The 102,321-nt window shown below is 59.9% G+C and carries 96 protein-coding genes and 2 pseudogenes (1 of these 98 cut by a window edge); 64 read left to right on the top strand and 34 right to left on the bottom strand.

All coding sequences use genetic code 11. The features are described from left to right. The 10 genes and pseudogenes from BMZ57_RS26145 to BMZ57_RS26105 form a co-directional block, all read left to right on the top strand. Positions 1-126: phage major tail tube protein (locus BMZ57_RS26145; protein ID WP_175497156.1), on the top strand; the 126-nt coding region annotated here is incomplete at its 5' end. Between the two features lie 14 nt (positions 127-140). Next, positions 141-413 (top strand): annotated as a pseudogene (locus tag BMZ57_RS29890) (phage tail assembly protein); the annotation flags it as partial. Between the two features lie 24 nt (positions 414-437). Next, positions 438-743 carry a phage tail assembly protein gene (locus tag BMZ57_RS29885; protein WP_254775570.1) on the top strand — a complete coding sequence of 102 codons (306 nt, stop codon included), beginning with the start codon at positions 438-440 and terminating at the stop codon, positions 741-743. A 140-nt stretch (positions 744-883) separates the two neighbouring features. Further along, positions 884-3,373, top strand: a complete 2,490-nt coding sequence (locus tag BMZ57_RS26135) for a phage tail tape measure protein (RefSeq protein WP_074900716.1) — start codon at positions 884-886, stop codon at positions 3,371-3,373. A 9-nt stretch (positions 3,374-3,382) separates the two neighbouring features. Continuing rightward, a complete protein-coding gene (locus BMZ57_RS26130; RefSeq protein WP_074900713.1) occupies positions 3,383-4,228 on the top strand; it encodes a phage tail protein in 846 nt (281 codons plus the stop codon). Beyond that, positions 4,203-4,409 carry a tail protein X gene (locus BMZ57_RS26125; RefSeq protein ID WP_074900709.1) on the top strand — a complete coding sequence of 69 codons (207 nt, stop codon included), beginning with the start codon at positions 4,203-4,205 and terminating at the stop codon, positions 4,407-4,409. The genes BMZ57_RS26130 and BMZ57_RS26125 overlap by 26 nt, the downstream gene beginning before the upstream one ends. A 16-nt stretch (positions 4,410-4,425) precedes the next feature. Further along, positions 4,426-5,469: a phage late control D family protein gene (locus tag BMZ57_RS26120; protein ID WP_074900706.1), complete on the top strand. Its 1,044-nt coding sequence runs from the start codon at positions 4,426-4,428 to the stop codon at positions 5,467-5,469. 63 nt (positions 5,470-5,532) lie between these two features. Further along, the gene (locus BMZ57_RS26115) at positions 5,533-6,096 is read left to right on the top strand and encodes a glycoside hydrolase family 19 protein (RefSeq protein WP_069673316.1); all 564 of its coding nucleotides are present in this window, start codon (positions 5,533-5,535) and stop codon (positions 6,094-6,096) included. Beyond that, complete coding sequence (locus BMZ57_RS26110) at positions 6,078-6,620, top strand: lysis system spanin subunit (RefSeq protein ID WP_069673315.1); 543 nt, start codon at positions 6,078-6,080, stop codon at positions 6,618-6,620. The genes BMZ57_RS26115 and BMZ57_RS26110 overlap by 19 nt, the downstream gene beginning before the upstream one ends. Before the next feature lie 149 nt (positions 6,621-6,769). Continuing rightward, positions 6,770-7,564, top strand: coding sequence for a DNA adenine methylase (locus tag BMZ57_RS26105; RefSeq protein WP_069673314.1), 795 nt, complete (start codon positions 6,770-6,772; stop codon positions 7,562-7,564). 200 nt (positions 7,565-7,764) lie between these two features. Here the strand turns inward: BMZ57_RS26105 and BMZ57_RS26100 are convergent. Then, positions 7,765-8,167: pseudogene (locus BMZ57_RS26100) on the bottom strand (SOS response-associated peptidase family protein); the annotation flags it as partial. A 432-nt stretch (positions 8,168-8,599) separates the two neighbouring features. On the opposite strand from BMZ57_RS26100, the gene BMZ57_RS26090 reads away from it, so the two are divergent. Beyond that, positions 8,600-9,637 (top strand): diguanylate cyclase, encoded by a 1,038-nt coding sequence (locus BMZ57_RS26090; protein WP_139136485.1) that lies wholly within the window; start codon positions 8,600-8,602, stop codon positions 9,635-9,637. A gap of 295 nt (positions 9,638-9,932) precedes the next feature. On the opposite strand, the gene BMZ57_RS26085 is transcribed toward BMZ57_RS26090, so the two are convergent. Continuing rightward, positions 9,933-11,150, bottom strand: coding sequence for an EAL domain-containing protein (locus BMZ57_RS26085; protein WP_083266270.1), 1,218 nt, complete (start codon positions 11,148-11,150; stop codon positions 9,933-9,935). Between the two features lie 336 nt (positions 11,151-11,486). Here BMZ57_RS26085 and BMZ57_RS26080 point away from each other — a divergent pair, with 336 nt between their 5' ends. Further along, positions 11,487-12,080: a recombinase family protein gene (locus BMZ57_RS26080; protein ID WP_074900695.1), complete on the top strand. Its 594-nt coding sequence runs from the start codon at positions 11,487-11,489 to the stop codon at positions 12,078-12,080. A gap of 1,580 nt (positions 12,081-13,660) precedes the next feature. Next, a complete protein-coding gene (locus tag BMZ57_RS26070) occupies positions 13,661-13,945 on the top strand; it encodes a hypothetical protein (protein ID WP_069673311.1) in 285 nt (94 codons plus the stop codon). Between the two features lie 1,121 nt (positions 13,946-15,066). Here the strand turns inward: BMZ57_RS26070 and BMZ57_RS26060 are convergent. Beyond that, complete coding sequence (locus tag BMZ57_RS26060; RefSeq protein WP_010212190.1) at positions 15,067-16,293, bottom strand: MFS transporter; 1,227 nt, start codon at positions 16,291-16,293, stop codon at positions 15,067-15,069. Positions 16,294-16,575: 282 nt separating this feature from the next. Here BMZ57_RS26060 and BMZ57_RS26055 point away from each other — a divergent pair, with 282 nt between their 5' ends. After that, on the top strand, positions 16,576-16,830 hold the full coding sequence (locus tag BMZ57_RS26055; RefSeq protein ID WP_069673309.1) for a hypothetical protein: 255 nt from the start codon (positions 16,576-16,578) through the stop codon (positions 16,828-16,830). Between the two features lie 50 nt (positions 16,831-16,880). On the opposite strand, the gene BMZ57_RS26050 is transcribed toward BMZ57_RS26055, so the two are convergent. Beyond that, complete coding sequence (locus BMZ57_RS26050; RefSeq protein WP_010212188.1) at positions 16,881-17,846, bottom strand: LysR family transcriptional regulator; 966 nt, start codon at positions 17,844-17,846, stop codon at positions 16,881-16,883. 158 nt (positions 17,847-18,004) lie between these two features. Here BMZ57_RS26050 and BMZ57_RS26045 point away from each other — a divergent pair, with 158 nt between their 5' ends. The 4 genes from BMZ57_RS26045 to BMZ57_RS26030 all read left to right on the top strand — a co-directional run bounded on the left by BMZ57_RS26045 (position 18,005) and on the right by BMZ57_RS26030 (position 22,665). Beyond that, positions 18,005-19,324: an MFS transporter gene (locus tag BMZ57_RS26045; protein WP_010212187.1), complete on the top strand. Its 1,320-nt coding sequence runs from the start codon at positions 18,005-18,007 to the stop codon at positions 19,322-19,324. A gap of 13 nt (positions 19,325-19,337) precedes the next feature. Beyond that, positions 19,338-20,567: a Zn-dependent hydrolase gene (locus tag BMZ57_RS26040; RefSeq protein ID WP_069673308.1), complete on the top strand. Its 1,230-nt coding sequence runs from the start codon at positions 19,338-19,340 to the stop codon at positions 20,565-20,567. Between the two features lie 11 nt (positions 20,568-20,578). Further along, positions 20,579-21,607 (top strand): histone deacetylase family protein, encoded by a 1,029-nt coding sequence (locus BMZ57_RS26035; RefSeq protein WP_069673307.1) that lies wholly within the window; start codon positions 20,579-20,581, stop codon positions 21,605-21,607. Positions 21,608-21,762: 155 nt separating this feature from the next. After that, complete coding sequence (locus BMZ57_RS26030; protein ID WP_010212183.1) at positions 21,763-22,665, top strand: LysR family transcriptional regulator; 903 nt, start codon at positions 21,763-21,765, stop codon at positions 22,663-22,665. On the opposite strand, the gene BMZ57_RS26025 is transcribed toward BMZ57_RS26030, so the two are convergent. Next, positions 22,657-23,415, bottom strand: coding sequence for a substrate-binding domain-containing protein (locus BMZ57_RS26025; protein ID WP_069673306.1), 759 nt, complete (start codon positions 23,413-23,415; stop codon positions 22,657-22,659). The genes BMZ57_RS26030 and BMZ57_RS26025 overlap by 9 nt on opposite strands. After that, positions 23,415-24,719, bottom strand: coding sequence for an MFS transporter (locus BMZ57_RS26020; RefSeq protein ID WP_021491026.1), 1,305 nt, complete (start codon positions 24,717-24,719; stop codon positions 23,415-23,417). The genes BMZ57_RS26025 and BMZ57_RS26020 overlap by 1 nt, the downstream gene beginning before the upstream one ends. 196 nt (positions 24,720-24,915) lie before the next feature. On the opposite strand from BMZ57_RS26020, the gene BMZ57_RS29625 reads away from it, so the two are divergent. The 9 genes from BMZ57_RS29625 to BMZ57_RS25980 all read left to right on the top strand — a co-directional run bounded on the left by BMZ57_RS29625 (position 24,916) and on the right by BMZ57_RS25980 (position 32,880). Further along, the gene (locus BMZ57_RS29625; RefSeq protein WP_010212178.1) at positions 24,916-25,059 is read left to right on the top strand and encodes a hypothetical protein; all 144 of its coding nucleotides are present in this window, start codon (positions 24,916-24,918) and stop codon (positions 25,057-25,059) included. Between the two features lie 209 nt (positions 25,060-25,268). Continuing rightward, positions 25,269-25,991, top strand: coding sequence for a GntR family transcriptional regulator (locus BMZ57_RS26015; RefSeq protein ID WP_010212177.1), 723 nt, complete (start codon positions 25,269-25,271; stop codon positions 25,989-25,991). Next, entirely contained in the window at positions 25,988-26,776 is a 789-nt protein-coding gene (locus BMZ57_RS26010; protein ID WP_010212176.1) for an SDR family oxidoreductase, read from the top strand. Before BMZ57_RS26015 ends, BMZ57_RS26010 begins: the two co-directional genes overlap by 4 nt. Positions 26,777-26,843: 67 nt before the next feature. Further along, positions 26,844-27,776 carry a 3,5-dioxohexanoate:acetyl-CoA acetone transferase gene (kce, locus tag BMZ57_RS26005; protein WP_010212174.1) on the top strand — a complete coding sequence of 311 codons (933 nt, stop codon included), beginning with the start codon at positions 26,844-26,846 and terminating at the stop codon, positions 27,774-27,776. A gap of 65 nt (positions 27,777-27,841) precedes the next feature. Further along, positions 27,842-28,720, top strand: coding sequence for an SMP-30/gluconolactonase/LRE family protein (locus BMZ57_RS26000; RefSeq protein ID WP_042570717.1), 879 nt, complete (start codon positions 27,842-27,844; stop codon positions 28,718-28,720). Positions 28,721-28,793: 73 nt separating this feature from the next. Further along, positions 28,794-30,116, top strand: coding sequence for an MFS transporter (locus BMZ57_RS25995; RefSeq protein WP_021491022.1), 1,323 nt, complete (start codon positions 28,794-28,796; stop codon positions 30,114-30,116). Between the two features lie 55 nt (positions 30,117-30,171). Continuing rightward, entirely contained in the window at positions 30,172-31,488 is a 1,317-nt protein-coding gene (locus BMZ57_RS25990) for an MFS transporter (protein WP_010212170.1), read from the top strand. A gap of 57 nt (positions 31,489-31,545) precedes the next feature. After that, positions 31,546-32,469 (top strand): LysR substrate-binding domain-containing protein, encoded by a 924-nt coding sequence (locus BMZ57_RS25985; protein WP_010212169.1) that lies wholly within the window; start codon positions 31,546-31,548, stop codon positions 32,467-32,469. A 48-nt stretch (positions 32,470-32,517) separates the two neighbouring features. Next, complete coding sequence (locus BMZ57_RS25980; RefSeq protein WP_010212167.1) at positions 32,518-32,880, top strand: 5-carboxymethyl-2-hydroxymuconate Delta-isomerase; 363 nt, start codon at positions 32,518-32,520, stop codon at positions 32,878-32,880. A gap of 13 nt (positions 32,881-32,893) precedes the next feature. Here the strand turns inward: BMZ57_RS25980 and BMZ57_RS25975 are convergent, their stop codons facing one another. The 4 genes from BMZ57_RS25975 to BMZ57_RS25960 all read right to left on the bottom strand — a co-directional run bounded on the left by BMZ57_RS25975 (position 32,894) and on the right by BMZ57_RS25960 (position 38,432). Further along, the gene (locus tag BMZ57_RS25975; RefSeq protein WP_021491021.1) at positions 32,894-33,829 is read right to left on the bottom strand and encodes a LysR family transcriptional regulator; all 936 of its coding nucleotides are present in this window, start codon (positions 33,827-33,829) and stop codon (positions 32,894-32,896) included. A gap of 137 nt (positions 33,830-33,966) precedes the next feature. After that, positions 33,967-35,154, bottom strand: coding sequence for a cyanate transporter (locus BMZ57_RS25970; protein WP_010212165.1), 1,188 nt, complete (start codon positions 35,152-35,154; stop codon positions 33,967-33,969). Between the two features lie 213 nt (positions 35,155-35,367). Next, on the bottom strand, positions 35,368-36,810 hold the full coding sequence (locus tag BMZ57_RS25965; RefSeq protein WP_069673305.1) for an aldehyde dehydrogenase family protein: 1,443 nt from the start codon (positions 36,808-36,810) through the stop codon (positions 35,368-35,370). Further along, positions 36,807-38,432 (bottom strand): 5-guanidino-2-oxopentanoate decarboxylase, encoded by a 1,626-nt coding sequence (locus BMZ57_RS25960; protein ID WP_069673304.1) that lies wholly within the window; start codon positions 38,430-38,432, stop codon positions 36,807-36,809. Before BMZ57_RS25960 ends, BMZ57_RS25965 begins: the two co-directional genes overlap by 4 nt. A 111-nt stretch (positions 38,433-38,543) precedes the next feature. Here BMZ57_RS25960 and BMZ57_RS25955 point away from each other — a divergent pair, with 111 nt between their 5' ends. Further along, on the top strand, positions 38,544-39,422 hold the full coding sequence (locus BMZ57_RS25955; RefSeq protein ID WP_021491017.1) for a LysR substrate-binding domain-containing protein: 879 nt from the start codon (positions 38,544-38,546) through the stop codon (positions 39,420-39,422). A gap of 55 nt (positions 39,423-39,477) precedes the next feature. Here BMZ57_RS25955 and BMZ57_RS25950 read toward each other — a convergent pair whose 3' ends face one another. Both BMZ57_RS25950 and BMZ57_RS25945 read right to left on the bottom strand, forming a co-directional pair. Beyond that, complete coding sequence (locus tag BMZ57_RS25950; RefSeq protein WP_069673303.1) at positions 39,478-40,092, bottom strand: NAD(P)-dependent oxidoreductase; 615 nt, start codon at positions 40,090-40,092, stop codon at positions 39,478-39,480. 34 nt (positions 40,093-40,126) lie between these two features. Further along, positions 40,127-40,993 (bottom strand): MBL fold metallo-hydrolase, encoded by an 867-nt coding sequence (locus BMZ57_RS25945; RefSeq protein ID WP_069673302.1) that lies wholly within the window; start codon positions 40,991-40,993, stop codon positions 40,127-40,129. A 104-nt stretch (positions 40,994-41,097) separates the two neighbouring features. Between BMZ57_RS25945 and BMZ57_RS25940 the strand changes: the two genes are divergently transcribed. Together BMZ57_RS25940 and BMZ57_RS29620 are read left to right on the top strand one after the other, a co-directional pair. After that, positions 41,098-42,003, top strand: coding sequence for a LysR family transcriptional regulator (locus BMZ57_RS25940; protein WP_010212155.1), 906 nt, complete (start codon positions 41,098-41,100; stop codon positions 42,001-42,003). Between the two features lie 98 nt (positions 42,004-42,101). Next, positions 42,102-42,278: a hypothetical protein gene (locus tag BMZ57_RS29620; protein ID WP_021491014.1), complete on the top strand. Its 177-nt coding sequence runs from the start codon at positions 42,102-42,104 to the stop codon at positions 42,276-42,278. 43 nt (positions 42,279-42,321) lie between these two features. On the opposite strand, the gene BMZ57_RS25935 is transcribed toward BMZ57_RS29620, so the two are convergent. Next, positions 42,322-43,200 carry a helix-turn-helix domain-containing protein gene (locus tag BMZ57_RS25935; protein ID WP_010212151.1) on the bottom strand — a complete coding sequence of 293 codons (879 nt, stop codon included), beginning with the start codon at positions 43,198-43,200 and terminating at the stop codon, positions 42,322-42,324. A gap of 189 nt (positions 43,201-43,389) precedes the next feature. Between BMZ57_RS25935 and pobA the strand changes: the two genes are divergently transcribed. Then, on the top strand, positions 43,390-44,574 hold the full coding sequence (gene pobA, locus BMZ57_RS25930) for a 4-hydroxybenzoate 3-monooxygenase (protein ID WP_175439680.1): 1,185 nt from the start codon (positions 43,390-43,392) through the stop codon (positions 44,572-44,574). Between the two features lie 66 nt (positions 44,575-44,640). Beyond that, the gene (locus BMZ57_RS25925; protein ID WP_044288111.1) at positions 44,641-46,158 is read left to right on the top strand and encodes an MDR family MFS transporter; all 1,518 of its coding nucleotides are present in this window, start codon (positions 44,641-44,643) and stop codon (positions 46,156-46,158) included. Between the two features lie 132 nt (positions 46,159-46,290). Here BMZ57_RS25925 and BMZ57_RS25920 read toward each other — a convergent pair whose 3' ends face one another. The 3 genes from BMZ57_RS25920 to BMZ57_RS25910 are packed head-to-tail and all read right to left on the bottom strand — an operon-like array spanning position 46,291 to position 48,318. Further along, positions 46,291-47,130, bottom strand: coding sequence for a cache domain-containing protein (locus tag BMZ57_RS25920; RefSeq protein WP_010212147.1), 840 nt, complete (start codon positions 47,128-47,130; stop codon positions 46,291-46,293). A 54-nt stretch (positions 47,131-47,184) separates the two neighbouring features. After that, the gene (cynS, locus tag BMZ57_RS25915; protein WP_010212145.1) at positions 47,185-47,655 is read right to left on the bottom strand and encodes a cyanase; all 471 of its coding nucleotides are present in this window, start codon (positions 47,653-47,655) and stop codon (positions 47,185-47,187) included. 30 nt (positions 47,656-47,685) lie between these two features. Continuing rightward, positions 47,686-48,318, bottom strand: a complete 633-nt coding sequence (locus BMZ57_RS25910) for a carbonic anhydrase (protein ID WP_010212144.1) — start codon at positions 48,316-48,318, stop codon at positions 47,686-47,688. Between the two features lie 112 nt (positions 48,319-48,430). Between BMZ57_RS25910 and cynR the strand changes: the two genes are divergently transcribed. Beyond that, the gene (gene cynR / locus BMZ57_RS25905; protein ID WP_010212142.1) at positions 48,431-49,297 is read left to right on the top strand and encodes a transcriptional regulator CynR; all 867 of its coding nucleotides are present in this window, start codon (positions 48,431-48,433) and stop codon (positions 49,295-49,297) included. Here cynR and BMZ57_RS25900 read toward each other — a convergent pair. Further along, positions 49,272-50,045, bottom strand: a complete 774-nt coding sequence (locus tag BMZ57_RS25900) for a transporter substrate-binding domain-containing protein (RefSeq protein WP_010212140.1) — start codon at positions 50,043-50,045, stop codon at positions 49,272-49,274. The genes cynR and BMZ57_RS25900 overlap by 26 nt on opposite strands. Positions 50,046-50,388: 343 nt before the next feature. On the opposite strand from BMZ57_RS25900, the gene BMZ57_RS25890 reads away from it, so the two are divergent. The 6 genes from BMZ57_RS25890 to BMZ57_RS25865 all read left to right on the top strand — a co-directional run bounded on the left by BMZ57_RS25890 (position 50,389) and on the right by BMZ57_RS25865 (position 58,719). Then, positions 50,389-51,759, top strand: coding sequence for a glutamine synthetase family protein (locus BMZ57_RS25890; RefSeq protein WP_010212138.1), 1,371 nt, complete (start codon positions 50,389-50,391; stop codon positions 51,757-51,759). 100 nt (positions 51,760-51,859) lie between these two features. Further along, complete coding sequence (locus BMZ57_RS25885; protein ID WP_010212136.1) at positions 51,860-52,459, top strand: class I SAM-dependent methyltransferase; 600 nt, start codon at positions 51,860-51,862, stop codon at positions 52,457-52,459. 122 nt (positions 52,460-52,581) lie between these two features. Beyond that, on the top strand, positions 52,582-53,715 hold the full coding sequence (gene rnd / locus BMZ57_RS25880) for a ribonuclease D (protein WP_010212135.1): 1,134 nt from the start codon (positions 52,582-52,584) through the stop codon (positions 53,713-53,715). Further along, the gene (locus tag BMZ57_RS25875; RefSeq protein ID WP_010212133.1) at positions 53,712-54,005 is read left to right on the top strand and encodes a YcgL domain-containing protein; all 294 of its coding nucleotides are present in this window, start codon (positions 53,712-53,714) and stop codon (positions 54,003-54,005) included. Before rnd ends, BMZ57_RS25875 begins: the two co-directional genes overlap by 4 nt. 107 nt (positions 54,006-54,112) lie before the next feature. Further along, entirely contained in the window at positions 54,113-55,045 is a 933-nt protein-coding gene (locus tag BMZ57_RS25870) for a D-2-hydroxyacid dehydrogenase (RefSeq protein WP_010212132.1), read from the top strand. Positions 55,046-55,209: 164 nt separating this feature from the next. After that, positions 55,210-58,719: an OspG family effector kinase gene (locus BMZ57_RS25865; protein WP_069673301.1), complete on the top strand. Its 3,510-nt coding sequence runs from the start codon at positions 55,210-55,212 to the stop codon at positions 58,717-58,719. A gap of 68 nt (positions 58,720-58,787) precedes the next feature. On the opposite strand, the gene BMZ57_RS25860 is transcribed toward BMZ57_RS25865, so the two are convergent. Further along, on the bottom strand, positions 58,788-59,372 hold the full coding sequence (locus BMZ57_RS25860) for a nitroreductase family protein (RefSeq protein ID WP_010212129.1): 585 nt from the start codon (positions 59,370-59,372) through the stop codon (positions 58,788-58,790). Positions 59,373-59,526: 154 nt separating this feature from the next. Between BMZ57_RS25860 and BMZ57_RS25855 the strand changes: the two genes are divergently transcribed. Together BMZ57_RS25855 and BMZ57_RS25850 are read left to right on the top strand one after the other, a co-directional pair. Then, entirely contained in the window at positions 59,527-59,976 is a 450-nt protein-coding gene (locus tag BMZ57_RS25855; protein ID WP_003172524.1) for a YcgN family cysteine cluster protein, read from the top strand. A gap of 12 nt (positions 59,977-59,988) precedes the next feature. Then, complete coding sequence (locus BMZ57_RS25850; protein WP_029529208.1) at positions 59,989-61,209, top strand: hypothetical protein; 1,221 nt, start codon at positions 59,989-59,991, stop codon at positions 61,207-61,209. Positions 61,210-61,252: 43 nt separating this feature from the next. Here BMZ57_RS25850 and BMZ57_RS25845 read toward each other — a convergent pair whose 3' ends face one another. From BMZ57_RS25845 to BMZ57_RS25835, 3 genes are all read right to left on the bottom strand, one after another. Then, complete coding sequence (locus BMZ57_RS25845; RefSeq protein ID WP_021491006.1) at positions 61,253-61,603, bottom strand: YgaP family membrane protein; 351 nt, start codon at positions 61,601-61,603, stop codon at positions 61,253-61,255. A gap of 68 nt (positions 61,604-61,671) precedes the next feature. Further along, positions 61,672-62,139 carry an RNA methyltransferase gene (locus tag BMZ57_RS25840; protein ID WP_010212123.1) on the bottom strand — a complete coding sequence of 156 codons (468 nt, stop codon included), beginning with the start codon at positions 62,137-62,139 and terminating at the stop codon, positions 61,672-61,674. A 169-nt stretch (positions 62,140-62,308) separates the two neighbouring features. Next, on the bottom strand, positions 62,309-62,683 hold the full coding sequence (locus tag BMZ57_RS25835; RefSeq protein WP_010212122.1) for a YajD family HNH nuclease: 375 nt from the start codon (positions 62,681-62,683) through the stop codon (positions 62,309-62,311). A gap of 98 nt (positions 62,684-62,781) precedes the next feature. Here BMZ57_RS25835 and BMZ57_RS25830 point away from each other — a divergent pair, with 98 nt between their 5' ends. After that, positions 62,782-63,702 (top strand): ParB/Srx family N-terminal domain-containing protein, encoded by a 921-nt coding sequence (locus BMZ57_RS25830; RefSeq protein ID WP_010212121.1) that lies wholly within the window; start codon positions 62,782-62,784, stop codon positions 63,700-63,702. Positions 63,703-63,821: 119 nt separating this feature from the next. Here BMZ57_RS25830 and BMZ57_RS25825 read toward each other — a convergent pair whose 3' ends face one another. After that, positions 63,822-64,508, bottom strand: coding sequence for a spermine/spermidine synthase domain-containing protein (locus BMZ57_RS25825; RefSeq protein ID WP_010212120.1), 687 nt, complete (start codon positions 64,506-64,508; stop codon positions 63,822-63,824). 78 nt (positions 64,509-64,586) lie between these two features. On the opposite strand from BMZ57_RS25825, the gene BMZ57_RS25820 reads away from it, so the two are divergent. After that, positions 64,587-64,862: a hypothetical protein gene (locus BMZ57_RS25820; RefSeq protein ID WP_010212119.1), complete on the top strand. Its 276-nt coding sequence runs from the start codon at positions 64,587-64,589 to the stop codon at positions 64,860-64,862. Here BMZ57_RS25820 and BMZ57_RS25815 read toward each other — a convergent pair. Beyond that, positions 64,859-65,344: a cyclic nucleotide-binding domain-containing protein gene (locus BMZ57_RS25815; RefSeq protein ID WP_021491003.1), complete on the bottom strand. Its 486-nt coding sequence runs from the start codon at positions 65,342-65,344 to the stop codon at positions 64,859-64,861. The two genes, BMZ57_RS25820 and BMZ57_RS25815, sit on opposite strands and share 4 nt — an antisense overlap. A gap of 68 nt (positions 65,345-65,412) precedes the next feature. Next, complete coding sequence (locus BMZ57_RS25810; protein ID WP_069673300.1) at positions 65,413-67,455, bottom strand: S9 family peptidase; 2,043 nt, start codon at positions 67,453-67,455, stop codon at positions 65,413-65,415. 25 nt (positions 67,456-67,480) lie between these two features. Here BMZ57_RS25810 and BMZ57_RS25805 point away from each other — a divergent pair, with 25 nt between their 5' ends. Genes BMZ57_RS25805 through BMZ57_RS25795 form a run of 3 tightly spaced genes read left to right on the top strand, consistent with a single transcriptional unit; the run spans position 67,481 to position 69,378 of the window. Then, positions 67,481-68,017 carry a hypothetical protein gene (locus tag BMZ57_RS25805; protein ID WP_010212114.1) on the top strand — a complete coding sequence of 179 codons (537 nt, stop codon included), beginning with the start codon at positions 67,481-67,483 and terminating at the stop codon, positions 68,015-68,017. A gap of 30 nt (positions 68,018-68,047) precedes the next feature. Beyond that, entirely contained in the window at positions 68,048-68,824 is a 777-nt protein-coding gene (locus BMZ57_RS25800) for a class II glutamine amidotransferase (RefSeq protein ID WP_010212112.1), read from the top strand. Between the two features lie 11 nt (positions 68,825-68,835). Further along, complete coding sequence (locus BMZ57_RS25795; RefSeq protein ID WP_010212110.1) at positions 68,836-69,378, top strand: DUF2937 family protein; 543 nt, start codon at positions 68,836-68,838, stop codon at positions 69,376-69,378. Positions 69,379-69,488: 110 nt separating this feature from the next. Here the strand turns inward: BMZ57_RS25795 and BMZ57_RS25790 are convergent, their stop codons facing one another. After that, a complete protein-coding gene (locus BMZ57_RS25790) occupies positions 69,489-70,427 on the bottom strand; it encodes a LysR family transcriptional regulator (RefSeq protein WP_010212109.1) in 939 nt (312 codons plus the stop codon). A gap of 176 nt (positions 70,428-70,603) precedes the next feature. On the opposite strand from BMZ57_RS25790, the gene BMZ57_RS25785 reads away from it, so the two are divergent. From BMZ57_RS25785 to BMZ57_RS25770, 4 genes are all read left to right on the top strand, one after another. Continuing rightward, positions 70,604-71,344 (top strand): 5-oxoprolinase subunit PxpA, encoded by a 741-nt coding sequence (locus BMZ57_RS25785; RefSeq protein WP_010212107.1) that lies wholly within the window; start codon positions 70,604-70,606, stop codon positions 71,342-71,344. Further along, positions 71,341-72,045: a 5-oxoprolinase subunit PxpB gene (gene pxpB, locus BMZ57_RS25780; protein WP_010212105.1), complete on the top strand. Its 705-nt coding sequence runs from the start codon at positions 71,341-71,343 to the stop codon at positions 72,043-72,045. Before BMZ57_RS25785 ends, pxpB begins: the two co-directional genes overlap by 4 nt. After that, a complete protein-coding gene (locus tag BMZ57_RS25775) occupies positions 72,042-72,950 on the top strand; it encodes a 5-oxoprolinase subunit C family protein (protein ID WP_044286831.1) in 909 nt (302 codons plus the stop codon). The genes pxpB and BMZ57_RS25775 overlap by 4 nt, the downstream gene beginning before the upstream one ends. Before the next feature lie 117 nt (positions 72,951-73,067). Next, complete coding sequence (locus BMZ57_RS25770) at positions 73,068-73,607, top strand: hypothetical protein (protein ID WP_010212102.1); 540 nt, start codon at positions 73,068-73,070, stop codon at positions 73,605-73,607. 41 nt (positions 73,608-73,648) lie between these two features. Here BMZ57_RS25770 and BMZ57_RS25765 read toward each other — a convergent pair whose 3' ends face one another. The 3 genes from BMZ57_RS25765 to BMZ57_RS25755 form a co-directional block, all read right to left on the bottom strand. Next, positions 73,649-74,827 (bottom strand): vWA domain-containing protein, encoded by a 1,179-nt coding sequence (locus tag BMZ57_RS25765; protein WP_010212101.1) that lies wholly within the window; start codon positions 74,825-74,827, stop codon positions 73,649-73,651. Continuing rightward, a complete protein-coding gene (locus BMZ57_RS25760; protein WP_003210690.1) occupies positions 74,827-75,672 on the bottom strand; it encodes an AAA family ATPase in 846 nt (281 codons plus the stop codon). Before BMZ57_RS25760 ends, BMZ57_RS25765 begins: the two co-directional genes overlap by 1 nt. Before the next feature lie 99 nt (positions 75,673-75,771). Next, the gene (locus tag BMZ57_RS25755) at positions 75,772-76,848 is read right to left on the bottom strand and encodes a DUF748 domain-containing protein (protein ID WP_069673299.1); all 1,077 of its coding nucleotides are present in this window, start codon (positions 76,846-76,848) and stop codon (positions 75,772-75,774) included. A gap of 126 nt (positions 76,849-76,974) precedes the next feature. Here BMZ57_RS25755 and cysK point away from each other — a divergent pair, with 126 nt between their 5' ends. Then, entirely contained in the window at positions 76,975-77,949 is a 975-nt protein-coding gene (cysK, locus tag BMZ57_RS25750) for a cysteine synthase A (RefSeq protein WP_044286832.1), read from the top strand. A gap of 109 nt (positions 77,950-78,058) precedes the next feature. Continuing rightward, on the top strand, positions 78,059-78,997 hold the full coding sequence (locus BMZ57_RS25745) for an aspartyl/asparaginyl beta-hydroxylase domain-containing protein (RefSeq protein ID WP_045791195.1): 939 nt from the start codon (positions 78,059-78,061) through the stop codon (positions 78,995-78,997). 188 nt (positions 78,998-79,185) lie between these two features. Here the strand turns inward: BMZ57_RS25745 and acnA are convergent, their stop codons facing one another. After that, positions 79,186-81,927 (bottom strand): aconitate hydratase AcnA, encoded by a 2,742-nt coding sequence (gene acnA, locus BMZ57_RS25740; RefSeq protein WP_069673298.1) that lies wholly within the window; start codon positions 81,925-81,927, stop codon positions 79,186-79,188. 191 nt (positions 81,928-82,118) lie between these two features. Between acnA and rlmM the strand changes: the two genes are divergently transcribed. After that, positions 82,119-83,195 carry a 23S rRNA (cytidine(2498)-2'-O)-methyltransferase RlmM gene (gene rlmM, locus BMZ57_RS25735; RefSeq protein ID WP_021490997.1) on the top strand — a complete coding sequence of 359 codons (1,077 nt, stop codon included), beginning with the start codon at positions 82,119-82,121 and terminating at the stop codon, positions 83,193-83,195. A 134-nt stretch (positions 83,196-83,329) separates the two neighbouring features. Next, positions 83,330-83,581 (top strand): sulfurtransferase TusA, encoded by a 252-nt coding sequence (gene tusA, locus BMZ57_RS25730; RefSeq protein WP_010212093.1) that lies wholly within the window; start codon positions 83,330-83,332, stop codon positions 83,579-83,581. Between the two features lie 13 nt (positions 83,582-83,594). Here tusA and BMZ57_RS25725 read toward each other — a convergent pair whose 3' ends face one another. After that, positions 83,595-84,989: an MATE family efflux transporter gene (locus BMZ57_RS25725; protein ID WP_021490996.1), complete on the bottom strand. Its 1,395-nt coding sequence runs from the start codon at positions 84,987-84,989 to the stop codon at positions 83,595-83,597. A gap of 140 nt (positions 84,990-85,129) precedes the next feature. Here BMZ57_RS25725 and pdxB point away from each other — a divergent pair, with 140 nt between their 5' ends. Further along, complete coding sequence (pdxB, locus tag BMZ57_RS25720; protein WP_069673297.1) at positions 85,130-86,272, top strand: 4-phosphoerythronate dehydrogenase PdxB; 1,143 nt, start codon at positions 85,130-85,132, stop codon at positions 86,270-86,272. A 53-nt stretch (positions 86,273-86,325) separates the two neighbouring features. Here the strand turns inward: pdxB and BMZ57_RS29615 are convergent, their stop codons facing one another. Beyond that, positions 86,326-86,499: a PA1571 family protein gene (locus BMZ57_RS29615; RefSeq protein WP_010212086.1), complete on the bottom strand. Its 174-nt coding sequence runs from the start codon at positions 86,497-86,499 to the stop codon at positions 86,326-86,328. A 258-nt stretch (positions 86,500-86,757) separates the two neighbouring features. Between BMZ57_RS29615 and BMZ57_RS25715 the strand changes: the two genes are divergently transcribed. Then, positions 86,758-88,542 carry an ABC transporter transmembrane domain-containing protein gene (locus tag BMZ57_RS25715; protein ID WP_162484835.1) on the top strand — a complete coding sequence of 595 codons (1,785 nt, stop codon included), beginning with the start codon at positions 86,758-86,760 and terminating at the stop codon, positions 88,540-88,542. Between the two features lie 91 nt (positions 88,543-88,633). Here BMZ57_RS25715 and BMZ57_RS25710 read toward each other — a convergent pair whose 3' ends face one another. Beyond that, the gene (locus BMZ57_RS25710; RefSeq protein WP_021490993.1) at positions 88,634-90,562 is read right to left on the bottom strand and encodes a transglycosylase SLT domain-containing protein; all 1,929 of its coding nucleotides are present in this window, start codon (positions 90,560-90,562) and stop codon (positions 88,634-88,636) included. A gap of 213 nt (positions 90,563-90,775) precedes the next feature. Between BMZ57_RS25710 and BMZ57_RS25705 the strand changes: the two genes are divergently transcribed. Continuing rightward, on the top strand, positions 90,776-92,695 hold the full coding sequence (locus tag BMZ57_RS25705; protein ID WP_010212078.1) for an ATP-binding cassette domain-containing protein: 1,920 nt from the start codon (positions 90,776-90,778) through the stop codon (positions 92,693-92,695). Positions 92,696-92,776: 81 nt separating this feature from the next. Here BMZ57_RS25705 and BMZ57_RS25700 read toward each other — a convergent pair whose 3' ends face one another. Then, positions 92,777-93,217 carry a universal stress protein gene (locus BMZ57_RS25700; RefSeq protein ID WP_010212077.1) on the bottom strand — a complete coding sequence of 147 codons (441 nt, stop codon included), beginning with the start codon at positions 93,215-93,217 and terminating at the stop codon, positions 92,777-92,779. 105 nt (positions 93,218-93,322) lie between these two features. Between BMZ57_RS25700 and BMZ57_RS25695 the strand changes: the two genes are divergently transcribed. The 7 genes from BMZ57_RS25695 to BMZ57_RS25665 all read left to right on the top strand — a co-directional run bounded on the left by BMZ57_RS25695 (position 93,323) and on the right by BMZ57_RS25665 (position 101,835). Then, the gene (locus BMZ57_RS25695; protein ID WP_010212076.1) at positions 93,323-93,760 is read left to right on the top strand and encodes a hypothetical protein; all 438 of its coding nucleotides are present in this window, start codon (positions 93,323-93,325) and stop codon (positions 93,758-93,760) included. Between the two features lie 481 nt (positions 93,761-94,241). Then, on the top strand, positions 94,242-96,389 hold the full coding sequence (gene fadB / locus BMZ57_RS25690) for a fatty acid oxidation complex subunit alpha FadB (RefSeq protein WP_005786151.1): 2,148 nt from the start codon (positions 94,242-94,244) through the stop codon (positions 96,387-96,389). 29 nt (positions 96,390-96,418) lie between these two features. After that, complete coding sequence (fadA, locus tag BMZ57_RS25685) at positions 96,419-97,594, top strand: acetyl-CoA C-acyltransferase FadA (RefSeq protein ID WP_021490991.1); 1,176 nt, start codon at positions 96,419-96,421, stop codon at positions 97,592-97,594. 97 nt (positions 97,595-97,691) lie between these two features. Further along, the gene (locus tag BMZ57_RS25680; protein ID WP_010212074.1) at positions 97,692-97,928 is read left to right on the top strand and encodes a DUF1653 domain-containing protein; all 237 of its coding nucleotides are present in this window, start codon (positions 97,692-97,694) and stop codon (positions 97,926-97,928) included. Positions 97,929-98,042: 114 nt separating this feature from the next. Next, positions 98,043-100,664, top strand: coding sequence for a type I DNA topoisomerase (gene topA, locus BMZ57_RS25675; RefSeq protein WP_044286837.1), 2,622 nt, complete (start codon positions 98,043-98,045; stop codon positions 100,662-100,664). 248 nt (positions 100,665-100,912) lie between these two features. Continuing rightward, positions 100,913-101,434 (top strand): DUF6586 family protein, encoded by a 522-nt coding sequence (locus BMZ57_RS25670; protein WP_010212070.1) that lies wholly within the window; start codon positions 100,913-100,915, stop codon positions 101,432-101,434. 167 nt (positions 101,435-101,601) lie between these two features. Beyond that, positions 101,602-101,835 carry a hypothetical protein gene (locus tag BMZ57_RS25665; RefSeq protein ID WP_010212068.1) on the top strand — a complete coding sequence of 78 codons (234 nt, stop codon included), beginning with the start codon at positions 101,602-101,604 and terminating at the stop codon, positions 101,833-101,835. A 119-nt stretch (positions 101,836-101,954) separates the two neighbouring features. On the opposite strand, the gene sulA is transcribed toward BMZ57_RS25665, so the two are convergent. Beyond that, positions 101,955-102,321, bottom strand: partial view of an SOS-induced cell division inhibitor SulA gene (gene sulA, locus BMZ57_RS25660; protein WP_010212066.1) — the 3' portion only. Its footprint extends 107 nt past the window's final position; 367 of the gene's 474 nt are visible here — the last part of the coding sequence; its start codon lies beyond the right edge, outside the window — the gene reads right to left on this strand; the stop codon is at positions 101,955-101,957.

The raw sequence follows: 102,321 nt of genomic DNA, 5'->3' as shown, positions 1-102,321 counted from the left end.
GCGGTCAGCTATTACAAGCTCGAAGTCGCCGGTCGGCTGATGTACGAGATCGATCCGGTCAACTGCGTCCGGGTCATCAACGGTGTCGATCAACTTGCCAGCGTCCGTCGCGACCTGGGTCTGTAACGGAAAGGTATCTCATGAAAAAGCTGAAACAACTTCCATCCTGGCTCACGGTCACCTCCGATAGTGCAACGGTCGTCCTCACTCGTCCAGCCGATATCAACGGCGAGAGGCTCGAGCAGTTGAGCCTACGCGCACCGACTTTGCGGGAAGTACGCGCCTCGGACGCGATAGGCGGCGATGACGCGGTATTGCGTGAAGTGACCTTGTTCGCCTCGCTGACTAATGCGGGCACCAAGGACATTGATGGTCTCACGTTGGTTGACTACGGACGGGTGCAGTCGGCCTATTCCCGCATACTTCAGGACAGTGGTATTCCTGAGAGGAAGGACGAAACACCTGGCTGGCTGGCCGTTGATCTTGAGCGGGCGCTGGTGACGTTGTCCAAACCCTGCGAGATCAAAGAGGTGAAGGTAGACCGCCTGACTCTGCGCGCACCCACGGTTCGCGACGTGCGCGCTGCAGCTTCCGCCTCCAATGGCGATGACGAACAGCGCGAGACCATCCTCCTGGCCAACCTTACTGAAACCGACATCAAGGATCTGGAGGGGCTCAAGCTGACGGACTACCAGCGGCTACAAGCCGCCTACTTTCGCCTGGTGCAGGATGACGGGGTTTAACGCCTCCCTGCAGAAGCGGGCCGCGAAACGCCTGGCTGCGGAGTTCTCCTTCGCGGCCAGCGAAATCGAGACCATGCCCTTTTCCACGATGATCTGGTGGCTCACGGACTGAGCCCCGCATCCCTGCCCGGAGTAATCCCATGGCAAATAACCTGGCGCTCGGCCTGGTCATCGGCGGCGTCGTCGGCTCCACCGTCGGCGCCGCCTTCAAGGATGTTGAAGGCCGTATCAAGAAACTCGGCGAAACCGGCACCAAGGCCCGCGTGCTGCAGAGCACCATCGGCGACACTATCCGCCTGCGGGACGAATGGAAAAAGGCCCACGACACCGGCGCCGCGTCAGCTGACGGCCTGCTGCGAAAGCTGGAAGGCAACCTCAAAACCCTGAAAGAGCAAGGTATTGAAGTTGGCAAACTGCGCAAGGAATACCAAGCCCTCGGCCAGGTAGCGCGTGGCGCGGAACTCAAGGCGCTGGGCCATACACAGATCCAGCAAGGCAAAGAGGGGATGAAGAACTCCCTCGGCAAAGCTGCGGCATTGACGGCATCGCTGGCGATTCCGACCAAGGTCTCCGGCGATTACCAGGCGCAGATCCGCCAGATGTCGTTGTGGGCCCACACGGCCGGTACCGACGATGAGGCCGAACTAGCAGCGAGCATCAGCAAGGTCGCGGCGGAGAAGGGCATGAGTCAGCAACTGCTGGCGAAGTCGGTCGGCGCCTTGATCGAAAAGGGCGTGGATTGGGATGTGGCCACCGCCTATGCCGGGCAGATCGCCGACCTGATCGACGGCCAGGGCATGGAGCCTGAAACCATCGCGACCCTGATCAACTCCTTCAAGGAGGCGGGGGTCAAGCAGGGGGATATGGCGGCGATGTTGGGCCAGGTTGCAGCGGCCGGTGACATTGGCGCGTTCGGTCCCAAGGAGATGGCGCGGTATCTGCCGTCCATGCTCGGCAACATCAAGCGCCTGGGCATGGAGGGCCCTGAGGCGGTGCGCTTCCTCGGTGCCAGCCTGCAGTCGCAGTTCTCGCAAACCCAGGATGCGGCGGCGGCGGCCACCAATATGGACAACTTGCTCAACGCCGTGATCAGCAGTACCAGCCAGGAACGGTTTGCCAAGGAAGGTTACGACCTGGCCGGCTCGATTCTCGCCGCGACCAAAAGCGGTAAGGCGGCGAACCCGGTTGATGCTTTTATCATGCTCAGCGAGCAGTTGATCAGAAAGCAGGACCCGGCCAAGGCCAAGAAAATCGAGGCGCTCAAGGTCAAGATCAAGGCGTCGGTGGATGGCAGTGCCGAAGAGGAGCAGGCCATGATCGCCCTGACCGAAGCTGCCGGGTTGGCGAACATCGTCAGCGATCAAAGCGCCAGTGCGGGTCTGCTCGCGCAGATCAAATATGGCGACAAGATCAAGGCGGATATGTCGACCATCAAGGACACGGATGGCAAGGCCAAGATTGAGGCCGACGCGGCGAAAGCGCGGGAGGCGTCCAACCGCAGGTGGCAGACAGCGACCAATGGCGTGGAAGCGTCGATGATCAGCATCGGTGATGCAATTCGACCGCTGACAGATATGGTCGCTGATGGGCTCGGAAAAGTGGGTTATGCACTGGCTGACCTTGGTGGAAAGTACAAACCGGTTGTTGCCGGCGCAGCCCTTTTAGCCGCTGGGCTCGTTACCTTGGGAGCGGTGGCGAGCGCGTACAAAATGGGTAAAGGCGCGTTGAACGTAGCACGTGGCTCGATGATGGGTAATCCCAATATTCCGCAAAAAGTCATCGTGACCAATATGCCGGTGGGGGGGCTTGATGGTGGCGGGCTTGATACCCAGGGCAAGAAAGGCCGTAGGGGGAAAGGCCGTAGGGGGCGAGGAGGCCGGTCAGCGATTGCTAATGTCGCATCGACGGCTCCCGTCGGAGCCGCTGCTAGCCGGTTTGCGCCCAAGGCCATGATGGGCAAAGGCCTCGGATTCGCCAAGGTCGGCGCACCCATGGCGCTGATCGAGGCGGGATTGATTGCAGCAGATACCTATCAGAACGCCGAGACCCGCGACGAGAAAGCCGAGGGCTACGGCAACGCAGCTGGAACCTTGGCCGGTACGCTGGCCGGTGCAGCGGCGGGTGCGGCGATTGGCTCGGTGGTTCCCGTGATTGGCACCGTTGTCGGCGGACTGATCGGCGGGTTTCTGGGTAGTTGGGGCGGCGGGGAGCTGGGGAGTGCAGTGGGCAAGGCTGCATTCGGCGGGCCGGATGCACCGATAGAACGTCTGGCTCAGCCCTCGCCCTTGCTTCTGCAGAAACCCAGTGGGCCGAGCATGTCACGGCTCGCTCAATTGGCGCCGACACCGGCCACCGGCCCTTTGATTGGAGATGTCGCTCGCTCGCTGGTGACGGCTCCACCAGCAGCGGCAGTGCCCGCATTGCTCAGTGCCGGCGCAGCAGCAAAACCCGACCCGGCTCGCGTCGAGCAGGCCTGGACGTTCGCCCCAACCATGCCGGTGACCGTGCAGGGCGACGTCAAGGATCCACGGCAACTGGCGCAGGAAATGATGCCGTACATGCGTCAGCTGTTCGAGGAGTTCAGCCGGGAGCAGGCGCGGCGCAATCTGTTTGATGCCCCTCACGTTTAAGGAATAGCCATGGCTTATATGGAGCAACTGCAATCCGGTTTCAAATCCCTGGTCCAGGCCGGGGAGGCTGGCCGGCATAGCATCGACGGCATGCTCGGTCCGGTGAACGGCGCCATTGGCGAAATCACCGGGGCGGCTGATGAGCTGTCCAGCATTCCTGGTGTGCCGCCGGGTGTTGGTGAAAAGTTGCAGCGGGTGATGCGTGGGATCGGTGCGGCGCAGTCCAAGGTCGGTGCGGTGTTGTCGACCTACAGCAAAACGACGCGTGCTATGTCGGCGATTGATGAGCGCCTGGGCACTTTGAAGGAACAGGCCGCTCGGGCCAGCACGGCAATCAACCAGATCGCCGGCAAGGTCAGTCCGAGCCTGGCGAACATCTTGCCCACCAGCGCCCTGGCGCCGAATGCCACGCCCTTGGCGGAGGCGGTCAAACCGTTCCCGCACTTGCTGATCCTGCAGCCGCTGCAAGCCAATGCCCAGGCGTTCTACTTTAACCTGGATACTGCGGCCTTCGACGAGCTGCGCCGACAGACGGAGTTCCGCTGGGCCTCGCAAGAGCGCCTTGGTCGTCGGCCGGCGCAGCAGGCGGTTGGTATTGGGGATGAGAAACTTAGTCTTAAGGGGGCGATTTTTCCCACATTTAAGGGTGGCCTCAAGCAGTTGGACACCCTGCGTTCCATTGGTGGCCTTCTGTTGCCGTTGAACCTGACCACGGGCTATGGTGTTGTTCTTGGCACCTGGTGTTTGCGCAGCGTTGAGGAGGAGCAGGGTGCTTTGCTGGCTGGCGGGATCCCGCGCAAGCAAACTTTTAGTTTGGAGTTCACACGTTATGGCGATGATATGCAGAGCGTCTGACGGTGACCTGCTGGATACGTTGTGCTACCAGCATTACGGGCACCTGAATGGCACTGTCGAGGCGGTGCTGGCGGCCAATCGATTGTTGGCGGATGAGCCACAGCCTTTGCGCACGGGGTTGCTGATCACCTTCCCAGATCTCCCTGAGCCTGTGGGCGAGCAGGTGCAGTTGTGGGATTGAACCTCGGAGAGAATCCATGAAACCCATCTTTCGAATTGTGGCTGATGGGGCAGACATCACTGCCCTGATCAATGACCGCCTCTTGCTGTTGCGTACGTTGGATAAGCCCGGCATGGAGTCGGATGAGTTCGAGTTGCGCATTGATGACCGCGACGGCGCCGTGTCCCTCCCCAAAAAAGGGGCAGCGATACAGATCTACCTGGGGTACGACAGCAAAGCGCTGACCCGCCAGGGCCGCTACACGGTCGATGACATCGAGGTTTCCGGCCCGCCTGATACCCTGGTCATTCGCGGCAAGGCCAGCGACATGCGAGGCAGCGGCAAGACCACTCGTAGTGGTAGTTGGGAAAATGTGCCGTTGTCCAGGATCGTCAGCGACATTGCCGCTCGCAACGGCTGGAGGCCTGAATGCACCGTCGCCACGCTGGTGCCTCGGGCTGATCAGTTGAACGAGTCAGACTTCAACTTCATCACCCGGCTCGCCAAGGATCACGACTGCACGGCCAAGGTCGCCGACAGCAAGCTGCTGGTGCTGCCTCGCCAAAGCGGACAGACCGCTAGTGGTAAGAACCTGCCGGCGATCACTATCCGACGCAGTGACGTCAGCCGCTGGCAATTCCGCTTCACCGACCGCACCACGCAGAAAGCCGTCAAGGCAAGGTACCAAGACAAAAAAACCGGCGAGCTGGTCAACCTGACTCTGGACAACGACGACGCCCCTGCAGGGCTGCCGCCCGTTCATACCGACCGGCATATCCATCCGAACAAATCCGCTGCAGAGCAGGCTGCCAAGGCTCGCCTCGCGGCATTCAACCGCTCGACCGCCGAGGTCCGGCTGGAGATGGTAGGGCGCACCGATCTGTTTGCAGAGCGGCAGATCAACGCGCAGGGCTTCAAGGAAGGTTTGGACGGCGAGTTTCTTGTCGACTCGGTGGAACAGGTATTCACCCAGTCCGGCTGGAGCACCACAGCGGAATGCAACGCAGGGAAGAAGGGTAAGGCCAAGGCGGCCGGTAAGAAAAAGAAGAAGTCCAAGGAGGTCAAAGTCCTGGAGCTTTAACTGGCCGTACCTGCTTCATCACCCGCCGCCATCGAGCGGTCTTTTTTTGCATGGGAAAAAGCGATGTCCATCACCGAGCAACAACTCCAACGCATTATGCCCAACGCCCGCCGCCAAGCGGGCGTTTTTGTATCCGCGCTAAACGCGGCCATGGCCAATCGCAATATCGACACACCCAAGCGTCAGGCAGCCTTCCTTGCCCAGATCGGCCACGAGTCCGGCCAACTGCAGTACGTACGCGAACTGGGGAGCGATCAATACCTCAGCAAGTACGACACCGGTCCGCTTGCTGCAAAGCTGGGGAACACCCCTGCTGCTGATGGTGACGGGCAGCGGTATCGCGGCCGTGGGCTGATCCAGATCACCGGCCACGACAACTATCTGCGCTGCAGCCTGGCGCTGTTCGGCGACGAGCGACTGCTGCGCACGCCGGAGCTGCTGGAACTACCGCAATGGGCGGCAGAGTCTGCAGCGTGGTTCTGGTCCGTGAACGGCTTGAACGTGCTCGCGGATCAAGACCAGTTCAACACCATTACCCGCCGAATCAATGGCGGGCTCAACGGCCTGGAAGATCGTCTGCAACTGTGGGTCAGGGCGAGGACCGTTTTATGCGTCTCGTCGACCTGATACCCGCGCAGTTCCGCATCGCTGCCATTGCATTGCTGCTGGTGGTCTTGGCCGCGGGCTCTGCTGCATTAGCCTGGACCGTTCAAGGCTGGCGTTGCGGCGAGCAATTGGAACGCCAGGCCCGACTGCATTCGGACACCCTCAAAGAGTTGTCCCTGGCCTCTGCAACCCTGCAACGTAACGAGCAGGACAAGCGCTTTGCCCTTGAGCAGCGCTTGCAGAACAAAGATGAAATTCACCACAAGGAATTGATCGATGAGCAAACCAAGCAGGCTCGTCTGCGTGATCGCCTGGCTACTGATGATCTGCGGCTGTCAGTCATTCTCGCCGCCACCGACACAACCGGCAGCTGCTCAGTGCCAGCCACCACCGCCGCCGGCAGCATGGTTCATGGCACCACAAGAGCCCAACTTGACCCAGCGCATGCTCAACGAATTATCGGAATCACCGATGCCGGCGACCAAGGATTGATCGCCCTGCGGGCCTGTCAGGCCTACGCAAAAGAAGTCTCAACACCGAAGTAAAAGGAGCGGCCGGGCAGGATGCGTCAACATCCAACCCGGCCACCTTCCCCGCAGATCGTCCCTGCAAGTCCAGCCAAGGCTCCTGCTTCGTGCACAAAGCGGAGCGAGCCTAGCACTGTTTATCTATACAGCAAAGGTCTTGCTTTTACATGTCCACACCCATCATCCCTTGGATGGGCGGCAAACGCCGCCTGGCCGATCGTCTTATCCCGCTCTTCCCACCCCACGAATGCTACGTCGAAGTCTTTGCCGGCGGCGCCGCGCTCTACTTCATGCGTCCCCAGGCTGCACCGGTTGAAGTCCTCAACGACATTAACGGCGACCTGGTGACGCTGTACCGCGTCGTGCAGAACCATCTGGAAGAATTTGTGCGCCAGTTTAAATGGGCGCTTAGTTCTCGCCAGGTGTTCGAGTGGCAGAAGATGACCCGCCCGGAAACTCTCACCGACATCCAGCGCGCCGCCCGATTCTTTTACCTGCAGCACCATGCCTTCGCCGGCAAAGTAACGGGGCAAACGTTTGGTACTGCAACGACCGGTCCGGCCATCAACCTGCTGCGGATCGAGGAGAGCCTCTCGGCCGCCTGGCAGCGGCTCTCTGGCACCTACGTTGAAAACCTGCCCTGGTTGGACTGCGCTGAACGCTACGATCGTGCGCACACCTTCCATTACATGGATCCGCCTTACTGGCAGACGGCGGGTTATGGCGTGGATTTTCCCTTTGACAATTACGAGCGCATGGCGGATTTCATGCGGCGCTGCAAGGGAAAGGTCATGGTCAGCATCAATGACCATCCGGATATTCGGCATGTATTTGATGGATTTCACTTCGAAACCGTCGACATTCGGTACTGCAATACAAATCAGCGACAGCAGAAAGCAGAGGTCAGTGCCGAGTTGGTGATCATGAACTGGGAGCCCGCAGCATTGGGTGGCTTGTTCTGACCGTAGCAGCCTATAACGCTGTGGAAAATGGGTGTTGATTTAGGCGGTGGTATACCGAGCTCGAGTGAAGCGCGCCGCTGTCTCTGGTGGTGGCGCGCTGGGATCGCTGAACTAAAGTTGCAGCTGTTGCTCGTATTGCCGTCTTTCAATCTTACATTGGGTAGCGTATGGATAAGCAGCTCGCAGGTCTTTCATTTCTGCTAACCCTGGTGTGGATCTCCGCAGTCGCCTTTGTTATGTGGTACCTCAGTTGATTGTACCGGCTCGATCAGTTCTGGCCCTTGATTTCTGACGTTTCCTACAGCTTTACCTAAGGGAAACCATTCAAACTCTTCCGTGGGTTGGCACAGCTCCTTTGCAATTTCCTCCGCTCGCGAGGGTGTTATGGTTGGGGCAAGCCATTCGTTGGCATTCTCTGGCGTCAGCACCAAAGGGCGCCGGTCGTGGATATCGACCATGCCCTGATCGCTTGGGGCGGTCATGCATTACAAACCCGTCGCCCTCGTGAGGCTCCAACCCATGATTGACCTAGGCAAGCGCGCCGAAGAATATCGGACGCCGGCTCTTCAGACGGATGAGGTACGGCTGCTTCTTGTTCCGGTCAGTGCGTCGATCTTTATTGGTCAAAAAACGATATTTTTTAAAACTATCTGGTTAACTGCTTTTTAATGTGGTTCAAGTGAGTAGTGTTGTCTATTGACCTCTCTTTTCGCAAGGGTATTTAGCGGGTTTTTTGGGGGGGTTGACACCTATATGGTTTTATTTTCTGCAGGTTTCGATAGCAATTACTACGTTTAGGCGAGTTTTTTCACTTTTATCCAGATTCCATTTTCTTCAGTTTTTTTCAAACTTGTAATGAGTTTTCAGTGTTTTTATTGATCGTACGAAGTATATTTTAGTAGCTTTCGTGGCTTTTTTTTCGTCAAAAAATATCTCCCGGGGGGCTGGTAGCTGTATAAAAAGTATTATTAAATTAGACGCTTTAGGTAAAATGTCGAAATCTAATTGATTTTTATTTTAACTTGGAGTTACGCTTTGTATAGTAAAGAAGAGTTTGTTGAAGGTTGTGCATTTGTAAATCGCATGTATGTCCCTAGAATTGTAGGGACTTGTCTCTGTGGTGCGGTGATCGTTTCGACTAACTATTCGAAGATGTCACCTCTGTTGCTGACACTGCTCGCTTTGAATAGTTTAATTTGGGCGCATGCGGCTAGGAGAATTGCCCTTTCTTCAGCGCAACCTTTTAAATTGGAAAAATTAAATTTTTTATTTGATTCTATTTTTTGTGGTTTTTGGATCGCTATAATTCAATTTAAGCCACTTCCATCTGTAGTTATTTTTTCGATGGTCGCAATGAATAATATTGCTGTAGGAGGTCCGAAGTTTTTTGTCCAAGGTTTACTTTCTAAATTGCTCGGTGCTTTCGCAGTATTGATCTTTTTTGGTGTTTCCTATGGTGGCAACTCTGAGTCTGATGTTTTGGTATGTCTTCCCGTATTAATAGTTTATCCACTTATTCTCGGGTTGGCTTTTTATAAGATTTCTTCTGAGTTAAAGAAAAGTAAGCATATGCTTAGAGAATTGAGCAATGTTGATGCTCTAACAGGATTGCTTAATAGAAGATGTTGGAATGAGCTGGTTTCTGCTAGTATGAGTCGACACGATTTAATAAGTGAGTCAGTATTAGTGATTTTGGATGTTGATAGATTCAAGTGTGTGAACGATATTTATGGGCATTCTTCTGGCGATAAGGTGTTGTGTATTTTAGGCGATATTTTAAGTGCAAGGCTTAGGGGGGGGGATTTAATATGTCGATATGGTGGGGATGAGTTTTGTGTCTTGATTACTAAGGTTTCTATTCAAGAAGCGAGTTCTAGGATGCTGCAGATCTGTGATGCTTTTGCAGATAGAGTGAGCTGTGTTTTTCCGGAGGCCAAAGCTACATTGAGTGTTGGAGTCGCACTCTGGAATCCAAGTGTAGTAAATGTTGAATGTTGGCTTTCCCTAGCTGATAATAATCTTTATAAAGCGAAAAATAGTGGAAGAAATAAAGTTGTATGTGGTAATGTTTAAACTTTTTTTCAAAAGTTGATGATGCGTATTTGCTCCATTGATTACTGCTCAATACTAAGTGTGAGAACAATACGCCGCATGCTGCTCCTTGTATTTGAGAAGTATTTGGTGAATGCTTTTCGGGCTCTGCATGATGTAATCGCCGTTTTGATCTACCGCTAGTAGAGAGCCATATTAGTTATTCCTCATCCCGTTTAAGACTAGATTTTAGTTTTGCAGATCCAATGCATTCAGAACTGAATCTGCCAGGCCAAATATCTTCTTACAGCCTTATAGTCATCAGCTAATTTAGATTTTAGACAGTGCTGAGAATATCGCTGACGACAGCTTGGTTCGAATTTAGCCAAGCCGGTTCTATATCCGGGCGTTGAATCAGGAATCCTTGTATGCATTGACCTCCTGCGTACCGGGCGGCTGCCAACTCTTCAGTATTTTCAATTCCTTCGATAACTACACATGGAGTGTAGTCATGACATACTTTTGTGAAATGTCTTAAAAGATCTGGTGAGTAATGCGGGTCTCTAGAACGTAAAAGTATAGAACGGTCAATTTTTATTATGTCCGGTCGAATTTTGGCTAGATAATGAATGGAAGTGTTGCCCGCTCCGAAGTCATCGATGGCTATTCCGACTCCGCACTCTCTTAAGTCTGAAATTATTTTTAAAGATTTATCTAGGTCGTGAAAATTGCTGGTTTCTGTGATTTCAATTGTAAGCCTCTTTGCAATGTTTCGGTTCTTGTTTAAATACTCAATTATTAAGTTCCAATGGTGGTCAGGACTTATAGTTGAAGCTGAAACATTGCATCCTAGGTATTGGGTGGGATGACTCTTCAGTAAGGATATGATTGACCATATTACACTAAAATCTAAGCGTGAAATCAAGCCGGTGCGTTCAAGCGCCTCAATTGAATTTGGCCAAGAGCATATGTCTTGGGTTTGCGGTGAATACCTGCGGAGTAAGGCCTCGTTATAGAGTACGATGTTATCCTGTGGTGAACTTATCAAAACTACTGGTTGGAATGCTAATATGAGGTTTCCGCTGCGTAATTCATCCAGTATTGAGGATGCTGCTAATATATCTATTTGTGATGGGGAGGTTTTTCGATTGCTGTGAATTAGAATGCTAGTATCTGAGTTGTTATATGGTTCGGTAAGGTTGTTATTTTTTAGTGGGTATTCTTTAACTAGCAGTTTTAGATAGGCCTGGCCTTCTGAACAAGTCACTGGCTCACATTCAATGTGCGCATGTATGAGTTCAATAAGTTTTTTTTGTTCTAGGGGGAATTCGTCTGAATCTATCAGTGATCCAGATGTACGAATTATAAAGGTGCCCTCTGAATATGCCGTGACCCCAGGGAAAACCCCTAGTTTTAACAGGCGCGATATTACGCTATTTCTTAAGAGGTCGGAAAATTTTGGACCAAAGACTTCGTTCAGTTCATGATAGTTTTTTATTTCAACTAAAATCGCACATGTCGTATGTGAGCTTGAAGAAACCGGTGATTCGTACATATTTCCCCCCCTTGGAACTGATCATGAAAAAGCTCGTCTTATGACGTCGTCGAAAGAAAATTTCTACTTGGAGCCACCGCGCGAAATTTCGTGCTTTGAGGTTGGAGAAGCAGGACAAAAGGGGTCCTATCTGGGATGCTGCAAAAAAGTAAAAATGATGCTGCCAAGTAGCCATTACGAGGGAGAGTTGAAGGGTGCATGGAGGCTCACCTAAAGGGACCCCTTTTTGTCAAATCTGGAGAATGTCTCGACCAAGGCAAGCTATTTTTAGCTTCTACCTACCGTTTGGGGACCCGGTAGGCATTCGGCCAGAGCGTTCCTCCATTCGAGATCCTCATGGAATCCACAGTAATTGGTCGGAAAATCGGATACGCTCGTGTGTCAACCGACGAACAGAACCTTGACTTACAGATTCAGGCTTTGAAATGCGCAGGCTGTGAGCTGATTTATACAGATAGCGGAATCTCTGGAGGTGTCCGTGCTAGGCCGGGCTTGGATAAAGCTTTGAAGCGGTTGAGGGCGGGGGATATGTTGGTTGTTTGGCGGTTGGACCGTTTAGGCAGGTCGCTAGTTCATCTTGTGCATCTGCTAGAAAATCTGGGGAATCGTCACATCCGTTTCAAGTCTATCTGTGAGTACATAGATACCTCCTCATCGGGAGGGAGGCTTGTATTTCACATGATGGCTGCGCTAGCCGAATTTGAGCGTTCTCTGATTAGCGAGCGTACTTTAGCGGGTATGGCCGCAGCCCGGGCGCGAGGAAAACATTTAGGTAGGCAGCCATCTCTCAATGCAGATCAGTGTAGAGAAGCGAAATTACTTCTGAATAAGGGAGTCAACATTCGGAACGTTGCTGATCAATTCAAAGTTACACCTAGGACATTGATACGACTCGTTCAGCGATTCCACGAGCCATGCCAGCGAGGCTAAATTCGGCAGACTTTCCTCAAATCATGCGGTCTGCACGCCTGCCGTTCTTTCCCTGTGGCGGAACTTGATGAGCATTCAAGGCCACAGTGTGGTTGAAGTGGCATCGTGGTCTTGAAATTCGGCGAACTAGAGCGACATTTGGGCAAGTATTGGCCGCAAAGGGCCGCTGATATTGGGGATAAACACCGTATTTCATGGCTCGAAGCGGCTTAGGGTGACATGAGAGGGGGGCGAATTCCTATCCTGAATCGTTGAACCGAAGGCTTGATAGGACTTGCCGGAGGGCTACCCGTCTTTAGGCGATGAAGCTTATAAAATCCGTTCCGCGATCAAAATAGAACCTCCCGATTTCAGGACTCCAGTGAATCGCCCCGGATTCTCTAGACACCTTGCAAGCTAATTGGCATGCGTCTATAAAAGCTCGATTGGTATCAACAAAGCCGAGCTGGTTGAGATCGATAAACTACTGGACGAGGTTGCCAGGGCGCTCTTTTTCCCTGTGCTCCACTGATCTCATCGCGCACCCAGCATAATGAACTCAGCCATAGGAGCATGGAAACACGCATCAATTGCCTGATCCCGCTCCGGGATTACTGTATCTGGTACCTACCCAAGCGTAAGGCCTTGTGGTATCACTGACTTCAAATAGCAATTTGTAGGTGAGATCAATGAGGGTATTTGGCCTAGCGATACTCATCCCCACCTGCCTCATAAGCCATTTCATGTGCGCGGGCGACACTGCAATAGCTACAGCCTCAAGTTTCACGCTTTATCTGAGCGCCGTCATGCTCTACATGTATCTGTCGATCTGCTTAGCGCTCCTACACCCCGGCCCTCCCTCCAGACTTCTTTTTGTAAACTTACTCGCAGGATGGACCATATTCGGGTGGTTCAAAGCCTACCGTTTGGCACTTGAGGAGCTGCGACAGCACGATCTGAACGCCCTTGAGCGTTCAGATCCAGAGTATTGATTTTTGGCACTTTTTTGATCCCGGCCTGTCAACCTTGCATCATCGCTACGTGAGTACACGATCATGCACGACTGGAAGAGGATTTCGCTTGCTCAACGCCTCGAGAGCAGCCTGCCCGGGCACCAGATAGATTGCGTTCTGATCAATGGATGGACAGCTACTGTTTTCGTCAGGCAGCCAGAGCTTGGAGCAATGTTTTGCACGACAGGTATCAACCTGGTCGAGCTTGAAGACAGGACGAGTATAAATCACTCGCCGAGGAGTTAGTTTTTGAGTTCGACATGAGTAAAGGAGGAAGGGCTGAATAGGCCCATCCTGTTAAGTCACTCAACTGTGATCTCTAAGAAAACACCCTCCCTGTAAAAATCCAGAGCAATTATTTGATTGAGTAATTGAAGCTCATGATCCTGCCTTCGTGGGCATGGCTCAGATATTGCCCCCGCCCCGCTCCTAAAAAAACATCAGGCAGAACGAGTAGACAAACGTCCAATCGCTCAGATTCTATAATATGCCTGCTCTATCAATGGCCATCTAAAACGATTCATCATGTACTTTTCAACCTCGCCCTAGACTGTCTATGATAGTTGATCGCTACCATGGGACTCTCGTATGGATACGTTAAGCCAATCTGAGATTGAAGCAGCGCTCACAAAACGTCTGCCCAATTGTGTGATTTCATCCAGGATTGAGTGCGACAAGATGCTTTCGATAACATTGAAATGCGCCGAAGCGGATGAATTAACGGTTACGAATATTGATCGCCGCAGGTATCACGGTGAAGCTGGAGTCAGAAAGCTGGTGCGGGAAATTCTTGAGGAGATAGTTGTGATAAGGCGGATGTCTCAAGCCAACATATCGAAAAGGATGAGGCTGACAAAATCTGAAGGACAGTGAATTGGTTGCAAGTTAGAAAATCACCGGATATGAGTATTTCCCAATGCTAATAGAGCCAAACTATTATTAGATTTTGCGTACGGTGTAGGCGTCGAAGATGCTTGATCATGGAGCCCGATTTGAAGGTTGTCGTTTTCAAAGGTGGGTCGCTCTGAGGCGCTCCCACCGAATGAGATCATATAACTGTGCTCGCTAGAAACTCGCCCGCTTTGCGAACAAGCTTCCTCCACTCCTCCTCTGTTATAAGGCCGGCACACTCCATCTCATCGGCTCTCGTAAGCAATTTAAAATACTTGTCCTCGACGTCCTGTTCATTTACAGCCTGATATAAAAGATCCCTCCAGGCTTTTATAGCCGAACGACGAATTTCGTCACGCATTTTAGCACCTGGTGATTTTCACTAGATGACGCCGGTGGCTCAAGATACTCACTGAGACCACGGTAGGTATGACGCATAATGGCGCAATGACATCACAGCGTATTTCAAAATTTTTAGCGGGGGGAGGTCGTGGCGTGGAGTTCGCAGGGTTGAATCGCCCCGGATTCTCTAGAGGCCTTGCAAGTAATCACAAGGGATGGGCCGAATCCTTTCGAGAAAACAACCAGCATAGAAGCGGCAGTGATGAGTGGGTTAGGGCAAAATTAGGGCAAATTGAGGGCCGCCATATACCGCAGGACGCCATGAGCGAAGGACTAAAGCGCCGTATTCTCTAGCCACAGGCGGCCTGCTGGTATGCAAGAAGGGGTTCGAATCCCTATCTCTCCGCCATATTTAAAAAGCCCCGAGCGCTTAACCGCCTCGGGGCTTTTTTGTGTTTGGGGAAATGCCTTCTCTTTCGCGCCCCCCAAGCACCCGCCAATATCCGTAAATAGCCTAATACGAGAAACGCGGTGACGCCTGGAGAGCCCAGATCCGTCGCAACGGATAGAGGCGAGAAGGTTTCCGGCTGTCAGAGATTGAGTTATCGACGCTTCCCTTGCCGTCGTTTAATGGCTCCGAACGCCTTGATGCAGATTCCCGGTGCTGATCTCCGGGAATAGCGGTCATCGCTTACCCCCATTAAACGAAAAAGCCCGCCGAGCTCAACACCCAGCAGGCTTTTCAGTGACTACGTTCCCGGTCAGGCAGGCTGCGCTGCCAAGCTATTGCTCACATTCCGCCCCAGCACCAGCACCGTCACAAAACCCACGCCTACCAATGCGGTCGCGAGGCTCAACAGCACGGCGCTGCCCATCTGGTCGACGATCCGTCCGCCGAAGAACGAGCCCAGCGCAATAATCACCTGGAACAACGCGACGAACAGCGGCATGCCACGCTCCACATCCTTGGGCGCTACGACAAACATCCAGATACTGGCGCAGGCCGGGAAGGCGCCGAAGGCGAAGCCCCAGAGTGCGATCAGCATGGCGGCGCCGGTCAGGCCGGTGGCGAAGTAGGGGAACAGGGCGGTGCTGGTGCCGATCATCAGCGCGACCAGCAGTAGGGTGTAGCGCACGCTGCGGTTGGCGGCGAAACCGGCAAAAATGTTACCTGCTACACCGGCCACGCCAAACATCAGCAGCAGCGAGCCGATGGTCGGACCATCGAAGCCGGAGCTGTTCTTGAAGAAAGGCGCGACGTAGGTGTACGCGGCAAAGTGTGCAAGACCGATCAGCAATACCGCGATCAAACCGACCCGAGCCCGTGGATTGATGAACAACGCCGGCAGGTCGCTGACAAGAATGGGTTTTTCCGGCTTGAGTATGGGGAGCAGGAGGACCTGTGCCAGCAGCACCGGTAAGCCCAGCAACGCGGTGACCAGGAAAGTCATGCGCCAGCCCATCAAGCCACTTAGCCATGTGCCTACGGGCACGCCGAGTACGGTGGCCAGTGTCACGCCCATCATGATGATCGAGGTGGCCTTCGCGACATCCACGCCTTTGGGTGCCAGGCGGCCGCTGAGGGCGATGGCTGTGGCCCAGAAACCGCCGATGCTGATACCCAGCAATACGCGACCGAATAGCAGAAGGCTGAAATCACTGGCGAAGGCCACCACCATGTTGGCGATGATCATGATCAGCGTCAGGCCGATCAGCAGATAACGGCGGTCCATGGCGCCAATGATCACCGACAGCAGGGGGGCGGCGAGCGCGGCCATGATGCCGGGTAGGGTGACCATCAGGCCGGCGTGACCGGCACTGATGCTCAGGTCCGCAGCGACATCGTTGAGTACGCCCACTGGCAGAAACTCGCTGGTCACCAAGGCAAAGGCGCCCACGGCGACTGAGAGAATCGCCAGCCACTGCTGTTTGACGCTCTGTTGATTATGTTCGGGAAGGCCGCGAGGGGCCTGGCTGGCACTTGGCATAGTGTTGGGTTCCAGGGTGAACGTCGCCCGAAGCCAGGCGAGGGGGAGGGAATTAGGAAGCGATTATAGGAATCAGTGCTGAAAATCGAGCAGGCGCTCGTTTCGATAGTAATCATCAGTGCTATCGATGCGACGCTCTAGCACGCACTGCATGACCGATGCACCTTTCGCACGGACTTGCAAAACGTTGCCTACAGGCAGCGCATTGCAGTGGCTCCTGCAGTTTATTACGTTGTGATAGCGCACTCGATCAGGCGCTAACCACTGCAAAGGAATTGCATCATGAGCAAGAACACGAAAAAAACCTCCGGCAAGATAGCTATCCTGGCGGCCGATACCCTCAATAATCCAGACGCTTCGGTCATTGCCAAAAGCCTTGCCGCTTCAGCGTTGGCTCAGCGCAGTACCGAGAAGCAGACAAGCGCTGTGCTGGAGGAGAAGGCGGCGAAAGTGCTTCAAAGCGACCAGTACAGTGAGGCTGCAAAATCCCTTGCGGCCTCGGTTCTCTCCCAAGCCAATAAAGAACGGGGACGCTGAGTAAAAGGTTCCCTGTTGTTCTGGCTTGACCACTCCCTTCAGAGAGGCGTTCATCCACTTTTAGAAGCGTGCGCGCCGTGGTCAGCCAGGCGCGCTGTCAGGCTCTGAATAAACACGGTTTCCGCGCGGCTCATCTTCTGCTCTCGATTCCACAGTAGGTGAATGTCCACGTCCGTTATTCCCTCATCCGGCGGTAACCGCCAGAGCAGCCCGTTTTTCACATCATCCGCGACCACATGGATCGGCAGGCAGCCCAGGCCGAAGCCGGCGATCACCAAACGCCGCACTTCTTCCAGGCTTGAAGACGACGCCACAATCCGCCCACTGAACCCTTGCTGGTCGCGGAAAATCGTCAACGGTGAGAGCATCCCGCCAATCTGGTCGCTGGTAAAACTGACGAAGTTTTCCGATTGCAGGTCCCCCTCCGCCAAACCGATGCGCCCGAACAGCGGATGGTGTCGCCCACAAAAAAACGCATAACGCTGGCGCAGGAACAGGTGTTGTTCCAGACGTGGCTGTGGCCGACGGTTAAGGCTCAGGCCCAGCGTCGCGGTTTTTTCCAGGAGCGCGGCGACGATGTCCGAACTGCGCATCACCTCGACTTCCAGGTCTACCCGAGGGTGTTCACGATGAAAGTCCGCCAGGTATTCATCGAAGGTGTCCGAGTTGATCCGGCTGATCATCAGCAATCGCACTTTGCCGATCACTTCATCACCGGGTTTTTGCAGGGCGTTACTCATCTGCGACACCTGGCCATACATCTCGCCGGCGATGGCGAAGATCTGCTCACCGGCCTCCGTCAGCACAAAGCGTGGACCCCGGCGAACGATGAGTTGGCAATCGAGTTGTTCTTCCAGCCGCTTGAGTGCCTGGCTGATCGCCGGTTGGGTCAAGTGCAGACGGGCGGCGGCGCGGCTGATGCTCAGCTCCTGGCCGATCACGCGGAACGTGCGCAGCAGGTTCCAGTCCAGGCGGTCGTTGAGCAAAGGGTGAATGTCGCGGCGGGCGTCGGGCATGGTGAAGCTCGATAATAAGCAGGATTTATAATTGGAATAATAAATAGAAAATTGACTAATCATAGCCCCAAGACGATAAATCACCCTCAACAAGCGCCATCAGAGCGCATGCGTTCGACCTTTCTCCTGCCAAAAAAATAACCAAAGGAGCCAGCCCCATGAAGCCTTCCGCTTCGCCCCAGCCTCGCCGTGCTGCGGCCGCCGCTTTTATCGGCACCATGATCGAGTGGTACGACTTTTACATCTACGCCACCGCCGCGGCGCTGGTGTTTGGCCAACTGTTTTTCCCTTCTGACGACAAGCTCTTTAGCACCATGGCTGCGTTCGGCACCTTTGCCGTGGGTTTCTTTGCGCGGCCGTTGGGCGGCATTGTGTTCGGGCACATCGGTGACCGGATTGGCCGCAAAAAATCCCTGGTGATTACCCTGGTGATGATGGGCGTGGTTACCGTGTGTATCGGTCTGCTACCGACCTACGCGCAGATCGGTGCCGCTGCGCCAGTACTGCTGGTCCTGCTCCGCGTGGTGCAGGGTATTGCCGTCGGCGGTGAGTGGGGCGGCGCGGTGCTGATGGCGGGCGAGCATGCGCCCAAAGGCCGGCGCAACTTCTTTGCTTCCTTCGCGCAATTGGGCAGCCCGGCTGGGTTGATCCTGTCACTGTTGGCGTTCAGTGCGGTAACCCGCCTGCCGGAAGACGAGCTATTGAGCTGGGGCTGGCGCGTGCCGTTCCTGGCCAGTGCGTTGCTGTTGGTGGTCGGCCTGGCGATTCGCCTGGGCGTGAACGAGTCGCCGGAGTTTCTTGAAGACAAAGCCCTGGCGGAAAAAGCGCGGGCGATCAAGAAAGACCAGGCGCCCGTCATTGAAGTGCTGCGAACCGCCTGGCGTCCGCTGCTGCTGTGCATCGGTGCCAACACCCTGGGCATCGCTGGCGTGTATTTCACCAACACCTTCATGATCGCCTACAGCACTCAGCAACTGGGCCTGCCGCGCTCGTTGATTCTGGAGTGCCTGTTCTTTGTCGCGATCATCCAGTTCTGCGTCCAGCCGCTGGCTGCCTGGGTGGCGGAGAAGGTCGGTGCCACGCGTTTCCTGTGCGCGATGACCGTATTGGCCATGGCTTCGCCTTACCCCATGTTCGTCCTGGTCAGCAGCGGCCAGGCGCCTTTGATCATCCTCGGCATCGCCCTGGCAGTGGTGTGCATGGCGTCGTTTTATGCCGTGATCGCCGGCTTCGTCAGCGGCCTCTTTGAAACCCGCGTGCGTTACACCGCGATTTCCCTGGCGTACCAGGTGTGCGGCGCCCTGGCGGGTGGCCTTACGCCATTGATCGGAACCTGGCTGGCCCACGAATACCAAGGCCAATGGTGGCCAATGGCAGTGTTTTACAGCTTGATCGCGGCGGTCTCGCTGGTGTGTGTGCTGGCGTTGTCGCGCCGCCATGCCTCCGCGCACCGTCTTGAAATGGCCCATAGCGTTTGAGGGAGTGACAGTAATGTTGAAGATCAACGGCGAGCGCCTGTGGGCCAGCCTGATGGCCATGGCCGAGATTGGCGCGACGGCGCGCGGTGGCAGTTGCCGCCTGGCTTTGAGCGGCGAAGACCAAGCCGGTCGCGAACTGTTCAGCCACTGGTGCACGGCCGCCGGGTTGAGCCTGAGCGTGGATGCCATCGGCAATCTGTTCGCCCGCCGTGCCGGTACGGACAAGGACGCGGCACCGGTGATGATGGGCAGTCACCTCGACACACAACCCGAGGGCGGCCGCTTCGACGGTGTCTACGGTGTATTGGCGGGTCTGGAGGTGATTCGCAGCCTGGACGATCACGGGATCCAGACACGCAAACCACTGGAAATTGCGGTATGGACCAACGAGGAGGGCGCCCGTTTTACACCCGCCATGCTCGGTTCGGCGGTATTCACCGGCACCCTGGCGCTGGACAAGGCCCTGGCCACTGCCGACGTCGATGGTATCAGCGTGGCCGAGGCCTTGCGTGCAACTGGCTACAACGGTTCACGCCCACTGGGTGGCGCGGTGGATGCGTATTTCGAAGCGCATATCGAACAGGGCCCGATCCTTGAAGACAATGCCAAGAGCATCGGTGTGGTCACCGGTGGACAGGCAATTCGCTGGCTGGATGTGCGCGTCGAAGGTATGGCTGCCCACGCCGGCACTACGCCGATGCCGCTGCGTAAAGACGCGTTGTATGGCGCCGCACAAATGATCCAGGCGCTGGAGAAACTGGCGGCGGATTTTGCCCCGGAAGGCCTGACCACTGTAGGTGAATTAAGCATCGCCAAATCGTCGCGCAACACCATCCCTGGTCTGCTGAATTTCACCGTCGATTTGCGTCATCACCGCGACGACGATATCGACGCCATGGAACAACAGGTGCGCCGACAGTTGCAGGCCATCGCCGAGCAACGCGGACTGTCCGTGACCGTCAGCCCACACTGGATCAGCCCGGCCACGCCCTTCGACGCCGACTGCGTCACCTGCGTACAAGCCGCCGTGGATGGCCTGGGTTACAGCCAGCAACTCATCGTCAGCGGTGCCGGTCACGACGCCATCCACCTGGCGCGCTATTGCCCGACGGCGATGATCTTCATCCCTTGCGTCGGCGGCCTCAGTCACAACGAAGCCGAAGACGTGTTGCCCGAGGACGTGCGCCAGGGCACCGACGTATTGCTCAATGCCGTGTTGAAGCGCGCCGGCCAGGTTCAGTAAGGAGATTTTTCATGCGTACGTTTTTTCATCCCGAACAACTTCTGCATCATCCGCGCAGCTACTACTCCCGTGGCCAGATGCGTACGCCGCAGGAGGTCCCCGAGCGTGCCCGTCATCTGCTGTTGGCGGCACACACCTTGGGTTTTGATATCCAGCAGCCGCAGGACTACGGCCTCGATCCACTGCTGGCGGTACACGGTGCGCCTTACCTGGCATTTCTGCAGGAGGCCCACCAACGTTGGCAGGAAATCCCCGAAGACTGGGGCGACGAAGTCATGTCCAATATCTTCGTGCGCGAGCCCAACGCCCTGCGCGGCATCCTTGCCCAGGCTGCGCGCTACCTGGCGGATGGCAGTTGCCCGATCGGCGAACTGACGTGGCGCTCGGCCTACTGGTCGGCCCAGAGCGCCGTTGCTGCCGCCAAGGACATTCTTGAGGGCGCCCCGGCGGCCTACGCGCTCTGTCGTCCACCGGGACATCATGCTCGTTACGATGCAGCGGGGGGATTCTGTTACATCAACAACGCTGCCGTAGCAGCGCAGGTATTGCGCCAAGGTTTCCAGCGCGTCGCCGTGCTCGACACCGACATGCACCACGGCCAAGGCATCCAAGAGATTTTCTACGACCGTGACGACGTGCTTTACGTCTCGATTCACGGTGACCCCACCAATTTCTACCCTGGCGTTGCCGGCTTCGTCGAAGAGCGCGGTAACGCAGCAGGCCAAGGCTTCAACCTCAACCTGCCGATGCCCCACGGTGCCAGTGAGGCCGTGTTCTTCGAAAAACTGGAACTGGCTTTGGCGGCGGTGAAGAACTTCTCGGCAGAGGTGCTGGTGCTGTCACTGGGTTTCGATATCTACGAGCTGGACCCGCAGAGCAAAGTCGCAGTAACGCGCGAGGGGTTCGCGCGGTTGGGTGAGTGCATTCGCAGGTTGGGATTGCCCTGTGTGATCGTGCAGGAGGGTGGGTATCACCTGGAGACGCTGGATAGCAATGCGCAGGCGTTTTTTAATGGGCCGCAGGTTTGGCAGCGGCTTTAACCTGTTTGCACCGACTCGACGCCGGGGTGATTTACGGTAAGGGTTCACGGGGAGGCGGGTAGCAGGGGTATTACGACAAGCTGATCCCGGCATGCATGGCGCCCCATCGGCTCCCGTACGATAATGCCCGCTACCTCGACCACATTGGCCCTCACGTGATCATCAACTTCGACCTCAACGACCTCCAAGCCTTTCGCGCCGTGGTAGACAAGGGCAGTTTTCGCGGTGCCGCCGAAGCCATCCGGATTTCGCAGCCGGCCCTCAGCCGGCGTATCGAAAAGCTTGAGACCGCCCTGGATGTGAAGCTGTTCGAACGCACCACGCGGCGCGTCAGCCTGACCATGGTCGGCCGTGCCTTCCTGCCTAAGGTCGAGCGCATGCTCGACGATCTCGATCTCGCGCTCATGGGCATCAGCAATGTCGCGTCCACACGCATGGGCAATGTCACCATCGCCTGCGTGCCGTCGACGGCGTACTACTTCATGCCCCACGTGATCTCCGAATTCCACAAGCTGTATCCAAAGATTCGCCTGCGGGTGCTGGATGCCAGTGCCGGTGAAGTGTGCAATGCCGTGGAAAGTGGCGAGGCAGATTTCGGCGTGAGTTTCAGCGGCAGCCTGGCCGATGACGTGGAGTTCGAACTGCTGCTGCAGGAGCGCTACGTGCTGGCCTGTCGCCGCGATCACCCACTGGCACAGCGCGACAGCGTGCCCTGGTCCGAGGCCTATGAACACGACTACATCACCGTGGACAAGACCTCCGGCAACCGCTTCCTGCTCGATCAGGCCTTGCGCGGCGTACGGGTGAAAAAGCCGAGTATCTGCGAGACGCACCACGTGACCACCATGATTGGGCTGGTGGAGGCGGGGCTGGGAGTGGCGATGGTGCCGTCGATTGCGATGCCGGCGGTCGAGCACCCGATTCTGGTGAGTGTGCCGCTGGTGGAGCCTCAGGTGATGCGCAATGTGGGGTTGATCAAACGCCGCGGGCGGACCTTGCCGCCAGCGGCGCTGGAGTTGGAGCGGTTGGTGCGGGAGATGCCGTTTCGGTCAGGGTGACACCGAGTCCAGGCCGGTGGCTTGTACCACCGGTTGCGCCTGGGGCGACGCCAGATACTGCAACAACGCCTTGGCCTGCTCCGGGTGTTCGGCGTTGAGCGGAATGCCCGCCGCGAAGCGCGTCACCGATTGCACGTCTTCCGGAATCTTGCCGACGTAGGTCACACCCGGCACCGGCAACAGTTCCGCGACCTGCTGCAAGCCCACCTCGTAGTCGCCCTTGGCCACCTGCTCGGCCACCGGCAGGCGTTCGATCATGGTGCCTTTGGCCGGCATGCCGAGCTTCTTGAACAGCTCCTTCTCGACATACACACCGCTGGCGCTGTCCGAGTAAGCCACGGATTTGGCCTTGCTCAGCACGGCTTTCAGCTCGGCGTCAGTACCGATCGCAGGTTTGACCGCGCCGGCCTTCACCACCAGGCCGATACGCGAGTCCGCCAGTTCCACACGGGAGGCCGGGTCGACCTTGCCTTGTTTGATCAGCTCATCCAGGGCGTAACCGACCATGATCACCACGTCGGCGTGTTCGCCACGGGCCAGGCGGTTGGGAATTGCTTCCGGCGCCTTGCCCATGGACGGACCCAAAATGGTTTCGAGGCTGTCGCCGCTTTGCTTGGCGTACTGCGGGCCGAGCACTTTATACGCGGCGGTGAAGCCACCGGAGGTCATCACTTTGAGCTGTTCGGCCTGGACCGACAGCGACAGGACGCCAAGGGCCAGCGCCGATAGGGTTTTATATAACGCCGTCATTACGCCGCCCCCTGCATGACTTGTCCGCGAGCATTGGCGCGACGATACAACGCCAGGGTCGAGCACAGTGCACACGCTGCGGCGAACATCATCCAGTAGGCCGGCGAGGCTTTGTCTTCGGTGATGTGGATGAACCAGGTAGAGATCGCCGGGGTAAAACCACCGAAAATCGCGGTGGCCAGGCTGTAGGCCAGGGAGAAACCCGCCACGCGCACTTCCACCGGCATGATTTCGGTAAGCGCCGGGATCATTGCGCCGTTGTACAGGCCGTAGAGGAAGGAGAACCACAGCAGGGTTTCCAGCATATGGGCAAAGCTCGGTGCATTTACCACGTAGGACAGCGCTGGATAAGCGGTCAGAACCGTCAGCACGGTCATGGCGATCAGCACCGGCTTGCGGCCGAAACGGTCGCTGAGGGTGCCACCGATCGGCAGCCAGATAAAGTTCGACACTGCCACCAGCAGGGTCACTAACAGAGCGTCGGACGTGCTCAATTGCAGCACGGTCTTGCCGAAGGTCGGCGCATACACCGTGATCAGGTAGAACGCGGTAGTGGTCATGGCCACCATCAGCATGCCGCCAATCACCACGGTCCAGTTCTTCACCAGGGTCGCCAGCACTTCGCGCATGGTCGGGCGATGCTTGCGGTTGGCGAACTCTTCGGTTTCCTGCAGGCTGCGACGCAGGATGAAGATGAACGGAATGATCACGCAGCCGATGGCGAACGGAATGCGCCAGCCCCAATCCGCTACCACGGCGGGTTCCATCCACACGTTCAGGCCATAACCCAGCGCGGCGGCGACCACGATGGAGATCTGTTGGCTGCCCGATTGCCAGCTGGTGTAGAAGCCTTTGCGGCCGGGCGTGGCCATTTCGGACAGGTACACCGACACACCGCCCAGTTCAGCGCCGGCCGAGAAGCCTTGCAACAGGCGACCGAGCAGCACCAGCAAAGGCGCCCACAGGCCGATGGTGTGATAGCTGGGGACCAGCACGATCAGCAGCGTGCCGCTGGCCATGATCGACAGCGTCACGATCAACCCTTTGCGGCGACCGACGTCATCGATGTAGGCCCCTAGGATGATCGCGCCCAACGGACGCATCAGGAAGCCTGCACCGAACACGGCGAAGGTCATCATTAATGACGCAAACTCATTAGCGGCAGGGAAGAATGCGGCAGCGATGTAGGTGGCGTAAAAACCGAACAGGAAGAAGTCGAATTGTTCGAGGAAGTTGCCCGAAGTAACGCGGAATACCGCACCCACTTTCGAGCGGGCAGAGTCGGGTCGGGTAGGGCTAGTCATGGTTTTGTGTCTCCAGCGTTCTTTTTAAAGTGCTTGTTTCGCCTAAGACCGAGAATAGTGGCTGACACATTTAGAAATGATAAGTGACAAATTTGGATGCATTGATGTGTCTTCGCTATCAATCGGTAATAGATCAACAACGCATTCGCTGTTCTATGCTGAAGGTTTGACCAAGTCTTACGGACGGGAGGTGGCGATGACTGACCAACAGAAGCAACGGGATGAGCGGGAGCGTGAGCAGACCCGGCAGCGGGAGGAAGAAAAACCGCAGACCTGGAAACATCCCGATGATGGGACAGAGCTTTCCGAGCGGGATCAGGAGCGTCCACTCAAGCCGTAGTCCCAGGTTAGATAGGGTCAAACTGTGGGAGCGGGCTTGCTGGCGAACGCTGTGCGTCAGTCAACCAATGTGTTGGCGGGCCCACCGCTTTCGCGAGCAAGCCCGCTCCCACATGTGTGATGTGCGCTATCGGGGTGGGAAACTATTTGACATATTTGATTTGTGATCACATATTGAGGCCATAAGAACGACAACACAGGTTTTGCCTCATGACAGATGGTCCGCTTCTCCTGCCCACCCTGCGCCAGGTGTCCCGCGATACCTTGCAAGACCAGGTCTACCGCCAGATCCGCGAAGCCTTGATGAGTGGCCGTTTCCAACCCGGCCAGAAGCTCACCATCCGCGGCCTCGCCGAAGCCCTCGGTTCCAGTCCCATGCCGGTGCGTGAAGCCCTGCAGCGCCTCAGCGCCGAAAACGCTTTTGAAGTCACCGAGACCTCCCGTCTGCGCGTCCGCTTGATGACGGTCGAACGCCTGCGGGAAATTCGCGATGCCCGGGTCGCCCTCGAAGGGCTGCTGGCGGAAAAAGCCGTGCTGCTCCTGCAAAAGGCCGACCTCGATGAAATCACTGACCTGTGCCAGCAAATGCAGCACGCCGCCGACGAAGTCGACGTGTCCCGCTACCTGTGGACCAACTTTGCCTTTCACCGGCGCATCTACGCCGTGGCCCAGGCCGAGTTGACCATGGCCGCCGTGGAAAACTTCTGGCTGCACATGGGCCCGTGCTTTGCGCTGGTCGCCCCGGATAAAGCTCACCTGCAACGCTCGATGGAGGCGCACACGCGCATTGTCGAAGCCCTGGCTGCCCGCGATGGCGGGGGGGCGCGCGCAGCGGTGACCGATGACATCATGCAGGCCGCCGACTCCCTCGCGCGCCTGCTCGTCAAGAACGACCGTTCGCGGTCGTCTGTTTCAGGAGGTAAACGTGCATGAGTGTCCTACAACGGCTGCAGCCCTATCCTGGGTTACGTGTGTTGATTTCCGGCGGGGCTGCCGGCATTGGTGAAGTGCTGGCGGCGGCGTATCTGGAAGCCGGTGCCCAGGTGCATGTGTGTGATGTGAGCGAGTCGGCCCTGGCGGTGTTTCGCGACAAATACCCAGGCACCGTCGCCACCCGCGCCGATGTCAGCGACGCCGCGCAGATCGAGGCGGTGTTCAAGGTGCAGCGCGAGCATTTCGGTGGCCTCGATGTGTTGGTCAACAACGCCGGGATCGCCGGGCCCACCGGCGGGATCGATGCGATCAGCGACGCCGAGTGGCAAGCCACCATCAACATCAATCTCACCGCGCAATACCGGTTTGCCCACCACGCAGTGCCGATGCTCAAGGAATCGTCCCACGGCCATCTGCTGCATATCGCCTCGGTGGCGGGGCGCTTGGGTTACGCGTGGCGCACGCCCTATGCGGCAACCAAATGGGCGATCGTCGGCTTGATGAAATCCCTGGCTTCGGAGCTGGGCGAGAGCGATATCCGCGTCAACGCCTTGCTGCCCGGCATCGTCGAAGGCCCGCGCATGGACGGCGTGATCCGTGCGCGTGCCGAACAGGTCGGCGTGCCCGAAGCCGAGATGCGCCAGGAATACCTCAACAAGATTTCCCTCAAGCGCATGGTCACCGCCGAAGACGTGGCAGCCATGGCCTTGTTTCTCTGTTCGCCCGCCGCACGCAACGTGACCGGTCAGGCGATCAGCGTCGACGGTAACGTCGAGTACCTGTAAGCCACGCAAGACCACATCGCGCAATACCCAGGATTTTTTTCATAAGAATAAAAGTCGGAGATTCGTCATGTCCAAAAATCGTCCTGTCATCATTACCTGCGCCGTTACCGGTGCGATTCATACACCGTCGATGTCGCCACATCTGCCGATCACCGCCCAGGAAATTGCCGACGCCGCCATCGGTGCCGCTGAAGCCGGCGCCGCGATTGTGCACCTGCATGCCCGTGATCCCAACGACGGTCGCCCCAGCCAGGACCCGGCACTGTTCGCCGAATTCCTGCCGCAGATCAAGGCCGCCAGCGACGTGGTAATCAACATCACCACCGGCGGTGCGCCGACCATGGGGGTGGAAGAGCGCCTGCAGCCGGTGATGCAGTTCAAGCCGGAATTGGCCTCGCTGAACATGGGCTCGATGAACTTCGGCCTGTACGAAATGCTCAACCGCTTCACCGACTTCAAGCACGATTGGGAGCGGCCGTACCTGGAAGAGAGTGACGACCGAATCTTCCGCAACACCTTCCGCGACATCACCCACATCCTCAATGCCTGCGCCGAAAACCGCACCCGTTTTGAGATTGAGTGCTACGACATCGGCCACCTCTACACCGCCGCGCATTTTCTGGAGCGCGGCCTGCTCAAGCCACCGCTGTTCATCCAGTCGGTGTTCGGCCTGCGCGGCGGTATCGGCGGGCACCCGGAAGACTTGGCGCACATGCGCCGTACCGCCGACCGTCTGTTTGGCAGCGACTACGTGTGGTCGATCCTCGGCGCCGGGCGTGGGCAGATTCCGCTGGCGACCATGGGCCTGTCCATGGGCAGCAACGCGCGAGTGGGGCTTGAGGATTCGCTGTGGGATGGCCCGGGCAAACTGGCGGCGTCGAATGCCGATCAGGTCCGGCGCATTCGTACGGTGATCGAAGCGCTGGGGCACCGCGTCGCCACGCCGGATGAAGCGCGGGAAATCCTCGGGCTCAAAGGGCGCGACCAGGTCAATTTCTAACCCGACTAACCGCCGCGTCAAGGCGCGGCCTGCATCCCGCACAACAACAATAAGGGGATCACACCATGCGTATCGAAGTGCTTGTCGACGTCAAGACCACCCTGGGCGAAGGCCCGGTGTGGGACGTCGAGCAACAACGCTTGTATTGGATCGACAGCGCCGACGGCCGCATCCTGCGCTGCACCGACGACGGCCGCGAACTGCGCGCCTGGGAGGTGGGCCAGAAAATCGGCTCCATGGCCCTGCGCCAGGACGGTGAGTCGGCCATTGTCGCCCTGCAAAACGGCGTGCACACACTCGACCTCAAGAGCGGTGAACTCAACCTGATCGCTGATCCGGAACCGCATCTGCCAGACAACCGCCTCAACGACGGCAAGGTCGACCGCCAGGGCCGCTTTATCTTCGGCTCCATGGACACCCAGGAAGACAACGCCAGCGCCAAGCTTTACCGCCTGGACGCCGACCTGAGCCTGCACACCCTGGACGAAGGCATCATCGTGTCCAACGGCCCGTGCTGGAGCCCGTCGGGTGACACCTTCTACTTCTGCGACACCTGGTCCGGCGAGATCTGGGCCTACGACTACGACCTCGCCACCGGCAACGTGAGCAACCGCCGCACCTTCGCCAAGGTCGATACCCGCGGCGGGGGCGCCGCCGATGGTTGCACCGTGGATGCCGAAGGCTGCCTATGGCAGGCGTTGGTCTATGCCGGGAAGCTGGTGCGCTATACCCCAGAAGGTTTTGTCGACCGCATCATCCAGATGCCGGTGAAAAAGGTCACCAGCCTGACTTTTGGCGGGCCGAACCTGGACACCCTGTTTGTGACCTCCATGGCCAAGCCGCCGTTGCCGCGTTTTCCGGCAGACGGCCAGCAGCGCGGAGCGCTGTTCGCCATTACCGGGTTGGGCGTGCAAGGAATAGCCGAGCGACGGTTCGCCAGCTAGCGCGTGTGTGTGACAAGGCATATTCCTTCGCAACCTTGTGTCAGTGCGCGCCCTCGCGCGCCTGGAGAGGCCCATGGCAACTATAAAAAAAGCGTCGCTGCGCAGCATTCACCGGCATTCCTGGGTATCGCTGCTGGTCTGCTGGATGATCTGGATCCTTAACGCCTACGACCGTGAGATCGTGTTGCGCCTGGGGCCGACCATCTCCAAGCATTTCGATTTATCCGCCGATCAGTGGGGTACCGTGGCCACGGTGGTCATGCTGGCCCTGGCGCTGCTGGATATCCCCGGTTCGATGTGGAGCGACCGATACGGTGGCGGCTGGAAACGTGCGCGCTTTCAGGTGCCGTTGGTGCTGGGCTACACCGCCATTTCGTTTTTGTCCGGCTTCAAGGCCTTGAGCGGCAACCTCGCCACCTTCATTGCCCTGCGCGTCGGCGTCAACCTCGGCGCCGGCTGGGGCGAACCGGTAGGGGTGAGCAATACCGCCGAATGGTGGCCGGTGGAGCGTCGCGGGTTTGCCTTGGGTGCGCACCACACCGGTTATCCGATCGGCGCGATGCTCAGCGGGATTGTTGCGAGTTTCGTCATCACCGTGTTTGGTGAGGAGAACTGGCGCTATGTGTTCTTCTTCGCCTTCGTGGTGGCGTTGCCGCTGATGATCTTCTGGGCGCGTTATTCCACCGCTGAACGCATCACCGCGTTGTACGTCGACATCGCCGCCAAAGGCATGACCCCACCGGACAACGCCCCGGCCAGTTCGGTAAAGGGTGAAGCCTGGCGGACCTTCGTCGCCACCTTGCGCAACCGCAATATCGCCCTCACGGCCGGTAATACGATGCTTACCCAAGTGGTGTACATGGGCGTCAACATCGTGCTGCCGGCCTACCTGTACAACATCGCCGGGCTGTCCCTGGCCGAGTCGGCGGGGATGAGTGTGGTGTTCACCCTCACCGGCATTCTCGGGCAACTGGTGTGGCCGTCGCTGTCGGACATCATCGGCCGACGCACCACCCTGATCATCTGCGGGCTATGGATGGCGGCGAGTGTGGGCGCGTTCTATTTCGCCAACACCCTGACATTGATCGTGGTCGTGCAACTGCTGTTCGGCCTGGTGGCCAATGCGGTGTGGCCGATCTACTACGCAGTGGCCTGTGACTCCGCCGAACCGTCGGCAACGTCGACCGCCAACGGCATCATCACCACCGCAATGTTCATCGGGGGCGGCCTGGCGCCCGTGCTGATGGGCAGCCTGATCGCCATGGGCGGCGGCTGGACCACGCTGCACGGCTACACCGTGTGTTTCTTTGTGATGGCCGGCTGCGCCCTGGGCGGCGCGCTGCTGCAACTGTTTTCCCATCGCCCCCAGGCCTTGGTTGTGCAACTCGACTCCTAGAACAACATCGATGCGTCCCCCAGCCCGGCTGGCGGGGCGCCAAGAGGAATTGCCGATGACTACCACCCCCTCCGCCCGTACACCGCAGGCGTTGAACAAACTGATGTTCGTCAAGCTGATGCCCTTGCTGATCATCGCTTACATCCTCAGCTTTCTGGACCGCACCAACATCGCCCTGGCCAAGCATCACCTGGACGTCGACCTGGGCATTTCCGCCGCAGCGTATGGCTTGGGCGCGGGGCTGTTTTTCCTGACCTATGCGCTGTCGGAAATCCCCAGCAACCTGATCATGCACAAGGTGGGCGCACGGTTCTGGATCGCGCGGATCATGGTGACCTGGGGCCTGATTTCAGCGGCCATGGCCTTTGTACAAGGCGAGACCTCGTTCTACGTGCTGCGCCTGTTGCTGGGCATTGCCGAGGCCGGCTTGTTTCCGGGTGTCATGCTCTACCTGACCTACTGGTTCAACCGTGAACAACGGGCGCGCGCCACCGGTTATTTCCTGCTCGGCGTGTGCTTCGCCAACATCATCGGCGGCCCGGTGGGCGCGGCCTTGATGCGCATGGACGGGATGCTTGGCTGGCACGGCTGGCAGTGGATGTTCATGCTGGAAGGCTTGCCGGCGGTGGCGTTTGCCTGGGTGGTCTGGCGCAAACTGCCGGACCGCCCGAGCAAGGCGCCGTGGCTGTCGGCCGAGGAAGCACGCGGGATCGAACAGCGCATCGCCCAGGAAACCGAGGAGGGCGCGGGCGAGGGCGGTCACTCGTTGAAAAACTGGCTGACCCCGCAAATCCTGCTGGCGATCTTTGTGTACTTCTGTCACCAGATCACTATCTATACCGTGATCTTTTTCCTGCCGAGCATTATCAGCAAATACGGCGAACTGAGCACCATGAGCGTCGGCCTGCTGACCTCGTTGCCGTGGATCGCGGCGGCACTCGGTGCCTTGCTGATTCCGCGTTTTGCCACCACGCCCGGACGTTGCCGGCGGTTGTTGGTCACGGGGTTATTGACCATGGCCTTGGGCCTGGGCATTGCGTCGGTGTCGGGGCCGGTGTTCAGCCTGCTCGGGTTTTGCCTGTCGGCGGTGATGTTCTTCGTGGTGCAGTCGATCATTTTTCTGTACCCGGCTTCACGCCTCAAAGGCGTTGCGCTGGCGGGCGGCCTGGGTTTCGTCAACGCGTGCGGACTGCTCGGTGGGTTTGTCGGGCCCTCGGTGATGGGGGTGATCGAGCAAAGCACCGGCAACGCGATGAATGGCTTGAAAGTGATTGCGCTGGTGTTGGTGGTCGCAGCGCTGGCGGCATTGCGTTTGCGCATGGGACATGAGCCTGAGCGTGGCGCACAGGCCAGCGAAGCGTCCTACACGTAGACGCCGGCTACGGGGCTTTCTACACTGCGGCTTGTCTTGGGAAATGGGCAGGCGCCGATGAATCGCAATGAATTACGCAAGGCCGACATCAACCTGATGGTGGTGTTCGAAGCGCTGATGCTGGAGCGCAACGTGACGCGTGTGGCGGAGAAGCTGTTTCTCGGCCAGCCGACCATCAGTTCGGCCCTCAATCGTTTGCGCACGTTGTTCAACGACCCGCTGTTCATTCGCGTCGGCCACCGCATGGAGCCCACGGCGCGGGCCGAGGAAATCATCCAGCATCTGTCGCCGGCGCTGGATTCGTTGTCCTCGGCCCTGAGCCTGACCCACGACTTCGACCCGTCCATCAGCACCATGACCTTTCGCATCGGCCTGTCCGATGACGTCGAGTTCGGCCTGTTACCGCCGCTGCTGCGCTCGCTGCGCCAGGAAGCGCCGCAAGTCGTGTTCGTGGTGCAACATGTGGACTACTGGCGCATTCCCGACCTGCTGGCCTCCGGTGATATCACCGTGGGCATCACCCAGACCCGTGGCCTGCCGGCGAACGCCAAGCGCAAGCTGCTGCGCCATATCCGCCCGCGCATCTTGCGTGCCGATGCCTCGGAAACACCGCTGACCCTCGATGAATATTGCTCACGCCCCCATGTGCTGGTGTCCCACACCGCCAACGTGGCGGGGTTCGCCGATGAGTGGCTGGCGGAAATCGGCCGCAAGCGTCAGGTGGTGTTGTCGGTGCCGCAATACAGCGCATTGCCGGCTTTGCTCGCCGGCACCGACCTGATCGCCAGCTTGCCGGACTACACCGCCGAGGCCATGGCCGTGTCGGGCCACTTGTTCTGTGAGCCGTTCCCGTTCGAGACGCCGACCCTGGATTTGTCCATGGTCTGGCTCAGCCATGTGGACACCGACCCTGCCGAGCGTTGGGTACGCTCGCGACTGGAAGCGTTCATGAGTGATCGAGGTTTGGCGACCAAGGCCTGACTCCGTGGTATATCTAGGTATCTTCCTACAAAAAACTCGGAGCCCTCCATGCCACACCTGCACCTGGAATACACCGCCAACCTGACCGGCCTTGCCGTCGAGAAAACCCTGTTGCGGCTCAACAATGTGCTGATGGGGTCCGGCCAGTTCGGTTCCGAGTTCGATATCAAAAGCCGTGCAGTCAAAGTCGAGACGTTCCAAGTGGGCACGTCCCTCGACCCACGCGGCTTTATCGCGGTGAAGCTATCGCTGCTCAGCGGGCGGTCGCCGCAGGTCAAGCAGCAGCTGTCGCAAAGCCTGCTGGCGGCACTGCAGGATCTGGGCGATTGGCCGGAAGGTGTGCAGGTTCAACTGAGTGTCCAGTTGGTAGACATGGATCGCGATTCCTACAGTAAAGTCGCCATCGGCTGACCCACCGCACGCTTCAAAGTAAACCCTGATCCGCGCAGACTTTGACCACCTGTTCCCTGAACCAGGTATTGGCACTGTCCTGTTCACTGGTTTCGTTCCACTGCATTTCCAGCGTGAACCCCGGCAAGCCGTTCGGCGCTTCGCAATGGCCGAACACTGTGGCCGGTGCCAACAGTTTTTGCACGCGACGGGGCAGTGTGACGATGAAGTCGGTGCCCGTGATCATTTTCAGCGCCGCGCTGTAGCTGTTGGCGCGGGCGATCACTTGGCGCTTGTGGGCCTGACGCGCGAGCCAGCCGTCGATCATGTTGGTATCGGAGGTCCACGGCGTGGGAAACACGTGGCGTCGTTCAACGAAGGAATGCAGGCTGAAGGCCGGCTCCCGCGGTGCCGAGCGTTTGTCGAATACGCACACCAGGTCGTCTTCCAGCAGCATCTGGGTGCGGAAGTCTTTGTGGGCACGGTGGAAGTTGGGGCCGAAGCAGATCACCAGGTCGAGGCGACCTTCACGCAAGGCGTCGGCGGGGATGTCGGTTTCCAGCTTCTGCACATTGACGATCACCGGCAGGTCGGCGTGATCGAAGTTCTTCAGCAGGCGCGGCAGGATCAATTGCTCGAAATATTCCGGTGCGCACACGTTAAAGGTCACGGCCTTCTGCGTCGGATCGAAGGCCTGGCCACCGGCGTGGCACAGGTTGATGCTTTCGAGGATTTTCTGCACATGGCCGTACATGGTGGTGGCCTTGTACGTCGGCCGCATGCCGGCCCGCGTGTTGATAAACAGCTCGTCTTCAAAACTGGTACGCAGCTTCTTCAGGCTGTAGCTCACGGTGGACTGGCTGACAAACAGCGTTTCAGACACCTCGGTAACGCTGCTCTGGTCATAGACGGCGATAAACACCATCAAGTCCTGCATATCGAGCTTTCTGAGCAAGTTACTGTTTAACATCGGTTTCGTCCGTAAACCCGTTGTACCGAACTCAGTACAAGACAGCATAAAAGCTTAACGGAACGAGCGTGCCAATAGAATGCTCTGTAGGACGTTTCTATGTTTGGGGTGAGACAAATATTGTTTGCAACACGACCTCAACGGATATGTCGCGCGTAATGCCTTGGGTTGAAACGCGTGACGATCAACAGCATCAGCCCGATTACCGCCGTCAGCGACCACCAGGCCCATTCGAAGCTGCCCAGTTGGTCACGGATGATCCCGGCGATCAGCGGCGACACCCCGGCAATCAGGTAGCCGATGCCCTGCACAAACGCGGTGAGGCCACCGGCGCGGCGCGGGTTGTCCAGGTGGTCGAGGGACAGGATCAGGCTCATCGGGAACAAGCCGCCGATGCCCAGGCCGAGCAGGCAAGGCCACAGCAGGCTCAGGTGTTGCGGGCTCAGAATCAGGCCGCAGAAACCGAGGATGATCAGCACCAGCAGCACCGCCACCACGCCGCGTTTATCCTGGCGACGGTTGGCGATGGCGGGGGTGACCAGACCGGACACGACTTCCATGGCCGTCAGGAAACCCAGCAGCAAGCCGGCGTTCTGCTCGCTCCACCCTTGCTCCACGTAGTAGGGCGCCAGCCAGGCGAGTACGCAGGTGTAGGACGCGGTGCCGAGGCCGAAAAACACCGCCAGCAACCACGCGCGCCCGTTACCGAAAAATGACGCCTGAGGCCCGACGCCGGTTTGGGGCAGTGGCGGCAACGCTGAGCGCTGGGCGTACCAAAACACCAAGGCCAACAGTGCCAGCACGGCCCAAATCGCCAGGCCGATGCGCCAGCTGCCGGTCTGCACCTGCACGAACGGTGCAAACGATGCCGCCAGCGCCGCGCCCCCCATGATCGCGGTGACGTAAAGGCCCATGAACAGCGAGACGTTGTCACTGAACCGCGACTTGATCAGCGCCGGCATCAGCGCCTGGATCATCGCGATCCCCACGCCGGCGGCGACGGCGCTGACAATCAACTCCAGCGCCGAATCCAGGAACAGCCGCGACAACGTCGCCACGCCAATTACCACCAGCGACACCCCGATGCTGCGGTGCTCGCCGAAGCGCTTGGCCAGGCCCATGCCAAAGAACATTGCCAAGCCCATGGCCATCACCGGCAACATGGTGAGTAGGGCTGCGCTGCTGAAACTTAATGGCACGTCGCCGCGAATCGAGGACAACAGGGGGCCGACAGCGGCCATCGACGGGCGTAGGTTAAGGGCGACCAGTACGACGCTGATCATCAGCCAGGCGGCGGTAATGGGTTTTGTTTGAACGGTTTCCATGGGACGGCCTTGAAAGAACAAGGGGGAATCAGGCCATGGGTGGGAGGAGGGGGCAAATGAGAAAGTCGCAGAGGCTATTGAAAAATTGCAGGTGACGGATTCACCGCTGATCAAAAAGCGGGCTTGCTCGCGAAAGCGGTGATTCAGCCAATGCATTCATCGACTGACGCACCGCTTCGCGAACAAGCCCGCTCCCACAGGGGATCTTCGGTGTTAGTTGGATCTGATCACGTGCTTGATCTCTTGAAACGCTGCCAGGCCCCAGGGCCCCAACTCGCGACCAATGCTGCTCTGCTTGTAGCCGCCCCACGCGGTGTGCGGGAAGATGACTTGCGGTGCATTGATCCATACCAGCCCGGCCTGCAAGGCATTCGCCACACGCTCGGCGGTTTCCGTGCTGGCGCTGACCACACTCGCCACCAGGCCGAAATCGCTGTCATTGGCCAGGGCGATGGCCTCGGCTTCGCAGGTAAAACGTCGTACGCAGAGCACCGGGCCAAAGATCTCTTCGTTCCACAACGCGCTGTCCAGCGGTACGTCGGTGAACACGGTCGGGCGAATGAAAAAACCTTTCGGCAGATCCACCGGGCGGTCGCCGCCGCACAGCAGGCGTGCGCCAGCTTCAACGCCGCGCTGGATATGCCCCCGCACACGCTGATAGTGCACGCGATTGATCAGCGCGCCCATTTCCACGTCATCGGCAAAGGGGTCAGCCACGCGAATGCCTTCGGCCCGCGCCTGCAGACGTCGAAGGAACTCATCCGCCAGGCTGTCGGCTACCAACACACGACTGGTGGCCGAACACATCTGCCCTGCGTTGAAGAAGCCACCGCCGCAGGCCAGCTCCACCGCCAGGTCGAGGTCGGCATCGGCCAACACCAGCAGGGAGGATTTGCCGCCCAGTTCCAGGCTCACACCCTTGATGGTTTCGGCGGCGCGCTGCATCACCTGCACGCCGACGGCGTTGCTGCCCGTGAAGGAAATCTTCGCCACGCGGCGATCCGCCGCCAGCGGCGCTCCGACGTCCAGGCCCGTGCCGCACACCAGGTTGAATACCCCGGTCGGCAAGCCGGCCTCGGCAATAATCCGCGCCAGTTGCAACTCCGCCAACGGCGTGACTTCCGAAGGCTTGAGCACCACGCAGCAGCCGGCCGCCAGCGCCGGGGCGAGTTTCCAGGCAGTGGTCACCATCGGGAAATTCCACGGCACGATCAGCCCCACCACGCCACATGGCTCACGGCGCAGGCGGGCGCTGAAGTCAGTGCTGGGCAGCTCCACCGGGCGATCCTGGCTGGCATCCATCGCCTCGGCCACGCTGGCGTAGTAGTCGAAGGTGGCGATCACATCGTCCACATCAATCGCGGCTTCAAACAGCGGTTTGCCGTTATTGCTCGACTGCAGGTGCATCAGGTGTTCGCGCTGCTCGCCCACGCCTTGGGCGATCGTGCGTAACAGCGCGGCGCGATCGCGGCCGGTGCTTTTCGACCAGGCGCTGAAGGCGGCGCTGGCGGCCTCGACCGCCTCAGCCACCGCGTTCGCGTCGCCAATACTGACATGGGCCAGGACGGCCTCAGTCGCGGGGTTGATCACCTCAAGCGAGGCATGCCCGGCACGCCATGCCCCATTGATATACACACCGTTCAATACCGCGTTCATACCGTCACCGCCTTCATCCACAGCCCCTGGTTGATTTCAATCAACGTCGGCCCTTGGCGATCAGCTGCGGCGCGTAATGCCACGCGTAGCGACTCAACACCTTGAATGCTTTCGGCGGCGCAACCCAGTGCCTTGGCCGCACCGATAAAGTCCGGCGTGTAGATGTCCACGCCGACCGGCTCGATGGCGCGGTTGACCATGTATTTCTTGATCTCTTCATAGCCGTGGTTATTCCACAGCAACACGATCACCGGCGTGCGCGCCTCCACGGCACTGGCCAGTTCCGGCAGGGTGAATTGCAGGCCGCCGTCGCCGATCAGGCACACCACTGGCTGCCCATCGCCACGCCCCAGCCAGGCGCCGATGGCGGCGGGCAGGGCGTAGCCCAAGGTGCCGTAGCCGGTGGACGCGTTGAACCAGCGGCGCGGGTGATCGAGGTTCAGGGTCAGGTTGCCGCTGTACACCGGCTGGGTGGAGTCGCCGACCAGTACGGCATTGGGCAGCGTTTCCAGGACGGTGTTGAGGAACAGGGTTTGCGCGCGGGTGGCGGTGTCCCAGGTGGGTGTCAGTTCAGCCCACAAGTGGGCGACACGTTGAGCGCCCCACGCGCTGTTACGCGCTGGCAAGGGTTCGCTGCCCAACTCGGTCAACAGCGCTTGCGCGGCGATTTGCGCATCGGCCACCAGTGCTACTTGCGGCGGGTAGTTGCGCACGGTCTGGTCGGGGTCGATGTCGACGCGCAACAGGGCGCCGGGGATCTCGAAACCACCGGCGAAGGTCACGTCGTAGTCGGTTTCCGCCAGCTCGGTACCGATGGCCAATACCACGTCCGCTTCGGCCACCAACGCGCGGGTGGCCACCAGGGTCTGGGTCGAGCCGATCAGCAGCGGATGGCTGGAGGGCAGCAGGCCTTTGGCGTTGATGGTCAGGGCCACCGGCGCGCCGAGTACCTCGGCCAGTCGGGTCAGTTCCGGGGCGGCGTCGATGGCGCCACCACCGGCCAGGATCAAGGGTTTCTTGGCCGCCGCGAGCAGCTGGCTCATGTGCTTGACCGCTGAAGGCGCCGCACCGGCTCGGGCCACACTGACCGGTTCACTGCCCAGCAGTGCGTCGGCATTTTCTACCAGCACATCCAGCGGGATTTCGATGTGCACCGGGCGCGGCCGTCCGGCCTGGAACAACGCAAACGCCCGCGCCAACACGCCCGGCAATTGCGCCGCTGACATCAAGGTATGGGAGAACGCCGCCACGCCGGCCATCATCGCGCTCTGGTTCGGCAACTCATGCAGCTTGCCGCGTCCGCCACCCAATTGGTTGCGCGACTGCACGCTGGAAATCACCAGCATCGGGATCGAGTCGGCATAGGCCTGGCCCATGGCGGTGGTGATATTGGTCATGCCGGGGCCGGTGATGATGAAGCACACGCCGGGTTTGCCGCGGGTGCGTGCATAACCGTCGGCCATGAAGCCGGCGCCCTGTTCGTGGCGCGGGGTGACGTGACGGATGCTGGAGCGGGCCAGGCCGCGGTACAGCTCCACGGTGTGCACGCCGGGGATGCCAAACACCTGGTCCACGCCGTAGCCTTCCAGGAGCTTGACCAATACTTCGCCGCAGGTCGCCATACATGTCGCTCTTGTTGTTGAGGTAAGGCGTTATTGGACCGGCTGGGCCGTAGCGGCAACAATCGATAAAAAGTCATACTAGCCATGTCCTCACGTCATGGCTCCGTTCCTATGAAACGCCTCCCGCCACTGCCCGCGCTGCACACCTTCTGGGTCACGGCCCAGTGCTGCAACTTCACCCGCGCCGCCGAGCAGTTGCACATCACCCAAGGCGCGGTGAGCCGGCAGATCGCGGGGCTGGAAGGCCATCTGGGCTACGCACTGTTCCAACGCCAGGCGCGGGGCTTGAGGCTGACCGAAGAGGGGCGCGAGTGGTCACTGCGCGCACAGCAGGTGTTTGGCCTGCTCGGCGAGGCGGTGGAGCAGATCGGCAGTCGCCGCCAGACCCTGCAACTCAAGGCTTCCACGTGTGTGATGCGCTGGCTACTGCCACGCCTTATGCAATGGCAGAAGGAACGCCCGGACGTGCCGGTGGAACTCACCACTACCGTGGCCTACACGGTGGACTTTCGCCGCGAGCAATTCGATGCGGCGGTGATCTATGCGCCCATCGCCGAGCAATCGGCCGAGGCGCGGCATCTGTTCGATGAACAACTCACACCGGTGTGCGCACCGGCACTGCTCAATGGCGTGTGCACACCGGCAGATTTGCAGCAACAGGTCTTGCTGCACCCCACGCGGGATGAACGCGACTGGGCGTTGTGGCTGAAGGCGGCGAATACACGGCTGGGCAATCTGAGCCAGGGGCATCATTTTGAAACGCTGGACCTGGCGATGACGGTGGCGTCCCAGGGTTCCGGTGTGGCGATTGGCGACAGTGCGTTGATTGGCGAGGATGTGAAGGCGGGGCGGTTGGTGATGCCGTTTGAACTGCGGGTGCCGACGGGGATGGGGTATTACCTGGTGTATCCGCCGGGGACGAAGCCTTCCGCCGGGCTTGAAGCCCTGATGGATTGGTTGGTCAGCCAAGCGCAACTCTCGCAACACTGAAGATCAAACGGTGGGAGCAGGCAAACCAGCTCCCACCGTTTTAAACCGCGTTGGGTCAGTAGCCCACGGTGAAACGCTGGCGGGAGTGCTTTGGCGATTCCACTTCGTCGATCAAGGCGATGGCATAGTCGGCAAAGCTGATCCAGCTGCGGCCTTCACTGCTCACCAACAGATCATCCTGGCCCAGACGGAAGGTGCCGGTGCGTTCGGTCTCAACGAACTCCGCCGACGGCGACAGGAAGGTCCAATCCAGTTCCTTCTCCTGACGCAGCGCATCGAGAAACGCAGCCCCCGCACTGGCTTCGGCTTTGTACTCAGCCGGGAAACCTTCGCTGTCGATCACCCGACCGCCACCCGGCAGCAACAGTGAACCGGCACCGCCCACCACCAGCAGGCGTTTCACCCCGGCTTTCTTCACCGGCCCGATCACGGCGCTGGCGGGCAGGGTGGCGAAGTGCGCTGCACTGATCACCACATCGCTGCCGCTCACGGCCTGCTGCAGGGCGTGTGCATCCAGCGCATCCACTTGCTTGGCGATCACGCCAGGGCGCTCCGCCAGCGTGTCGGTGTGACGTGCGATCGACACAACGCTATGCCCGCGGCGCAGGGCTTCCTCCAGCAGTTGGCTACCGGCACGGCCGGTGGCACCAATGATTGCAATCTTGCTCATGACGTTCTCCAGTACGTTGGGGTTTAAACACCCTTCACCACTTCATTTCGCCCTTGGCGACTTTGGCGCTCAGTTCCAGCGAGCTTTCGTCGGCGAGGGTGGGGTAACCCTTTTTCATGGCCGCGATCAGGGCGGCAGAATCCTTGGCCTTGGCGGTCTCGGTGTCGAAGGCTTTGATGTAGTCGGCGGTAAAGGCCACGGAAGCGAGTGTCGGCGTGCCCAGGTAATGGCCTGGCACCACCGTGCGCGGCTTCAGCTGTTCGATGCGTTGCAGGGTGGCGAGCCAATCTTTGTGGGACTGCGCGCTCTGGGTGTCGGCCATCCACAGGTGAATGTTTTCGGCGACAACCACACCACCGACCACGGCCTTGATCGACGGGATCCAGACAAAGCTGCGGTCTGGCTGCGGGCCCTCCAGGCCGATCACCTCAAGCTGTTGGCCTTCCAGGCTCAGGCTGGAGCCTTCGAGTGCCTGCGGCACGATGGTTTTGGCGGGCTTGTCGGCGCCCATTTTCGGGCCCCAGAACTCAAGCTTGCCGGCCACGGTGGCCTTGATGTGGTCGACCACCGGTTGCGGGGCCAGCACCTTGGCGTCAGGGAAGGCAGCGGTGAGCGTGTCGAGGCCGAAGTAGTAGTCCGGGTCGCCATGGCTGATGTAGATAGTGGTCAGGTGTTTGCCGCTGGCGCGGATCTTCTGCACCAGTTGCTCGGCCTGACCTTTGCCGAATTGGGCGTCCACCAGGATCGCGTCTTTGGCACCGCTGACCAGCACCGAGCTGACCGGGAAGATCGCGGCTTCGCCTGGGTTGTACACGTCCAGACTCAGGTCGGCCGCTGCCGCATGGGCGGCGAAGGCCAGGGCGGCGGTGGCCAGGGTCAAGCGCTTGAAGGTTGAGAACATCGGGCAGCTCCAGCATCGTTAAAGGATGCACAGAGCTTAGTTGCACAAAACCAGACTAAAAATGCGATGCTGGGACATAGTTTGTTTCTGAAATCGGGCAGATCATGGATCGTCTTCAAGCAATGCGTGTGTTTGTCACCGTGGTGGACTTGGGCAGCCAGTCCGCTGCAGCCGATCATCTGGACCTGTCACGGCCGGTAGTGTCGCGTTACCTGGCCGAGTTGGAAGACTGGGTCGGTGCACGTTTGCTGCACCGCACCACGCGCAAGCTCAGCCTCACGGCGGCCGGCAGTGAAACCCTGCCACGCTGTCGGCAATTGCTGGAACTGTGCGGCGATATGCAGGCCGCCGTCAGCGAGCCCGACGACGCCCCCCGTGGCCTGCTGCGTCTGAGTGTGAGTACGTCTTTCGGCCAGGCGCAATTGGCTGAGGCCATTGCCGAGTACGTCAAGCGCTACCCGCTGGTGACAGTCGACCTGCAGATGCTCGATCGTACGGTGAACCTGGTGGATGAGCGCATCGACCTGGCCATCCGTACCAGCAATGACCTGGATCCCAACTTGATTGCCCGGCGCCTGACGGTGTGCCGCTCAGTGGTGTGTGCTTCGCCGGCCTACCTGCTTTCGCATCCGGCCCCGCAGAAAGTCGAAGACCTGGCCGCGCACAATTGCCTCACCCATTCCTATTTCGGTAAAAGCCTGTGGCATTTCGAAGAGCGGGGCGAGCATGTCTCGGTGCCGATCAACGGCAATATCACCTCCAACGAGGCCAGCACGCTGTTGCGTGTGACGTTGGCCGGGGCTGGGGTATCGATGTTGCCCACTTACCAGGCGGGCGATTACATCCGTCGTGGCGAACTGGTGCGCTTGTTGCCCGAGGCCGAGCCGCGGCAGATGAACATCTACGCGGTGTACGCCTCGCGCAAGCACATGCCCTCGGCGTTGCGCAGCCTGTTGGATTTCCTGGTGCTGCGGTTCCCGGAGGAACCGGCGTGGGATGTGGGTCTTTAGCTCGACATAACCCTGTTGAATGTCGCCCGATAATGGCAACTCGGCGGGGTTGACCTATGCTTTAGACAGCACCCTGTAGATCCGCAGAGGTCTGTGCCATGAGCATTAAAACCAGGAAGTACCTGATGATTTTCAGCCTGTGCGCCCTTGCCAGCGCACTCTACGGGGCCGCCGCCTACCGCGTGGAGCAGACCCGTATGCAGCCGACCTTTGCGATCAGCTGCCATCAGGATCAATGCGTTCCGCGTACCGGCAGTTTCAGTGCCTTGCGCTAGCAGTGAGGCTGTGTAGAGTTTCCACAGATATCGGTTTCCAACCTTAGCTGTGTGGCGCTTCGGCCTTCAGCTGTTCGCGAAACGCCTTGGGCGAGAACCCGACCCGTCGGCGAAACAGCCGAGAGAAGTTGGTCGGATCGGAAAAGCCCAGCACCTCTGACATTTCATTGATGGTCATGCTGGTGTAAGTCAGCAGGCGCTTGGCTTCCAGCAATTGGCGGTCATGCATGATCTGCAGCGCAGGTTGCCCACCCAACTCCCGGCACGTCCCGTTCAAGTGTGAGACCGAGATCCCCAGTTTGTGGGCCAGGTCTTCGATCTTCGGGTGTTCGCGGTAATGCTGCTCGACCAACTGGGTAAAACGCCGGAAGTATTCACGCCCCCTCGGCGCCCGCGGGTGACGACGCTGGATGGCCTGGCGGCTGATCCACACCAGCAACACGCTGACCAACGCGTGCATCATCATGTCCCGTGCCGGTTGTTCATCGGCGTATTCGTCCTGCAAGCGGGCGAACAGGCTATTGAGGTAATCACTGTCTTTACCTGCCGGGTAGCTGCCGAGTGTCTGCAAACCATCCACCGTTGTGCCCAGCTGTGCTTGCAGGTGGCTGACCAACGGCGCCGACAGTGTCACTACGTAGCCTTCAACGTCTTCGGGAAAGCGGAAGCCGTGTACACACAGTGGCGGCAATACCTGCAAGGTCGCCTCATTCAGCGTGGTGCGCTGACCTTCGATTTCCAACTGTGCCTGGCCTTTGTGCACGTACAGCAATTGGCAAAGATCCGCGTGCCGGTGGGGTTGGATTTCCCACTGGTATTCCCGACTGCGCCGGGAAATGGTTTCGCAGTGCAACAAATCGGGGGTGGGCCATTGCTGGTGTTCCCCGTAAAGCTTGAAGACCGGAATTGCGGTTTTGGTCATGGTTTCAACCCGATACTCGGCAGAGTGGTGCGGTAATCGCCCCGATTGGCAAAAAGCGCAGGCTTTGGCTCAGTTTTCACCTTCTTATGCCGCTCACTCAAGTGAAAAATGTCAGCAACAAGACCAATGACAACTCTTTCACCCGATCCGTTCGGGTGGAAATTGCGGGCCATAAAAATAATGAAAACGCTGAAAACCCAAGTCGCCATTATCGGCGCCGGTCCTTCCGGATTGCTGCTCGGTCAACTGCTCCATGAAGCGGGGATCGAAACCCTTATCCTAGAGCGCCAGAGCGCCGATTACGTGCAAGGCCGCATCCGTGCCGGGGTGCTGGAACAAGGCATGGTCGACCTGCTGCGGCAGGCGGGCGTCAGCCGGCGCATGGACAGCGAAGGCCTGGTGCATGACGGTTTTGAGTTGGCACTGAACGACCAACTGACGCACATCGACCTCAAGGGCTTGACCGGCGGCCAGTCGGTGATGATCTACGGCCAGACCGAAGTCACCCGCGACCTGATGGCCGCCCGTACCGCCGCAGGCGCCACCACCCTGTATGAAGCGCGCAACGTGCAGCCCCACGGCCTCAAAAGTGATCGACCCTGGCTGACCTTCGAACATCAGGGCGAAGCCTTTCGCCTGGAGTGTGACTACATCGCCGGTTGCGACGGTTACCACGGCGTTGCGCGCCAGTCGATCCCGGCTGAATCGCTCAAGGTCTTCGAACGGGTCTATCCCTTCGGTTGGCTGGGCATCCTCGCCGACACCCCACCGGTACACGCTGAATTGGTGTACGCCAAGCACTCGCGCGGTTTTGCGCTGTGCAGCATGCGTTCGCCGACGCGCAGTCGCTATTACCTGCAAGTGCCGGTGGAGGAACCGATTGACGAATGGTCCGACGCACGCTTCTGGGACGAACTGAAAACCCGCCTGCCCAGCCATCTCGCCGAACAGTTGGTGACGGGCCCGTCGATCGAAAAAAGCATCGCGCCGTTGCGCAGTTTTGTTGTGGAGCCGATGCAGTACGGACGCCTGTTCCTGCTCGGCGACGCGGCGCATATCGTGCCGCCCACCGGGGCCAAGGGTTTGAACCTGGCGGCCAGTGATGTGAGTACGCTGTACCGGATTCTGCTCAAGGTCTACGGCGAAGGGCGCGTGGATCTGCTGGAGCGTTATTCCGCCATCTGCCTGCGGCGGGTGTGGAAGGCCGAACGGTTTTCCTGGTGGATGACCTCGATGTTGCATCAGTTTCCCGAGGCCGACGGTTTCACCCAGCGCATCGCCGAGAGTGAGCTTGAGTACTTCATCCACTCCGAGGCAGGTCGCAAAACCATCGCAGAAAATTACGTCGGACTTCCTTACGAAGCTATCGAATAGCCTGCTATCGTATCGAGCATTCCCGTGGGCCGCCTTTTCCCGCGGGCCCTGCTCGAAGGTCTTGCCGTGACGCACCTCAATCAGCCTGCTCCGCCACTGCCCGCTGTGCGCAGCATCCTCGCCTCACTGATGATGGCGATCTTCCTGGGGGCTTTGGACCAGACCATTGTCGCCGTGTCCATGCCTGCTATTTCCGCGCAGTTCCACGACGTCAACCTGCTGGCCTGGGTCATCTCGGGCTACATGGTGGCGATGACCGTGGCGGTGCCGATCTACGGCAAGCTCGGCGACCTGTACGGGCGGCGGCCGATGATGCTGATCGGCATGGGCCTGTTCACCCTGGCCTCGCTGTTCTGCGGCATGGCGCAAAGCATGGAGCAACTGGTGCTGGCGCGGATCCTCCAGGGCATCGGCGCCGGCGGCATGATCTCGGTGAGCCAGGCGATCATCGGCGACATCATCGCGCCCCGTGAGCGTGGCCGCTACCAGGGCTATTTCAGCAGCATGTACGCGGTCGCCAGCGTAGCCGGGCCGGTGCTCGGCGGCTACATGACCGAGTACCTGTCGTGGCGCTGGGTGTTCCTGATCAACCTGCCCTTGGGCGCCGGCGCCTGGTACGTGGCCCATCGCACGCTGGTGGGGCTGCCGGTGCCGCAGCGCAAGCCGATCATCGATTACCTCGGCACTGTTCTGATGATCATCGGCTTGACCGCCTTGCTGTTGGGTATCACCGAAATCGGTCAGGGTCATCATTGGCGTGACGACGAAGTGCTGGGGCTGTTGATGATTGCTCTGGTGGCGTTGACGGTGTTTGTCTGGCACGAGCGCCGGGCGCGGGAGCCGTTGTTGCCGATGCATTTGTTCGCCAACCGCAGTGCGGTGTTGTGCTGGTGTACGATCTTTTTCACCAGCTTCCAGGCGATTTCCCTGACGGTGTTGATGCCGCTGCGTTATCAGACGGTGACCGGCTCCGGCGCGGACAGCGCGGCCCTGCACTTGCTGCCATTGGCCATGGGCCTGCCAATGGGTGCCTATTTTGCCGGGCGCATGACCTCGGTGACCGGGCGCTATAAACCGATGATCCTCAGCGGTGCATTGCTGAGCCCGTTTGCGATCCTCGGCATGGCCCTGAGCGCGCCCCAGGCAGTGGGGCTGACGGCCGTGTTCATGCTGCTGTGTGGGATCGCGGCCGGCATGCAGTTTCCGACTTCGCTGGTCGGCACGCAAAACTCGGTGGAACAGCGCGACATCGGCGTCGCCACCAGCACCACCAACTTGTTCCGTTCCCTGGGCGGGGCAGTCGGGGTGGCGTGCATGTCGGCACTGTTGCTGGCGCTGTTGCAGGATTCCAGTTTTGCTCACCTGGCCAGCGGCGCGCGGGTGGCCGAGGGCAGTTCCGGTAACGTGCTGCTCGACGGCCTCAATGCCGCCCCTGGCCCGGCGCAGGATGCCTTGCGCGGGGAGTTGGCGGTGACGTTCCGGCATTTGTTGATGGTGAGTGCGGCGGTATCCCTGTTGGGGTTGGCGGCGGCGATTGCGATGCCGAATCGGGTGCTGCGCGGCCGTGACGACAAGGCAAAATAACGGACACCCTGAAGATTCAAAGGCGGGCGCTGGTTTGCCTGCGATGGTGGTGGGGCAGTTAGTACCTCTGTAACTGATGAACCGCCATCGCAGGCAAGCCAGCTCTTGCAATGAATAGCATTGCACTCCTTATTACGGACTGTAATACCCGACCGCCACCATGAAATGCCCGGCCTTGCGCATATACGCATGCTTGTTCTCGACCTTGTCGGTGACCGGATTTTTCCAGCGGTATGTGTATTCGCCCTGGTGCTGCTCGGCCATCAACTTGAGGATCGGCTCGCCCACCGGCTTGCCGTCCGGGTCCTTGATCTTGCTGAAGTCGGTGTTGACCAGGCGCAGGTTGGTGCCATGGGCCACATAGCGCTGGGTATCGAGATCCACCACGAACACATAGAGGTCATCCTGCAGGAAACCGCCCTGCAGTGAGTTGATCGCCTTGAGCGTGCCGGTTTCATCCTTGAGCAAGGCCGTCGCGGCCTTGTCGCGCAGGGCCCGGGCCTGTTCCGGCGTGGCCCTTGGCAGGTAATAACCTACCGCGAGGATGCGTTCGCCCACGCGCTGATAGAACACATGCTTGTGTTCAACCTTGCCATCGTTCCAATTCTGCCAGCGATAGTCGGCCTGCTGGATGCCCTGATCTTCCGACACCTTGAGCGCATCCTTGAAGGATTGGCGCAAATCCGGCCCCAGCACTTCGGACACATCACGGCCGATCAAGGCGGAGGAGGGGCCACCGCTGGCCAGCAGCACGCCTTGGGTGTCGACCACGAACACATAGCGGTCGTGGTCGATGAATTCGCCCTGTCGGCTGAAGGCGGCAAACGCTTTGTCGCCATTGCTGTGGTAGTAGGCCAAGGCTTTTTCCAGCAGCGCCTTGGCCGCCTTGGCGTCTTCATCCTGAGTCGTTGTGGCGTGCACCTGGCTGAAACACAACAGCAGCAGCCAGGTGAGTCGGAACAATACCTTCATTACCCGTCCCTCGTTCTTGTTGATGTGACAAGAGCGTAGACGGTCGCGGGCGACTCAGAAGGGTTTGGTCGGCAGGTACTTGCCGTCCAGGGTGATTACCGCGCGGGAGCCGCCGTCCGGGTCCTCGACCTTCTTGATGTCCAGCTTGAAGTTGATTGCACTGATGATGCCGTCGCCAAATTGCTCATGCACCAGTGCCTTGAGGGTGGAGCCGTAGACCTGGAGCATTTCGTAGAAGCGGTACATCGTCGGGTCCGTTGGCACGCCGCCGGGAAAGCTGCCGCGCAGGGGCACGCTTTGCAGCAGTCGGCTGGCATCCTGGTCCAGGCCGAGCTTGTCGCAGACCACGTCTGCAGCCTCCTTGGGCAGCGGGTGCTGGCCGAGCAGGGCGGCGGTGACGAACGCCAGGCTCAGCCCGGTGCCGTCGGTGAGGTCCTGCCAGGACAGGTTCTTGCGTGCCTTGAGGTCGATAACGGTATCGGCCAGGGCCAGGCGTGGGGTTTGTGAGAAGTTGGATTGCAACATGGTGAGGTCCTCTGGGTTGGAAAAGGGGGATCAGGCAGCGTGAGTGGGCTGGCCGAGCAGCGAAACGAAGTGCCCGCTGCGGCTGTCCAGGGCGTCGATGGCGCCGGTTTCGATGTCGTACACCCAGCCGTGCAACCTCAGCCGGCCTTGTTCCAGGCCCAGGGCGACGCAAGGGTGGGTTTTGAGATTGGCCAATTGGGCGATCACGTTTTCACGCACCAGTGAATCCAGGCGGGCGGCGTCCGATGCGTGCTGGCGGGCGGCGTTGATCACCTTGGCCGACTCGGCGTGGCGCAGCCAATTGGCCACGGCGGGCAGATGGTCCAGGCATTTGCAGGTGGAGATGGCAGTCATCGCGCCGCAGTCGGAATGGCCGCAGATCACAATGTCACTGACCCCCAGTACCGCCACCGCGTATTCGACGGTGGCCGATACGCCGCCTGGCTCCGGGCCGTAGGACGGCACGATATTGCCCGCATTGCGGATCACGAACAGGTCGCCCGGTTCCTGCTGGGTCAGCAGCTCGGGGACGACGCGGCTGTCAGAGCAGGACACAAACAGCGTGCCGGGGGTTTGGGTGGTGGCCAGGTGCTTGAACAAGTCGCTGCGTTGGCCAAAGGCTTCGGCCTGGAATTTACGGAAGCCGTCGATGAGATGTTGCATGGGAGGTTCTCCTTGCGTCGCTGATGGGGGCAAGGATGGAAGTTTTAAGTTATAGCGTCCAAGACCGGTTTATGATGGTTGCTATTGGTCATGCCTATAGTTGGGGGCTTCGATGCTGCTGCGCCATATCCGTTACCTGCTGGCGGTGGCCGAACACCGCAACTTCACCCGCGCCGCCGAGGCGCTGCATGTGTCACAGCCGACCTTGTCGCAGCAGATCAAGCAGTTGGAAGACACCCTGGGTGCACCGCTGCTGGACCGCTCCGGGCGCAGTGTCCGCCTGACCGATGCCGGCGAGACCTATGTCCGTTTTGCGCGACTGGCCTTGCAGGACCTGCAGGCCGGCACCCGTGCCATGCATGACGTGCAGGACTTGAGCCGGGGCAACCTGCGCCTGGCAATGACGCCGACGTTTACCGCCTACCTGGTCGGGCCGTTGCTGGCCCAGTTCAACCAGCGGCATCCGGGGATTACGGTCAGCATCGAGGAGTTGACCCAGGACCGCATGGAAACCGCCCTGGCGGAAGACGCGCTGGATATCGGCATTGGTTTTACCGGCGAGCATCTGCCGGACATCGAGTGCGAAGGGCTGTTTGTGGAAACGCTGAGTGGGGTGGTCGGCGCAAACCATCCGGGGTTGGACAGCCGGCAGTGGCTGACGCAACCACTGGTGTTGTTGAACCAGGGCTTTGCGACCCGGCGCTACATCGATGACTACTGTCGTACCCAAGGGATAAACCCTGTGATTGCAATGGAGGCCAACTCCATCAGCGCGATCATCGAAATCGTGCGCAGCACGGCGCTGGCGACCCTCCTGCCCAGCGCAATCGCCCAGGCCCAGCCAGGGTTAAACGCGGTGGCAATCAGCCCGGCGTTGCCCCAACGCACCGTGGCACTGCTGAGCCGCAAGGGCGCCTATCGCAGTGCCGCGTGCCGTGCGTTTGTGGCATTGATCAAGGCGTGGCCAGCCACTGGCTGACGATAGCGTCATAGGCTCCCGTGGCCTGGCTCAGGTGCAGCCATTGGTCGACGTAGTTTTTCCAGGCCACATCATCACGCGGCAACAAGAAGGCTTTTTCGCTGTACTGCATCTGCCGCTCGGGGTTGACCGCACACAGCCCTGGCTTGAGCTTTTGCTGGTAACGCGCCTCGCTGGCGTCGGTGATCATCACATCGGCCTTGCCCGCCAGCAGTTCGTCGAAGATGGTCACGTTGTCATGCAGGCGGATCTGCGCCTGGCCCAAGTGGGCGCGGGCGAACACTTCATTGGTGCCGCCGGCCGGTTCGATCACGCGTACCTGGGGCTGGTTGATCTGGTCGACGGTCTGGTAACGCTGCACGTCGGCACAGCGGACCAACGGGATCTTGCCGTCGACGCCCAGGGATTGGCTGAAGAAGGCTTTTTTCTGGCGCTCCAGCGACACCGAAATCCCGCCCACGGCAATGTCACAGCGCTGGGCCAGAAAGTCCGGCATCAGGGTTTTCCAGGTGGTGGGCACCCATTGGATTTTTGCGTTGAGGCTCTTGGCCAGGGACTCGGCCATGGTGATGTCGATGCCTTCATAGCTGCCATCGGCGCGCAGCGAGGTGTAGGGCTTGTAGTCGCCGGTGGTACACACGGTCAGCGTGCCGCGCTGCAACACCTGGTCAAGGTGCGAAGGCGTGGTGTCCGCCAGGGCGCTGGTTGCCAAACTTGCCAGTACACAGAGGGCGAAAGGCGCTTTCATGCGGTCGAGTCCTTGGGGCTTGGGCGGGGGGCTCATTATTTCCAGCGTTGGGCGACGTGGCAAGGTGTGGCGAATGTTTAGCCAAGTTGCAACCAAACTCCGTCAACCCTGAATTTAATCACCTGTGCAGGCGTGTGACGCTGGCGGTTATCTCTAGCACTGTGATTCCCGCATGGACGGCTCCTCCGACACACACACCGCGACACTGCCGTCCGATCTCGCGTTCTGGGCCTTGTTCCACTGCCGACACGCACGCCCACCAGATACCGTATTCCTACGTTGATCCATCCCCTCGATGGCGCGCACCTGCGCGCCTGCCGGCCCCCTACGTATGAGAATGCCCATGAGTGTTTTTGCCTGCCTGCACGAAGCCCAATCCTTCCTTGAGCAAAACCCGGACATCGAGATGTTCGAGCTGTTTATCCTCGACAACAATGGCGTGCCACGCGGCAAGTTGCTGCACCGCGATGAGTTGCTGGCGGTATACGAAAGTGGCCGGCCTTTGCCCAGCACCATCCTTGGCCTGACCATCAATGGCGACGACGTGGAAAACTCCGGTCTGGTGTGGGAGGTGGGCGATATCGACTGCCGCGCCTACCCGATCAGCGGCAGTTTGCAGCGCATGCCGTGGCGCCTGATTCCGACGGCGGCCGTGCAAGTCAGCATGCACCTGACTGAAGGCCTGCCCGCCACCGTCGCCGATCCCCGGCATTTGCTGGCCAAGGTGATCGACGCGCTCAAGGCCGACGGTTATTACCCGGTGATGGCGGCGGAGCTGGAGTTCTATCTGCTCGACCAGAAGCCCGACAGCAACGGCCGCCCGCAACCGGCGCGGGATGTGGACGGCGGCCGCCCACGTTCGACCCAGGTTTACGGCCTGCGCGAATTGGAGCAGATCGAACCCTTCCTCGCCGACCTCTACAGCGCCTGCAAACTGCAGGGCATCCCGGCGCGCACGGCGATTTCCGAGTACGCGCCGGGCCAGGTGGAAATTACCCTTGAGCACCGCTCCGACGCGCTGCAAGCCATGGACGAAGCTGTGCGCTACAAGCGCCTGGTCAAAGGCGTGGCGCATCAACACGGGATGACCGCCTGCTTCATGGCCAAGCCGTTCGACGACCTGGCCGGCACCGGCATGCACATGCACGTGAGCCTGGCGGATGCCCAGGGCAATAACCTGTTCGCCAGCGAAGCCACCGATGGCACGCCGCTGTTGCGCCAGGCGGTGGGCGGCATGCTCAGCACCTTGCTCGATTCACTGCTGATGTTTTGCCCCAACGCCAACTCCTACCGCCGCTTCCAGACCAACAGCTATGCGCCGCTGGCCGCCACCTGGGGCGTCGACAACCGCACCGTCAGCCTGCGCGTGCCGGGCGGGCCGGCGAACTCCCGGCATATCGAACACCGTATCTGCGGCGCCGACGCCAACCCCTATCTGGCCGCCGCTGCGATTCTGGCCGGTATCCATCGCGGCATCCGCGAACAGCGCGACCCCGGCGCTCCAGTAGAAGGCAACGGCTACGCCCAGGCCACAGCGTTGCTGCCTACCGACTGGCTCACCACGTTACGCGCCCTGGAAGGTTCGAGCTGGGCGCGAGAAGCATTTGGCACTGAATTCCTGGACGTGTACCTGGCGGTCAAGCGCGCTGAATACCGCCAGTTCATGGGCGAGGTGGGAGCGCAGGACTGGCGTTGGTATCTGCATCAGGCGTGATCGGGCTGCGGTGGTGAACGCTTCGACCTTTTTTTGACATCGCAGTGGTTAAGCTGCGAATCAAGGTCGTTCACTACCGTTTCAGCCACATGAGCCTGCGATGTCGCCACAACCACCATCCTCCATCGAGATTGAATACGCCGAACGCTGTGACCGCGAGCACGCCAGGGTCTGCGGCGATACACGCCCGCCAAGGCTGCGGCAGCGACTGGCATCGTGGCGCGACGAGTGGCTGGTGCGCCACGCGCTGAAAGTCGCCGGTGAGCCTGGGTTGGTGCTGGACCTGGCCTGTGGCTCGGGACGCTTCTGGCCGGTGCTGGCCGAACACATCAACCGGGTGATCCTGGCGTCCGACAACTCCCAGAGCATGCTCGACCACGCCCGCACCCACCACCCGGCGTCCCTGCTCAAGCGGGTCAAGACCTTCCACGGCTCGGCGTTTACCATCGGGTTGTCGGCAAATGCGGTGGATTGCATTTTCTGCCTGGAATTGTTTCGCCATGTGCCCAGCAGCGAAGGGCGATTGGCCCTGCTGCGCGAGTTCCACCGGGTCAGCCGTGACACGGTGATTGTCTCGGTCAATTCCCGTACCGCCGTAGAGGACGAGTTCCGCCAGGCGGGTTTCAAGGTCCTGCATCACCAGGAATTCATGCCGGGCTCAAGCCTGTGGCGGGTTTACGTGTTACGTAAGAGAGGATAACTCCCGCCTGTCGGACTATTCTTCATCTCTTGTCTGAGTTTTCATGGTCGCCTGTGCACTGCGGATGCTCGCTAGCCCCTTTCGCGATATATACTGCGCGCCATTCTTCAAGGGAGAGCCGTGTGGCCATCGATATTCACTGGATCTGCGACAACGATAGCCTCGGCCAGCATTGCGCCGAATGGCAGCAGTTGCCATTCGTCGCCCTCGACACCGAATTCATGCGGGTCGATACCTTTTATCCCATTGCCGGGCTGATCCAGATTGGTGATGGCGTAAGCGCTTACCTGATCGATCCCCTGACCATCGACAACTGGCAACCCTTGGCCGCCTTGCTGGAGAACCCGGCGGTGATCAAGGTGGTACATGCCTGCAGTGAAGACCTGGAAGTGTTGCTGCGCTTGACCGGCAGCCTGCCAGTGCCGTTGTTCGACACTCAATTGGCCGCCGCCTATCTGAACCTCGGTTTCTCCATGGGCTACTCGCGCCTGGTGCAAGCCGTGCTGGATATCGAGCTGCCCAAGGGCGAGACCCGTTCGGACTGGCTGCAGCGGCCATTGTCGGAGACGCAAGTCAGCTATGCCGCCGAAGACGCGGTGCACTTGGCCGAGGTCTACACGCGTCTGCGTCCGCAGCTGTCGGACGACAAGTACGCCTGGGTGTTGGAAGACGGTGCGGAGTTGGTCGCCAACCTGCGCCGCGAAGTCGACCCGTACGAGGTGTACCGCGACGCCAAGCTGGCGTGGAAGCTGTCGCGCGCCCAGCTCGCCGTGCTGCGTGAACTGTGCGCCTGGCGCGAGCAGCAGGCCCGCGCCCGTGACCTGCCGCGCAACCGCATCATTCGTGAGCACTCGTTATGGCCCCTGGCCAAATCCCAGCCGGATAACCTCGCCGCCCTGGGCAAGATCGAAGACATGCACCCGCGTACCGTGCGTCAGGACGGCCAGTTCCTGCTCGACCTGATCAAGCGTGCCGGCAGCGTACCGATGGACCAATGGCCGCCCGCCGTTGCCGAACCGTTGCCGGTGGATGCCGCTGCACTGATCAAGCAACTGCGCGCGATTGGCCAGGCTGAAGCCGAACGCCTGGAGATGGCGCCGGAACTGATGCTACGCAAGAAAACCCTCGAAGCCCTGGTCAAAAGTGGCTATCCCGATGGTCCTTATCAATTGCCAGACTCGTTGCGTGGCTGGCGCCGCGAGTTGATGGGCCAGGCGCTGCTCGACAGCCTGGCCTCCGCCGGAGAACAGCCTTGAAACGTATCTGCTCCATCTACCGCAGCCCTAAACGCGCCGGCATGTACCTTTATGTCCTGAAAAGCGACGCCCTTGAGCGTGTGCCTGAAGGCCTGCTCAGCGTGTTCGGCAAGCCGGTACACGCGTTCAACCTGGTGCTTACGCCTGAGCGCAAGCTGCAACAGGAAGACATCGTGCAGGTGCTGGAAAACCTCGACAAGCAGGGTTACCACCTGCAAATGCCGCCCCCCGAGGACGAGTACATCGAACACTTGCCCGAAGAGCTGCTGCGCCGCAACGACCCGATGTGATCGACCGGTGCTCCGTCCGGGGCACTTGCTTCAATGGAATCGTATAAGTGGGCGGTGGCCGTAAGGATGCGGGCGGCCGTCCGTACTGTTTTTGAAAGGTTTTATGCATGCGTGTTCTGATTGCTGAACAGGATCACCCGCTCTACGCCCAATTGCTCGGCGAAGCGGCACCGGACCTTGAAGTGCTGACCAGCGGCGACTCGGCCGAACTGTCGCGCCTGGCCGCCGATTGCCCGGTCTGGCTGGGCCAGCCGGACCTGTTGGCGACGCTGCTGCGCCAAGGCCATCGCCCGCAATGGCTGCAATCGACCTGGGCCGGCATCACGCCGTTGCTGGCTGAAGGCTTGCCCCGTGACTATCGCCTGACCCGTGCAGTCGGCATCTTTGGCCAGGTCATGGCCGAGTTTGTCCTTACCTACATGCTCGGCCATGAGCGCGAGGTCTTGGCGCGGCTGGTCAGCCAGGTCGAGCGCAAATGGGACAACCGCATGGGCCAGAGCCTGGCGGGGCGCAAGGCGCTGATCGTCGGTACCGGCGATATCGGCCAACGTGTGGCCGAGTTCCTGGTGCCGTTCGGCGTGAAGCTGTACGGCATCGCCAGCACCGCACGCGAGCAGGCGCCGTTTATCGAAGTGGCCGGGCTCGACCAGTTGGGCCGGATGGTGGGGGAGGTGGACTACGTGATCAACCTGCTGCCCAACACGCCAAGTACCCATGATCTGTACGACGCGGCGCTGTTCAAGCAATTCAAGCCGACCGGCTTGTTCATCAACGTCGGGCGCGGGGTGGCGGTGGTGGATGCCGACCTGGTCGAGGCGTTGAAAGAGGGCCATTTGGCGGGCGCGGTGATCGACGTCTGCCGTCAGGAGCCGTTGCCGCAGCGCCATCCGTTCTGGACCGCCTGGGGCCTGTTGCTGACCGGCCACAGCTCGGCGCCGACGTCGCCGGAGTTGATGGTCGAGCTGTTTGTGCAAAACCTGCGGGCGTATCAGGCCAAGCAAGCGCTGCGCGGGGAAGTGGATTTCGAGCGCGGTTACTGACGGCAGCGCCCGCCCGCCGGGCGCACTCGTTTACCTTGGGTCATGTACATACCGTCTGACAGTCAAGATGGAACCTTTTTTCAAGGGGCTCCACGCAGAGATGGCAAAGAACGCTGACGCGCGCACTTTGTAGGACATCTTCTTGACTAAGGACAGCTAACAACATGACCACTCTGAATTCGCCCGTTGTTTATACCCAGCCATTGGTGCTTCCCAATAGCGCCGCCCCGCCCGTTGCCTTGCAGCGCCAAGGGGGGACAGCGGCAACCGACGCCCCTGTACCCAAGCCTTCATCGGCATTGCAGAAAGCGTTGGGAGACCGCTGTAACCAGCTTGCCCTGGCGCAATCACTCCAGCGTCTGATTCAAGACCTCACTCAGCAGCTCGTTCCCGATGAGTCGGCATCCAAGGCCCGGAAGCGGATGGAAACGGCGCTGGCGTCGCATCTTAAAAGTACAACACTGTTTGTGTGCGAAGACTCCTCGTGGCCAGGCCCGACTCTGCCTGAGAACCGCATGGTCAGCCTTGAGGACTACCTGCTTGGCTGCGGCCTGCAGGTACCGAAAACCCTCGAAGCGCTGGTAACGCTGAAAGATTCGAGCGTCCTGCAGGCGCAGGTCCATCCCCTGGGCAACCTCAGTGGCGCGCTGTCCTGGCCGCAGCCCATGGCCAGCAACGACCAGGAGGCTGTGCTCGCCCTGCTTCAAAGCAACGCCAGCGGTTTGCCCGGTCTGCCGTTGGCGGAGCGTGAGAAGGGCGCCCTGGGGTATTTGATGAGCGGCAGCGCGGTGTCCGAGGCCGACTTGAAAACGCCTATCGTCGCGATGGAAAAACTGCTCGGTTCACCCAAGGCCCAGGCCCTGGGGCAGGCGATCCAGTCGAGGCTGGAGGGTATCCCGACGGGTGTGGCCAACAACGACTATGTGTTGACCGCCATCCATCTGGGTCTTGACCCCGAAAGTCAGGCTGATCCGGCTCGCAACAGCGTCGCCGGGTATGATCTGGCGCGCAGCCAGCATTGGGGGCAGCCGGCCACGGTGGTCATTGAGGGGTTGGGTAAACACCTGGTTGAAAAAGGCCGGGCCAACGCACAAACCGCCCCTCTGGCGGCCTATCTGTTGTTGGCCAGGACGGCACCTGAGTATCTGGTCAAAGACATTCCGGCGAGTGTGACCTATGGCAGCGTGCTCTGGGCTCAACTGGCGATGGCAGTGGCCAGGATCGAAGCGCAAACCCCGGGCCGAACACTGGGCATGGGGTACGCCGAGATTTTGCTGGGCGCCGAGACGCTCCCTGTCGACGAAGAGCTCTGCCAACAGATCGACTATCAGGCACTCAAGGACTGGGGCACCGTCAATGGACTGCTCATCGATACCGAAGAGGCACCCTCGGCGAGTGCCATGGAGCGTGTGAGGACTGCATTCAACAGTCACCTGAGTTCACTGAAGACCACCAGCGACGCGCTGCAAACCGCAATCCCCAGTCGTTCAGCGATGGGCATTGCGCAACTTCAAGCGGCATTCCCCGAGCTGGACCCCCGCTTGTTCGAAGTGAAGAATATTCAGAAGGCAAGGTTAAAGGAAGGGCGGCCCGGCGTTTATCCCGGCATGCGTTCGATGCTGGATATCGTCATGGAAGGGGGAGCGCTGGGGCCTGAAGATCATTGGGTATCCAATGACAAACGCCTCCCCGTCGATAAGTTCTGTAATCTGTATTGGGCCGGCAAACTAGGGGTCGCCACCCCGTTCAAGACAGCCTACGACAGTGCTATACAAGCGCAAGGCGAGGGCCAGCAAGGCCTGGTCAGGCACCTGATTTCGACATTGCCCTTGGAAGACCGCAAGAACCTGGAGTTCGGCAAGCTGGAGTTCTTTCACACCCACCAATACAAAATTGCCGGTGATTTATTGACCCCGCCTGCTCTGCACGTCCGAGGGCATACGCTGGAGGTGAAAGCGACGCAAACTAATGGTCAGGTGGATATTTATCTGATCGATACGCGCCAAGGCTCTATTGAAAAACAGAACTTCCTGAAACGTCGCCGCACTGAACCCTATACCGCCGACAAAATGGAAGAGCGCGACGCTAACATCCTCTCTCGTACCGCGCTGTTTGAACCTGGCAACGATAAGCCCGCCCGGCGGTTCCTGGCCCAGCCTGAAGGTACGCAGCCGCCTGACAGCTTCAACTCCGAGCGCAGTCATGCTATCGCCGACGTATTCGTGAAGTCCCTCGACCTGAAGAACGATGACCTGTTGAACGAGGCCAGGGGCATGACCTCGTTTGACCAGGACAGTGCCCGGAATGAGGCGATTGCTGAGTTTTTTCGCAGCCTGATCCCATTGCGTTCGGCCATCGTCAACTTTAAACATGGCAATGTCGGCCAGGGCCTCTTCGACCTGGCCCTAGACGTCGTGGGCTTGGTCACCTTAGGCGCGGGCAAGGCTGCGCAGGCAGGCAAGGTGCTGGGCAAAGGGCTTTCAACGGCGAGTCAGGCGGCCAAGGCTGCGAGGTTTATCGGCGCAAAGGTCGTTGAGGCATTCAACCCCTTGAGTGGCATCGGCGAGCTGCTGGTGGGGGGCGGCAGGTTGGCGGTTGGCGGTGGCCGTTATCTGGTCCGCCAGTTCAATGTGCTCAGGGGCACGGCCGGCGGTTATGACCTGCTCAAGGCCGCTAGCAAGCAGCATGGGGACGCGGCCATCGGGGTCTTCAAGGTGGCGGGCGAAAATGTTGAGGGCGTTGCCGTGCAGCACAGGAGCAAATGGTACGCCCTGGATACGCAAACCATGCGCCCCTACGACCGACCTATTCACGACTTCGCTCCCGGGGTCCGCGCGGTGGATGGCAAGATTACCCACTTGCCGACCGTACCCGAGGGCGAACTGAGCAATGGGATGTTTCGTCAATTCAGCGTGCCTCGGTCAAGAATTACCGGGCTCTCACGCAACAGTCAGGGCGTATATGTCGCTGCTGACGGCCACCTGTCGCATATCCGCCATACCGACGGCAGTGGCCGAACCGCCCTTTACGAAGTACGGCAAGTGGCGCGTACAGCCGACGGAAAAGTACAGGCCCGGGTCTATCACAACAACCGACAAACCGGGTTGCTGGTCGAGCATGTCCAGGGTGATCAATGGCGACGCCTGGGACTCCAGGGCGGTGCTCCAACGTCGATCAAGGCAGACTGCGGGCCGGTGATTGGCAGAGGGGGCGAGGGCGTCGTCTACGCCAGTCTTGATGGGAAGCGCGCCTATAAGGATTTAGGACCGACGCGATACACGCCCTCGGATAACATCGAATTATCCGACGTTCAATATTTGAATAAATACTATGGCGATGGGTTTGCACGCACAATCGTCGAGGACGGTCGCAGGTATCTGGTCATGGGCAGGATCGAAGGGGTGGACCTTGCGCACATCAACAAGAACAGTTTACCGCCGGAGGCCCGCTCACTGCTGGCGGATACGTTCGCAGAGATGGAGGCGAAGGATATTTACCACAACGATTTACAGTTGAAAAACTTCATGTACAGCGCGAACGACAATAAAATTTACCCGGTGGATATGGACGCGTTGTCCTCTGAGTTCATGGTCTCGTTCTTGATGCAGGACTATGAAAGGAAGAAGCAGAGGTTACTCAAGCAATATGCGGCACTTGTCGCTAAAGCGCCGTGAGCCATTGGATCCAATAACCCCTCAGTGAGTTGCCATCGCCTGGCAACTCACTGTCAGCTCCATCGGCCTCAGAGGCTGAAATCGCCCTCGCAAACCAGCTCGCTCAACGGCTTGCGCGGGCTGGGTGTTTCGCGACCTTGCAGGTATTCAGGCAGGGTCGACTTATCGCCCAGCTTGCCCACGGCCACGGCGGCATGCAGCGCATAACCTTGCGGGATTTTCAGCTCTTTGCGGGTCAGTTCCTGATCGAAACCGGCCATGCCGTGGGTGTGCCAGCCGCTGAGACTGGCCTGCAGCGCCAGGTGGCCCCAGGCCGAGCCCGTGTCGAAGGTGTGCCACAGGGCCGGGGTTTCTTCGCTGGCGCCGGGGGCAGTGAAGTCGGTTTTCGAGGCGATGATCACCAGGGCCGACGCGTGTTGCGCCCAGCCACGGTTGAATTCATTCAGCAAACCCAGGAAACGCTCCCAATCCGGCGTGTCGCGGCGGGCGTAGAGAAAGCGCCATGGCTGCGAGTTGTAGGCGGACGGCGCCCAGCGCGCGGCTTCGAAGAAACTCAGCAGGGTTTCCTGGGAGATGCTCTCGCCGGTGAAGGCACGGGGCGACCAGCGGTCGGTGAATTGGGTGTGGATCGGATAGTCGGCAACACGTGTCATGGAGCAGTTCCTGATCGTCAATTCGGCGCTCAAAGCTACTGCGCGGCCACTAGACTGACAAGTGTTGTGACACCGCCAGTCGTAAGCGCTTGGCCCCAGAGGCCTTGGGCACTAGACTGGCGGCCTTTTCACCCACCGATACCGATGCAGAGCCATGGCCGCCAAAGTCGAACCTTTCTGGATACGCAAAACCCTTGAGCACCTCGACCAGGAGGAGTGGGAGTCGTTGTGCGACGGCTGTGGCCTGTGCTGCCTGCAAAAGCTCGAGGACGAAGACGACAACAGCGTCTATTACACGCGGATCGCCTGCAAACTGCTCGACCTGAAAACCTGCCAATGCACCGACTACCCCAACCGTCGTGCATCGGTGCCCGACTGCATCCAGCTCACGCCGGGTCAGGCCGACCAGTTCAAATGGTTGCCGCCCACCTGTGGTTATCGCCTGGTCAGCGAACGCAAGGACCTGCCACTGTGGCACCACCTGGTCTGCGGCGACCGCGATGCCGTGCACCACGAACGCATTTCCCAGTCCGGGCGCATGCTCAGCGAAGGCAGCGTGCCGGAGGATGACTGGGAGGACTACCTGATTTTCCGCGCGGGCTGAGAAGGAGTGTGTATGAGGGGGGCAATCAAGTTGGCAGCATCTATGGTGTTGCTGACGCTGAGCACGTCTGCATGGTGCGCAAAGAAAGTCGACCTGGATTATCACGTCAAACTCTTACCCCTGAGTGATCAGGCCGAAGTGCGGGTGAGCCTGTCCAAGGGTTCGGCGGTGCGCAGTTTGAACTTCGACCTTGGCTCCGACGGTGACTACAGCGATTTCAAGGCTGACGGCCAGTGGAGCATCACCGAACATCGCGGCCTATGGCAACCCAGCGCCGACAAAGCCAGCCTGACCTACCGCGTACGCCTCACCCATGCGCGCAAGGCCGGTATCTATGAAGCGCGGATGACGCCGAGCTGGGCGCTGTTTCGCGGTGAAGACCTGGTGCCGACCGCGCGCCTCGATCAGCAGGACGGCGTTGAATTGGTCTCACGCCTGGTCTTCGAACTGCCGGCCGGCTGGAAAAGCATCGAAACCGCCTGGCCGCGCATCGGCAAGAACACATTCCGTATCGACAACGTCTCCCGCCTGTTCGACCGGCCCACCGGCTGGATGCTCGCCGGCAACCTCGGTAGCCGCCGTGTGCGTTTGGGCGAGACGGAAGTGACCGTGGCTTCGCCCAAGGGCCAGGCCATGCGCCGGATGGATGTGTTGACGTTGCTGACATTCGTTTGGCCCCAAGTGGAGGCGGCTTTCCCACGGCATCCGACCAAGCTGCTGGTGGTGGGCGCCAGCGACCCGATGCGCCGTGGCGCGTTCTCGGCGCGGGACTCGATCTACCTCAGCAGCCGCACGCCGCTGGTCAGCGAAAACGGCAGCAGCCCGTTGTTACGCGAAGTGGTACAGGCGGTCGGGCGTTTCAATGACCACGACACCAGTGACTGGATCAGCGAAGGACTGGCCGAGTATTACGCCATTGAGCTGATGCGTCGGGCCGGTGGCATCACCGACGAGCGCTATCAGGCAATACAGGCGCGATTGGCAAAGGAAGGTAAGGGCGTGACCAGCCTGCGCGGCGAGCACGTCAGTGGCGCGACGGTGTCGCGGGCGGTGGTGGTGTTGCAGGAACTGGACCGCGAGATCCGCGTGAAGACTCATAACAAGCGGTCGCTGGATGACCTCGCGCAAGCGGTGATGCGGGCCAACCGCATCACCACCGCGGAGTTCGTGCAGCTGGCCGAGAGCATTATCGGCGAGCCCTCAGTGGTGCTGGATTCCAAACTGCTGCGCTGATCCTAAGCCCGCTCCCACAGTTTGATCTCCATCACATGGAAGATCAGACTGAGGTTTTAACCGCCTTCTCAGCCGCCACTTCCGCCTTGGTCTTCAAGTTCTGTAGCTCTGCCCCGGCACGTTCGATCTTCGTCCGCACGGTGTTCATCTCCTGACGACCTTGCGCCAGCTTGTCCTTGAGCGAACTGTGCCCGGTAACACCCCGCACCAGCGCCACACCGCCGATCGCCACCTGAATCAAGCCGAAAATCCCGCCACGGCGCAGGCCTTTGCCCACCATCATCACGCCACCGGCCACCGAGCCGATGCGCTCCCAGCCGTGCACGTTTTGCTGCGGCTGCGTTTCAAACGGGGTGTGCTCGATGATAGGTCGCAAGGTTTTGCTGTCGCTCATGATCTGTCTCCAACGAGGGCTAGTGATAAATAGCTGACTGCCCGCAGGTGCCGGATGTTCCGAAAATATCAGTATTTGGGGCCCGAACGGGTGTTGTTGCCCTTGGCCAAGCGGTCATAGAGCACCACGTTGACGGTGGCGGCGAGGTTCATGCAGCCGGTGGTCGGGATGTAGATCACGTCTTCGCACCAGTCGCGGATCTCTTTGTCGAGGGAGCCGTCTTCCGGGCCGAAGATGTACAGCGCGCGGTCAGGGTGGGTGTATTCGGGCAGGGGGCGAGCGCCTTCCACCAGCTCCACGGCGACGGGGATGCAGCCCAGGGGCAGGATCTTTTTCAGGTCATCGATGCCGATCAGCGGAATGTCGTGGTGGACCTTCTTGGTGTCGGTGATGAAGTCCCGCGCGCGCTCGTAACGCACGCCGGTGTAAAACACCGAGGCCACGCCGTAGCAGCCGGCGGCACGCATGACCGAACCGACGTTTTCGGGGGATTTGGGGTTATACAGACCGATGCAGCTGTAGCGTTTATTGCCCACGGGGAAGGGTGCCTTGGAGGAAAACGGCGATTATACGGCCTTGGAGTGATGCCGTGGTTGGCCGATCGCCTTCGCGAGCAAGCCCGCTCTCACATTTGAATGTGTTCACAGACCAAAAGTGTGGGAGCTGGCTTGCCTGCGATGAGGCCGGTACAGCCGACGAAGGCCTTCAGTCGTCCTTCTTCATCAGACCGGCCAACGCCGCAAACGGATTATGCGTGGCCTTGGCAATCGTCGGGCTGCTGGTGGAGCCGTCGCCGAAGTATTGCTGGTCGGTATAGCGCGAGTGTTCGTTGTCGTGGCAATACAGGCACAGCAACTCCCAGTTGGAACCGTCCTGGGGATTGTCATCATGATTGTGGTTGCGGTGGTGTACGGTCAGCTCACTCAGGCGTTTGCCGGAGAACTCACGGGCGCAGCGGCCGCACACGTGGGGGTACATCTTCAAGGCTTTGTCGCGGTAGCCCATTTCCCGGTCGCGCTGGGCATCGGCAAGGATGCGATCCAGCTTGGCGGTGTGGGAGGGCGGGTTGGTCGAGCTCATCATGGCTCCTGGCTATTTGATGGTTCACGGATAGGGTTGATTCTAGCCGCTCGCGTTGCAAATAACCGCTTCACTTTATCGATAAGGATCTGAAACTCATGCGTCTGCATTCATGGACTGTTGCACTGTTGCTGTGTGGGCTCACGGCCCAAGCCCAAGCGTTCTCTACCCCTCAGCCCGGTCAGGTGATCGAGGTGGCCCTGGAGCAATTGCACCCGACCCAGGCCGTGGTGGGTTTCGATCAGATCTACTACAGCCTTGGCCTGTTCGCCGATAAACCCAACAAGGTCTTCGATGAATACTGCGAAACCAACGGCCAGGGCGAGGCCGACAACGTGCCCAAGGGCGCGGACCTGCAAAAGCCGGCGAGCTTCACCTGCAAGGATCCGGTGGGCACTCATCCTGACGACATGAAAACCGTGGTAGTCGGCCCCGGCGGCCAGTTGTACCTGACCGACGGTCACCACAGCTTCACCACCTTGTGGGAAGCGCCCGGCGGCGGACCTCGCCTGAACATGTGGGTCAGGGTCACCGACGACTTCAGCAACAGCCCGACCATGGCCAACTTCTGGCAGCGCATGGAGGCCGCGCGCAAGGTCTGGCTCAAGGACAATCAGGGCCAGACCCTGCCGCCCGAGCAGTTGCCGGCGCACCTGGGCTTCAAGAACCTGCAGGACGACACCTTCCGCAGCCTGGTGTATTTCACCCGCAAGGCCGCGTATGGCAAACCTGATGCTGGCGAGATCGCGCCGGAGTTCCTGGAGTTCTATTGGGGCAACTGGCTGCGCACGCAAATTGATCTGGGCAAGTACAACCTGAACAAGAAGGCTGGCTACAAGGACGCGATAGAAGCCGTCGCCAAGCGCATGGTCAGCCTGGCCCCGGGCTCACCGGTCGGCGACAGCGGTTTCACCGCCCATCAACTGGGCGGCATGACGACGCTGGACCGCGATGAATTGGAGAAAACGTTCGACAAAAAAGTGCCGTACGTGATCGATTACCGTAATTCCCAACAATAGCGCAGATCAACAATGTGGGAGCGGGCTTGCTGGCGAATGCGGTGTTTCAGTCACTGATGTGCTGAATGACACACCGCATTCGCGAGCAAGCCCGCTCCCACATTAGACCTGCAGTGTGATCAGCCCTTGAGCTTCTCCGCAATCCAGATGGTGTGCCGTGTGCCCTTGTTGCCGTGGGCAAACACCTGCACTTCCTCGGCCTTGAAACCGGCCTTGCGCAGTTTGTCGCTGAACAGCTTGTCGGCGCTGGCTGACCACACGGCCAGCACGCCTTTGGGGCGCAGGGCCTTGGCGCAGGCGGCCAGGCCAGCGGCCGAGTAGAGCCAACTGTTGGCCTTTTGCGTGAGGCCTTCGGGGCCGTTGTCCACGTCCAGCATGATTGCGTCAAAGCCCTGGGGCTCGGCTTGCAGCACCTTGGCCACGTCTTCCATGCGGATCACCGTGCGCGGGTCCAGCAACGGTCGGCCGGATTTTTCGCCCAGCGGCCCCCGGTTCCATTCCACGACGCCCGGCACCAGTTCTGCGACGACCACTTCAGCGCTCTTGCCCAAGTGCTTGAGGGCTGACGCCAGGGTAAAGCCCATGCCCAAGCCACCAATCAATACCCGTGAGCCGGGGCGCCCAGCGACTTTGCGGCAGGGGATTTCCGCCAGCGCATCTTCAGAGCCGTGCATGCGCGTGTTCATCAACTGGCCACCGTCGCCGCCCTGGATCTTGATGACGAAATCTTCACCGTATTCGAACAGGCACAAGGCACCGCCGTTATCGGGGATCGGGGTGGTGTCCAGCAGAACGAAACGTTTCATGGGAATCTCATTGGGAAGGGCATTCTTGCGCGGTTGGGAGTAGCCTTACGATATTCCGGTCAGGCCATGGAGCCATCGATGAAGTGCAGCATTCTAACGGTCATTGTGTTGAGCGCGCTCGCCTCAGGTGCGGCGCAGGCTCAGGAGTTGCAAACCGTACCGGTCGCGCCCGCCCCAACCCCAGGCGCGCCGGGCACTCCGACGCCGACGTTATACCCGCAAGTCACCCCGCCCGCCGTGCCCAAGACCAATGGCTCGCCACCCTTGGTGCCTATCGTGCTGCCAACGCCACCCAAGGACCAGACGGTGCCGGGCCTGCAAAATGACAGCAAGCCGAAGACGCCTGGCGGTTAGATCTGTTGCGAGAGTAATTGCCCGTCGGCCATGCGCAGGCGCTTGGACAGGGCGATAGCTATCGCGCGGATGATCTTGGCGGCGACCCTGGGCGCCTCGTTGAGCATCTTTTCCAGGGAGTCCTTGCCCAGGTTCAGCAGCACGCAGTCACTGGCCGCTACGCAACTGGCGGAACGCCGCTCGCCGTCGAGTACGGCCATCTCGCCAAAGGCCCGGCCGCTGCGCAGGGTCGCGATGGTCAGGCGCTGACCTTCGTGGTTGGTTTTCTGCACCGCCACCTGGCCGCTGTGGAGGATGCACATGAAGGTGCCGGCATCGCCCTCAAGGAAAATCACCTCATCGCGGGCAATGCTGCTGATATTGAAATAGCCGGCGGCGACATGAAAGTCTTCCGGCAACAGCGGGTCGAACAGGCCGCAATCCATAAGCATGTCGCGGATTTCGGTTTGTAAAGAAGAACTCATGAGTGTCGGTAATGCCATGGCAGCAATCTTGATCCATCAATCAGTAGGCAGTCCTGTGTTCAGACAGAACCGCCCCGCTAAGTTCCTTAAACCAGCCCCAGCGCCTTGAACACAAAGCCATATTCGAGTGCTACGTCACGTAATCCCTGGTAACGACCGCTCATGCCACCGTGGCCGGCGCCCAGTTCGGTCTTGAGCAACAGAAGGTTGTCGTCGGTCTTGGTGTCGCGCAACTTGGCCACCCACTTGGCGGCTTCCCAATATTGCACGCGGCTGTCGTTGTAGCCGGCGATCACCAGCAGGTGCGGGTAGCCCTGGGCGCGAACGTTTTCGTAGGGCGCATAGGCCTTGATGCGTGCGTAGACGTCCGGCTCTTCAGGGTTGCCCCACTCGTCGTACTCGGTGATGGTCAACGGCAGTTCCGGGTCGAGCATGGTGTTGAGCACGTCGACGAAGGGCACTTCGGCAATCGCCGCCTGGAACAGCTCAGGGCGCTGATTGAGCACCGCGCCGATCAACAGGCCACCGGCACTGCCGCCGCTGATGGCCAGTTGCTTGGAGGTGGTCAGACCCTCGGCGATCAGGTGTTCGGCACAGGCGATAAAGTCACTGAACGTGTTCTGTTTGTGCGCCTGCTTGCCATTGCGGTACCAGGCTTCACCCAACTCCCCGCCGCCACGCACGTGGGCAATGGCAAACGCCACGCCACGCTCCAGCAGGCTCAGGCGTGCGTGGGAGAACCACGGGTCCAGGCTCGAACCGTAGGCGCCATAGCCGTACAGATACAGTGGCGTGGCTTTACCCAACTGGTCGCGCTTGACCACCAGGCTGATCGGCACCTGGGTGCCATCCGCCGAGGTGGCCCACAGCCGTTGGCTCACGTAATCGTCGGCGTTGAACACGCCGAGTACCGGGGTTTCCTTGAGCACCTGTTGCGCGCCGCTGGCCAGTTCCAACTGACGAACCTGGGCCGGGCGGTTCAGGGCTTCATAGCGCAGGCGGATCTTGTCGCTGACAAACTCCAGGCTGTTCTGTACGTAGAGGCTGTAGGCGGCGTCAGGTAATTCCACGCGATAGGCCGGCAAGCCCTGTGGATGCACTTCGATCACCGGCAGGCCACCGATGCGCAGGCTCAGGGTCATGGCGTGGGTGTTGAGGCTCACGCCGTCGAGCATCACCTCGTCGCTGTGGGGGATCAGGTTCTGCCACTCAGCTTCGGTCGGCACATCGCCAATGTCGGTCGCCACGAACAGAGCGTAGTTGATGCCATCGCGGTTGCTGCGGATAAACCAGGTCCACGCGCCATTCAGCTGGCCGTGATCGACATCGTATTCGTGGTCCTCGACCCGTGGCGCCAGGCACGTAAAGTCCAGCTGCGGCTGATCGGCGTCCAGGGCCCAGACTTCGCTGGTGGTCTTGCTGCCCAGTGACAGCAGCAGCTGGCGCTCGGAGCTGGAACGGTAGCAATGCAGGAAGAAGCGTCCGTCCGGCTCATGGAACACTTCCTGCGCTGCCGTGCCGTCCAGGCGATAGCGATACAGTTTGTGCGGGCGGTGGGTGTCGTCCAGCTCGCCGAAGAACAGGGTCAGGCTGTCGTTGGCCCAGGTCATGGTGCCGTCGCAGTGTTCAAACTCCAGTTCGCTGACTTTACCGGTGGCCAATTCCTTCACGTAGAGGGTGTAGATCTCTTCACCGCTGGTATCGAGGCTGTAGGCCAGGCGCTGGTGGTCGGGGCTGATACTGAAGGCGCCAAGGGAGAAGAAGCCACCATTGGCTAGCTCGTTCGGGTCCAGCAGCAATTCTTCGCTGCTGTCATCCACCTGGTTGCTGTCGTCGGCCGGGCGACGGCAGCGGTAGTGGCGGGCGTATTCGTCACCGGCGGTGGTGCGGGTGTAATACAAATACGGGCCCCACGGCGAAGGCAACGACAGATCGGTTTCGAGAATGCGGCCCTTGATCTCCTCGAACAGGGTTTCGCGCAGCGCTGCCTGGTCGGCGAGCTGGGCTTCCTGCCAGGCGTTTTCAGCCTTGAGGTAATCGAGCACCTCAGCACTGTCGCGCACTTGCAGCCAGGCGTACGGGTCTGGGCCTTGGGCCTTGCGGGCAATCGGAGCGGTCGATACGGGCATGGGATTATTCTCTATCGGGCGGACGGTGGCAGGCATTGCAGCCGCGACACGCAAAAGCCGTTATCATAGCCGCCTGTTTGCCAACCTTGCCATGGACACCATGACCGAGAACGACTATCTGATCGCTTGGGGCCTTTACGCCTTCGCCGCTTTGGGCTGCCTGTTGGTGTGGTGGCGCATGACCCGCTGGATCTGGCGCTGGCTGCGCGAGCCGCTGCTATTGCTGATGGCGGTGCTGCTCTTCAGCCCGACCATTGTCGACCCGGTCAAGACCCAGTTCGCGCCGGCCGTGGCGATCACGGCCCTGGACCTGGTGCTCAAGGTCGGCAACAACGCCTGGCGGGCCATTTCCGATCTGTTCATGTACACCATGATCGCCTTTGGCGTGTACCTGGTGTTTGCGCTGATCCGCTGGCCCATCGAACGGGCCGCCAACGCCCGCCGTGAGCGCAAGGCCGCTGCTGATGCCGCCCTGGCCGCCGAGCCGGATCAAGATGACGATGACGTGCCTATGCGGCGTCCTGCGCCGGTGAGCGGTATGCGCGTCGAACCGCGCCTTTAACGTTGTCCGCCCTGCTGCGAGAGCCCTGGCATGTGTGAATTATTGGGCATGAGTGCCAACGTCCCCACCGATATCGTGTTCAGCTTCACCGGGCTGATGCAGCGCGGTGGGCGCACCGGTCCGCACCGTGACGGTTGGGGCATCGCCTTCTACGAAGGCCGTGGCCTGCGCCTGTTCCAGGACCCGGCCGCCAGCAGTGAATCGGAAGTCGCGCTGCTGGTGCAGCGTTACCCGATCAAAAGTGAAGTGGTGATTGGTCATATCCGCCAGGCCAACGTCGGCAAGGTCAGTTTGGCCAACACTCACCCGTTCGTTCGCGAACTGTGGGGCCGTAACTGGTGCTTTGCCCACAACGGCCAACTGGCCGACTTCACCCCACGCGCCACTTTCTACCGCCCGGTGGGCGATACCGACAGCGAAGCGGCCTTCTGCGATTTGCTCAACCGTGTGCGCGAAGCCTTCCCTGAGCCGGTGGACATTGAAGACGTCCTGCCGGACCTGATCGCCGCCTGTGCCGAATACCGCAGCAAAGGTGTGTTCAACTGCCTGCTCAGCGACGGCGACTGGCTGTTTTGCTATTGCTCGACCAAATTGGCCCAGATCACCCGTCGCGCCCCGTTTGGTCCGGCACGCTTGAAAGATGTCGACGTGATCGTCGATTTTCAGGCCGAAACCACGCCTAATGACGTGGTGACCGTGATTGCCACCGAACCTTTGACCGATAACGAAAACTGGACCCGCTACGAACCGGGCCAATGGAGCCTGTGGCGACGCGGTGAATGCGTCAGCCAGGGCATCACCGAGTAAGGATATCGACCATGTTGCTCAGTTATCTGCGGTTGGTGCTGTTTGCGATTGGCCTGTTGGTCGGCGTGCAAGTGCCGGGCTTCATCAACGACTACGCCAAGCGCGTCGAAGCTCATTTGATCGAGGCCCAGACCGGTCTCAGTGGGTTTGAGACCACTGCCCGGCAGTTCTTCAACGGTGACTTGAAGGCGTTGGTCGCGCACTACCGCGCCAGCGATGACCCGGTGTTCCAGAGTGACGCCAACAGCCTGGGCGCCATGCTGGATCGCCAGGTGGCGTTGGACAAGCAATTCCAGGCCATGCAAGGCCCGTGGTACATCCGCGCCCTGCAAGTGGCGGTGGCGGCGGACCCGGATATCCGCCAGGAAACCTGGAACGGCTACAGCTACCAGATCCTGCTCACGCCTGAGGCCATGGGCTGGGGGTTGGGCGGGGCGATGCTGTTGTCGTTTGGCATCGAATGCCTGTTCCGCCTGATCGACTGGGTCGTGCTGGGCGGCAAGCGCCTGCGCCAGAGCCGGCCGATCGAAGAGCGCGACCTGAAAGGTTTGTAAACCATACGCAGATCCAACTGTGGGAGCGGGCTTGCTCGCGAATGCGGTAGATCAGTCACAATATCTTTGACTGACACGCCGCATTCGCGAGCAAGCCCGCTCCCACATGTTTAATCCGGTTTCCTCAGTAAGGTTGGTGTGCTCAGTACCATCCGCTCTTCACCGACTTCTTCGGCATACCGCGCCACCACCTTCTGGCACAACCCCACAATCTCCTCCACCAACTCCACCCCCACGCGCCACGACACCACCACCTGCAAGTTCGGCAGTTTCTGCGCCATCGGCAACATCACCAATTCCCCACGCGCCAGTTCTTCGCTGACCAGCACCGGCGGCAGCGCGCCTATACCGAAACCATCGCGCAGCAAGCGGGTGATGGCCGATACTGAATTCACGCAGTTCATCCGTGGCGCGGCCACGCCGTTGGCTTGCATCAGGCTGATGACGTCCTGGTGCGGGTGGGAGTTTTTCGAGTAGGTGATGATGCGTTCCTGGGCCAGTTCTGCGAGGGAGGCGTAGTCACGGTTGTAGATCGACTGGCTGGCGACGATCCAGGCCATGGGGTGGCTGGCCAATTCCAGGCTGCGTACGGTTTCGAGGCGCACCAGGTCGGTTTGCAGGATCAGGTCGAGGAAGCCTTTTTGCAGCTGATCGCTGAGGTTCAGCGCGGTATCGGCGACCAATTCGATTTCTACCAGGGGGAAGTGGTCCATCAGTTCCGCCACCAGCGGGCTGAGCCAGGTGTGGATAACCGTGTCCATCGCGCCTATCCGAATGCGCCCGACCTTGCTGCTGGTGGTCTCCAGGGACTGTTTCAGGCCCTGCATGGTCACCATCATCTGCTCGGCATAATCGAGCACTTTCAAACCCTCAGGGGTCAGGCTCACGCCGCGTGAGTCGCGTAGAAACAACTTCACCCCCAGTTCGCTTTCCAGCACCGCGATACGGCTGGAGATCGACGCCTGGGTGGTGAACAACTTCTCGGCGGTCAGGCGGAAACTCTTGAGCTTGGCTACCCAGACGAAGGTTTCGAGGAACTTCAAATTCATGGGATCAACTTTTTCTTATGCATGGATCGGTTTTTATTAGTTGGACGCCGTACCGGGCCAGCGCCAAAAATCGAGCCATTCCACGATAAGCGCCGTTGGGGTGTCAGGACAAGTTGCGAGTTCTGCGTAAATAATCCCACACTACAAAAAAATAAAGCCTACAGGAGCGACAGTCCGTGAGCCGTCTTTTACTCAATTGCGATATTGGCGAAAGCTTTGGCAACTGGACCATGGGTCTGGACGCCGAGGTCATGCCGTTCATTGATTGCGCCAACGTGGCGTGCGGTTTCCATGCCGGCGACCCGAGCATCATGCGCAAGACGGTCAGCCTGGCGTTCAAACAGGGTGTGCAAGTCGGTGCGCACCCGGCGTATCAGGACCTGCAAGGCTTTGGCCGTCGCTCGATGGCCTACACCCCTCAGGAAATCCAGGATCTGTTGCACTATCAGATCGGTGCCCTCGACGGCATCTGCCGGGCACAAGGCGGGCGTGTCAGCTACGTGAAGCCTCACGGAGCGATGTACAACGACATGATGGCCAACCCCGCACAGTTGCGTGCGGTGATGCAGGCCGTGGCCGCCTACGGCGACCTGCCACTGATGCTGCTCGCCACGCGCGACAACAGCGCGGCCCAGGCCTTGGGCGACGAATACGGTGTAACCCTGTGGTTCGAAGCCTTCGCCGACCGGGCCTACGATAACAAGGGCCACCTGGTCTCGCGCCAGTTGCCCGGCGCGGTGCACCACGATTCCGACACCATCCTGCAGCAAGCCCTGACCATTTCCCGGGGTGAACCGCTCACCGCCAGCGACGGCAGCCCGTTGGTCCTGCAGGCCAATACCTTGTGCGTACACGGCGACAACGCCAGCTCGGTCGCCGCCGTGCAACGCATCTGCGAGGCATTGAAGCCAGCATGAAGCCTCGGATTGAAGTGGTGGCCATCGACTGCCTGATGGTGCGCCTATTTGATGCAATCGCCGAAGCCAACATGCCGTGGATGCTTGCCGCCACCCAGCGCTTGCGCAGCGATTTTGGTGCGGCCTTGGTGGACCTGGTGCCGTCCTACACCACGTTGATGGTGCATTACGACCTGACGGCATTGAGCCCGGCCCAGGCGCGGGAGTTGATCGACCTGGCCCTCACCGACCTGCAGCCACAGGCCCAAGGCAGTGGCCAGTGCCATGTGCTGCCGGTGTGGTACGACCTGAGCGTCGGCCCCGAACTGACCCTGCTTAGCCAGCGCAGTGGCCTGTCGGTGGATGAAGTGATCCGCCGCCACAGCGCCCACGAATACCAGGTGTTTGCCCTCGGCTTCGCCCCCGGCTTTGCCTTTATGGGCCTGGTGGATGAAAGACTCGCCGCGCCACGTCTGAACACCCCACGCAAACGCGTGGCGGCCGGCAGTGTCGGCATCGCCGAACGGCAAACCGCCGCTTACCCGGTGGTCTCGCCGGGCGGCTGGAACCTGATAGGCCGCACCCCGGCCCGACTCTTTGACCGCGAGCGCGAGGGCTACAGCCTGATGCAGCCTGGTGACACGGTGCGCTTCGAGCCCGTCGATCACGCTCAATTCATCACATTAGGTGGCGATGACACGCCGTTGGAGGCGCAGGCATGAGCCGCTTGATCATTGAGGCCAGCACGCCGCTGTGCCTGTTGCAGGACGGCGGCCGTTTTGGCGTGCGTCACCTTGGCGTGACCCAGGGCGGAGCGCTGGACTGGGTGTCGATGTCCTGGGCCAACTGGCTGCTGGGCAATGCGCTGGACGCGCCGGTGGTGGAAATCACCCTGGGCGGTTTTACCGTGCAAGCCGACGATTATTGCCTGCTGGCCCTGGCCGGAGCGGACTTGGGCGCGTACATCGACGAACGCCCCATCAGCCCCGGCCGCAGTTTCATCCTGCAAAAGGGCCAGCGCCTGCGTTTCACCCAGCCATTCAAGGGGGCGCGGGCCTATCTGGCCGCGCCGGGCGGCTTTGATGCGCCGGATGTGCTGGGCAGTTGCGCCACCGTTGTGCGCGAGGAACTGGGCGGGGTGGACGGCTTTGGCAAGGCATTGGCCGAAGGCGGGCGCTTGGCGTATTCCGGCACAGGCGGCGCAATGAAGGTTCTCAGCGATTTAACCCTGCCAACCAAAGCACCGTTGGACGTGATTGTCGGCGCACAAATCGGCCAGTTCAGTGGGCAAAGCCTGTTCGATGCATTCAACACAGAGTGGGCCCTCGACAGCCGCGCCGACCGCATGGGCATGCGTTTGTTGGGCACGCCGTTGCAGTATCAGGGGCCGTCGTTGATCTCCGAAGGCATTCCGTTGGGGGCGATCCAAGTGCCGCCGGATGGGCAGCCGATTGTGTTGCTCAATGATCGGCAGACCATCGGTGGCTACCCGCGTCTGGGGGCACTGACGCCTCTGTCGCTGGCGCGGCTGGCGCAATGCCTGCCAGGAGAGAAAGTACGCTTGACGCCAGTGGTGCAGGAGACGGCGCATCGTCAGCAACTTGAATGTCTACGCCAGTTCATTTGACCGCTGAGGCAGTGGGACACTCGCAGAGATATCCCACACTACCTGAGTCCTTTGCCGTATTGGTTTGCAAGGTGGCGCATGGAAGTCTTGAGGGTGCATTCACTATCAGGATTCAACATGCGCTACATGAAGATCTACGCACACGACGTGCTCGATAACGATGTACCCGATGTGGTCACACTTGAGTTTCACGACGACACCTGCACGCCGACGCTTGTTCATCAAGCCACGACGTTCGATATCACTGATGACGGGCAGTTGGACTGGGTGATCGCCGATGATGTGAATCAGGACGGCGTCGTCGATGCTGTCGACCGTGCACAAGCGATTGAGCTGGCCCAACTGTTTCTTGAGTTCAATTGGTTCAGTCTCGACGAACCTTTCGATAAATATTTGAAAGTATTTGCCCGAGATTTTGATGGTAATGGCGTTCCTGACACCGTGCGGCTGCATTTTCATCAAGGCGAGGGCGCACCGACCGATGAGAGTATTGCCTACACCGCAGCGATTTATGCCGATGGAAATGGCCTTGCCGGCGTTTCGATCAACCAGGACGTCAACAATGACCGTAAGGTCGACAGAAAGGACGCCGAGCTGGTCAAACAGTTTTCCGCGCTGTTCCTGAAGTGCGGCTGGATCGACGCTGGGACCGCTTGATGGCAGACCTGTAGCCGCAGCGTGCGGCTACAGGGAGCAGGCTACTTCGACAAGAAGCGCATCCCTTCTTCCAACCCGCGCAGGGTCAGCGGATACATCTGATCTTCCACCAACTCCCGCACAATCCCGGTCGACGCTGTATACCCCCAAGTGTCCTTCGGATACGGGTTAATCCAGATCAGCTTCTTGTACTTGGCCATGAAGCGCTGCATCCACACATACCCCGGCTCTTCATTCCAGTGCTCGACGCTGCCGCCGGCCTGGGTGATTTCATACGGCGCCATCGACGCATCGCCGATAAAAATCACTTTGTAGTCCGCACCGTACTTGTGCAGCACGTCCTGGGTGGAAGTACGTTCCGAGGTGCGGCGCTGGTTGTTCTTCCACACTGATTCGTACACGAAATTGTGAAAGTAGAAGTACTCCAGGTGCTTGAACTCGGTCTTGCACGCCGAGAACAGCTCTTCGCAGATCTTCACGTGGGCATCCATCGAGCCGCCGATGTCAAACAGCAACAGCAGCTTGATGGTGTTGCGCCGCTCGGGGCGCATCTGAATATTCAGCAACCCGGCGTCGCGGGCGGTGTGGTCGATGGTGCCGTCGATGTCCAGCTCTTCGGCCGCACCCTGGCGTGCGAATTTGCGCAGGCGACGCAGGGCGACCTTGATGTTGCGCGTGCCCAGTTCCACCTGATCGTCGAGGTTCTTGTACTCGCGCTGGTCCCACACCTTCACGGCCTTGCCCTGACGCTTGCCGGCATCACCGACACGGATGCCTTCCGGGTTGTAGCCGCCGGAACCGAACGGGCTGGTGCCGCCGGTGCCGATCCACTTGTTGCCGCCGGCATGGCGTTCTTTCTGTTCTTCCAGGCGTTTCTTGAAGGCTTCGATCAGCTTGTCGAGGCCGCCAAGGGACTGGATCTGCGCGCGTTCTTCATCGCTCAGCGAACGTTCGAATTCCTTGCGCAACCAGTCTTCGGGGATCAGCGCCTGCAAATGGTCATCGAGTTTTTCCAGGCCGTTGAAGTAGGCGCCGAACGCCCGGTCGAACTTGTCGAAATGCCGCTCGTCCTTCACCAATATCGCCCGGGCCAAGTAGTAAAACTCGTCCATGTCGGCGAAGGTCACGCGCTGTTTCAGCGCGTTGATCAGGTCGAGCAGCTCGCGCACCGACACCGGCACCTTGGCGGCGCGCATCTCGTTGAACAGGTTGAGCAACATCAGCGATTACCGCGACGGCTCATGAACGCCAGACGCTCCAGCAACTGTACGTCCTGCTCGTTCTTGACCAGCGCACCGGCCAGCGGTGGGATGGCTTTGGTCGGGTCGCGTTCGCGCAGCACGGCTTCGCCGATGTTGTCGGCCATCAGCAGCTTGAGCCAGTCGACCAACTCCGAGGTGGAGGGCTTTTTCTTCAGGCCCGGCACTTTGCGTACGTCAAAGAACACGTCCAGCGCTTCGCTGACCAGGTCTTTCTTGATGTCGGGGTAATGCACATCGACGATTTTTTGCAGGGTGGTGCGGTCGGGGAAGGCGATGTAGTGAAAGAAACAGCGGCGCAGGAACGCGTCCGGCAGCTCTTTTTCGTTATTGGAGGTAATGATGATGATCGGGCGTTTCTTGGCCTTGATGGTCTCGTCGATTTCGTAGACGTAGAACTCCATCTTGTCGAGTTCCTGCAGCAGGTCGTTGGGGAACTCGATGTCGGCCTTGTCGATTTCATCGATCAACAGGATCACCCGCTCCTCGGATTCGAACGCTTCCCAGAGCTTGCCCTTCTTCAGGTAATTGCGCACGTCATGCACCTTGTCCACGCCCAGTTGCGAGTCGCGCAGGCGGCTGACCGCGTCGTACTCGTACAGCCCTTGGTGGGCCTTGGTGGTGGACTTGATGTGCCAGGTGATCAGCTTGGCGCCGAAGGACTCTGCCAATTGCTCGGCGAGCATCGTCTTGCCGGTGCCAGGCTCGCCCTTGACCAGCAACGGCCGCTCCAGGGTAATGGCGGCGTTGACGGCCAGTTTCAGGTCATCGGTAGCCACATAGGCCTGGGTGCCTTCGAACTTCATCGGTGTCTCCTCGCATTCATCAATGCCCGGACTATACCGCGCAGCCCCGGCGACTGTGAACGCAGGCGGCTTATTCAGTCTCTGAATGACCAGTCACCTTCAGTCCGCCGAGGGCTTGGGTTGTTCATAGCGGGCATTGAACGCCTGGATGAACCCGTTGCGCAAAATCGCCAAAAATGCGGAAAACGCGCTGACATTTTGCTGGTGCACGCTGCCACTGAGTTCAACGCGGGTGGCAAACTGGTTTTTCGCCTGATTTTTCAACACGGTTTCGCTGGCGCCGACCACGGCCTCCCAGATCGAGCGGAAGATGTTTTTGTCTTTGTTTTCCACATCCTGTTGCCAATCGAACACTTCTACATCGCGCATCAGCGGTTTGATGTAGCCGGTCAACTGACCTTTTTCCGCCTGGGCTTCGATCACCACGTCGCCGGTGCCGGCCTTGAAGTCGAATTTGCCGTAGGCCGACGCGAAGTCATTCATGCGCTTGAGCTGCAAGTCTTTGGCGCGGAAACGGAATTCGAAATTCTCGAAATCACTCAGCGGGTCGAACGTGGCGGTCGCTTCCAGCGGTGCCTGGCCCTGAAGCAGCGCCTTGCCCTCAAAGCGGGCGTCTCGCTTGCCTTTGATGTCGACCACGTTGGTCAGGTTGTAGAAGCTCGCGTTGACGTCCGTGGCGTTGATGTTGACCGGTGGTTTGGAGTTGAAGTTGTGAAAGGCGATCTTGCCGTCTTCGATGCGCACTTCGTCGAGTGTGATGGGCGCCAGCTTGCTCAACTGCTCGCGCCAGTCGGTGCCTTTACCGGTCTGGGACGCCTGCTGGTTGGCGCCGCCGTCGACGAAGTTCACTTCAGGCTGGATAAACAGCACCTTGGCCACCACCGCATGGTCGTACCACAGTGAATGCCAGCTCACCGCCAGGTCGACCAACGGCGCCTTGACGAACGGTACGGGCACTTTACCGTCGACCTTGATGATCTCCAGGCCGTTGATCCGGTAGGCACCGCGCCACAGGGCCAGGTCCACGTCGGTCACCTGGCCACGGTAGTCGCCCATGTTGGCGAGCTTGTCATTCAAGTAGTTACGCACCAGATAGGGCAGGGCGATGCTCAAGGCGACCAGTAGCACCAGTATTCCGGCAACGGTCCATAGTGGCCAGCTGTAGCGACGTTTCATGGGGAGGTCCTCTGTCCGTATAGGAGGTGGACTGTTGCGAGGGGCGCAACGTTCCTCCGACTGGACGCTTCGCGGCACGAGGCATACCCTTGTTGCCTTCCTGAAGACTGCCCAATAGGACCCGTCATGAGCCGCATCTTTGCAGACAACGCGCACTCCATCGGTAACACGCCCCTGGTTCAGATCAACCGGATCGCACCGCGTGGCGTGACCATCCTGGCCAAGATCGAAGGGCGTAACCCAGGCTACTCGGTGAAATGCCGCATTGGCGCAAACATGATCTGGGACGCTGAAAGCACCGGCAAACTCAAACCGGGCATGACCATTGTCGAACCCACCTCCGGCAACACCGGTATTGGCCTGGCGTTTGTCGCTGCGGCCCGTGGCTATAAGTTGCTGCTGACCATGCCGGCCTCCATGAGCATCGAGCGGCGCAAGGTGCTCAAGGCCCTCGGCGCCGAATTGGTGCTGACCGAGCCGGCCAAGGGCATGAAGGGCGCGATCGAAAAAGCCGGCGAAATCGTCGCCAGCGACCCGGCCACTTACTTCATGCCGGCTCAGTTCGAAAACCCGGCCAACCCGGCCATCCATGAGAAAACCACTGGTCCGGAAATCTGGAACGACACCGACGGCGCCGTGGATGTGCTGGTCGCGGGCGTGGGCACTGGCGGCACCATCACCGGTGTTTCACGCTATATCAAGAACATCGCGGGCAAGCCGATCCTGTCGGTGGCCGTCGAGCCGATCGCATCGCCAGTGATCACCCAGGCGCTGGCCGGTGAAGAGATCAAGCCCAGCCCGCACAAGATCCAGGGTATTGGCGCCGGTTTCGTACCGAAGAACCTCGATCTATCGATGGTCGACCGCGTGGAGCTGGTGACCGACGACGAATCCAAGGCCATGGCTCTGCGCCTGATGCAGGAAGAAGGGATTCTGTGCGGTATCTCCTGTGGCGCCGCGATGGCTGTGGCAGTGCGCCTGGCCGAGAAACCGGAGATGCAGGGCAAGACCATCGTAGTGATTCTGCCCGACTCCGGTGAGCGCTACCTGTCGAGCATGCTGTTCAGCGATTTGTTTACCGAGCAAGAAAACCAGGCTTGATTTGAGTCAGCGCCGAACACCCGGGCCTTCTGCATAATGGCCCAACTGTTTATCATGGCCGGCTGCTACGTCTGCTGTTGGCCAGGCGCTTATTTCCAGGAGTTGCTGCATGACCTTTTCTTTGGCCGCCAAGCTGTCGGTGCTGGCGTTGTTTATCGGCAGCACGTTGTATGTGCACCTGCGCGGCAAGGCGCGTTTGCCGATGTTGCGCCAGTTCGTTAACCATTCGGCGCTGTTCGCCCCCTATAACGCCCTGATGTACCTGTTTTCGGCGGTGCCGTCCAAGCCGTACCTGGACCGCAGCAAATTCCCGGAACTGGATGTGCTCAAGGACAACTGGGAAGTGATCCGCGAAGAGGCCATGCACCTGTTCGACGAGGGTTACATCCGTGCGGCCGAAAAGAACAACGACGCCGGTTTCGGCTCGTTCTTCAAGAAGGGCTGGAAGCGTTTCTACCTCAAGTGGTACGACAAACCCCTGCCATCGGCGCAGGCGCTGTGTCCGAAAACCGTGGCGTTGGTGAGCAGCATTCCTAACGTGAAAGGCGCGATGTTCGCGCTGTTGCCGGGCGGCAGCCACCTCAACCCGCACCGCGACCCGTTTGCCGGTTCCCTGCGTTATCACTTGGGCCTGTCCACGCCGAACTCCGACGCCTGTCGTATCTTTGTCGATGGCGAGGAGTACGCCTGGCGCGACGGTGACGACGTGATGTTCGACGAAACCTACGTGCACTGGGTCAAGAACGAGACTGAGCAGACCCGTGTGATTCTGTTCTGTGACATCGAGCGTCCGCTGAGCAACCGCGTGATGACCCGTATCAACCGTTGGGTCAGCAAGCAGTTGGGGCGCGCGACTGCGCCGCAGAACCTGGATGACGAGCGTGTGGGCGGGATCAACCAGGCGTATGCCTGGAGCAAGACGTTCAGCGACAAGTTCAGCGGTGTGGTCAAGCAGTGGAAGCGCAAGCATCCGAAGGCTTACCGCATTGCGCGGCCAGTGCTGGCCGTAGTGGTGCTGGTGCTGCTGTGGAAGTGGCTGTTCGGCTGACAGGCACTGCGTAAAAAAGCGCTGTATCTCGCGATGCAGCGCTTTTTTTATGCCTGAAATGCGACCAAAACTGTGGGAGCTGGCTTGCCTGCGATAGCGGTGTGTCAGTTGCAGATAGGCTGGCTGACCCGCCGCCATCGCAGGCAAGCCAGCTCCCACATTAGATCTCCATTGTTTTAGAGAGCCTCTTAGGACGCGATCAGTTGGCGCAGCACGTAGTGCAGGATGCCCCCCGACTTGAAGTACTCCACTTCATTGAGCGTATCGATCCGGCACAGCACTTCGACCTTCTCGGTACCGCCATCCTCCCGCGTAATCACCAGCGTCAGGTTCATCCGTGGCACGATCTCCACGTCGGTCAGCCCAAGAATGTCGATCTTCTCCTTACCCGTCAGCTTGAGCGACTTGCGGTTCTGATCCAGCTTGAACTGCAACGGCAGCACACCCATGCCCACCAGGTTGGAGCGGTGAATCCGCTCGAAACTCTCGGCGATCACCGCCTTGACGCCCAGCAGGTTGGTACCCTTGGCCGCCCAGTCACGGCTTGAGCCGGTGCCATATTCCTGGCCGGCCACCACCACCAGCGGCGTGCCTGAGGCCTGGTATTTCATCGAGGCGTCGTAGATTGGCATTTTCTCGCCGGTGGGGATGTACAGCGTATTGCCGCCTTCCTCACCGCCGACCATCTCATTGCGGATACGGATGTTGGCAAAAGTGCCGCGCATCATCACTTCATGGTTGCCGCGGCGTGAACCGTAGGAGTTGAAGTCGCGCGGTTCCACGCCTTGTTCGCGCAGGTAGCGGCCGGCGGGGCTGTCGGTCTTGATGTTGCCGGCCGGGGAGATGTGGTCGGTGGTGACCGAGTCTCCCAGCAACGCCAGCACATTCGCGCCCTTGACGTCCTTGATCACCGGCAGAGGCCCGGCAATGTCGTCGAAGAACGGCGGGTGCTGGATGTAGGTGGAGTCTTTCTGCCACACGTAGGTCGCAGCTTGTGGCACTTCAATCGCTTGCCACTGCTCGTCACCGGCAAACACTTCAGCGTATTCCTTGTGGAACATGCCTGTCGTGACTTGAGCAACGGCGTCGGCGATTTCCTGGCTGGTGGGCCAGATGTCCTTGAGGTACACCGGATGACCGTGCTGATCGTTGCCCAACGGTTCGCTGCTGATATCGATGCGCACGGTGCCCGCCAAGGCGTAGGCCACCACCAGCGGCGGCGACGCCAGCCAGTTGGTTTTCACCAGCGGGTGCACGCGGCCTTCAAAGTTGCGGTTACCCGACAGCACCGAAGCCACGGCAAGATCGGCCTTCTGGATGGCTTTCTCGATCGGCTCGGGCAGCGGACCCGAGTTACCGATGCAGGTGGTGCAGCCGTAACCCACCAGGTCGAAGCCCAGCTTGTCCAGGTACTGGGTAAGGCCCGCTGCCTTGTAGTAGTCGGTGACCACTTTGGAGCCTGGGGCCAGGGAGGTTTTAACCCAAGGTTTGCGCGTCAGGCCCTTTTCCACGGCCTTTTTCGCCAGCAGCCCGGCCGCCATCATCACGCTGGGGTTGGAGGTGTTGGTGCAGGAGGTGATTGCAGCGATCACCACCGCGCCGTTTTTCAGGCGATAGGTCTGGCCGTCGTATTCATAGTCGGTTTCGCCCACCAGGTCGGCATTGCCCACGGCAACCCCGCCGCCGCCTTCGCTTTCCAGGCGGCCCTCTTCCTTGTTGGTGGGTTTGAATTGCAGGTCGAGGAAGTCGCTGAAGGCCTGCCCGACATTCGGCAGGGCGACACGGTCCTGTGGGCGTTTTGGTCCGGCCAGGCTGGCTTCGACGCTGCCCATGTCCAGGGCCAGGCTGTCGGTGAACACCGGCTCCTGGCCGGCGTTGCGCCACAGGCCTTGGGCCTTGGTGTAAGCCTCGACCAGCTTGACGGTTTCGGTTGGACGGCCGGAAAGGCGCAAGTAGTCCAGCGTCACCTCGTCCACCGGGAAAAAGCCGCAGGTGGCGCCATATTCCGGGGCCATGTTGGCGATGGTGGCGCGGTCGGCCAAGGGCAGGTCGGCCAGGCCGTCGCCATAGAATTCGACGAATTTACCCACGACGCCTTTTTTGCGCAGCATCTGGGTCACGGTCAGCACCAAGTCAGTGGCGGTGATGCCTTCCTTCAATTTGCCCGTGAGCTTGAAGCCGATCACTTCCGGGATCAGCATCGACACCGGTTGGCCAAGCATCGCCGCTTCTGCCTCGATCCCGCCCACGCCCCAGCCGAGTACGCCGAGGCCGTTGATCATGGTGGTGTGGGAATCGGTGCCGACCAGGGTGTCTGGGAAGGCGTAGGTGCGGCCGTCCTCGTCTTTGGTCCAGACCGTGCGGCCGAGGTATTCGAGGTTGACCTGGTGGCAAATGCCCGTGCCCGGTGGCACCACGCTGAAGTTGTCAAAGGCGCTCTGGCCCCAGCGCAGGAAGGCGTAGCGTTCGCCGTTGCGCTGCATTTCGATGTCGACGTTCTGCTCGAAAGCGCCGGTGGTGCCAAACTTGTCGACCATCACCGAGTGGTCAATCACCAGGTCTACGGGGGACAGCGGGTTGATGCGCTGCGGGTCGCCCCCGGCCTTGGCCACGGCGGCGCGCATGGCGGCCAGGTCGACCACGGCGGGTACGCCGGTAAAGTCTTGCATCAATACGCGGGCGGGGCGGTACTGGATCTCACGGTCGGACTGGCGTTCCTTGAGCCAGGCGGCAATGGCCTTGAGGTCGGCGCCGGTGACAGTCTTGTTGTCTTCCCAGCGCAGCAGGTTTTCCAGCAGCACCTTGAGTGACATCGGCAGCTTGTCCAGGTCACCCAGGCTCTTGGCGGCTTCGGGCAGGCTGAAGTAGTGGTAGGTTTTACTGTCTATTTCAAGGGTCTTAAGGGTTCTCAGGCTATCAAGCGATGACATGACACGACTCCTTATGGTCCGCACGGCTACGGACCTGACGGGACGAACAGAGCTATCAACTTAGCCCTGTTTTCATTAGCAGGCTAATAACTGGACTCTATCGTTAAGTCCAAGGTTCCGAACTCGGCTATCATGCGCGCGTTTTCATGACAGGACTTGCGCTACAGCAAGCCCAGTTGCCAGGAGATTCAATGAACACCCTTTTTATGCACTGCCGCCCGGGTTTTGAAGGCGAAGTCTGTTCCGAGATCGCGGAGCACGCCGCGCGCCTGAACGTTTCCGGCTACGCCAAGGCCAAGACCGGCAGCGCCTGCGCCGAATTTGTCTGCACCGAAGAAGACGGCGCCCAGCGCCTGATGCACGGCCAGCGTTTTGCCGAGCTGATCTTTCCACGGCAGTGGGCGCGCGGAGTGTTCATCGACCTGCCGGAAACCGACCGGATCAGCGTGATCCTCGCCCACCTGCGCGAATTCCCGGTGTGTGGCAGCCTGTGGCTGGAGATGGTCGACACCAACGACGGCAAGGAACTGTCGAACTTCTGCAAAAAATTCGAAGTGCACCTGCGCAAAGCCCTGTTGAACGCCGGCAAACTGGTGGACGACCCGAGCAAACCGCGCCTGCTGCTGACCTTCAAGAGCGGCCGCGAAGTGTTCATGGGCCTAGCCGAATCGAACAACTCGGCGATGTGGCCGATGGGCATCCCGCGCCTCAAGTTCCCCCGTGAAGCGCCGAGCCGTTCCACCCTCAAGCTGGAAGAGGCCTGGCACCACTTCATCCCCCGCGACCAGTGGGACGAGCGTCTGCACGGCGACATGACCGGTGTCGACCTCGGCGCAGCGCCCGGCGGCTGGACCTGGCAACTGGTCAACCGCGGCATGCTGGTGACGGCCATCGACAACGGGCCGATGGCTGAAAGCCTGATGGACACTGGTCTGGTGCAGCATTTGATGGCCGACGGTTTTACCTTCGTCCCCAAGCAGCCGGTGGACTGGATGGTCTGCGATATCGTCGAAAAGCCGGCGCGTAACGCGGCGTTGCTCGAAACCTGGATCGGCGAGGGGTATTGCCGCGAGGCGGTGGTGAACCTGAAGCTGCCGATGAAACAGCGCTACGCCGAGGTGAAGCGCCTGCTGGAGCGTATCGAAGACGGCTTCAAGGCACGCGGCATCCGCGTGGAGATCGGCTGCAAGCAGCTGTACCACGACCGTGAGGAAGTGACCTGCCATTTGCGTCGGTTGGTGGATGTGAAGAAAACCAAGGCCCGCTGAGCCCTTGAGGTGATCACAGGGCCCATGGGGGAGCGAGCTTGCTCGCGAAAGCGGTATAACTGTCGAAATTTATGGTGAATGTGCCCGCGTCTTCGCGCTCCCACAGGAGATCGGGTTAGTTTCAGGAGTGAAGTATGAGTCATGCAGAAGAACTGCCCGTCGACGGCACCTTGGACGCCACCGGCCTCAACTGCCCGGAGCCGGTGATGATGCTGCACCAGCACATCCGCGACCTGCCACCAGGCGGTTTGCTCAAGGTGATCGCGACCGACCCGTCCACGCGCCGCGATATCCCCAAGTTCTGCGTGTTCCTTGACCACGAGCTGGTGGATCAGCAGGAGCAGGCCGGTACATACCTGTACTGGATCCGCAAAAAAGCCGACTGATCACACGATCGATTCAGCCCCGTGCTTTATCGGCGCGAATGCGCCGGCGTGCGCTGCGCGCCAGGCGCACCAGCAACATTCCTGCGGCACAGCTCAGGCCCACGATCAGCCCTTGCCATAAGCCGCTTGGGCCGCTTGGCTCGCCCAGCCAGTTTGTCAGCCCCAGGGCATAACCCACCGGCAGGCCTACGCCCCAATAGGCGAACAAGGTCAGTACCATGGTCACGCGTGTGTCTTGGTAGCCGCGCAGTGCACCGGCGGCCGTGACTTGGATCGAGTCGCTGAACTGGAACAGTGCCGAGAACACGATCAGCATCGAAGCCAAGTGAATGACGACCGGGTCTGGTGTGTAGATCGCCGCGATCTGCTCGCGAAACAGCAGCATCAGGCTGCAGGACAGGCAGGCGTAGGCCAGCGCCGTGCCCATGCCGACGCCAGCCGCGAAGCGCGCTTCACGCGGTTCGCCACGCCCGAGGGCCTGGCCGACCCGCACGGTGACGGCCATGCTCAGGGAGTAGGGGATCATGAACACCAGCGAGCTGACGTTCAGCGCGATCTGATGGCCTGAGACCACGGTGGCGCCCAGGCTGCCAATCAGCAGGGCAATCACCGCGAAGATGCTCGATTCGGCAAAGATCGCGATGCCGATGGGCAGGCCGATGCTCAATACACGCTTGATCACCGCCCATTGCGGCCAGTCGAAACGCTTGAACAGTTCGCTGCTCTGGTAAGCCGGGCCCCAGCGGGTCCAGACGGCCAGGCCGAGCATCATCACCCACATCGCAATGGCTGTGGCCCAGCCGCAACCGACGCCGCCCATGGCCGGCACACCCAGGTGGCCGTAGATGAAGATGTAGTTCAGCGGGATATTCAATGCCAGGCCACACAGGCCCATCACCATGCTCGGCCGCGTGCGGCCCAGGCCGTCACTGAAACAGCGCAGCACGTAATACAGCGCAATGGCCGGCATGCCAGCGGCGATGCCGTGCAAGTAGCCCATTGAGGGCTCGATCAGGTCCGGCTCCACGTTCATCACATGCAGGATCGGTTCGGCGCACAGCAGCAACAGCGATGCAGTGATGCCGACCACCACTGCCAGCCACAAGGATTGACGCACCAGCGGCCCGATCTCACTGAACTGGCCGGCCCCGTAGCGCTGCGCGACTTTGGGCGTGGTGGCCAGTAGCGTGCCGGTCATCAGCAGGTACACCGGGATCCAGATCGAGTTGCCCAGGCCCACGGCCGCCAGGTCCTGAGGGCTGACGCGCCCGGCCATCACCGCATCGACAAAGCTCATCGCGGTCGTCGCCAGTTGGCCGATCATGATCGGCAAGGCGAGCGTCAACAGGCCGCGCACTTCCCGGCTGATGCGGGCGGGACGGGTGAGGGTGGCGGTAGCAGTGTTCACGTACAGGTGTCCAATAGAAGGAAGCGCAAGGACGGCGGATTCTACGCGTTGACGCATCGGTCAGGAAAAAACCTGTGTTAGCGATTTGTAAGCGAGGGCTGCGATCCCTGTACACTGCGGGTCCGCCAAAGGAGCCTGCCATGCTGATTGTTGCCGACGAAAATATTCCGCTGCTCGATGCATTCTTCCAGGGATTTGGCGAGATTCGCCGCGTCCCCGGCCGTTCCATCGACCGCGCCACGGTCGAGCAGGCCGACGTGCTGCTGGTGCGCTCGGTGACCAACGTCAACCGCGCCCTGCTGGAGGGGACGAAGGTGCGCTTCGTCGGCACCTGCACCATCGGCACCGACCACTTGGACCTCGATTACTTCAAGCAGGCCGGCATCCAGTGGTCCAGCGCCCCCGGCTGCAACGCCCGTGGCGTGGTGGACTATGTGCTGGGCAGCCTGATGACCCTGGCTGAAATCGAAGGCGCCGACCTCAATCACCGCACCTATGGCGTGGTTGGCGCCGGTGAAGTCGGCGGGCGGCTGATCAAGGTGCTCAAAGGGCTGGGTTGGAACGTGCTGGTCTGCGACCCGCCACGGCAGATCGCCGAGGACGGCGATTACGTCAGCCTGGACCAGATCATCGAGCAATGCGATGTGATCAGCCTGCACACCCCGCTGACCAAATCCGGCAACGGTTCCACTTGGCATTTGTTCGATCGTCAGCGGCTCAACCAGCTCAAGCCCGGCACTTGGCTGATCAATGCCAGCCGTGGCCCGGTGGTGGACAACGCCGCCCTGCGCGAGGTGTTGCTGGCGCGTGAAGACCTGCAAGCGGTGCTGGATGTGTGGGAGGGCGAGCCTGAAGTGGACGTGGACCTGGCGGACCTCTGCGTGTTGGCCACGCCGCACATCGCTGGCTACAGCCTGGACGGCAAGCAACGCGGCACCGCGCAGATTTATCAAGCGTTCTGCACGCACCTGGGTCAGGAACCCGGCATCCAGTTGAGTGATTTGCTGCCGCAGCCGTGGTTGGCCGAGGTGCAGTTGAATGCGTCCACTGACCCGGCCTGGGCGCTGGCGACCCTGTGCCGCAGCGTGTACGACCCGCGTCGCGATGATGCGGATTTCCGGCGTAGCCTGGTAGGAACGGTGGAAGAACAGCGCAAGGCGTTTGACCTGCTGCGCAAAAACTACCCTGAGCGCCGTGAGATTGATGGCTTGAGGGTGAGCATCAACGGTGAGTCGGCCGCGTTGTCGAACATCGTCAGCGCATTGGGCGCCGCGGGCGTTTAGACCCCGATAAAAAACCCGGCCACCTGGGCCGGGTTTGAAAGAGCGTCGGCGCTTCAGCCTTGCCGGGCAGGCTTAACCAGTCGCTGTTCCAGTTCGCTGCACGCTTGCTGGATCATCTCTTCGGTAATCTGCACTTCGCGGCCTTGGGCGTCGATATACGAGCAAGGCAATTGCTGCGGCTGGCGGATCACTTCAATCTTGGCATCGCTGCTATTTTGCAAGGTCATGGCCTGTCTCCTCATCAGGTTGTGTACCTACTCTGCTTATTACTCTAAGCCGCCCGCGTGACCAGGCTGTTACAACTCCCTGTCGGGTCAGCGGTTCGAACACCCAGTCCACCAGAAACCGCTACAAATTTCCAGCTGGGGGTTAGACCGATAGCCTCTAGGGATCAGCATCGGCGGGCATAATTAACCTGACTCATTGTTATTTACCCAAGTTCCCCCAATGTTGTGAGGTAGACACTTATCTCCCCTGCGCAGGTGATGCCCTCCATGTTCTCAGTCCGTCAACGCCGTGCGATTCGCCTGGCCAGCCGCTTCATTGCGCCCTACCGCTGGCACGCGCTCGGCGCGCTGTTGGCGCTTATCGTCACCGCCGGTATTACCTTGTCGATGGGGCAGGGCATCCGATTGCTCGTGGACCAGGGTTTCATGACCCAGTCGCCGCACCTGCTCAACCAGTCCATCGGCCTGTTCATGATGCTGGTGCTGGGGTTGGCAGTGGGTACGTTTGCGCGGTTTTACCTGGTCTCGTGGATCGGCGAGCGGGTGGTGGCGGACATCCGTCGGCAAGTGTTCAACCACCTGATTTATCTGCATCCGGGCTTTTACGAGAACAATCGCAGTTCGGAGATCCAGTCGCGGCTGACCACTGACACCACGTTGCTGCAATCGGTAATCGGCTCGTCTTTATCGTTGTTCCTGCGTAATGCCTTGATGGTCATCGGTGGCATCGTGTTGCTGTTTGTCACCAACCCCAAGCTCACCAGTATCGTGGTGGTGGCACTGCCACTGGTGCTGGCGCCGATCCTGATCTTCGGCCGACGTGTACGCAGCCTGTCGCGCCAAAGCCAGGACCGCATCGCCGACGTGGGCAGCTATGTGTCCGAGACCCTCGGCCAGATCAAAACCGTGCAGGCCTACAACCACCAGGTGCAGGACGAACAGCGTTTCGCCGTGACCGTGGAAGAGGCCTTTACCACCGCGCGCAAACGCATCGCCCAGCGCGCCTGGCTGATTACCCTGGTGATCATGCTGGTGCTCGGCGCCGTCGGGGTGATGCTGTGGGTCGGTGGCATGGATGTGATCAACGGGCGCATTTCCGGCGGTGAGCTGGCGGCGTTTGTGTTCTATAGCCTGATCGTCGGCAGCGCGGTCGGCACCCTGAGCGAAGTGCTCGGCGAGTTGCAACGCGCCGCTGGTGCCGCCGAGCGCATTGGCGAGTTGTTGCAGTCGAGCAACGAAATCCAGGCGCCCGCCACCGGCACCGTCCAACTGCCGGAGCGGGTCAGCGGGCGCATGGCGTTGCAAGACCTGCGGTTTTCCTATCCCTCACGTCCCGACAGCTATGCCATCGATGGCCTGAACCTGACCATCAACCCCGGTGAAACCCTGGCCTTGGTCGGCCCGTCCGGCGCGGGCAAATCGACGATTTTTGATCTGTTGCTGCGCTTCTACGACCCCCAGCAAGGCCGCATCCTGCTGGAGGGCCACCCGCTGACCGAACTCGACCCCATGGACCTGCGCCGTCATTTCGCCCTGGTGTCCCAGAGCCCGGCGTTGTTTTTCGGCAACGTCGAAGAGAACATCCGCTACGGCAACCCGACGGCCACCGCCGAGCAGGTCGAGGCCGCCGCGCGCATTGCCCACGCCCATGACTTCATCCTGCAAATGCCCGACGGCTACCAAACCCACCTGGGCGATGGCGGCATGGGCCTCTCCGGCGGCCAACGCCAACGCTTGGCCATCGCTCGGGCGCTGCTGGTGGACGCGCCGATTCTGCTGCTGGACGAGGCCACCAGCGCCCTCGATGCCCAGAGCGAACACCTGATCCAGCAGGCCTTGCCGCAATTGATGCAAGGGCGTACCACGCTGGTGATCGCCCATCGACTGGCCACGGTGAAGAACGCCGACCGCATTGCGGTGATGGACCAGGGCAAGCTGGTGGCGGTAGGCACGCATCAGCAGTTGATTGCGAGCAATCCGCTGTATGCGCGGTTGGCAGCGTTGCAGTTCAGTGATGGGGTGGAGGAAAGCGCCTCGCACTAAATCTCACCCCCAAAAAAAATGCCCGCATTGAGAAATGCGGGCATTTTTATATGGCGTGCAGCTTCAAACTTGCTGTTTAAAGCTGCCTTTATTACTGATCGTCAAAATACCGCTCATGCCAATCCACCAGCGGCTGTGGTGAGTTGAGCTTCTGGCCGTAGATCACCGAATAAGACAGCACGTTCTGCACATACTGGCGGGTTTCGTCGAACGGGATGCTTTCCACCCACACGTCAAAACTCAGGTGATCCGCGCCGCGCAGCCATTGGCGCACGCGGCCGGGGCCGGCGTTGTAGGCGGCGGAGGCGAGCACACGGTTACCGTTGAACTGGCTGTGCACCTGGCTCAGGTAGGCGGCGCCGAGCTGGATGTTTTTGTCCGGGTCCAGCACTTGGGCGGGGGAGGCCAGGGGGATGCTGAACTTGCGTGCGGTTTCCTTGGCGGTACCGGGCATCAGTTGCATCAGGCCGCTGGCGCCGACGCCAGAGCGGGCGTCATCCATGAAGGCGCTTTCCTGACGGGTAATCGCGAACACCCAGCTGGAGTGCAGGCCGCGCACCTTGGCTTCGCGCACCAGGGTGTCGCGGTGCGCCATCGGGAAGCGGATGTCCAGGTCATCCCAGTACTGCGCCTGGCTGATGGTGCGGATCGCCGGGAAGTACCATTTCATGTCGTAGGCCAGCTTGGCCTGGGCAACCATCTCGTCGCGGTTGAAGTGACGGCTCACGTGGTACCACTCACGGCGGCCATCCACCACCTGGCCACGTGCGTAGAACTCCAGGGCACGACGTACGCCCGGGGTGTTACGCACCTTGCTGACCAGTGCCTGGCTCATTAGCAGCGGTTTGTTCTTCAGCTGGTACGGGGCCTTGGAGCGATCCGCCGCCAGGAACCCGTAGAAATCGCGTTCTTGCGCCAAGTGTTTGTACAGGACCAGCGCTTGCGGGTTCTTCGGCTCGGCCAATTCCAGACTGCGGGCCTGCCAGTAGCGCCAGCGGTTGGTGGTGGCCAGGTCCTGGGGAAGCTTGCGGGTCAACTGGTAGGCGTCTTCCCAGCGCGCCAGGCGCAGCAGCAGGCGCAGGCGCCACTCGGAGACGGTGTTGTCGCGCAGTTCGGGATCGTACTTGGTCATCACCTCAAGGGCGCGCGGGTCATAGCGCTTGGCCAGGGTGAGACCGATTTCGCGGGCGATCGACACTTTTTCGTCACGGGAGAAGTGCATGCTGCTGGCGTAGCCGTCGAGCAGGGCCATGGCCTTGTCGGGATCCTGGCGTGCCAGGCGGCGCAGGCCCAGGCCCACGGCGTCAGACATGGCCTCAGTGGCCGGCAGGAAGCGTGAAGGGTCGCTGAGCATGTCGGGCTTCTGCGCCACGTCCACCATCAAGCGGCCTTGGGCGCCGAGGGTGGGCAGGGTTTTCACCAGGCTGTTGGCCAGCGCGTAGTTGCGCGCTTCGGCGGCGAGTTTGGCGCGATCCCAGATCTTCTGTTCAGTGAGTTGGCCGTCAGCCGCCCACTGCCCGAAGGTGACATCGCAGGCCGCCGGTTGGGACTTGCCGGTCATCCACAGTTTTTCGGCGGTCTTGTAGCCTTCCGCTTTCAGGTTGTGGGTGAGCTGGAACTGGCCATGCAGGCAGTCGAGTTCGACGAAATTGAGCTTGGCGTCGTAGTACTTTTCAAAGGTCTGCCAGTCGCCACGCTCGGCCAACCAGCGCAACCAGCGCAGCTTCATCCAATTGGCCTGGGGCAGGTCGCCGTTTTTGGCGAGGAACTGCTCGATTTCCTGGTTGCTCGCGGTTTTCAGGCGTGCCGTCAGTTCGTCATAGGCCAGGTACGGTGTCAGCGGGTAGTCGGCCAGGGCTTGGCTGTATTGCATGTAAGGCCCGGTATCGCCCTTGGCCAAGGCGCGTTTGGCTTCATCGTAATATTGACGTTGGGTGGTGAGGTCCACGGCCTGTGCGGATTGAACGGCGGTGGCGGAAAGAAGCAGACAAGATAAAAAGTTGAAAAGGCGGCTGCGCATGAGACGTCCGTGCAGAGAAATCACGACTAGCATCGGCACCGCCGACACTGATTGCCCCTAGCTTAGCCTTTTGCCCAACGCAGACGAAAGCTTTGCCGGGCGGTTCGTTCAAGTTCGTTGGAAATGTCCTACAGAACGTGTCGGTAGCGAAAATGCCAGCCGCATCCCACCCCTAACTCAGGTAGAATGCGCGCCCAGTTTTTGGAGAAGCGTATGACCCTGCTCAAATTCAGCGATGTGTCCCTTGCTTTCGGCGCTATGCCGTTGTTGGACAAGGTGTCCTGGCAGATCGCCCGTGGTGAGCGGGTGTGCATCATCGGCCGCAACGGCACCGGCAAATCCAGCATGATGAAGCTGGTCAAAGGCGACCAGAAGCCCGATGACGGCTCCGTATGGCGCGCGCCGGGCCTCAAGATCGGCGAATTGCCGCAAGAATTGCCGGTGGCCGACGGACGGACAGTGTTCGACGTGGTTGCCGAAGGCCTCGACGGCGTCGGCGCGCTGCTCGCCGAATACCATCACCTGGCACAAAACTGTGTCACCGAAGACGACCTGAACAAGCTGATGCACGTCCAGCAAGACCTCGAAGCCCGTGATGGCTGGCGCTTGCAGCAACTGGTCGACAGCACCTTGAGCCGCCTGCAACTGCCGGCCGACAAGACGCTCGCCGAGTTGTCCGGTGGCTGGCGTCGTCGTGTGCTGCTGGCCCAGGCCCTGGTTTCCGAGCCGGACCTGTTGTTGCTCGATGAACCGACCAACCACCTGGACATCGGCGCGATTGCCTGGCTGGAGGAAGCCCTCAAGGAGTTCCAGGGCGCTGTGCTGTTCATCACGCACGATCGTTCCTTCCTGCAGAATCTGGCGACCCGCATCCTTGAGTTGGACCGTGGTGGTCTGATCGACTGGAACGGCGACTACGCCAGCTTCCTGGTACACAAGGAAGCCGCGCTGGCCGCCGAAGAAACCGCCAACGCGCTGTTCGACAAGAAGCTGGCCCAGGAAGAAGTCTGGATCCGTCAAGGCATCAAGGCCCGCCGCACCCGTAACGAAGGTCGCGTACGTGCCCTGAAAGCCCTGCGGGTCGAGCGCAGCGAGCGTCGCGAGCGCACCGGCAAGGCCAATATCCAGCTGGACACCGCCGACAAGTCGGGTAAGCAGGTGATGGTGCTGGAGAACGTCAGCTTCCATCACCCGGACGGCCCGTTCCTGATCAAGGACTTCTCCATGGTCCTGCAGCGCGGCGACCGTATCGGCCTGCTGGGCGCCAACGGCACCGGCAAGACCACGTTGCTCAAGCTGATGCTCAGCGGTCTGCAGCCGACCAGCGGCACCGTGGAAGAGGGTACGCGCATCGACGTGGCTTACTTCGACCAGTTGCGCCACCAGTTGGACCTGGAAAAAACCGTGATCGATAACGTCGCCGAAGGTCGCGACTTTATCGATATCGACGGCCAGAGCCGCCACGTCCTAAGCTACTTGGGTGACTTCCTGTTCAGCCCGCAGCGTGCCCGTACACCGGTGAAAGCCTTGTCCGGGGGAGAGCGTGCGCGCCTGCTGCTGGCCAAGCTGTTCAGTAAGCCGGCCAACCTGCTGGTCCTCGACGAACCGACCAACGACCTCGACGTGGAAACCCTCGAGCTGTTGGAAGAAGTGCTGCTGACCTTCAACGGCACTGTGCTGATGGTCAGCCACGACCGGGCATTCCTCGACAACGTGGTCACCAGCACCCTGGTCTTCGAAGGCGAAGGCAAGGTGCGTGAATACGTCGGTGGTTACCAGGACTGGCTGCGTCAGGGCGGCTCGCCGCGTCTGTTGGGCGTGACCGAGAGCAAGTCCGGCAAAGCTGACCTGAACTCGGCGGTGGTGGCGCCAGTGGCAGCTGCTACGCCGGTTGTGGAGTCGGCGCCGGTTGGCAAGAAGAAGCTCAGCTACAAGCTGCAGCGTGAGCTGGAAGCCTTGCCGGGTGATATCGACGCCAAGGAACAGCAGATTGCCGCGGTAGAAGCGGAGATGGCTGACGCGGGTTTCTACCTGCGTCCGGCGGCGGAAACTGCCAAGGTGATTGCTTCCCTGGAGAAACTGAATCAGGAGTTGGAAGTGCTGGTTGAGCGTTGGGCCGAGCTGGATGCCTGAGTGATCTGCACGTAATAAAAAACCCGGTGTTCATTTTCATGAGCACCGGGTTTTTTATATGAAATACAGTTGAAAATGTGCTTAAGAGGATTTCACCAGCTTCACGGCCAGCACATCACACGGCGCGCCATGCAATACATCATTGGCAGTGGAGCCCAGCAACAACGCCAGACCATGCCGGCCATGGCTGCCCACCACGATCAGGTCGCAGTTTTGTTCCTTGGCCAGATGGTGGATTTCCTGGCGCGGTTGGCCGTAAGTGAGGTGGGAGTTTTCCTTGGTCACTTCGGGGTATTTGAGAATCAACCGGTCCAGGCGCTCTTTGGCCTGATCGAACTGTTGTTGCTGCAACTGGGAAAGGTCCATGGGCACGTCACCCCCAAAGGCCATGGCCATTGGTTCGACGATATGCACCAGCGACAGTTTGGCACCGCTGGCGATCGCGAAGGCGCGGGCGCGCTTGATGACTGGATCGCACTCTTCGGTCAGGTCGACAGCGACCAGAATATGTTCGTAGGACATGGGGCGTTCCTCCAGGGGACTGCAATAAGTTCAGTATGGCTGCTTTCAAGCGGATGGGGTTGCGTCAGATCAAATCCGCTCATCTAGAAATTCGGGAGTACACATATGACGGTCTGGATAGTGGTGTCAATCCTTGTGGTGGTTCTGAGCCCTCTGGCATGGCTGCGGCCGTCGCGCCATCAGAGCGGGCGCATGGCCCTGCGCATGGAAGCACGCCGTATCGGCCTGGCCATGCAGTTGGCGCCCCAGGAGTGGCCCCATTGGCTCAAGCAGGAGCCGCCGAGCCCCTGTGCGCAGTACTGCCGGCCACGGCGCGGGAGCACGCCGGCCATCTGGAGTTACTGGCAGTTGGAGCCGGGTGTGTGGGTCAATCAGTGGCGTGAAGTGTGTGTCGATGAGAAGTTGTTGCCGCATTTTGCAAAGCTGCCGACCAACGTCTACAAGGTCGAGGCCGACAAGCAGATGATTGCGTTGTATTGGGGCGAGAAGGGCGAGGCGAGTGTGTTGAAAGATATCGATGTGTTGCTCAAGGCGCTTGCCTAAAAGCCAGGCAATAAAAAGCCCGACATCATCATCGGGCTGGAGTTGGCCAGGCAGGCCGGTAAATCTGTGTTTCCCGCGTCGGATGTTCATCCAGGCGCGTCAGGGTTGTCGCTAGCCTAGCGGTATATCCCGTTCTGTACAGCCTTTTCCCAGATCTTTTCTATTATTGATTTCGTGAATAGTTGAATATTGACGAATCACGGGCTTATGGTCGGGGTTCTGAAATGACTGGAAAGTCGCGTTTTTCCTAGCCTTTCGAGCGATTGACAATTGCCCGGAATTGGATGAAGGTGGCGTACCCAAATCAAACGGGCGTATGAATTGAGCGTTTGTCTGTCAGACGACTCATACAGAATCCCGACTATCGCATTGGCGGGTGTGCCTGGCGGATTGGCTTGAACATTGGCGAATTCATCAATGTCCAGCCAGAGGCCAGCGTCCAATGTGTACTGTTCAGCTTCCATATCGTGGAGATCAGTTGATGATTTACGAAGGTAAAGCCATCACGGTTAAGGCTCTTGAAAGTGGCATCGTCGAACTGAAATTCGACCTCAAGGGTGAGTCCGTCAACAAGTTCAACCGTCTAACCCTGAATGAATTGCGTCAGGCCGTAGACACCATCAAAGCTGATGCTTCGGTCAAGGGCGTGATCGTCTCCAGCGGCAAGGACGTGTTCATCGTCGGCGCTGACATCACCGAATTCGTCGACAACTTCAAGCTGCCCGATGCCGAGCTGGTGGCTGGCAACCTCGAAGCCAACAAGATCTTCAGCGATTTTGAAGACCTCAACGTACCGACCGTCGCCGCGATCAACGGCATCGCGTTGGGCGGTGGCCTGGAAATGTGCCTGGCGGCGGACTTCCGCGTCATGTCGGCCACTGCCAAGATCGGCCTGCCTGAAGTCAAACTGGGCATCTACCCAGGTTTCGGCGGCACCGTACGCCTGCCGCGTCTGATCGGTGCCGACAACGCTATCGAATGGATCGCCGCCGGTAAGGAAAACAAGGCTGAAGACGCCCTGAAAGTCGGTGCTGTCGACGCTGTAGTTGCCCCGGATAAACTGGCCGAAGCCGCACTGAACCTGATCAAGGGCGCCATCAGCGGCGAATTTGACTACAAGGCCAAGCGTCAGCCGAAGCTGGAAAAACTCAAGCTCAACGCCATCGAACAAATGATGTCGTTCGAAACCGCCAAAGGTTTCGTGGCTGGACAGGCCGGCCCGAACTACCCGGCGCCGGTTGAAGCGATCAAGACCATCCAGAAAGCCGCGAACTTCGGTCGCGACAAAGCCCTGGAAGTGGAAGCGGCTGGCTTCGTCAAACTGGCGAAAACCTCCGCAGCCCAGAGCCTGATCGGCCTGTTCCTGAACGATCAGGAACTGAAGAAAAAGGCCAAGGCCTACGACGAAATCGCCAAGGACGTGAAACAGGCTGCCGTACTCGGCGCCGGTATCATGGGCGGCGGTATCGCTTACCAGTCGGCGTCCAAAGGCACGCCGATCCTGATGAAAGACATCAACGAACACGGGATCGAGCAAGGCCTGGCGGAAGCCGCCAAGCTGCTGGTCGGTCGCGTGGACAAAGGTCGCATGACCGCCGCGAAAATGGCTGAAGTGCTCAACGGCATTCGTCCTACGCTGTCCTACGGCGATTTCGGTCATGTCGACCTGGTGGTCGAAGCGGTTGTCGAGAACCCTAAGGTCAAGCAAGCCGTACTGGCTGAAGTGGAAGCCCAGGTCAAAGACGACACCATCCTGGCCTCCAACACCTCGACCATTTCCATCTCGCTGCTGGCCAAGGCCCTCAAGCGTCCGGAAAACTTCGTCGGCATGCACTTCTTCAACCCGGTGCACATGATGCCGCTGGTAGAAGTGATCCGTGGCGAGAAGTCCAGCGAGCTGGCCGTTGCCACCACCGTTGCCTACGCCAAGAAAATGGGCAAGAACCCGATCGTGGTCAATGACTGCCCGGGCTTCCTGGTCAATCGCGTGCTGTTCCCGTACTTCGGCGGTTTCGCCAAGCTGGTCAGCGCTGGTGTGGACTTTGTGCGCATCGACAAAGTCATGGAAAAATTCGGCTGGCCAATGGGCCCGGCATACCTGATGGACGTGGTCGGCATCGACACCGGCCACCACGGTCGCGACGTCATGGCTGAAGGCTTCCCGGATCGCATGAAAGACGACCGCCGCTCGGCGATCGACGCGCTGTACGAGGCCAAGCGCCTGGGCCAGAAGAACGGTAAGGGCTTCTACGCCTACGAGGCTGACAAGAAGGGCAAGCAGAAGAAAGTGGCCGATCCGTCGGTGCACGAAGTGCTCGCTCCGGTCATCTACGAACAGCGTGAGGTGTCCGACGAGGACATCATCAACTGGATGATGATCGCCCTGTGCCTGGAAACCGTGCGTTGCCTGGAAGACGGCATCGTCGAGACCGCCGCCGAAGCCGATATGGGCCTGGTGTACGGTATTGGTTTCCCTCCATTCCGTGGTGGTGCACTGCGTTACATCGACTCGATCGGTGTGGCTGAGTTCGTTGCCCTGGCTGACAAATACGCTGATTTGGGCCCGCTGTACCACCCGACCGCGAAGCTGCGTGAAATGGCCAAGAACGGCCAGAGCTTCTTCGGTTAAGCGCCCAGACGACTAGAGCGAGAATATTTATGAGCTTGAATCCAAGAGACGTGGTGATTGTCGACTTCGGTCGCACACCGATGGGCCGCTCCAAGGGCGGCATGCACCGCAACACCCGTGCCGAAGACATGTCGGCACACTTGATCAGCAAAGTGCTGGAGCGCAACACCAAGGTCGACCCGAACGAAGTCGAGGACGTGATCTGGGGCTGCGTCAACCAGACCCTGGAGCAGGGCTGGAACATCGCGCGCATGGCGTCGCTGATGACCCAGATCCCGCACACTGCCGCGGGCCAGACCGTGAGCCGTCTGTGCGGTTCGTCGATGAGCGCGCTGCACACCGCCGCCCAGGCGATCATGACCGGCAACGGTGATGTGTTCGTGGTAGGTGGTGTGGAGCACATGGGCCACGTCAGCATGATGCACGGCGTCGATCCTAACCCGCACATGTCGCTGTACGCGGCGAAAGCCTCGGGCATGATGGGCCTTACCGCGGAAATGCTTGGCAAAATGCACGGCATTACCCGCGAAGCCCAGGACGCGTTCGGCTTGCGTTCCCACCAGCTCGCCCACAAGGCGACCCTGGAAGGCAAGTTCAAGGATGAAATCATCCCGATGAACGGTTATGACGAGAACGGTTTCCTGAAACTGTTCGACTACGACGAAACCATTCGTCCGGATACCACCCTGGAAAGCCTGGCGGCCCTCAAGCCAGCGTTCAATCCAAAGGGCGGCACCGTGACAGCCGGTACTTCGTCGCAAATCACCGACGGTGCTTCGTGCATGATCGTGATGTCGGCGCAGCGTGCCCAGGACTTGGGTATCCAACCGCTGGCCGTGATCCGTTCGATGGCCGTGGCGGGTGTGGACCCGGCAATCATGGGCTATGGTCCAGTACCGGCCACACAAAAAGCCTTGAAGCGCGCGGGCCTGACCATCAACGACATCGACTTCTTCGAGCTCAACGAAGCTTTCGCCGCACAGGCCCTGCCGGTGCTGAAAGATTTGAAAGTACTCGACAAGATGAATGAGAAGGTTAACCTGCACGGCGGCGCGATTGCCCTGGGCCACCCATTTGGTTGCTCCGGTGCACGTATCTCCGGCACTTTGCTTAACGTGATGAAGCAAAATGGCGGCAACCTCGGGGTAGCCACCATGTGCATTGGTCTCGGCCAAGGCATTTCCACCGTCTTCGAACGCGTCTAAGCGTTGGGTTGACGGAAGCCGGGGCCCAGTGCCCCGGTTTTTGTTTTTGGGTGGTTTTGTATTTTTTTTTTAACAAATTTTGTAAGAGGGCCAGAGCATGAAAGTCGAACCAGGGCTCTACCAGCATTATAAAGGTCCGCAGTACCGTGTTTTCAGTGTGGCGCGCCACTCCGAGACCGAAGAAGAAGTGGTGTTCTACCAAGCACTGTATGGCGATTACGGCTTTTGGGTGCGTCCTTTGAGCATGTTCCTGGAGACCGTCGAAGTTGACGGCGAGCAGGTCCCGCGCTTTGCTTTGGTCCAGGCCGAACCCAGTCTTTTTTCAGGGCAATAACGGCGGGTCGCGCAGAATGCTGCGCTTGACCTCACCTTGTTGCCACTATATATAGCGTTGCCGCGACAGGCGCCAACTGCCTTTCACTTCTCGAATTCAGGAATTTTCCGATCCATGGGCAAATCGCTGGTCATTGTGGAATCCCCGGCTAAGGCCAAGACCATCAACAAGTACTTGGGCAACGAGTACGTGGTGAAGTCGAGTATCGGCCATATCCGAGACCTGCCCACCAGCGGTTCGGCTAGCGCCAGTAAGGAGCCAGCCGCCAAGCGCGGCAAGGCGGCTGCGGGCGAAGGTCCGGTGCTCAGCCCTAAAGAGAAAGCGCGCAAGCAGCTGGTCTCGCGCATGGGTGTGGACCCGGATCATGGCTGGAAGGCCAAGTACGAAATCCTTCCAGGCAAGGAAAAGGTCATCGAAGAGCTGCGCCGGCTCGCCAAGGATGCCGACACCATCTATCTCGCAACGGACTTGGACCGCGAAGGGGAAGCCATTGCCTGGCACCTGCGGGAAGCCATCGGCGGCGACGACAGCCGCTACAAGCGTGTGGTGTTCAACGAAATCACCAAGAAGGCCATCCAAGAGGCCTTCTCCAAACCCGGCGAACTGGACATCGACCGCGTCAACGCCCAACAGGCCCGTCGTTTCCTCGACCGCGTCGTGGGTTACATGGTCTCGCCACTGCTGTGGGCCAAGATCGCCCGTGGGCTGTCCGCCGGCCGTGTGCAATCGGTTGCGGTGAAGCTGGTGGTGGAGCGTGAGCGCGAAATCCGTGCGTTCATCCCCGAAGAGTACTGGGAAGTCCACGCCGATCTGGGCACTGCCAAGGGCGCCAACGTGCGCTTTGAAGTGGCCCGCGAGAAAGGCGAGGCCTTCAAGCCGCTGAACGAAGCCCAGGCCATGGCGGCGCTGGAAAAGCTCAAGTCTTCCAGTTACAGCATCGTCAAGCGTGAGGACAAGCCGACCAGCAGCAAGCCATCGGCACCGTTCATCACCTCCACCCTGCAACAGGCCGCGAGCAACCGCCTGGGCTTTGGGGTGAAGAAAACCATGATGATGGCCCAGCGCTTGTACGAAGCCGGCTACATCACTTACATGCGTACCGACTCCACCAACCTGTCGGTGGACGCGGTCGCGATGGCGCGTACTTATATTGAAGAAGAGTTCGGCAAGAAGTACCTGCCCGAGAAACCGAACGTCTACAGCAGCAAGGAAGGCGCACAAGAGGCTCACGAAGCGATCCGTCCTTCCGACGCCAATACCACGCCTGCCAAGCTGAGCGGCATGGAGCGCGACGCTGAGCGCCTCTACGAGCTGATCTGGCGCCAGTTCCTGGCCTGCCAGATGCTGCCGGCGCAATACCTGTCCACCACCGTCACGGTGGCGGCTTCTGACTTCGAGCTGCGTGCCAAGGGCCGTATCCTCAAGTTCGACGGCTATACCCGTGTGATGCCGCAAATCGCCAAGCCTGGCGATGACGATGTGCTGCCGGACATGGCCCAGGGCGATACGCTGAAGCTGATCACGCTCGACCCGTCCCAGCACTTCACCAAGCCGCCGGCGCGTTATTCGGAAGCCAGCCTGGTGAAAGAGATGGAAAAACGCGGTATCGGTCGTCCTTCGACCTACGCGGCGATCATCTCCACCATTCAGGACCGTGGCTACGTTGCGCTGCACAACCGTCGTTTCTATTCGGAAAAGATGGGCGACATCGTCACCGAACGCCTGTCGGAAAGCTTCTCCAACCTGATGGACTACGGCTTCACCGCCGGCATGGAAGAGAACCTCGATGACGTGGCCCAGGGCGAACGCGATTGGAAAAACGTGCTGGACGAGTTCTACGGCGACTTCAAGAAAAAACTCGAAGTAGCTGAAAGCCCTGAAAGCGGTATGCGCGCCAATCAGCCGGTGATGACTGACATCCCGTGCCAGACCTGCGGCCGCCCGATGCAGATTCGTACGGCGTCCACCGGCGTGTTCCTCGGTTGCTCGGGCTACAGCCTGCCGCCGAAAGAGCGCTGCAAGGCCACCGTCAACCTGGTGCCGGGTGACGAAATCGCTGCCGATGACGAGGGGGAATCCGAGTCGCTGGTACTGCGTGGCAAGCACCGTTGCCCAATCTGCAGCACGGCGATGGACGCCTACCTGCTGGATGAAAAGCACAAGCTGCATATCTGCGGTAACAACCCGGATTGCAACGGCTACGAGATTGAAGAGGGCACCTATCGCATCAAAGGCTACGAAGGTCCGAGCCTGGAATGCGACAAGTGTGGCAGCGAGATGCAGCTCAAGACTGGCCGTTTCGGCAAGTTCTTCGGCTGCACCAACCCGACGTGCAAGAACACCCGCAAACTGCTGAAAAGCGGTGACGCGGCGCCGCCGAAGATGGACCCGGTGAAGATGCCTGAACTCAAGTGTGAGAAGGTCAACGACACCTACATCCTGCGTGACGGCGCTTCGGGGCTGTTCCTGGCTGCCAGCCAGTTCCCGAAAAACCGCGAGACCCGTGCACCGCTGGTGCTGGAGATCGTGCCGCACAAGGACGAGATCGATCCGAAGTACCACTTCCTGTGTGAAGCGCCGAAGAAGGATCCGGATGGTCGCCCAGCCGTGATCCGTTACAGCCGCAAGACCAAGGAGCAGTACGTGCAGACCGAAGTGGACGGCAAGCCTACTGGCTGGAAAGCGTTCTACGACGGCGGCAAGTGGAAGGTCGAGGACAAGCGCCAGGGCGCTTGACCCGTCGGATGCGCTGAAGATCCAATGTGGGAGGGGGCTTGCCCCCGATAGCGGTATATCAGTCGACATGTGTATGACTGATGCGCCGCAATCGGGGGGCAAGCCCCCTCCCACATTTGGATCAGTCTGGATCTGAACGTCGAGTTTTGCCCCCCATAAGCAGCGGTTTATTGCACTTGCAGTAGGCTCGGCTGATCCGTGACACTGTTCAGCCAGCATCACGCTTATTCGTTGTGGAGATTGCCGTTATGGCCAACGAACTCTATACCCGTACCAACCAGAAAATTTACTTCGCGGGTTTGTCCCTGGAAGCCCTTGGCCGCGCCGAGGAGGGGAAAGAGATGAATGCCATCGCGCTGGTCCAGGCGGGGCGTGAAGCGGCATTGTTCCACCTGTACGGTGCCTTGCTGGGCCTGTGCCATGAAATCGCCGGGTTCTACCGTTTGCCCCAGGCGGGTTCGCCTCGTGCAGAGATGATCATGAACCGCGAAGTGCTGGACTCGATGGCGATTCCTGAGCTGGCTGAGCTGGTTGAAATGGCCCAAAGCCCCGACAGCTGGGTCGCACGCCTGCTCAAGGCGCATGCCGATATGTTCCAACCGCCGCGTATTCCCCATGTGCCCAAGGGCGATGTGACTCAACCGTTGATCGTGGCGGTTGCGGTTGAAGAGGATGAGCCCAAGCCGTTGAGCCGGGAAGAGCTGGAAAGCTGGCGCCAGGCACTGAAAAAGATGGCGCTGCGCTTTCGCGAAGGCCTCAACGAGTGCTGAGGCGGCGTCACTGATTTACACCGATCAATCTGTGGGAGCTCGCTCCCACATGTGAACCGGGTCATCCTGGCACCATTCATCAAGCCGCAACGAAACCTGGCCAGATCCTCAGCGAAACGCAGCGGATGACTGATATAATCCCGGCCTTTCGTGGAGAACAGACTTTTATGCCGACGTCCTTTCTGGAAATTGTTGAGTTGCCTGACGGCCGAATCGAGCTGCGTCGGGCTGAGGACGAGGGTTCTCTGGTCATTCTGGATTTTTCCGAGGACGCCAAAGTGTTCCTGCAGGGCCAGCACGTGGAAGTGGCTAAAGCCATGTTGAGCGTGGGCGTGCAGATGGCAGGTCGCCTGGCAGAAGGCGAGCCGGAAAAAGAAGACGGGCCGCGCGTTCTTCACTGAGTTCCAGTGAAAAGAGGGCGTGTTGTGGTGAGCGGGCAAGCCGGCTCACTGCAGAATCCCGCTCACCACGGACGTTCGTGGAGTGCGGGATTGTCTACAGGGCTTTGGCCGCTCAGTACTTATCCCAATCGAATATTCAAGCTCTGAGCATCGCCCGTGCGCGCGGCACTGATCAGTTGTTGCTTGGCACTGACACTCAGTGGATTCAACCAGCTCACCACCGTATGGCTACGGCCCAAGCGCAGGGCTTCGCAGGTCAATTGCTGTGCACTTTGTGCGCCGCGCGGTTGCAGCAGCAGGATGCGCTCGCGGTTGAGGCCGGCGTCCCGTAGCCAGGCTTGGGTCAGGCTGGCGGGTGGGGCGATCAGCGTCAGCCAGCGCGCGTCCTGCTCTTCGCTCAATTCGCGTAGGATCGGCGCCAGCAGGCTCAGGCAGCTCCCCGCTGCACCGCGCAACGACAATTCACTGAACGCCTCAGGCTCGGCG

Source organism: Pseudomonas simiae (genome assembly GCF_900111895.1).
GTDB lineage: Bacteria > Pseudomonadota > Gammaproteobacteria > Pseudomonadales > Pseudomonadaceae > Aquipseudomonas > Aquipseudomonas simiae.
This window is presented reverse-complemented; position numbering and strand designations above follow the sequence as displayed.

Coding starts and splice junctions, on each gene's coding strand:
- BMZ57_RS25860 (WP_010212129.1), bottom strand. CDS start 59,372: ATGACACGTGTTGCCGACTATCCGATCCACACCCAATTCACCGACCGC.
- pdxB (WP_069673297.1), top strand. CDS start 85,130: ATGCTGATTGTTGCCGACGAAAATATTCCGCTGCTCGATGCATTCTTC.
- BMZ57_RS29625 (WP_010212178.1), top strand. CDS start 24,916: ATGACTGACCAACAGAAGCAACGGGATGAGCGGGAGCGTGAGCAGACC.
- BMZ57_RS26050 (WP_010212188.1), bottom strand. CDS start 17,846: ATGCCCGACGCCCGCCGCGACATTCACCCTTTGCTCAACGACCGCCTG.
- BMZ57_RS26080 (WP_074900695.1), top strand. CDS start 11,487: ATGGAATCCACAGTAATTGGTCGGAAAATCGGATACGCTCGTGTGTCA.
- BMZ57_RS26020 (WP_021491026.1), bottom strand. CDS start 24,719: ATGACTAGCCCTACCCGACCCGACTCTGCCCGCTCGAAAGTGGGTGCG.
- BMZ57_RS25700 (WP_010212077.1), bottom strand. CDS start 93,217: ATGTCCTACGAACATATTCTGGTCGCTGTCGACCTGACCGAAGAGTGC.
- BMZ57_RS25810 (WP_069673300.1), bottom strand. CDS start 67,455: ATGCCCGTATCGACCGCTCCGATTGCCCGCAAGGCCCAAGGCCCAGAC.
- acnA (WP_069673298.1), bottom strand. CDS start 81,927: ATGTCATCGCTTGATAGCCTGAGAACCCTTAAGACCCTTGAAATAGAC.
- BMZ57_RS25795 (WP_010212110.1), top strand. CDS start 68,836: ATGTTGCTCAGTTATCTGCGGTTGGTGCTGTTTGCGATTGGCCTGTTG.
- kce (WP_010212174.1), top strand. CDS start 26,844: ATGTCCAAAAATCGTCCTGTCATCATTACCTGCGCCGTTACCGGTGCG.
- cysK (WP_044286832.1), top strand. CDS start 76,975: ATGAGCCGCATCTTTGCAGACAACGCGCACTCCATCGGTAACACGCCC.
- BMZ57_RS25815 (WP_021491003.1), bottom strand. CDS start 65,344: ATGGCATTACCGACACTCATGAGTTCTTCTTTACAAACCGAAATCCGC.
- BMZ57_RS25910 (WP_010212144.1), bottom strand. CDS start 48,318: ATGCAACATCTCATCGACGGCTTCCGTAAATTCCAGGCCGAAGCCTTT.
- BMZ57_RS25760 (WP_003210690.1), bottom strand. CDS start 75,672: ATGAAGTTCGAAGGCACCCAGGCCTATGTGGCTACCGATGACCTGAAA.
- BMZ57_RS25940 (WP_010212155.1), top strand. CDS start 41,098: ATGGATCGTCTTCAAGCAATGCGTGTGTTTGTCACCGTGGTGGACTTG.
- BMZ57_RS25680 (WP_010212074.1), top strand. CDS start 97,692: ATGAAAGTCGAACCAGGGCTCTACCAGCATTATAAAGGTCCGCAGTAC.
- BMZ57_RS25985 (WP_010212169.1), top strand. CDS start 31,546: ATGAATCGCAATGAATTACGCAAGGCCGACATCAACCTGATGGTGGTG.
- fadA (WP_021490991.1), top strand. CDS start 96,419: ATGAGCTTGAATCCAAGAGACGTGGTGATTGTCGACTTCGGTCGCACA.
- BMZ57_RS25955 (WP_021491017.1), top strand. CDS start 38,544: ATGAAACGCCTCCCGCCACTGCCCGCGCTGCACACCTTCTGGGTCACG.
- BMZ57_RS25935 (WP_010212151.1), bottom strand. CDS start 43,200: ATGACCAAAACCGCAATTCCGGTCTTCAAGCTTTACGGGGAACACCAG.
- BMZ57_RS26025 (WP_069673306.1), bottom strand. CDS start 23,415: ATGACGGCGTTATATAAAACCCTATCGGCGCTGGCCCTTGGCGTCCTG.
- BMZ57_RS26125 (WP_074900709.1), top strand. CDS start 4,203: ATGGCGATGATATGCAGAGCGTCTGACGGTGACCTGCTGGATACGTTG.
- BMZ57_RS26010 (WP_010212176.1), top strand. CDS start 25,988: ATGAGTGTCCTACAACGGCTGCAGCCCTATCCTGGGTTACGTGTGTTG.
- BMZ57_RS25715 (WP_162484835.1), top strand. CDS start 86,758: ATGCCCTCCATGTTCTCAGTCCGTCAACGCCGTGCGATTCGCCTGGCC.
- BMZ57_RS25885 (WP_010212136.1), top strand. CDS start 51,860: ATGTCGCCACAACCACCATCCTCCATCGAGATTGAATACGCCGAACGC.
- BMZ57_RS25770 (WP_010212102.1), top strand. CDS start 73,068: ATGCGCTACATGAAGATCTACGCACACGACGTGCTCGATAACGATGTA.
- topA (WP_044286837.1), top strand. CDS start 98,043: ATGGGCAAATCGCTGGTCATTGTGGAATCCCCGGCTAAGGCCAAGACC.
- BMZ57_RS25745 (WP_045791195.1), top strand. CDS start 78,059: ATGACCTTTTCTTTGGCCGCCAAGCTGTCGGTGCTGGCGTTGTTTATC.
- BMZ57_RS25710 (WP_021490993.1), bottom strand. CDS start 90,562: ATGCGCAGCCGCCTTTTCAACTTTTTATCTTGTCTGCTTCTTTCCGCC.
- BMZ57_RS25920 (WP_010212147.1), bottom strand. CDS start 47,130: ATGAAGGTATTGTTCCGACTCACCTGGCTGCTGCTGTTGTGTTTCAGC.
- BMZ57_RS25820 (WP_010212119.1), top strand. CDS start 64,587: ATGAAGTGCAGCATTCTAACGGTCATTGTGTTGAGCGCGCTCGCCTCA.
- BMZ57_RS26040 (WP_069673308.1), top strand. CDS start 19,338: ATGTTGAAGATCAACGGCGAGCGCCTGTGGGCCAGCCTGATGGCCATG.
- tusA (WP_010212093.1), top strand. CDS start 83,330: ATGAGTCATGCAGAAGAACTGCCCGTCGACGGCACCTTGGACGCCACC.
- BMZ57_RS25800 (WP_010212112.1), top strand. CDS start 68,048: ATGTGTGAATTATTGGGCATGAGTGCCAACGTCCCCACCGATATCGTG.
- BMZ57_RS25965 (WP_069673305.1), bottom strand. CDS start 36,810: ATGAACGCGGTATTGAACGGTGTGTATATCAATGGGGCATGGCGTGCC.
- BMZ57_RS26070 (WP_069673311.1), top strand. CDS start 13,661: ATGGATACGTTAAGCCAATCTGAGATTGAAGCAGCGCTCACAAAACGT.
- BMZ57_RS25995 (WP_021491022.1), top strand. CDS start 28,794: ATGGCAACTATAAAAAAAGCGTCGCTGCGCAGCATTCACCGGCATTCC.
- BMZ57_RS25890 (WP_010212138.1), top strand. CDS start 50,389: ATGAGTGTTTTTGCCTGCCTGCACGAAGCCCAATCCTTCCTTGAGCAA.
- BMZ57_RS25755 (WP_069673299.1), bottom strand. CDS start 76,848: ATGAAACGTCGCTACAGCTGGCCACTATGGACCGTTGCCGGAATACTG.
- BMZ57_RS25850 (WP_029529208.1), top strand. CDS start 59,989: ATGAGGGGGGCAATCAAGTTGGCAGCATCTATGGTGTTGCTGACGCTG.
- BMZ57_RS26135 (WP_074900716.1), top strand. CDS start 884: ATGGCAAATAACCTGGCGCTCGGCCTGGTCATCGGCGGCGTCGTCGGC.
- BMZ57_RS26120 (WP_074900706.1), top strand. CDS start 4,426: ATGAAACCCATCTTTCGAATTGTGGCTGATGGGGCAGACATCACTGCC.
- BMZ57_RS25845 (WP_021491006.1), bottom strand. CDS start 61,603: ATGAGCGACAGCAAAACCTTGCGACCTATCATCGAGCACACCCCGTTT.
- BMZ57_RS25975 (WP_021491021.1), bottom strand. CDS start 33,829: ATGTTAAACAGTAACTTGCTCAGAAAGCTCGATATGCAGGACTTGATG.
- BMZ57_RS25945 (WP_069673302.1), bottom strand. CDS start 40,993: ATGTTCTCAACCTTCAAGCGCTTGACCCTGGCCACCGCCGCCCTGGCC.
- BMZ57_RS25665 (WP_010212068.1), top strand. CDS start 101,602: ATGCCGACGTCCTTTCTGGAAATTGTTGAGTTGCCTGACGGCCGAATC.
- cynS (WP_010212145.1), bottom strand. CDS start 47,655: ATGTTGCAATCCAACTTCTCACAAACCCCACGCCTGGCCCTGGCCGAT.
- BMZ57_RS25855 (WP_003172524.1), top strand. CDS start 59,527: ATGGCCGCCAAAGTCGAACCTTTCTGGATACGCAAAACCCTTGAGCAC.
- BMZ57_RS26045 (WP_010212187.1), top strand. CDS start 18,005: ATGAAGCCTTCCGCTTCGCCCCAGCCTCGCCGTGCTGCGGCCGCCGCT.
- BMZ57_RS26015 (WP_010212177.1), top strand. CDS start 25,269: ATGACAGATGGTCCGCTTCTCCTGCCCACCCTGCGCCAGGTGTCCCGC.
- BMZ57_RS26000 (WP_042570717.1), top strand. CDS start 27,842: ATGCGTATCGAAGTGCTTGTCGACGTCAAGACCACCCTGGGCGAAGGC.
- BMZ57_RS25830 (WP_010212121.1), top strand. CDS start 62,782: ATGCGTCTGCATTCATGGACTGTTGCACTGTTGCTGTGTGGGCTCACG.
- BMZ57_RS29620 (WP_021491014.1), top strand. CDS start 42,102: ATGAGCATTAAAACCAGGAAGTACCTGATGATTTTCAGCCTGTGCGCC.
- BMZ57_RS25990 (WP_010212170.1), top strand. CDS start 30,172: ATGACTACCACCCCCTCCGCCCGTACACCGCAGGCGTTGAACAAACTG.
- BMZ57_RS25775 (WP_044286831.1), top strand. CDS start 72,042: ATGAGCCGCTTGATCATTGAGGCCAGCACGCCGCTGTGCCTGTTGCAG.
- BMZ57_RS26130 (WP_074900713.1), top strand. CDS start 3,383: ATGGCTTATATGGAGCAACTGCAATCCGGTTTCAAATCCCTGGTCCAG.
- BMZ57_RS29615 (WP_010212086.1), bottom strand. CDS start 86,499: ATGACCTTGCAAAATAGCAGCGATGCCAAGATTGAAGTGATCCGCCAG.
- BMZ57_RS25950 (WP_069673303.1), bottom strand. CDS start 40,092: ATGAGCAAGATTGCAATCATTGGTGCCACCGGCCGTGCCGGTAGCCAA.
- BMZ57_RS25960 (WP_069673304.1), bottom strand. CDS start 38,432: ATGGCGACCTGCGGCGAAGTATTGGTCAAGCTCCTGGAAGGCTACGGC.
- BMZ57_RS25870 (WP_010212132.1), top strand. CDS start 54,113: ATGCGTGTTCTGATTGCTGAACAGGATCACCCGCTCTACGCCCAATTG.
- BMZ57_RS25865 (WP_069673301.1), top strand. CDS start 55,210: ATGACCACTCTGAATTCGCCCGTTGTTTATACCCAGCCATTGGTGCTT.
- BMZ57_RS25970 (WP_010212165.1), bottom strand. CDS start 35,154: ATGGAAACCGTTCAAACAAAACCCATTACCGCCGCCTGGCTGATGATC.
- BMZ57_RS26110 (WP_069673315.1), top strand. CDS start 6,078: ATGCGTCTCGTCGACCTGATACCCGCGCAGTTCCGCATCGCTGCCATT.
- BMZ57_RS25705 (WP_010212078.1), top strand. CDS start 90,776: ATGACCCTGCTCAAATTCAGCGATGTGTCCCTTGCTTTCGGCGCTATG.
- BMZ57_RS25980 (WP_010212167.1), top strand. CDS start 32,518: ATGCCACACCTGCACCTGGAATACACCGCCAACCTGACCGGCCTTGCC.
- BMZ57_RS26055 (WP_069673309.1), top strand. CDS start 16,576: ATGAGCAAGAACACGAAAAAAACCTCCGGCAAGATAGCTATCCTGGCG.
- BMZ57_RS25765 (WP_010212101.1), bottom strand. CDS start 74,827: ATGTTGCTCAACCTGTTCAACGAGATGCGCGCCGCCAAGGTGCCGGTG.
- pxpB (WP_010212105.1), top strand. CDS start 71,341: ATGAAGCCTCGGATTGAAGTGGTGGCCATCGACTGCCTGATGGTGCGC.
- rlmM (WP_021490997.1), top strand. CDS start 82,119: ATGAACACCCTTTTTATGCACTGCCGCCCGGGTTTTGAAGGCGAAGTC.
- BMZ57_RS25670 (WP_010212070.1), top strand. CDS start 100,913: ATGGCCAACGAACTCTATACCCGTACCAACCAGAAAATTTACTTCGCG.
- BMZ57_RS26035 (WP_069673307.1), top strand. CDS start 20,579: ATGCGTACGTTTTTTCATCCCGAACAACTTCTGCATCATCCGCGCAGC.
- BMZ57_RS25825 (WP_010212120.1), bottom strand. CDS start 64,508: ATGAAACGTTTCGTTCTGCTGGACACCACCCCGATCCCCGATAACGGC.
- BMZ57_RS26085 (WP_083266270.1), bottom strand. CDS start 11,150: ATGTACGAATCACCGGTTTCTTCAAGCTCACATACGACATGTGCGATT.
- BMZ57_RS25900 (WP_010212140.1), bottom strand. CDS start 50,045: ATGAAAGCGCCTTTCGCCCTCTGTGTACTGGCAAGTTTGGCAACCAGC.
- BMZ57_RS25835 (WP_010212122.1), bottom strand. CDS start 62,683: ATGAGCTCGACCAACCCGCCCTCCCACACCGCCAAGCTGGATCGCATC.
- BMZ57_RS25695 (WP_010212076.1), top strand. CDS start 93,323: ATGACGGTCTGGATAGTGGTGTCAATCCTTGTGGTGGTTCTGAGCCCT.
- BMZ57_RS26060 (WP_010212190.1), bottom strand. CDS start 16,293: ATGCCAAGTGCCAGCCAGGCCCCTCGCGGCCTTCCCGAACATAATCAA.
- fadB (WP_005786151.1), top strand. CDS start 94,242: ATGATTTACGAAGGTAAAGCCATCACGGTTAAGGCTCTTGAAAGTGGC.
- BMZ57_RS25790 (WP_010212109.1), bottom strand. CDS start 70,427: ATGAATTTGAAGTTCCTCGAAACCTTCGTCTGGGTAGCCAAGCTCAAG.
- cynR (WP_010212142.1), top strand. CDS start 48,431: ATGCTGCTGCGCCATATCCGTTACCTGCTGGCGGTGGCCGAACACCGC.
- BMZ57_RS26115 (WP_069673316.1), top strand. CDS start 5,533: ATGTCCATCACCGAGCAACAACTCCAACGCATTATGCCCAACGCCCGC.
- BMZ57_RS26105 (WP_069673314.1), top strand. CDS start 6,770: ATGTCCACACCCATCATCCCTTGGATGGGCGGCAAACGCCGCCTGGCC.